A 115,343-nucleotide genomic window follows, 5' to 3' on the forward strand; every position below is an offset into this window, starting at 1 on the left:
CTGGGGCGTCGTTCACGTGTTGCGCAGGCCGCAGCCCACTCGTCCGCGGTGGTGGGGGGGGGGGGGGTCCGCCGCCGGGGGGGGCGGGCCGGGCCCGCCGCCGACGACCCGTCAGATCTTGGCGACCTGGTTGAAGTTGAGCTCCACCGGCGTCTCCCGACCGAAGATCGACACCAGCACCTTGAGCTTCTGCTGGTCGGCGTTGATCTCGCTGATCGTGGCCGGCAGCGATGCGAAGGCACCGTCGGTGACGGTGACCGAGTCACCCACCTCGAAGTCGAGGACCTTGATCTCGGGCTTCGCCTTCTTCTGCTCGGTCTCGATGGCCGGTGCCAGCCACTTCAGCACCTCGTCGAGGGAGAGCGGCGCGGGCCGGTCGGCCCGGTCGGTCGCGCCGACGAAGCCAGTCACACCCGGGGTGTTGCGGACACACGAGTAGGACTCGGCGGTCAGCTCCATCCGGACCAGGATGTAGCCCGGGAAGACCTTGGCCTGGACCTGGGACCGCTTGCCGTTCTTGACCTCGACTTCCTCCCGGGTCGGCACCTCGACCTGGTAGATGAAGTCCTCCATGTCGAGGCTCGTGATCCGGGTCTCGAGGTTGGTCTTGACCTTGTTCTCGTAGCCGGCGTAGGAGTGCACCACGTACCAGTCGCCCGGCGCGTAGCGCAGCTTCTGCCGCAGCTCGGCGACCGGGTCGTACTCCTCGTCCGGCGCGGGCTCGGTGGTTGGGAACTCCGGCTCGCTGGCGGCCTCAACCGACTCGTCACCAGCCGCCGTCGCGACCGTGGACTGCTCGTCCACCGGTCCGGCGGTCTCGTCGTACTCAGGCACGCTCGCTCACTTCCGTCACTATCGGCTCTGGAGTCAGCCGGTCAGCTCGAGTTGCCGAAGACAAACAGCACGACCTTGGCGAACCCGTAATCCAGCACGGCCACGATCGTCAGCATCACCGCGACGAACGTCACCACCACCGCGGTGTAGGTCAGCAACTCCTTGCGCGTCGGCCAGATGACCTTACGCAGTTCGGCCACGACCTCGCGGAAAAACCGGGCGATGCGCCCGAAGACGCCCACCCGACCGGTTTCGGACCGGGTGGTCGGTCGGCTGTCCGCCGACTCCGCCCGGGCACGGGACCGCGTCGCGGTGCCTCCCCGGGAGACCGGCTCGTCCGCGCTGGTGGCGTCGTCGTCAGCTACCTCGTCGACGACCTCGTCGTCCAGACGATCGTCGCCGGCGTCCTCGCCGCGCCGCTTGTTGTCGGCCACTTCGCCCTCCGTCGCGGAAATCTCGGGTCGCACGCCGGGCGGCGTGCGCGGCGCTGTTCACGCCGGCCGGACCAACCGTCCCGCGACGGGCCGCGGCCGGTGGATCAACCGGGGGCCCGATACCTCGGGACCACCCCGCCAATGCCACCACCACGGGCCGGACGCCGCCATCTCGGCGGCGCGACCCACGGGAACGGTCAGGCCTGAGGCGCAGGGGTGACAGGACTTGAACCTGCAGCCTGCGGTTTTGGAGACCGCTGCTCTGCCAATTGAGCTACACCCCTGTGCGGCAACACTCGCCCCACGCGGCCACAGACGACCGAGCAGGGGTCACTTGCCCCACGGCGGACCAGTGTACGGGTAGCCGCTCGACTTTCCCAACCGGTCTCCCCGCCACGCGTGGCGGGCCTGACTCAACGCTTCGTACGGATGGTGGCGCGGGCCTGTGAGAGCACCTTTTCGCCGAGGCAGGTGGCGGTCACATCGAGCCGGGTGAGGCCGTCCTCGGTCACCTCACGGACCACCGCGGTGACCTCGATCTCGGTCCCCTGGTCGTCGTCGGGGACCACCACCGGCCGAGTGAACCGGACGTTGTAGTCGACCACCGCGTCGGGCGCCCCGGCCCACTCGGTGATCGCCCGGCCGACCAGCGCCATGGTGAACATGCCGTGCGCGATCACCCCGGGCAGGCCCACCTTGGTGGCGAACCGATCGCTCCAGTGGATCTGGTTGAAGTCACCCGAGGCACCGGCATAGCGGACCAGGTCCGCGCGGGTCACCTGGAAAGTCTTGGCTGGCAGCTCCATCTCACGCCTCCCCGCGTACGACGATCTTGGACCAGACGGCGACGACCGGCTCGCCGGCGACGGTGCTGACGTCGGTGCGGGTGGTCAGGAAGCCGTGCCCGCCCCGGGTGCTGACGTCCTCGATGGTGCTGGCGCAGACCAGCTCGTCGCCGGCGACCACCGGCCGGGTGTACGCGAACCGCTGGTCACCGTGTACCACGCGGCTGTAGTCGACGCCGAGCTCCGGGTCCTCGACGATCTGACGGCTGGCTGCCATCGTGACGACCACCGGGAAGGTCGGCGGAGCGACCACGTCCGGGTGGCCCAGCGCCTGGGCCGCCGCCGGGTCGTGGTGGGCGGGATCGGTGGCGCCGATGGCGGTGGCGAACTCACGGATCTTTTCTCGGCCCACCTGGTAGGGGGCGGTCGGCGGATAGGTCCGGCCGACGAAGGAAGGGTCCAGAGACATGCCGCGAACCTACACGGAAACACAATCGCCGATCTGCTCGGTCGGCGGCGGTGGAACCGCGCCAGCCCGGTCAGATCGGCGATCGGAAAGCTTCAACGGTGGCCGGCGTTGGAGCCGGCCGCAGGTCAGCGGGTCTCGCGGTGGACCGTGTGCCGACCGTCGCGCGGGCAGAACTTCTTCAGCTCGATGCGGTCGGGGTCGTTACGGCGGTTCTTGCGCGTGATGTAGTTGCGCTCCTTGCACTCCACACACGCCAAAGTGATCTTCGGCCGGACATCGGTAGCCTTCGCCACGGCGGAGTGCCTTCCTCGCTAACGGAAACAACTACGACGCGCCAGCCTAGTCGCTGACAGCGCGGACATGCAAAGTGGGCGCCAGTGGCGCCCATCCCCACGACCACCGGAAACAAGCCCGGAAGACGAGAGTAGCGGTGGCCGGACTTGAACCGGCGACACAGCGATTATGAGCCGCTTGCTCTACCATCTGAGCTACACCGCCGTGGTGGGTCCAGCTGAACCCTCGAGCCCCCTTACGGAATCGAACCGTAGACCTTCTCCTTACCATGGAGACGCTCTGCCGACTGAGCTAAGGGGGCCTGCGCGATCTCCCCGTGGGGCGCGCAGAAGTAAGAGTACACGGCCCGGCTCGGCAGGTGAAATCGGATCCCCGGAGATCGTCTACGCCCAGTTCAGGGCACGACACGAAGGCGGGGAAGCTCTCCGACGGAGATCGTTTCCGGGTCGGCCTGGGCGCCGAACCAGGCCGCCAGCCGCTCGTACGGCAGCGGTCGGCTGAACAGGAAGCCCTGCCCGATCTCACAGCCGATGTCCTGGAGCAGCTCCAGGGTCAGCTCGCTCTCCACGCCCTCGGCCACCACCGCCAGGCCGAACTGCTGAGACAGGGTCACCACCGCGTTGACGATGGCCAGGTCCCCCGGATCGGTCGCCATGCCCTGCACGAAGGAGCGGTCCACCTTCACCTCGTGGACCGGCAGCCGCCGCAGGTGGGCCAGGGACGAATCACCGGTGCCGAAGTCGTCCACCGACAGCCGGACGCCGAGATCGCGTAGCCGGTGCAGGGTCGGGATGGGTCGGTCAGTGCCGTCCAGCACCCCCGCCTCGGTGATCTCCAGGGTGAGGCTCTGCGCCGGCACCCCGTACTCGGTCAACAACTCCTGCACCCGGTCGGGGAAATGCTGGTCGGTGAGCGTACGGGCGGAGAGGTTGACCGCGACGGGCAGCGGAAGGTCGGCCTCGGCCCAGTCCCGGCTGCGCCGCAGCCCCTCGCGGAGCACCACCTCGGTGAGCCGGCTCAACTGGCCGGTGTGCTCGGCCACCGCGACGAAGTCCTCCGGGGCGACGGTGCCGTGCGTCGGGTGCTCCCACCGGGCCAGGCACTCGACACCGACCAGGCGACGCTCCCGCAGCGTCACCTTGGGCTGGAAGTAGACCTCCAGCTCGTCCTGGTCCAACGCTCGGCGCAGGTCGCCGGCGAGGCCCAGTCGGCGCAGCGACCGCGACTCCAGCGCCGGGTTGAACAGCTGCACGCTGCCCGGTACCGATTTGGCGGCTGTGGCGGCGAGGTCGACCCGGAGCAGCAGGGTGGCCGCGTCGCTGCCGTGATCAGGGTGTACGGCCACCCCGACGGCAGTGTCCACATCAAGGGTGAGCGCGTCGAAGACCATCTCGTCACGAATCTGGTCGCGCAGTTGGCCGGCCAACTCCAGCGCCGCGTCGGCGTTCTCCAACCGCAGCGTCACCAGGAACTCGTCGCCACCAACCCGGCCGACCAGAGCCGACGACGGCGCGCTGGCCCGCAACCGGTTGGCGACCTCGGCGAGCACCTTGTCCCCGGCCGCGTGACCGAGGGACTCGTTGACCTGGCGCAACCCGTCGACGTCGAAGAGCAGCAGCGCCACCACCTCGTTGGGTGCGCCGATCTTGACCGACTCGTCCAGCGCGCCGGTGATCCGCCGCCGGTTGGGCAGCCGGGTCAGAGCGTCGTGGTACGCGTCGTGCCGCAGTCGATCGACCAGCCGGGAATTCTCCAGCGCCACAGCGGCGTGCGCGGCCACCGTCTCGAAGATGGGAATGTCGCCGGGGGCGAAGTGGCCGATGTCGCTGAGCCGGTTCGCCACCTCCAGGGTGCCGATCACCGCCTGCCCGGAGCGCAGCGGCACCACAATCACGTCCTTGATCTCGCGGGCGCTGATCTCGCCGCGTAGCGCACTCTCGTCACCCAGCAGACGGCCCATCGACAACGTCTTCGCCAGGTCCCGCGCCCGCTCCCGCAGTATCGACGGGGTCGGGGCAACATCGAGCAGCCCTGGCGTGTCGACCCGGGCCGTCAACAGCACCTCGGGGTGCCGGCCCTGGGCGGGCAGCCAGAGGGTGGCGGACTCCGCCTGCATGAGGGCACGGACCCGGTCGAGCAGGACGTCGGCCAGCGACCCGTCGGCACCGCTGGTCGTGATCAACCGGGCCAGGTCGTACATCCCGGTCAGGGTGCGGTGCTGCCGGAAGAACTGGGCGTAGGACCGGTAGACCAGGGTGAGTGCGGCGAAGAGGGCACCCAGCAGCAACGCGGACCACCAGGTCTGGTCCAGAGCGATCAGGACGAGCAGACCGACGGACGCGTTGATCGAGGTGGTGAGGAGCACCGACGGAGTGGTCCGCAGGGCTTCCCGGCCGGCCTGCCAGCCCTGTAGCAGCACGTGCACGCCGACGACAGAGGCGAGGCTGACCAGGGTGATGGTGTTTACCGCGAGGAAGAGACTGCCCCAGGTGCCGGGGCCCACGCCCTCCAGCGGGGGCAGTCGCAGGAGAAGCAGGCTGGCCAGCGACGTGGCCGCGGCGGCCCTCGCGACGTTGAACCAGAACTTCGCTGGCGCGAAGCGCTGCGAGGCGCTCCAGATCAACGAGGCGACCGTGTAGATCAGGATCACGGTCAGCGGTGGCAGGAAGAACAGCCCTACCACGAGTGGGATCTCGGTGAGCGTCACGCCCACGGACTGCCGACGGACGACGAAGTTCAGCACCGGAATGCTGATGCCGGCCATCGCCAGGAAAATCAGGAACGCCAGCCCCCACTCCCCGTAGGGATGGTCGGAGATGACGCTGATCGCGGTGCAGGAGAGGATGGCGACCAGTGCCAGCGGGCCGGTGATTAGCCAGGCGTGGTCCGTGGACTTGCGCCGTTGGTCACGCCTGGCCATACCGCTCCCTCTGAAAGACGCCGCCCGTGGGTGCTGCCCTCATGGGCGACGACCCGCGAGGCTACCGGGAGGCGTCCACGCCCCAGACGACATCACCCAACCCCGCACCCCAAACGACGTCAGTCAGCTGAGCGCTACCTGCGCCGGGAAGGAAATCGGTGCCGAGCAGTCCTCCGAGGACAGCGGCGAGCACGAGGAGCGGGCCAAACAGTCGACCCAGTCTTCGACCAGACATGTTTGCTCCTGTCGGGGAAGTGTCACAGGGATGGTGGAGGTTCCACGATCGTGCCACACGGTCGGTACGCCGAAAAGCGGTGAGTGTGGGACCGGTCCGAGCGTTGAGAAGGTTGCCCCCTTCGGCCCAGTCTCCCGCGACGTGCCGGGCCAGATCAGGGCTGCTTCCTGCGACTTCAGCGCTTCACACAGCGCTTGATACGACCTTCAGCACAATTCACCCACGCCGTTCGGCTTCCGCCGGCGTGATCACGTGCAGTCGCTCTCCGTGACGGATCTGCTGGCCTGGAAACGCGCCGATGCGAGCCGAGACATCGACCACCATACCCGCTTACCGCCTCGACACAAGAAGCCGGACGCGACGAGTGGCACCAACCGCTGACGCCTCCATTGCACCGCTGGAAAATTCGGCGACAGTGGGGACGCGCCGGCAGATCATGTACGGGTGCCCGGTCACGATGCGCTCGCTCGCCTCCAGGGCGCCGCCGTCTTCTGGAGTATCGGGTCGGGCAGCGCAGCCCAGGTGATCGAGGCCGCCTGCGACTGCCTCACGGCAGGCATGGACAGCCCGACCCTCCGGATCCTCGCCGGCATCTCGCCCGTGAAGGGCAACGAGAGTGACGAGTTGCGGCGATGGCTCGACGTCGCTCTGGCGGAGCACTCCCTGACCTACCACCAGGAGGGCAGTCACGAGGGTGCGGAGGAAGCGCTTCGGATCATGGCCCGGCGACTGCTCGCAGAGACCATCGCGCCTCGCGATCTCACGTCCTGGGCGTACAGCTTCATCACGTACGAGGGCACTCCCCGGGCAGCCGAGTTGATCGCCCTCGACAACGCGTACGAGTACGTGGACGCCGTCCATGACGGGAACCTTTACACCGCGAGCGTGGACATCGACGCGGACGTCATCGCCGAAGCGCGGCGCCTGGTCGGCGACACCACCGGCGAGAACAGCTGATCGACGACTGCGGGTTGCCTGTCAGGTGTTCCGGCATCCGCCCACCCGTTCACTGGGATGAAGGATCACAAGCTGGGTGGCGTACCCGAAGCGGCGAACGTCCTCACGGCCTGGAGCAGGCGGTCGAGGAAGGTGGACAGGTCCGGAGCCGCCACGTCAAAGTGCGGGTTCTCTGAGGTGTAGATGCCGGCGAGGACGAGGCCCGGCGGGAGGCAATAAATCGGTGATCCGGTCGGCATAGCCAGCCCGTACTGCAGGCCGCCGCCGTCGCTGGCGAACACGACCACGTCGGCGTCGTGGCGGCTGCGCTTTCAAGATCATGCGCGACGGGCGTCACGGGATTGATGCCGAGGCGGCAAGCGCCCGGTGAGGAACCCGAGTGCCACGCGCTGACTTCGCAGCCCTCGCCTGTGACCTCCATAGGACTGACCAGGAGGGTCAGGCGCGAACCGGAGCGGGCTCAGGATTCCCGCAGCGGCCGGAACGCGGCCCGAACCTCGGCGGAGAAGAGCTCCGGCTCCTCCCAGGCGGCGAAGTGGCCGCCGCGGTCGGCCTCGTTGAAGTACGCGGGGTCGGGGTAGACCGTCTCGACCCAGCTGCGCGGGGCAGCCCAGATCTCCTCGGGGAACGTCGTGAAGCCAACCGGAACCGAGACCGGCGGAGGAGCCTGGCCGGACGCACCGGCTGCGGCCAGGAACCGTCCGAATTCCCAGTACCACCGGGCGGATGAGGCGCCGGTGCCCGTCAGCCAGTACAGCGTGACGTTGTCGACGATGGTGTCCCGGGTGAGACCGCCCACCGGCTTGCCGTCGACGAGCGCGCGGGAGATCTTGTAGTAGCTGTCGGTGTCGTGGTCGAACATCCAGGCCGCCAGCCCGACGGGTGAATCCAGCAGGGAGTAGCCGATCGTCTGTGGCCGGGTGGACTGCTCCAGGAAGTAACCGAAGCCGTCCATCATGAACAGGTTGAGCGCGTCGTGCGCCGCGCGTTCCTGCTCGGACTTCGCCGGCAGTTGGTCCTTGATACCGATCGCCCCGGCGAGCAGGTTGACGTGGATGCCGAGCAGCCCCTCGGGTGCTTGACGGCCCATCGCATCCGTGACGGCGGCACCCACGTCACCCCCCTGGGCGACGTAGCGCGTGTAGCCGAGGCGGGCCATCAGCTCCGCCCACGCTTGTGCGATGCGGCCGTTCTCCCAGCCGAGCTCGGTCGGCTCGCCCGAGAAGCCGTAGCCCGGCAAGGACGGCAGCACCAGATGGAATGCGTCCTCGGAGGTGCCGCCGTGCGCGGTCGGGTCGGTGAGCGGGCCGATCACCCCGAGCAGCTCGACGACCGAGCCCGGCCAGCCGTGCGTCATGATCAGCGGCAGGGCGTTCTCGTGCTGCGACCGCACGTGGATGAAGTGGATCTCCACGCCGTTGATGTTGGTCGTGTACTGCGGCAGGGCGTTCAGCTTCGCCTCGAACGCGCGCCAGTCGTGATCGGTCGTCCAGTAGCGGGCCAGCTCCTGGACCGTCGCCAGCTGCACGCCCTGAGAGCGATCGGTGACCAGCTCGCGGCTGGGCCAACGGGTGGCCGCGATCCGGCGACGCATGTCGGCAATCGCTTCTTCCGGTATGTCGAGCCGGAAGGGACGGATTTCGTTGTCGTTCGACATGTTCTCCACCTGCCGGATCGGGTCGGCCGACGCCGGGGCGCCGGCGGGGCTGGCACGCGCCCAGTCTCGCAGCGGCCCGGCGACCGGCGGACCGAAATGCGAATTCGCGCTCGGGTCCGGCTCGGACCGGTTTACTGACTTCTGTCGTGGAAAGTGCGCCGGTCACGGTGGCAGTCGCCATTGGCCGCACTGAGGCGGAACTGGCCTTCGGTCTGTTGCACAGCCGGCCTGCGGGCGGCGCGACGTACATCGCGGGCGGCGTCGGTGGGCAGGAGCCGCGGCTGCGATGGCGGCTTGACGCGGACCTGACCGGCGAGCCCGGATTCCAGGTCGTGCAGCGCCGTCAGACCGAGGGTTCAACGGCACCCATCACGAGCTGACGCCTAGATCGGGCTGGACGCCCGTGGACTCCACGAGAAAGACCCCGGAGCGCGTTTCCGCAGCTCACGGGGCCGTCTCTGCACCTGGTGGCGGGTAGAGGATTCGAACCTCTGAAGCTTTCGCGACGGATTTACAGTCCGCTCCCATTGGCCGCTCGGGCAACCCGCCAGGGCACCCCACCGCGTCGCAACGCGGCGGCGGAAGCAAGGATAGCGGCTCACCCCACCCCCGTCGCAACCGGGTACGGTCAGGGGGTCGTGCCGCTGGTCGGTGGCCGACGGCAGGCCCAGACCTCCGGACAGCAGGAGTAGAAGCATGGCAGCGAACCCGTCGTTTGACATCGTGAGCAAGGTTGATCGCCAGGAGGTCGACAACGCCCTCCGCCAGGCGGAGAAGGAGCTCGCGACGCGGTTCGACTTCCGCGGCACCGGTGCGGAGATCTCCTGGTCGGGTGAGGAGGCGATCGGCCTTCAGGCAGAGACCGAGGAGCGGGTACGCGCGGCGCTGGACGTGTTCAAGGAGAAGCTGGTCAAGCGGAACATCTCGCTGAAGTCGCTGGACGCCGGCGACCCGCGCCCGTCCGGCAAGATCTTCAAGATCGACTGCAAGGTGATCCAGGGCATCGAGACGGACAAGGCCAAGGCGATCAGCAAGAAGATCCGCGACGAGGGCCCCAAGGGTGTGCAGGCTCAGATCCAGGGCGACCAGCTGCGGGTCACCGGCAAGAAGAGGGACGACCTCCAGGCGGTCATCTCGCTGCTCAAGGGCGAGGACTTCGGCGTGGCCCTCCAGTTCAACAACTACAGGTAGGACAGCAGGGGAATACTGGGGCCGGCCAGAAAGATCATTTAGCCGGACGCCACGTCCCGAGGCTAATCTGTCCGCTTTTTACCGGTGAGTGGTCGATGAGAGTTCTGGCTATGCTCCCCGGTCATGAGCGAGACGGTTCCCCAGCTTTCCCCGCCAGCAGCTCCCACCGAGGCCGAGTCCCTGCTGTCAGTCCTCGAGCGCAACCGGCGGACCTTCGCCTGGAAGACGTCGGGGCTGGACGAGAAGGGCCTGAGCGCGACCACCGCCGCCAGTGCGATGACTCTCGGCGGCCTCGTCAAGCATGTGGCCCTGGTCGAGGCGGACTGGCTGGCTGTCAAGCTCGCCGGACAGGACTACGGAGCCCCGTGGGACGCCGTGGATTTCGACGCCGACCCTGACTGGGAATGGCGCACCGGGGCGCTGGACTCGCCGGAAGATGTCTACGCGGTGTGGCGAGACGCTGTCGAGCGGTCGCGCGAGCTCGTTGCTGACGTCATCAAGGAGCGCGGGCTGGACGGCCCAGCGTCCTTCACCTGGCCAGACGGCCGCACCCCCACCGTCCGGGACATGTTGTTGGACATGGTTGAGGAGTACGCACGCCACACCGGCCACGCCGACATCCTCCGTGAGGCAGTGGACGGCCGCGTGGGTGAGGGCGCGCCCCCGGACTTCACCGTCTAACCGTCTGCGTGCGGTAAGACCGGGTGGCGCCCTCACTCGCCACCCGCAGGACTTTCCTCGGTCTGACGAGCGTCTTCTACAGCCTCAAGCACCAGCTTCCGGCGATCCTGGCCAGCGGGGGCGGTTCCGTCGTCAACAACGCCTCCGTGGTCGGTGTGGCCGGCGATCCGACGGCCGTCGCGTACTCGGCCGCCAAGCACGGCGTCGTGGGCCTCACCCGCTCCGCGGCGCTCGACGTCGCCAAGCAGGGCGTGCGGGTCAACGCCCTGGTGACGGGCCTGGTGGACACCCCGCTCTGGCGCAACTTCACTGCGGCCAACCCGGATGCCGCGAACGACCTCCTCAGCCAGCAGCCGAGCGGCAGAGCAGCCGGGGAGGACGAGGTCGCCGCCTTCACGGCGTTCCTCCTCAGCGACGAGTCCGCGTTCATCAACGGTGCGGCCCTCGCGATCGACGGTGCACTGACCGCCCGCTACTAGAGCCTCCACATCCGGGCCCGGCCCCGCACCCGGCGGTCCGGGCCCGCGCTGACCCCGCCCAGATTGGGCGCGGCAGGTGACTCAACCGACTGCGGGGTTGCATCCGGTACCCGGGTACGGGCTTACCGTCAGGTGGTGAGCGACCGACACCCAGCGGCGGACGACACGTGGGTCCCCGACTCCTGCCGCCTGCCCACGGCCGAGCTGCCTCTCCGCCTCGCCGAGTTCGACCGGTTCTTCGCCGAGGCGGTTCTTCGAATCGAGCGGCCGTCCGCGCAGCGGCTGCGGCTGCACCTGGTCGGCACGGCGGAGGCCGAGCGCGGCGCCCGGGACCTGACCGCGCGCGAATCGGCGTGCTGTTCGTTCTTCACCTTCGACGTCACCCGCACCGGCCCGGACGCGGTGACCGTGGACGTACAGGTGCCGGCCTCGCACGTCGGCGTCCTCGACGGCCTGGCCGAGCGGGTGCGGCCGGGCGGCGCAGCCGGGGCGGCCGGGGCGTGGCTGCGGAGCGGTCAGCTGGCCGGCGCGGCGGGGGTGAACCCGCAGACGCTGCGCTACTACGAACGTCGCGGCCTGCTCGCCGCACCGCGGCGGTCCCCCGGCGGACACCGGCTGTACCCGGCGGAGTCGGTCACCCGGCTGCGGATCATCAAGACGGCGCAGCGTCTCGGCTTCACCCTCGGCGAGGTTGCCGAGCTGCTCGACGCCGAGCGGCGCCGACACGACCGCGGTGTCGGCCTACCGGCGCGGGCCACGGCCAAGCTGGCCGAGGTGGAGCAGCGGCTGGCCGACCTGACGGCCGTCCGAGACTCCCTGCGGGCGGCGATCTCCGCCGGCTGCGACGACCTGATCGCGTGCGCCGGCAGTTCCTGCTGCCCCCTGCCGTTCCCGGACCCACCGCCGGTCGATGCGACCACCGCCCGATCCCGCCGAGACCCCGGCTAGGGGCGACGCGCCAGGAAGCCGGGTCGCCGCGTCCGGCGGGTGGCTGGTCCGGCCCAGCCGCGCCGTACCGGTTCAGACCGTGACGGGTTCGTCGGTACGTACCGTCGAGATTTCCGCGCGGGCGATGGGCCCGGCGGGCAGCGCGGCGACCGCGGCCCCGACGGCGACCGCCGCCCCGGCGAACAGGAACGCCCACGGCACGCCGCCGGCGTTGTCCACGATCAGGCCGGCCACCGCGCCGCCGGCGGCGCTCGCCGCCACCGACATGGTGACCACCCAGGTGTACGCCTCGTTCAGCATTCCGGCCGGCGCGATCCGACCGACCAGGGTGTTCTCCAGGGTCAGCGCGGGCGCGATGGTGGCCCCGCCGACGACCAGCGCGGCACCCAGCGCCAACGGTGTGGGCATCACCGCGAACACCACGAAACTGCCGGCCACCGCAGCGAGCAGCATGGCGAACTGCCGGGTCATGTTCGGCGACGGCCTGCGGACACCGAACCAGAGCCCGCCGGCCGCACTACCGATCCCCCAGACCGCCAGCAGGATCCCGGCCAGGCTCTCCGGGTCGTCGACGGTGTAGTCACCGGCGTACGCCGGGACGATCACGCCTGCGGCGCCGAACGCGATGCCGAGGCTGGCCACGCAGACCAGCAGGGCCGGGAAGCCGGAGACCCGCAGTGGGCCCAGCCCCCGGGCGTGGTGCTCGCGCGGGTGCGGACGCCAGCCGCGCATCACCCGGCCGAGGGCCACGGCGGTGGTGCCGACCAGGGTGACCACGGCCGCCCCGATCAGCGCGGCCGCCGCGTCGGCGAGCAGCACGAAGCCGGCGACGAGCAGGGGGCCGATCACGAAGACGATCTCGAACAATGAGGTCTCCGCGGCCAGCGCGGTGTTGCGCAGGGGGTACCGGCCGGAGGCGGGGCCGGTCAGGTCGTTCCACGCGCCACGGATGGCGGCGGTGAGCGGTGGATAGGTGGCACCGGCGACACCGGCGGCCAGGTAGATGGCGGGCAGGGCGTCGTCGCCCGACCGGCTGGCCAGCAGCAGGCCGGTGAGCGCCAGCGGGTGGGCCACGGCGGTGACCAGCAGGACCGGGCTCGGGCCGACCCGGTCGGCGATCCGCCCGGCCACCGGGCTGAGCACGGCACCGGCTATCGCGTAGATCCCGCCCGCCACCGCGGCGAGCGCGTACCGCCCGGTCACCTGCTCGACCACCAGCAGCAGCGCCAGCGGCGTCATGCCGATCCCGAGCCGCCCGATGATGCCGGTGACCAGCAGCATCGGCGCCCCCGGGATCCGCCAGACACCCAGATACTGGCGCAGTGCGGCCACCGTGAACCTCCCGAGAATGTAATGAGCGTGAGCCCTTTAGACCCTAACGCCGGGTGCTTGGCGGGCAGAACCGGATATCGTATCGCGGCCGACACAGCACTCCGCCCGTACTCGGATGCGACCGGGTACGGGCGGAGGCGGAATCAGCAGGTCAGCGCTGGAACTGCACCGGGCCCGCGTTGGCGGCCATCTGCTCCAGCCGGGCGACCCGGTCCTCCATCTTCGGGTGGGTGGCGAAGAGCGTGGCCATGCCGCCACCCTTGAACGGGTTGGCGATCATGAGGTGCGCGGTGCTGGTGAGCTGGCCCTGGGCCGGCAACGGCCGACGCCGGGCCACCGCATCGATCTTGCGCAGGGCACTGGCCAGAGCCAGCGGGTCACGGCTCAACTCGGCACCCGAGGCGTCCGCCTGGAACTCACGGCTCCGGCTGATCGCCAACTGGATGACGCTGGCCGCGATCGGGCCCAGGATCAGGGTGAGCAGCAGCACAGCCGGGTTCGGCCGATCCTCGTCGTCCCCGCCGCCCAGCGGGATGAAGAAGGCGAGGTTCGCCAGCAGGGTGATGATGCTGGCCAGGCCGGCCGCCACGCTGGAGATGAGGATGTCCCGGTTGTAGACGTGTGACAGCTCGTGCCCGATCACACCGCGCAGTTCGCGGTAGTCGAGGATCTCGGTGATGCCCTGGGTCACACAGACCGCCGCGTGCTGCGGGTTACGACCCGTGGCGAACGCGTTGGGCTGCGCGGTCGGGCTGACGTAGAGGCGCGGCATCGGCTGCCGGGCCTCGGCCGCCAACTCCCGCACCATCCGGTACAGCTCGGGGAACTGTGCCTCGGTGACCGGTTGCGCCCGCATCGAGCGCAGCGCGAGCTTGTCGGAGTAGAAGTAGGAAACGCCGTTCATGACCAGAGACACGAGGACGGCGATGAACAGTCCGCCACTGCCGCCGAACCAGTAGCCCACCACGAGGATCAGCGAGGTAAGCAGGCCGAGCAGCGCGGCGGTCTTCAGACGGTTGTGGTGCACAATCACTCCTTCGGTGCACGGATCGCCGGGATCCGCTGACCGGTGTAACAACTCCGTACCCGCCAACCATCCGTCTCAACGCTGAGAAATGACTGAGACCTGTGGGAACGCGCCGCCCGGAGCGAGGCGGTCGGGTCAGCGGGCGGCCAGGTCGAGCACCAGTTGCGGCGCGACACCAAGCACCACGGTGGCCACCGTGGCCACCGCCAGCACCACGGCCACCACGCCCACCACGGGTACGGCCGCCGCGCCGCCTGGGAGCGTCGAGGCCGGTGCGGGCGTCGCCGTCGGCGCCCACAGCGTGGCGGTCACCCGCAGGTAGTACGCCAGGCCGATCACCGCGTTCACCGCCACCACCAGCGCCAGCCAGGCGGCGCCGCCGTCCAGCAGCGCCCGGACCACGGTCACCTTCGCGAACAGTCCCGCCAGCCCGGGCGGCAGACCGGCCAGTCCGACCAGCGCGAGGCCGAGCGCCGCGCCCCGCCACGGGTGCCGGCGGGCCGCCCCGCGCAGGTCGTCCAGGGTGCCGCCGTCCGCACCCGCCGGGCGCAGCGCGGTCACCGCGGCGAACGCGGCCAGCTCCAGGACCACAAAGAAGACGGTGTACGCCACCGCGGCGGCGTACGCGGCGTCGCGTGCCTCACCCGTGCGGCCGGCGGCCAGCGCCAACGCGCCCAGCGGGGCGAGGATGTAGCCGGCCTGCGCGACCGAGGACCAGGCCAGCAGCCGGACGGTACGCCGCTGACGCAGGGCGACCAGGTTGCCGACGGTCATGGTGAGCACCGCGAGCAGGGCGAGCACCGGACCGGTCTGTTCGGCCGGCAGTGCCCGCTGCACCACGGCGAGCAGCGCGACCACCCCGCCCAGCTTTGACGCCGTGGACAGGTAGGCGGCCACCGGCAACGGTGCTCCGTCGTAGGTGGCCGGCGCCCAGGCGTGGAACGGCACCGCCGCCACCTTGAAGGCCAGCCCGATCAGCACCAGCGCCACCGCTGCGGTGGTCAGCGGCAGGTCGCGCAGCTCCGGCCGCTCGGCGAGCAGCGCGCCGAGCCGGTCCAGGTGCAGTCCGCCGGTCACCGCGTACAGCAGCGCGGCACCGAGCAGCGTCACTGTGGTGGCCACCACACTGACCACGAAGAAGGTGACCGCCGCCTCGGCACTGGCCAGGCTCCCCCGACGCAGGCCGACCAGCACGTACAGCGGCAGGGTCAGCGTCTCCAGGGCGACGATCAGGGTGATCAGGTCGCCGGCCGCGCCGAGCACCACGCCGCCGGTCATCGAGCAGGCGAGCAGGAAGCAGTACTCTCCCACCGGCGACCGCCCCGCCCGCAGCGCGGGCACGGACAGCCCGAGCACGCCCAGCGTGAGCAGCGCCACCACCGCGCCGACCAGGGCCGCTCGACCGCCGAAGATCCAGGAGCAGTCGGCGCCGACGCAGAACGTCTGTCGCTCCCCACCCGCGCCCACCACGGCGGCGCCGACGGCGGTGCCGAGCGCACCGAGCGCGGCTACCACGATCGTGGCCCGCGGCCGGGCCAGCAGCAGGTCGGTGATCAGCACGAGCACGGCGGTGCCGGCGGCCAGGTAGGCCGGCAGCAGCGCCACGCTGTCCACGCTCTGCACCGCGTTCACGGGAAGACCACCCCCACGAGGGCGTCGACCGGGGCCTCGGCGACGCCGAGAACGAGCGCCGGGGCCAGCCCGATGGCCAGCGCGAGCAGGACCAGCGGCACCCACGCGGTCAGCTCCGCACCGGCCAGAGCGGGGCCGACCCGGCCGACGGCGGTGCTCGGCCGACCGTGGGTGACCTGGCGCAGCAGCCGCAGGAAGTACGCGGCGGTGAGTGCGCCGCCGATCGCGGCCAACACCCCGAGGGTGGTCCAGAGCGGGCCGCCCACCTGGACCGCTGCGATCACCGCGAACGCCTCCCCCCAGAAGCCGGCCAACCCGGGCAGGCCGAGCGACGCGATCGCCGCGAACGCGAGCAGACCGGCCAGCCGGGGCGCGGTCTCCCGCAGCCCGGACAGCTCGGCGAGGCTGCCCGTGCCAGTACGGTCCTTCACCGCACCGGCCAGGAAGAACAGCAGACCGGTGATCACCCCGTGCGCGACGTTGCCGATCAGTGCCGCCTGGATGCCGGTGGTCGTCAGCGTGGCGACGCCCAGCAGCACGAAGCCCATGTGACCCACACTGGAGTACGCGATCAGCCGCTTGACCTCGTCCTGCGCCAGACAGACCAGCGAGCCGACCAGGATGGCGGCGACGGCCAGCACGCCGAGCACCGGCGCCGCCCAGCGGGCGCCCTCCGGCGCCACCCCCACGGCCACCCGGATCAGGCCGTAGGTGCCCATCTTGAGCAGCACCCCGGCCAGCACGACACTGCCGACCGTGGGGGCCTGCGTGTGCGCGTCGGGCAGCCAGGAGTGCAGCGGCCAGAGGGGGCTCTTCACCGCGAACGCGAGCGCGAGCAGGGTGAACGCCGCGAGCTGGGTGCCTCGGGACAGCCCGCCACCACCGGTCAGCGCCACCATGTCGGCGGTGCCGGCGGCGGCGACCACGACGTACACGCCGACCAGCAGCAGCACCGAGCCGAGCAGGGTGTAGAGCGCGAACTTGCGGGCCGCCCGACGCCGGTCAGCGCCACCCCAGCCGGCGATGATCGCGTACATCGGCAGCAGGACGACCTCGAAGAAGAGGAAGAACAGCACCAGGTCCAGGGCGAGGAAGGTGCCCAGGATGCCCACCTCGACCACCAGCAGCAACGCCACCAGCGTCCGGCCGCTGCCGCCCTCCGGCACCCGCCACAGCGAGTAGCCGCAGCAGAGCAGGGTGAGCAACGCGGTCAGCACCACCAGCGGCCAGGAGATGCCGTCGACGCCCAGGTGGAAGCGCAGCTCCAGGCCGGGCACCCAGGGCAGGTCCAGCTCGTGCCACGGGCGCACGGCCGGCGCGCCGGCCGACCACGCGAACCAACTCCGGTCGCCGAACACCAGCGGCACCGCGGCCAGCAGGGTCAGCGCCGCCGCGACCGTGCCGACCAGCCGGGCAGCCCGGTCCCGGGGCGTCGCGGCCACCGCGACCGCACCGAGTGCCGGCACCGCCAGTACGGCCACCAGCAGCACCTGCCCGAAGCTCATCGCGTCCCTCCGATCAGTGCGGCGGCCAGCCCGATCAGCAGCGCGCCGGCCAGCACCCCGGCGGCGGCACGGGGCAGCGCCGCCCGGTGCAGGGCGGCCAGCCCGGCACCCAGAGCGGACGCGGCCCGCCCGCTGCCCTCGACCGCCCCGTCCACGACCACCTCGTCGCCGGTGCGCGCGACCCGGGCGAGTGCGCGGACGGGGCGTACGACCAGGGCGTGCTGGACGTCGTCGAGCCGGAACGCGCGGGCGAAGACCGGCCGCAGCGGACCCAGCGCGGACGTCGGGTCGGCGGCCCGGTCGCGGCGCCAGCCCAGCACCACCAGCCCCGCGCCGACCAGCAGCAGCGCCAGCGGCAGCAGCAGCCCTGGCCCGAGATGGACCAGGCCGTCCTCGGCGCCCGCCACCGGCACGGTGGGGAACCGCAGCCGGTCGGCGAACGCCCCGACGAACCCGGCCAGGCCGAGCAACGCGGCCGGCACGGCCAAGAGCAACACCGGCCAGCGCAGCAGCGCCGGGGGGTCGTGCGGCTGGACCAGCGGCAGCCGGGGAGTGCCGAAGAAGGTCCGCAGCAGTAGCCGGCCGGCGTACCAGGCGGTGATCGCGACGCCGACAAGCCCGGCCAGCCAGACCAACCAGCCCACCCAGGACGGCGCCGGACCGGTGCCCTCCCGGGCGGCCGCCTCGGCGACGGTCAGCACGCCGTCCTTGCTCCAGAAGCCGGCCAGCGGCGGCACCCCGGCCAGCGCGCCCAGGCCCACCACCGTGCACCAGAAGGTCACCGGCATGCTGCGACGCAGCCCGCCCATCTCCGACATCAACGTGGTGCCCACCGCGTGGATCACCGCACCGGCGGCGAGGAAAAGCAGCGCCTTGAAAGCGGCGTGGGTGAGCAGGTGGAACAGCGCCGCCGACGGCGAGCCGACCGCCAACGCGCCGGTCATGTAGCCCAGTTGGGAGACGGTCGACCAGGCCAGGACCCGCTTGATGTCGTCCTGTGCGGTGGCCGCGAGGGCGCCGAGCAGCAGGGTGATCGCGCCGATCACCCCGAGCACGGTCAGCGTCACCGGCGCGGCCGTGAACAGCGGGTAGAGGCGGGCGACCGCGTACACCCCGGCGGCGACCATCGTCGCGGCGTGGATCAGCGCGGAGATCGGCGTCGGGCCGGCCATCGCGTCCGGCAGCCAGGTGTGCAGCGGGAACTGCGCGCTCTTGCCGGCCACCCCGGCCAGCAGCAGCAGACCGGCGGCGGTCAGGGTCGCACCGGAGTGGTCGTGGGCGAGCACGTCGGCGATCCGGAAGCTGCCCGTGGACACGCCGAGCAGTGCGATGCCGAGCAGGAAACCGATGTCACCGACCCGGGTCACCAGGAACGCCTTCATCGCGGCGGCGGGCGCGCCGGGCAGCCGGCGGTCGTGGGCGATGAGCAGGTACGAGCAGAGGCCCATCACCTCCCAGCCGACCAGCAGCATGATCAGGTCGCCGGCGACGACCACCAGCAGCATCGCGGCGGTGAAGAGACTGATCTGCGCGGCGTACGGCGGATAGCGGTGGTCGACGTCGACGTCATCGTGCGGACCGCGCCGCAGGTAGCCGATCGAGTAGACCTGCACGGCCAGGGCGACCGCGGTGACCGCCACCGCGACCAGCGCGGCGGCGCCGTCCAACCGGACCCCCAGGGTCACCGTCAACCCACCGATGTCGACCCAGGTGGTCGACGTCTCCCCCGGTTCGTCGACCGTGACCAGCAGCGCGACGGCCAGCGCCAGCGCGCCGGCAGCGCCGGTCACACCGAGCGCGACGGCCACCCGTCGGGCCCGGTCACCGCTCCCCGCGCCAGCGGTGGGATGGCGCGGGGCCGGCGGCAGCAGCAGGCCGAGCAGCCCGGCGACCAGCGGTACGGCGGGCAGCAGCGCCCCCAGCAACCCGGTCACCGGCCCACCTCCGGGTGCTGGCCGGCGCTAGCGGCGGCCGGCTGCGGCATGCCGGCGGGCCGCGGTGACTCGGCGGGCTCGGTCAACGGCACCTCGTCCACCGCCACGGTGGCCCGTAGCCGGTAGAGCTGGAGGACGATCGCCAGCCCCACCCCGATCTCGGCGGCGGCGAGGACGATGACGAAGAGCGCGAAGACCTGACCGGAGTGCGGCAGCACGGAACGCGCGGTGGTGTCCGCGGTGACCAGGATCAGGTTCACCGCGTTGAGCATCAACTCGACCGCCATCAGCACCAGCACCGCGTTGCGCCGACGCAGCACCCCGTAGACGCCGAGGCCGAACAGCAGCGCGGCGGTGACGTACGGGATGACCGGCCTCACCGTCGACCCCCGGTCTCCACGTCGACCTCGCCCGGCTCGGCTGTGCCGTCCGGTCCGGGGCCGGGCCGGCCGATGTCGGGCCGGGACAGCACCACCGCACCCACCAGTGCGGACAGCAGCAAAACCGACAGCACCTCGAACGGCAGCACCCAGGACCGGAAGATCTGCTCCCCCAGCCGCTCGGCGGTGCCCGCCCCGGGCAGCGCCACCGTGCTCCACCGGTACGCATCGACGAGCAGGACGGTCAGCCCCAGCCCGGCACCGCCACCGATCAGCGCGGCCGGCCAGCCGGGCCGGTCCAGGTCGTCGGAGGCGCCGATCGGCGCCCGGGTCAACATCACCGCGAACAGCAGCAGCACCACCACCGCGCCCACGTAGATCAGCACCTGCACCCAGGCCACCAACTCGGCGCTGAGCACCAGATAGTCGCCGGCCAGCGCGCCCAGGCAGACCACCAGGTAGAGCCCGGCACGGACCAGGTGTTTGGTGGTCACCACCAGTACGCCGGAGCCGACCGCCACCGCGCCGAGGGCGAGCAGCAGCAGGTCCGCGCCGGTCACCGGGCCGCCCTCACAGCTCGGACCGCCCCGCGTCGCGCCGTCACGACGCGGGACCCGGGTCGGTGCCGGGCTCGGGGCGTACCGCCGGCGGGGCCGGGCGTGCGGCAGCCGCCTTACGCGCGGCCGCCGTCTCCTCCTTGGCCGGATCGCCGTTCGGGTCGTGCGCGGGCGGCGGCGGGACGGTGGCCATCCACTGACCGAGGTGGTCCTTGTCGTGCAGCAGGTCCTTGATGTCGTACTCGGCGTACTCGAACTCGGGTGACCAGTACAGCGCGTCGAACGGGCAGACCTCGATGCAGATGCCGCAGTACATGCAGAGCGAGAAGTCGATGTCGAACTTGTCGAGCACGTTGCGCTGGCGGGGGCGGGCGGCGCCGGGGACCGCCACCTCCTCCTTGTGCGAGTCGATGTAGATGCACCAGTCCGGACACTCACGGGCGCAGAGCATGCAGACCGTGCAGTTCTCCTCCGAAAGCGCGATCACTCCGCGCGAGCGGGGCGGCAGCTCGGGGACGACGTCGGGGTACTGCTGCGTGGTCGAGCGGCTGGTCATCGTCTTGAGGGTGACCGCCAGCCCCTTTACCAGGCCCGCGCCGGGAAGGCCGCGCTCGCTGGCGCCGGCCGGGTCGCCGTGCTCGCTGGGGTCGCTCATGTGGACCATCCTGCCCTGTGGCCCCGGCGCGCGCGACCACCACCCGTGCGTCGACGGCGGTACCCGTGGTCGCGGGGAGAGCTGACCATGCCGTTGGACCGGATCACGCGCCGGTAGCGGCGATACCTCCGGTCGGCGGGAGCATCTCGACGCCGAGCTGCTGGAGCAGCTGGAACAGCTCGTTACAGCTCCACACCTCGACGATCCGGCCGCTCGCGTCGAAGCGCAGGAACGTCGCCCCGGAGTAGCTGACCACCTGCCCGGTCGGCGGCACCGGCCCGAACTGCCCGGCCTGGGTGCCGGCCGCCCGCCAGTGCACGGCCACCCGCTCACCGGCGGCCAACACGTCCACGATCTTGTAGCGCAGGTCCGGGAAGGCGGCCCGCCGCTCGCGGTGCCAGGCCAGCGTGGCCTCCGGGCCGGTGCCGCCCAGCCCGGGGCACTCGTCGGCGATCAAGTCGTACGCCGACTCCTCCCGGCGGGCGTTCCACACGTCGGCGATGAATTGCCGGGCCGCCGCCTCCACATCCGTCATCCCGGCAGGTTAGCCGGCACCGATCCGGTCGGGCAGGACCGGTCGGATCGCGAGGCGGTCGTGGCTGGATCGCACGCAGGCGCGCAGCGCGGACCGGAATCCGCGACGATGGGGACGAGACGGCAAGCAACCGGAGGAGTGACGTGGGCGAGGAAACACGCGGGAAGTACGTCGAGCCGGGCGCCGAGTTCACCCGGGACCAGCGGTACATCGCCACCCGGATCACCGCCGACGGGCGGGACGGGTACCCGGTGGAGCCGGGCCGGTACCGGCTGGTGGTCAGCCGGGCCTGCCCGTGGGCCAACCGTCTGATCATCGTGCGGCGGCTGCTCGGTCTGGAGGACGACATCTCGATGGCGGTGGCCGGTCCCACCCACGACGCCCGGAGCTGGACGTTCGACCTCGACCCGGGCGGGCGGGACCCGGTGCTCGGCATCGAGCGCATCCAGGAGGCGTACTTCAAGCGCTTCCCCGGCTACGAGCGGGGCATCACCGTGCCCGCGATCGTCGACGTGCCGACCGGGCAGGTGGTGACCAACGACTACGCACAGATGAGCCTCGACCTGTCCACGCAGTGGGGCGCGTACCACCGCGAGGGCGCCCCGCAGCTCTACCCCGAACACCTGCGGGCGGAGATCGACGAGGTCAACGACATGGTGTTCCGGGACGTCAACAACGGCGTCTACCGGTGCGGCTTCGCCGGCAGTCAGGAGGCGTACGACAAGGCGTACCACCGGCTCTTCGACCGGCTGGACTGGTTGACCGAGCGACTGGCCGGCCAGCGCTACCTGGTCGGCGACACCATCACCGAGGCCGACGTGCGGCTCTTCACCACGTTGGTCCGCTTCGACCCGGTCTACCACGGCCACTTCAAGTGCAACCGGCAGAAGCTGAGCGAGATGCCGGTGCTCTGGGCGTACGCCCGGGACCTGTTCCAGACCCCCGGGTTCGGCGACACCATCGACTTCGATCACATCAAGCGGCACTACTACGAGGTGCACCTGGACATCAACCCGACCGGGATCGTCCCGCTCGGCCCTGACCTGTCCAACTGGATCACCCCGCACGGTCGGGAAGACCTCGGTGGCCGTCCCTTCGGCGACGGCACGCCGCCACCGCCCCCGGCCGAGCCCGTCGACCCCGCGCACACCCCGCTGCGCTGACCCGCGGCCGGGTCAGAGGGCGATGCGCACGGCGGCGGTGAGCACCAGCTGCGCGAGGGAAGCCGGCACCAGCACCAGCCAGCAGAGCCGCTGGAGCTGGTCCTCGCGCAGCCGGGGGTAGGACACCCGGAGCCAGATGATCACGAACGCCACGGCGAAGACCTTGAGCAGGGTCCAGAGCCAACCCAGCTGATCGTCGGCGAACGGACCCTGCCAGCCGCCGAGGAACAGCACCGTGGTCAGCGCGGCGATCACCACGATGCCGACGTACTCGGCGAGCAGGAAGAACGCGAAGCGCAGGCCGGTGTACTCCGTCATGTACCCGAAGACCAGCTCCGAGTCGGCCACCGGCATGTCGAACGGCGGCCGGCGGATCTCGGCCAGCCCAGCGACGAAGAAGATGATCATCGCGGGCGCCTGCCAGAGCAACCACCACGGCTGCCACGCCTCGACGATGCCCGACAGGCTGAGCGTGCCCGCCGCCATCGCCACCGAGGCGGCGGCCAGCACCAGCGGCAGCTCGTAGCCGAGCAACTGGGCGGCCCCGCGCAGCCCGCCGAGCAGGCTGTACTTGTTGGCCGACGCCCAGGCCGACATGAGCACCGCCACCACACCGACGCCGACCACGGCCAGCACGAAGAACAGGCCGATGTCCAACGGCTGCCCGACCAGGTCGTTCGGGCCGAGCGGAATGACGAGCAGCACCAGCAGGTAGGGCACCAGGGCCACCGCGGGCGCCAGCCGGAAGACCGCCCGGTCCGCCTCGCGGGGGGTGATGTCCTCCTTCTGCACGAACTTGACCCCGTCCGCCACGAGCTGCGCCCAGCCGTGGAAGCCGCCCGCGTACATCGGACCGAGCCGGCCCTGCATGTGCGCCATCACCTTGTGCTCGGCCTGCCCGACCAGCAACGGCAGGGTGAGGAACGCGACCAGCACGCCACCCACCCGCAGCACCAGCTCCACCCAGAGCGGCATCAGGCCGTACCCCCGTCGTGCTCGGTCCGATCGTCGCGCGCCGGCGGGTCCGCAGCCGGACCGTCGGCCGCGCCGGGCGCGGGCTTGTCCCCCGGGGCCGGGCCGTCGCCGGGCGCGGGCTGGTCGGCCGGGGCCGGGCCGTCGGCGGTGCCGGCGGGCCGGGGAGTACGCGCCGGACGGGCCCCCGGAGCGGGCCGCGCGGGCCGCTCACCGGCCGGTCGGGCCGGGGTGCCGCCACGGGGACCCTCCCCCACGCCGCCCGCGCCGGCCGGGGTGGGCGTGGTCCCCCACTCGCCCGGCGCCGGCACGCCCGGCGGGCGGATCGGTCGACGGCCACCGCCGGCCTCGGACTCGCCCGGTTCCTTCGCGCCCGGCCAGGGTTTGGCCACCCGGGAGGCGAGCACGAACTCCTTGCGCAACGGATGGCCCTCGAACTCCGGCGGCAGCAGGAGCGGTCGCAGCTCGCCGTGACCGGCGAAGCCGATGCCGAACATCTCGTGCGTCTCCCGCTCGTGCCAGGCGGCGCCCGGGTAGACGCCGACCACCGAGGCCACCGTGGCCGCGCCGCGGGGCAGCCGGGTGCGCAGCAACACGCCGTGCCGCAGCCGGGTCGACCAGAGGTGCGCCACCACGTCGAAGCCCTCGGCCAACTCGTCCACGGCCGAGAGCCAGTCGAAGAAGTCGCAGGCCAGCTCGGTGTCGTCGCGGGCGGCGCGTACCGCATCCGGCCAACTCGCCGGCGGCACGTCGACGGTGGCCCGGGCGAACCGCTGCCCGCCGGAGACCGACGGGGTCGCCTCGACCGGAGCGAGCAGCGCGACCAGCCGAGCGCCGACCTCTTCGGGAGTCATGCCGCTGATCCTAGGACGTCTGTCCCGCGTGGGCCCGGCCCGCGCCGGTCCACCGCCGGCACCCGGCGATCTGCCCGCTTTGCGGACGGCACGGCGGTCGGCGGGGAAAGATGAGGGCGTGCGCGCTGTGACTGTGAAACCCGGGGTAGCCAACTCGCTGAGCCTCATCGAGGATCAGCCCGAGCCGCCGCCCGAGGAGGGTGCGGTCCTGGTCGAGGCGCTGGCGGTGGGGATCTGCGGCACCGACCACGAGATCATCGCTGGGGATTACGGCGAGGCGCCGCCCGGCGCGGACCGCCTGATCATCGGGCACGAGTCGCTGGGCCGGGTGCTGGAGGACCCGACCGGCACCCTGCAACCGGGCGACCTGGTGGCCGGGATCGTCCGGCACCCCGACCCGGTGCCCTGCCCCAACTGCGCGGTCGGCGAGTGGGACATGTGCCGCAACGGGCAGTACACCGAGCACGGCATCAAGGCGCTGCCCGGTTTCGCCCGCGACCGCTGGCGGATCGAGCCCGAGTTCGCGGTCGGGCTCGACCCGGCACTGGCCCGGGTCGGCATGCTGCTGGAGCCGACCAGCGTGGTGGCCAAGGCGTGGGACCACATCGAGCGGATCGGGCACCGGGCCGAATGGCAGCCGCAGACGGTCCTGGTGACCGGGGCCGGACCGATCGGGCTGCTGGCCGCGCTGCTCGCCACCCAGCGCGGGCTCGCCGTCCACGTGCTGGACCGGGCGACCTCGGGGCCGAAACCGGAGCTGGTTGCCGCGCTCGGCGCCACGTACCACGCGGTGCCGGTCAACGACCTGCCCTTCGATCCGGACGTGGTCGTCGAGTGCACCGGTGCGCCCACGGTGGTCATCGACGTGATGTGCAAGGCGGCCCCGACCGGGATCGTCTGCCTGGCCGGGGTGTCCAGCGGCGGCCGGACCATCGACTTCGACGCCGGGGCGCTCAACCGGGCCCTGGTGCTGGAGAACAACGTCGTGTTCGGTTCGGTGAACGCCAACCGGCGGCACTGGACCATGGCCGCGCAGGCACTCGCCCGCGCCGACCAGTCCTGGCTCGAATCGCTGCTCACCCGTCGGGTGCCGGTGGAGCGGTACGCCGAGGCGTACACCGCCGAGGCGAACGACATCAAGGTGGTGCTGGAGTTCGCCTCCTGATCAACGCGCTGCCGGCTCAGATGCCGGGCAGCCGGCCGTTGCGGAACAGGTCCACGAAGAGCTGGTGGTCCTCCCGGGCGCGCAGCCCGTACGCGTGCGCGAAGTCCACCAGATGGGTGACGAAGCCCGGCTCGTCGGCGCCCACCACGGCGACGATCGCCTCCTCGGTGGAGTAGTCCACCAGGTCGTGGCTGGACTCGTCGTCGGCGACCGAGTGCATCCGGGCCACCGCCCGGCCGAGGTCGACGAGCACCCCGGTCAGCTCCTCCGGCTCGTTGACGTCGGACCAGTCCAGGTCGGCGGCGTACGGGGAGACCTCGGCGACGAGCTGGCCGGCCCCGTCCAGCTCGGTGAAGCCCAGCCACGGGTCGGCGTGCGCCTGCAACGCCCGCTGCGACTCGGCGGTCCGGTGGCCCTGGTGCTGGAAGTAGCCCCGGACCGACTCGTCGGTGACGTACCGGGCCACCGCCGGCACCTGCGCCTGCTTCATGTAGATGACGACGTCGTTCTCCAGTGCCTGGGTGTGCCCCTCCAGCAGCAGGTTGTACGACGGCAGCCCGGCCGAGCCGATGCCCACCCCCTTGCGCAGCACCACGTCCTTGATCTGCGCCGCCACCGGGCGCGGCCGGGCCGAGGCGGTGGGCAGGGTGCCCAGGTAACCCTGGAAGGCGGCGAGGACCTTGGCCCGGGTGTCCCCGTCGATCTCGAAGACCCCGTCGCTCACGGAGAAGCGTCGCTCGTAGTTGTCGATGGTGGTCTGCGTGGCGAGCAGGTCGACCCGGGTGTTGAGCCGGGCCTGCTGGAGCACCCGGCGCAGCACCCCGTCGGCGTTGTCCAGGGTGATCGAGCCGATCGCGTCGTCCCCACCGGCGGCGATCGCCCGCAGCTCGGTCAGGTACGACCGGGCGAAGCCGGCCACCAGGTTGCCGATCACCGTGTCGGAGAGCGCCTTGCTGTAGCCGAGCAGCGCCACGCTGGCCGCGAACCGCCGCAGATCCCAGGTGAACGGCCCGACGTACGCCTCGTCGAAGTCGTTGACGTTGAACACCAGCTGCCCGGAGGCGTTCATGTAGGTGCCGAAGTTCTCCGCGTGCAGGTCGCCGTGGATCCACACCCGGCCGGTCCGCTCGTCCAGGAACCGGTCGTCGGCGAAGTCGCCGCGCTGGTCGGCGTAGAAGAGCGCGGCGCTGCCCCGGTAGAACGCGAACGGCGACGCCGCCATCTTGCGGAACTTACGGCGGAAGGCGGCCGGGTCGATCGCCATCGAGGCGCCGAACTCCTCGGTGAGCACGTGCAGGATGTGGGCGGACCGCTGGTCCACGGGGTTGCTCATGGTCCGCAGGCTAGCCCGGCCCCACCACCCCGGGTGATCAGACAACCGACTGGTCCGCTCGGGCCGACCGGGCGAGGTGGGGGCCGTCTCAGTCAGCGGTGGGCGGGCGTACCGGAGGTGCGGTGAGCGAGTCGACAGAACGCGGGGCGGAGGCTTCGCGGGGCGGGGCGTCCAGCGGCGCGGCGAGCAGATCCGGGCGGGGCACCCCGCCGATGCCGGACTGCTCGGCGGCGATCTTCTCCTGCAGGCGCAGGATGCCGTGCAGCAGCGCCTCCGGCCGGGGCGGGCAGCCGGGCACGTAGACGTCGACCGGGATGAGCTGGTCGACGCCCTTGGTCACCGAGTACGAATCCCAGTAGGGGCCGCCGCAGTTGGAGCAGGCGCCGAACGAGATGACGTACTTGGGCTCCGGCATCTGGTCGTAGAGCCGCTTGATCGCCGGGGCCATCTTGTCGGTCACCGTGCCGGAGACCACCATCAGGTCGGCCTGCCGGGGACCGTGGGCGAACGGAATGACGCCGAGCCGCATGAAGTCGTGCCGGCCCATGCTGGTGGCGATGAACTCGATCGCGCAGCAGGCCAGGCCGAAGTTGAAGACCCAGAGCGAGTAGCGGCGCCCCCAGTTCAGCACGAACCGGATCGGCTCTCCCAGCACTGCCGGTAGCTGCACGACGCCCCCCTCCTGTCACCCACTGGACAGTCAACCACAGCGTCCGGCGGCAACCCCGAGGGCCGTTGTGGACTTCTATCGGGGTACGGCGCCGAGAACGGCCGGGCCCGGATGTCCCGCACCCGACATAGAACCTCCGCCGTCGTGCGCAACCGGCCGACGCGTCCGGTTGTGTGACCGGTGCTGGCGGACTCACCGCCTGCGGCCACCACGGGGAGGACGAGTGCTTGTGACGAGAGACGTACGGGTGGGTGGACCCCCACCCGAGCCACCGGGAACCACAGTCCCCCCACCGGCCGAGCTGGTCTTCGACGACTTCTATCACGCCCACTTCCGCGGGCTGGTGGTGCAGCTCACCGCGTACACCGGCGACCGCGGGCAGGCGCAGGACCTGGTTCAGGAGGCGTTCTGCCGGGCGTACACCCGGTGGGACCGGCTGGCCCGGTACGAGGACCCGCTGGCCTGGGTGCGCCGGGTCGCCTGGAACCTCGCCCACAACCGCTGGCGGCGGCTGCGCACCGCCCAGGCGTGGCTGCTGCGGCAGCGGGAGACGCACGTAGCGGGGCCGAGCCCCGACCGGGTCGCCGTCGACGCTGCGCTGGCGCAGTTGCCCCCGAAGCAGCGGCGGGCCGTCGTACTGCACTACCTCGCCGACCTGTCGATCGCCGAGATCGCCGCCCAGGAACGGGTCGCCGAGGGGACGGTCAAGTCCTGGCTGCACCGGGGGCGGGCTGCCCTCGCGACACACCTACGCGACACCAACGAGGAGGTGCGGGATGTCTGAGCAGGAGACCCTCGGCCTCGCCGAGGAGTTCGCCCACTACCGCCGTACCGTGCTGGCCGAGGTCGAGGTGCCCGGACCCGCCGCCGTCCGGCGGGCGGCACGAGGGCGCGGCCGTCGCCGGTTGGCGGCGACCACCACCGTGGTGCTCGCGCTGTTCAGCGGGTCGGCCGTCGGGTACGCGGCGATGAACGACCCGGAGCTCCGCCCGGGTCCGGTCGAGCCCACGCCAAGCGCGCCGGTGTCGCCGTCGAGCGCCCCACCCAGCCCGACCGCCAGCCCTTCCGCGACCAGCGCCAGCCCGACCTCGCCCGGACCCGACGGCCGGCTCAGCCGGTCGCAGCTCCTGGGCGCGCCGGTGACCCTGCCGGCGTGGCGGGCCGGACGCGGCTGCCCGACGTCGGGCGTACGGCTCACCGCCGACGCCCGGGAGGGCGCGAACTGGCTCCAGGCGCTCGACCACGGCGACGTCGACGGGGACGGCGCGGTGGAGACGGTGGCGCTGGTGCAGTGCGTGCTCGGCACCGGCGGTCCGCAGCAGGTGGTCGTCTTCGACCGGGATGGCACCGGCCGGCCCGTCACGCTGGGTCGGGTGGTGGCGACGACCAAGGACAAGCCGCAATGGCTGTTCGCGCTCGACGTCGTCGACGACGGCACGGTACGGGTGCAGGTCGGCGACATCGCGCCCGGAGGCGGCTGGCCCGGCGAGTGGTCACAGCGGCAGTGGCGTGGCTACCGCTGGCAGGGTGAGGCCTTCGCCCAGGTCTCCGGCCCGACCAGCTTCGGCCCGAACCCGCACTCGGCGGATCTCGCCGTGACCGCCACCGATCTGGTGCTCGGCACCGCGTCGGACGGTTCCCACACGGGTACGACGACGGTACGGATCCGCAACCGGGGCGCCGGGCCGGTCCAGTACGTGTCGCTGCGGCTGAACGTGCCCCCAGTCGTGCGCCCGGACGTCGACGGCTGGGCCCCGTGCCGCAACGAGCCGCAGACGACCCAGGAGCCGGTGACCTGCGACCTGGGCAGGCTGGAGGCAGGGGCCGAGATGACGCTCACGCTGAGTTTCCGAGCCGGCCAGGGCGTCACGGTGGGCACGGGAACCGCCGAGGTGGACGCCCGGCCGATGGACAGCGGGTTCAACTTCCTGCTGGACACCCACGACGCCGACAACGTGGTCCGGATCGCCTATCGGTGAAGCGCTCGACGGGTTCGCGACGGCCGTGCCGCACGCCGGGTGGCGTGCGGCACGGCCGTCGCTCCCGTCACCAGCTCGGGCGTTGCAGCAGGCCGACGAACTCGACCAGCAGCCGCTCGCGCAGCGCCGGCGGCGCGGCGTCGAGCAGCGTGTTCACCAGCGCCATCCGCTCGGGCAGCGGCCCGACGCCCGAGTCGCCGTCCGGACCCGGCTCGGCCCCCAGACCCAGCCCGGCTGCCAGGCCGACGACCAGCTCCGGGGTCAACGCGTCCGGCGTGAGGGCGCCGACCACGGCGCTCAACTCCGCAGGCAGCCGGACCGGGCCGGCCGTCCGGGCAGCCGCCACCGCGTCGGCCAGGTCCGGCCCGAACTCGGCCACCCGGGGCGCCACCGCGGCGGTCACCGTGAGGTGCACACTGGCCGGCAGGCCGGCGTACGACAACTGCGGCTGGGTGTGCCAGCCGCGCGCGGTCAACTCGTCGACGAGGACGAACAGGTCGGGGCCGCCCTCGGTGGCGGTGAAGCAGACCACGGTGGACTCCGGCTCGGCCATCAGCCGCAGCCCGTCGACCCCGCGCACGGCGGCGGCCAGCCCGGCCACCGCTTCCCGGGTGCGCTCGGCCAGCGCCAGGTACCCGGCGTCGCCGAGGTGCCGCAGGGTCGCGTACGCGGCGGCGATCGGCCCGCCCGAGCGGGTGGAGGCGATCACCGGGTTGATCATCGTGTAGCCGGGCCAGTCCGCGTAGGCGAAGTACTGCGGGGCGCGCAGCGCGGCGTCGCGGTGCAGCAGCACGGACACCCCCTTCGGCGCGTACGCGTACTTGTGCAGGTCGACCGAGATGGAGGTGACCCCGGGTACCGCGAAGTCGAACGCCGGCACCGGGGCACCGAGGCGGCGCAGGTACGGCAGGGTCCAGCCGCCGAAGCAGGCGTCCACGTGGCAGCGCACCCCGGCCTCGGCCGCCGCCGCCGCGATCTCCGCGACCGGGTCCACCACGCCGTGCGCGTACGACGGCGCGGAGCAGGCCACCAGCACCGTCTCCGGGCGGATCGCGGCGGCCATCGCGGCCGGGTCGGGGCGCAGCGTGTCCAGGGAGACCGGCACCACGTCCAGCGCCACCCGCAGGTAGTGCGCCGCCTTGGCGAACGCCGCGTGCGCGCTCGCCGGCACCACGATCCGAGGTGCGGCCAGCTCGGGGTGGGCGTCCCGGGCCGCCTTGACCGCGAGGATCAGTGACTCGGTGCCGCCACTGGTGACACTGCCGACCACGTCCGGGGCGGTCGTGCCCGGCCCACCGCCGAGCACCCGGCCGGCCGCGCCGACCAGCGCGTTCTCCATCGCCAGCAGGGACGGGAACGCGGTCGGGTCCAGCCCGTTGACGTGCGCGCTCTCCCGGTGTGCGGCGGCGGCGAGGTCGTCCAGCCCCGGCACCGCCGGGTCGTAGACGTACGCGAACAGCCGCCCGCCGTGGGTCGGCCGATCGCCCGCGCGCAGCTCCCGAACCTCGGCCAACGCGACGTCCGCCGCCACCCCGTCCCGGGACAGCGCCCCGGCCCACACCCTGTTCTCGTCGATCATGGACCTGTGGTGCCCTTCTCGTGACAGTCAATGGCTTTCGTCCCCCACCACAACCCCATGATCGACGCGCCGGTTGTGCGTGGCTGCGGCGAGGAGGGCGGGGGTGAGGGTGTAGCGGCGCAGGAGGAGGACGGGGAGACCTACCAGCAGGGCGGGCAGGACGGTGAAGCCGAGCAGGACGCCGAGGCGGGCGGTGTCAGACTGGGCAGCCGCCGTGCCGGTGTCGGAGGAGACGTAGCCGGAGAACTGGAGCACCAGGCCGTAGATGCCCGGGCCGAGGGCCAGACCAAAGGTCTCTCCGGCGGTCCAGAGGCCGGTGAAGACGCCGGCCTGCCGCCGGCCGGTGCGCGCCGTGTCGTACGCGATGCAGTCCGGCAACATGGCCAGCGCGAACACCTGCTGACCGGCGTAGCCGACGCCGATCACCGCGACCAGGAGATAGACCGCGACCGGCGGCAGCGCCGGCGCGGCGACCAGGGCGAGTGCCCCGGCGGCGAGGATCAGTGCGGCGGCGACCAGGGCGGCTCGCTTACCCAGCCGGGCGCCCACCCGGGTCCAGAGCGGCATCACCAGCAGCGCCGGCCCGACGAAGCAGACGAAGAGCAGGGTCGGGCCGCTCTGCTCGTCGCGCAGGATCTGCCCGGCGAAGTAGTTGACCCCGGCCAGAATGGTCGCCACCCCGGCGGACTGCACCACGAAGCAGATCAGCAGCGCCCGGAACGGCCGGTTGGCACCGGCCACAGCGAGCTGGGCGCGCAGCGTCGGCTCGCTGCCGCCCACCGTGCCGGTCGGCGCGGACCGGGTGCCGAAGAACGCGCCGACGGCGCCGAGGGCGATCAGCACCGCCACGAACAGGCCCATCCACCGGTGCCCGGGCAGGCCGTCACCGCTCGCGGTCACCACCAGCGGGGCGACCGCGCCGGAGACCAGGATGGCCAGTGCCAGCACGGCGATCCGCCAGGTCATCAGCCGGGTACGTTCGGCGTAGTCGTCGGTCAGCTCCGCCGGCATCGCCACGTACGGCACCTGGAAGAAGGCGAACGCGGTGGCGGTGGCGAGGAAGGCGAGAGCCACGTACGCCGGGGCGGCCGGGCCGTTGCCGAACGGCGCGGCGAAGATGGCCGCGAAGAGCACGGCGAGGGCGAGGCCGGCGACGAGCAGGTACGGCCGGCGGGCACCCCAGCGCGACCGGGTGCGGTCGGAGATTCGCCCGGCGACCGGGTTGACCAGCACGTCCCATGCCTTGGGCAGCAGCACCAGAAGGGCGGCCACCCCGGCGGCGACGCCCAGCGTGTCGGTCAGGTACGGCAGCAGCAGCAGACCGGGCACCGTGCCGAACGCGCCGGTGGCCAGTGAGCCGAGCGAGTACCCGGCGTGCACCGACCGGGGCAGCGGACCGGCGGCGGGCGAGCCGGCGTCACCCGGCGGCGGGTTCATGGGGCCGAATGTTACTCACGTTATGGCGCCGGTCACATCCCCTCATCCGGCGACCAACCCGCGGCCCGGATGTCCACGCCCTCGCCGCGCAGCGGCGCCCCCTCGGCGCGCAGCCGGGCCCGCGCCTCCCGCTCGTGCCCCGGGGGCAGCCGACCGGCGGAGGTGACCACCCGGTGCCAGGGCACCGAGCCGCCGTGCCGGGCCATGATGCTGCCCACCAGCCGGGCCGACGCACGGCCGGAGCGCTCGGCGAGCGCGTCGGCCACCGCGCCGTACGACATCACCCGCCCGGGCGGGATCCGCTCGACCAGGTCCAGCACCGCCTCGACGTACTCGTCCGGAGTCACAGTCCGCCACGATATGGGAACGCGACCGGGCCGCGCCGCACCGACCACGCAGAATGGGCGGGTGCGCGACGCAGTCACGGCGGCCCGACGGGTCGTCGTCAAGATCGGATCCTCCTCGTTGACCACCGCCAGCGGCGGGCTGGCCGACGAGCGGGTCGACGCGCTGGTCGACGCTCTCGGCAGGCTCGCCGCCGAGGGGCGCGAGGTGGTGCTGGTCTCCTCGGGCGCCATCGCCGCCGGCCTGTCCCCGCTCGGGCTGGCCCGACGCCCGCGCGACCTGGCCACCCAGCAGGCCGCCGCCAGCGTCGGGCAGGGCCTGCTGATCGGCCGGTACGCGGCCAGCTTCGCCCGGCACCGGCTGACCGTCGGCCAGGTGCTGCTCACCGTCGACGACGTCACCCGACGGGCGCACTACCGCAACGCGTACCGCACCCTGCGCAAGCTGCTCGACCTGCGCGCGGTGCCGATCGTCAACGAGAACGACACGGTGGCCACCGACGAGATCCGGTTCGGTGACAACGACCGGCTGGCCGCCCTGGTGGCCGCGCTGGTGCACGCCGATCTGCTGCTGCTCCTCTCCGACGTGGACGCACTCTGGACCGGCGATCCGGCCCGCCCGCACTCGACGCGGATCGCGGAGGTCCGCGACGAGGCCGACCTCGCCGGGGTCGCCATCGGCAAAGCCGGCCGCTCCGGGGTCGGCACCGGCGGCATGGTGACCAAGGTCGAGGCCGCCCGGATCGCCACCGGCTTCGGCATCCCGGTGGTGCTCACCGCCGCCGACCTGGCCGCCCCGGCGCTGGCCGGCGAGCCGGTCGGCACGCTGTTCCACCCGCAGCGGCAGCGCCCGGCGGCCCGGCTGTTCTGGCTCGCCCACGCCACCTCACCACGGGGGCGGCTGCACCTCGACCCGGGCGCGGTGGCCGCCGTCGTCGGGCGGCGCAAGTCGCTGCTGCCGGCCGGCATCACCGCCGTGGACGGGACGTTCACCGCCGGCGACCCGGTCGACCTGGTGGACACCGCCGGCGCGCCGGTCGCCCGAGGGCTGGTCAACTACGACGCGGTGGAGCTGCCCGGGCTGCTCGGTCGCTCCACCTCCGAACTCGCCGCGGCGCTCGGCCCGGCGTACGAACGGGAGGTCGTCCACCGCGACGACCTCGTACTGCTGTGAGCAGCTTGTCATCACGTGAGGAGTGCAGGATGAGCGTCGTCGAGCAGGCCCGACGGGCGCGGGACGCCGCCGCGGAACTGGCCGTGGCGACGCGTACCGCCAAGGACGCCGCGCTGGCCGCGATGGCCGACGCCCTGGTGGCGCGTACCCCGGAGATCCTCGCCGCCAACGAGACGGACCTGGCGGCCGGCCGGGATGCCGGGCTGACTGCGGCCGTGCTGGACCGGCTCGCCCTCGACGCGGGCCGCGTGGCCGGCATCGCCGACGCGCTGCGTCAGATGGCCGCGCTACCCGACCCGGTCGGCGAGGTGGTCCGCGGCTCGACCCTGCCCAACGGCCTGGAACTGCGCCAGATCCGGGTGCCGTTCGGGGTGGTCGGCATCATCTACGAGGCGCGTCCCAACGTGACCGTGGACGCGGCCGGGATCTGCCTCAAGTCCGGCAACGCGGCGCTGCTGCGCGGGTCGTCCTCGGCCGCGCACTCCAACGCGGCGCTGGTCGCGGTGCTGCGCGACGCGGTCGCCGGGGCGGGGCTGCCGGCCGACGCGGTGCAGCTGCTCGACGCCAGCTCCCGCGAGTCGGTCAAGGAGCTGATGCGCGCCCGAGGGCTGGTCGACGTGCTCATCCCGCGCGGCGGCGCGTCACTGATCCGCACCGTGGTCGAGGAGTCGACCGTGCCGGTGATCGAGACCGGGGTGGGCAACTGCCACGTCTACGTGGACGCCGCCGCCGACGTGGCGAAGGCCGTCGCGGTGACGCTGAACGCCAAGACCCAGCGGCTGTCCACCTGCAACACCGCCGAGTCGCTGCTGGTGCACGCGGACGTCGCGGACGCGTTCCTGCCGCCGATGCTGGCGGCGTTCGCCGAGGCCGGCGTGACCGTGCACGGTTCGCCCGAGGTCGCGGGACACTCCGCCGCCGTGGTCCCGGCCACCGAGGAGGACTACGCCACCGAGTACCTCTCCGCGGACATCTCCGTCGCGGTGGTCGACTCGCTGGACGCGGCGGTCGCGCACATCCGGCGCTACGGCACCGGGCACACCGAGGCGATCCTCACCGACTCGGCGAGCGCCGCCCGCGAGTTCGTCGCCCGGGTGGACGCGGCGGCGGTCATGGTGAACGCCTCGACGCGGTTCACCGACGGCGGCGAGTTCGGCTTCGGCGCGGAGATCGGCATCTCCACGCAGAAGCTGCACGCCCGCGGCCCGATGGGCCTGCCCGAGCTGACCAGCACCAAGTACGTGGTCACCGGGGACGGGCACCTGCGCTAGCGGTACGGGCCGCGCCTCAGCCGGCCGGCGCCGGCCGGCAGGCCCGGATGGCGGAGAGGGTCGAGTGCACGTCGAACTGGTGCCCGTCGTCGCTCTCCCAGCCGCCGTCGCTGCGCTGGGTCTCTGCCAGCCGGCGAAGCGCCCGCACCATGATCCAGTCCTGCGGGTCGATGCCCACCCGGCGCAGCGTGGCCGCCAGCCAGGCCACGTCCCCCGGTGACATCCCGGGCATCCGTTCGGCGAGCACCACCTGGATCCGCGCCGACTCCTGGAACATGTCCTGCCGGTGCAGCACCGCCGCGCTCAGCCAACCGGCGGCCAGGAAGGACGGCCAACTGCCGTCGGGGCGCAGCCGCTTGGCGATCGACTGGGCCGCCCCCTGCACCACCCCGGCGTACGCCCCGCCGACCCGGTGATCGAGCGGACCGGCGGCACGGGCGTCCAGGCCGGCGACGGTGAGCCAGAAGCCGGCGTTGGCGGTGAGGAAGAGCCCCGCCTCCGGGTCGCCGGGGCGGGCCCACTCCGGAGCCGACCCGGCAAGCGAGGGGTCCTCCTCCCAGCCCCCGTCGGGCTGCTGCCGGGACGCCAGCCAGTCCAGCGCCCGGCGCGCGGCGGGACGGCCGAGCGCCCCCAGGTCGTCCAGCTCGGCGAGCCGGAAGCAGGTGGCGTCGATCGAGGCCATCTCGCCGCCCCAGGTCGCCGGCCAGCCGCCGTCGGGAGCCGGGGCGACCTCGACCGTCTCCAGCAGCTCGGCGGGCACCGGCGTGCCGTTGAGCAGCCAGGAGAGGCGGGCACGTTCGACCGCATCTCCGTGCGCCACGACGAACCCGATCGCGGCTTCCAAGTCGACCACGGCGGAGACGCTACCTGCGCAGACACGATTCCGCCTCGGGGAATCGGCCAGCCGGGAATGGCTGCGTCGCTCCGCTCGGAGGGCTGCTCGGGGTCACTTGCGTCGATTCGCCGGCGGACGGCGTCGGCCGGGCCACGCCGGAGCCGGGGCGGCGGTGTGCGCCGCCCCGGCCGGCCGGTCAGTACGCGGGCAGCGAGGGGTCGATCTGCTTGATCCAGGAGAGCACGCCGCCCTGCACGTGCACGGCGTCGCGGAACCCGGCCGCCTTGAGCGCGGCGAGCGCCTCCGCGGAGCGGACACCGGACTTGCAGTGCAGCACGATCTGCCGGTCCTGCGGCAGCTGGGCCAGCGCCTCGCCCGAGATGATGTCGCCCTTGGGGATCAGGGTGGCGCCGGGGATCCGGACGATCTCGTACTCGGCCGGCTCCCGGACGTCGACCAGGAAGATGTCCTTGTCGGCGTCCTGCCACTCCTTGAGCTCCAACGCGGTGATGGTCGAGTCGACCACCGCCTCCTGGGCCTCGTCGGAGACCGCGCCGCAGAAGTCCTCGTAGTCCTCCAACAGGTCGGTGACCGTCGGGTTCTCGCCGCAGAGTGCGCAGTTCGGGTCCTTGCGAACCTTGATCTTGCGGTACTCCATCTCCAGGGCGTCGTAGACCATCAGCCGGCCGACCAGCGGCTCACCGATGCCGGTGAGCAGCTTGATCGCCTCGTTCACCTGGATCGAGCCGATCGACGCGCAGAGCACACCGAGCACGCCGCCCTCGGCGCAGGACGGGACCATGCCGGGCGGCGGCGGCTCCGGGTAGAGGCACCGGTAGCAGGGGCCGTGCTCGGCCCAGAACACCGATGCCTGGCCGTCGAAGCGGTAGATCGAGCCCCAGACGTACGGCTTGCCGAGCAGCACCGCCGCGTCGTTGACCATGTACCGGGTGGCGAAGTTGTCGGTGCCGTCGACGATCAGGTCGTACTGGGCGAAGATCTCACGGACGTTCTCCCGGTCCAGCGCGGTGTTGTGGATCTCCACGTTGACCAGCGGGTTGATCTCGCGGATCGAGGCGGCGGCGGACTCGGCCTTGGACCGGCCGACGTCGGACACGCCGTGGATGATCTGGCGCTGGAGGTTGGACTCGTCGACGGTGTCGAAGTCGATGATGCCGAGCGTGCCGACCCCGGCCGCGGCGAGATACATCAGGGCGGGCGAGCCGAGGCCACCGGCGCCGACACAGAGCACCCGGGCGTTCTTCAACCGCTTCTGCCCGGTCACCCCGACGTCCGGAATGATCAGGTGGCGGGAGTAGCGGCGGATCTCGTCAACGGTCAGCTCGGCGGCGGGCTCGACGAGCGGGGGCAACGACACGGTGGACTCCCCGGGATCGGCGGTGTGAACCGCGCCATTGTTGCTCGCCGGGGCACCGCTCGGCCATGAGGGAGGACACGTGGCCCGCAATGCGGGAGGGGAATAACCGACGGACCCATCGATCAGGGGACGAGGTCCCCCGCGTACCGACGGCCGTCGAGGTAGGGCCAGGCGTTGGCGACGCAGCCCTCCAGGCCGTACGTCTGCTGCTGCATCACCGGCGCCGGCTGGCCCGGGCCCGGGCAGCCCTCGTGCTCCTCACCGAACTCGTGGCCCACCTCGTGGTTGATCACGTAGGTGCGGTACGTCTCCAGCGGCGCGCCGTAGTCGGGGACCGCCTCCATCCAGCGGGCCAGATTGATGATGACCTGGCCGGGGAGCCGGCAGGAGGTGTACCGCTCGGTGGTCAGCCCGCCCTCGGCGCACATCCGCTCGGAGGTGACCGGGGTGGCCAGGTAGATCGTGAAGTCGGCGGCCCCCGCATCGGCCACCCGCTGCACGCGCAGCTCACCGGAGGCGATCCAGCTGCGCGGGTCGGTCAGCGCCTCGTCCACCGTGCCGGCGAAGGCGTCGGCGTCCTGGCCGGTGCCGTGCTCGACCACGACCCGGTAACGGCGCAGCGGCCCGTCCTCGCCGTGCACCGGGGTCTCACCGTCGGCCGCGGTGAACCGTCCCGCGCCGACCGACGGGTAACTGGTGGGCGCCGGGTGCGCGCCCACTCCCCCGCCGTGACCCACCCGGCCCTGGGTGGCCGCGGGCGCCTCGGCTGGCGGTTCGCCGCCCCACGTCAGCGTCACTCCGGCGCCGACGGCGAGCACGACCACCAGACCGAGCAGCAGACTGCGGCGGCGTCGCCGGCGCATCCGGAACAGTGCAGGCCGCGCGTCCGACGCCCGGTATGCGGGTCGGCCGGGCGATTCGGGCGGGCCGTAAGGGGACGACGGCGTCATGACGTCCAGCCTGCCAGATTAATCGGGCATTTCTCCGCTTTCACCGCTAATAACGCAAGACGCCTTATAAAGGCGTCGATTGGGTGCCGTGGAGGCGCTCAGAGCGGAGGACCGGCGTAGCGGCGACCGTCCAGGTACGGCCACGGATTCACCCGGCACCCGTGCAGGAAGAGGGTCTGCTGCATCATCACCGGCGCTGGCCGACCGGAGCCTGGGCAGCGCTCGTGCCGGTGCCCCAACTGGTGGCCAACCTCGTGATTGACCACGTACGTCCGGTAGACCGACAGCGGCACACCGGCCTGGACGTAGTGCGGCACGGACAGCCGCCACCGATCCAGATTGATGATCACCCTGCCCGGCGTCCGGCAGGACGTGTACGGCCGGCCGCCGACCCGGATGTCCACCCCACCGTCGGCGCACATCCGGCCCGCCGTACGGGCCGTGGCCAGGTAGACGGTGAAGTCCCGGGGCGAGCCCTCGGGCACCTGCTGCAACCGCAGCCGGCCGCTGTCGACCCAACTGCCCGGCCCGGCGAGCGCGGTCTGGACCGCCTCCCCGAACGCGGCGGCGTCCTCGCCACTGCCGGACTCGACCGCCACCCGATAGCGCCGCAGCTCGCCCGCGCGGCCCAGCACCGGGCCGGCGCGGTCGTCGTAACCGAACCGGCCGGTGCCGGCGGTCGGCACCGCCCCGGACAGCCGCAGCACCGGGGACGGGCTCGGCGGCGCGGCAGGCGACGGGTCGGCCGACGGCCGCAGCGGCGCCGCCAGCAGGGGAGGCGGTGCGGCCGGCGACGGTGTGCGGATCTCCTCAGCGGCCAGCCGCTCGGCGCCGGGGTGCCCGCCCGGCCCTTCGGCGATCACGGAAACCGCCGCGCCGACGGCCAGCACCACGGCCACCAGTTGGGCGATCAACGCGAATCGCCGCTGACGGTGACCGGGGCGGCGGGCGGGGGTGGGCACCCGGTTCAGCCTGCCAGATCAGGCCGCCGGGCGGTCTCCTCCGTTTCGGCGAGCAGGCCGACAACCGCCCGGGCCACCAGTCGAGGTACCTCCAGTTGCGCCACGTGGCCGACGCCGTCGAGCATCAGCAGCCGGCTGTCCGGGATGGTCCGGGCGGTCTGCGGCGCGACCCGCACGTCGACCAGCCGGTCCTGCCGGCCGCCCACCACCAGGGTCGGCGCGCGCACCGCCGCGGCGAGCCGCCACAGCGAGCCCGGCCCCGGCAGGTACGACCGCAGGAAGCTGGAGACCAACCCGCGGAACGTCCGGACGTACGCAGACGCGTAGTGCTCCGCCTCGTAGCGCACCAGGATCTCCTCCAGCGCCTCGGCACGACGCTGCTCGCAGATCCGGCTGAGGTCGGCGACGCAGGCCTCCAGGACCTGCTCAGCCATGACCTCGGGGGCGAGCTGGGTGAGCCGCCAGGCGACCAACCGTTCACCCCCGGGGATGGCCAGCACCGGCAGCATCCGCCCCTGCAACGAACGACGGAAATCCAGGAACGGCAGCGCAGGAGAGATCAGGGTGAGGGTACGGACCAGGTCGGGCCGGAGCCCGGCCACCTGGACCGCGACCGCACCGCCCAGGGAGTTGCCGAACAGGTGCACCGGCCCTCGACCGGAGTGCTCGATCCAGCGGACCACCAGATCGGCGAAGGCCGGAATGGTGTAGCGGCGGCCCGGCTCGCTGCGGCCGAACCCGGGCAGGTCGATGGCCTGGCCGTCCAGCCGGTCGGCGAGCAGCCCGGCCAGGTCGGTCCAGTTCTGCGACGAGCCGCCCAGCCCGTGCACATACAGCGCCGGCTCCGCGCCGATGGCGGTGGCCGGGGTGTCCCGCACGTACGTGACCACGCCGTCGAGGCGGACCTCCCGACCCGGCCACGGCGGCGGGACCCGGTCCTCGGGAAGGAGATGGTCCGGCCAGAGGGTGGCGCGCTTCATCGCTCCAGTCTGCCCTGGACCACTCAGGACAGCAGCGCTTCCAGCCTTCGGTTGACCGCCGCCAGCGTCGCACGGACCACCGCCTGGCGCGGGTCACCGGCGACCAGGGCCGAGCCGGCGAGCTGCTCGACCCAGCCGTCACAGACCAGCAGCACCACCACGGTGGCCACCTCGCAGTTGCCGAGCGGCACCACCGCCGCGTGCTCGACGAAGCAGCGCCCCCGCTCGGCGTTCTCGGCGCCGCGCAGCAACTCGTCCACGGCCGCGGCCGCCGCGACCGCGCAGAGCCGCAGCACGTAGCCGTCGACCGCCGGCCCGGTGGCGTACCCGGCGGCACTCTCGCCGCCGGCCAGCAGCCGGACCTCCACGTTCGCGTCCAGGCCGAAGGTGCTGACCTGGACATGGTCGATCACCACCCGCGGCCCCGGCGCGCCGCCGGTGTCCAGCGGTCGGGACGGTGCCGACTCCGTCGTGGTCACCTGACCACCGGAGTACGACGTACCGGCCGTCGCCGGACTGCCGGTTGCCGCGCCAGCGGGCGCGGCCGAGACCGAGCCCGGCTCCTCCACCGTGGCGCGACCCCGGTGCGGGGCGCTCGGCCGGCGGCGACGCGAGCCGTCCGCCCCGACCTCCTGCTCAGGGCCTACGGGCGTGGCCTCGACCCGACCACCCGACGGCCGACCGACCGTGGGCGACCCGGTGGGCAGCACCTCGCCGGTACGGAGTTCCGCACCGGCGTCGCGCGGCTCGGCACTCCGGGGGTCGGCGCTCCGGGGCTCCGGGGCACGCCGCTCGGCGGCCCGGGGCTCGACAGCCCGACGGCGGACCGGCGGGACCGGCGTGGTCGGCGGGCCGGGCAGGTTCTGCGGTGCGGCGGCCAGCCCCATCCGCTCCTGAAGCAGCCGGGCCACCTGTCGGCTCACGTCGGCCGGGTCGGCGCCGTCGGACAGGTCCAGCCGGAGACTGTGCGCGCCGGCCGGGGTACGGCGCAGCGCGGCGTCGCGTACGCCGGCAACTTCCCGAACGGCGTCCAGGATGGCGTTGACGTCGAACCCCTCGGGGCGCTCCCGCAGCGGTGCGGGTTCGTCGTCGCGGCGCAGGTGGGTGGCGATGCGGGCGAGCTCAGGGGTTTCTGCGGGTGGCTCCACGGCTGGCGGCTCCGGCACGACGGGCACGTCCGGTTCCGCAGGGACGCGCTGCGGCAGCACCGCCAACGTCGGGTCCGACGACCGACCGTCGTCGGCCGGTTCGGTCGGCGACGCCGGGTCGGGGGCGGATCGGCGAGCCGCGTAGGGAGGGGCGCTCGTCGGGGCGGGCGCGGGTGAGGTCCGGTCGCGGCGCCCGGGCCCGCTCGTGGCAGGGGCGACACCGGTCGAGGTCGGCGGGATGGCTGCTGGTGACGTGCCGGTCGCCGAGGGAGCTGAGCGGGACGGCTCGACCGGGGACGGCAGGGGCGGCTCGGGAGTCTCCGACCGGAGCCGGAACGGTGCGGCCGGCCGGGCTTCGGGCCGGAGCGGGCCGGACGGCTCATCCGCGCCGCTCGCGCGGGGCGTGCTCGCCGACCGACTGACCGGCCAGGAAGGGCGCTCGGTCGGGGTGCCAGCCGGAATGCGTCCCTCGGACCAGTCGGGTCGCTCGGCCCGCATCGGGGTCGTCGGGGTCGGGGTCGTCGGGGTCGTCGGCGACCCGCCGGCCCAGGAGGGCCGCTCCCTCAGCAGCGCCGGTCCGGCCGGGGCCGGTGGCGCGTCGGCCAGCACCGGAGGTGGTCCGGCCGGCGCCTCGGGCGGCGCCGGTGGCGGTGCTTCGGTCGGCGCGGGGTCGGCCCAGGACGGCCGCTGGACAGGGGGCGCACTGGTGGGCGCAGGGTCGCCGGCCCGGGCTGGCGGGCCACTGGCCGGGGCCGACCCGCCAGTCGGGGCTGATTCACCAGCCAAGGACGGGCGCGACGGCCGGGCGCTGGCCGGCGCCGGGTCCGAACCGCCGGCCCAGGACGGCCGGCCGGGCGGCGGGGCACTGGTCGGGGCCGGACCGGCCCAGGACGGCGGGGACGGCGCGCCGCTGGTGGGCGCCGGGTCCGGGCCGCCGGCCCAGGACGCCCGATCGGCGCGTGCGGCACTACTCGGCGCGGAATCGGCCCGGGAGGGCCGCTCGGCCGGTGGGCCGCTGGTCGGAGCGGACCCGCCGGCCCAGGAGGGGCGATCGGCCGGTGGGCCACTGGTCGGAGCGGACCCGCCCGCCCAGGAGGCGCGATCGGCCGGTGGGCCACTGATCGGAGCGGACCCGCCCGCCCAGGAGGCGCGATCGGCCGGTGGGCCACTGATCGGCGTGGGGCCGCCGGCCCAGGAGGGGCGATCGGTGGCGGGCGGCGCAGCGCGCGGCACCGGTGGCCCGCTGGTCGGTGTCGGGTCCGCGCCGCCGGCCCGGAGCGACCGATCGGCCGGCGGGACAGCGGTCGGCGCCGAACCGGCCCAGGATGGGCGGTCCGTCGGCGGCGCGCTGGTCGGCTCGGCTGCCGGCCCGCCCGCCCAGGAAGGCCGGTCCGCCGGGCCGGCCTCGGACGACGAATTCGGGGCTGGGCTGGTAGGGCTCGTCGCAGGGCGTCCGCCCGCCCAGGAGGGGCGATCGGCCGGGCCGCGCTTGGCGACCCGCTCCGGCGACGCCTCGGGCTCAGGTTCGTCTCGGGCGATGTCGCGCCCGCGCGGCGGGTCGACGCGTACGGGCTCGTAGGGGCGGGGTGACTCCACGCGCGCCGGCTCGTACGGCCGGTTGGGCTCGGCGACCAAGCCCGGCGCGGGCTCGTCCCGGGCCGGGCGGCCAACCGGCTCGCCATCCTGCCGCGACCAGGGCGGGGCCCAGCCGCTGCCCCAGCTCGGGCGGTTCCAGCTCGGCCCGGACCAGTCCGGCTCGATGGTCGGAGGCTCACCGGCCCGGGGCACGTCCCCGCCGCGGTCGCCCCTGGCGGCGCGACCCGGATCGGAGTCCTCGGCGTGCCCGGCCCCGTCCGGGGTGCGTCCCGGCTCAGCCGACGCGTCCGGGGTGAGCGGATCCCGCCAGCCGCGCGGCGCGGCCGGCGGTTCGTCGGTGGCCAGCCGCTCGGCGGTGGGCGCGTGGAAGCCGGGCGGGACCTCGAAGCCCGAGGCGGCGGTGCCGACGGGCGGCACCTGGACGTCCGGCGGCGCCGAGGTCGGCAGACCGGGCTCGGCCCAGCGGGCGCTGTGGCCGCGGGCCGGGTCCGCAGTGGAGTGCGGGGCGGGGCCGGTGTCGGGCTCGCCGGTCCCCTGCTCCGGCGGCGGTGCGGGGCGCTGGGCGGGCACCACCAGCCGGTCGCCGGCCTGGTCGGGCCGGTCCTCGGCGGTCAACCCGGGCGGCGCGCTCACCGGCGCGGGCCGGCCCGCCGAGGGCTCGGCGCCAGGGTGGCGGACGCCATTGGCCTCGGTGCCTGCGTGGCGGACGCCGTTGGCGTGGTGGCCGTTGACCCGGGCCGGCGGCTGGAGGTCGTCGGGCAGCCCGGACACAGGTGGCGGCAGGTCGCCGTGTCGCGAGGAAGAGGTGCGCCAACCGGACGCGGGGTCGGGCTGCCAACGCGGTGTCTGCTCCTGGGCACCCTCGTGCTCGGCAGCGCGGGACCATCCGCCCACCGAGGGCGCCCACCCGCTGACGGGACGGCCCGGGTCGTCGTGCTGACCCGCTCCGTCGCCGTGCTCTCCCGGGGTGGGGACTCCGGGTTGCCCTGTTTCACTCACCGCGCGCTCCTTGGTCGCCCTCGCTGAGGCTACCGTGTGGTGACAGTGGCGATAAGTTACAGCGGCGGGCCATTTCCACGACGCGGGTCACGGGCTTCGCCCGGTCTGGGGGGAAAATGCCGGCTCGTACGCAGAACTCGGAGGAACCCATGACCGCTGCGGGCAACGGTGCGCAGACCGCCGGCAGGCCCACCCGCCTGCCTCGTTCCGCGCGCCGCAAGCAGTTGCTGGCGGCGGCGCAGGAGGTTTTCGTCGCGCAGGGCTACCACGCCGCCGCGATGGACGACATCGCCGAGCGGGCCGGGGTCTCCAAGCCGGTGCTCTATCAGCACTTCCCGGGAAAGATGGATCTCTACCTGGCTCTGCTGGACACGCACTGTGACGCCATCGTCGCCAAGGTGCACGACGCGATGCGCGGCACCAACGACAACAAGGAGCGGGTCGGCGCGTCGGTGCGGGCGTACTTCGACTTCGTCGATCACGAGAGCGAGGCGTTCCGGCTCGTCTTCGAGTCGGACCTGCGCAACGACCCAGCGGTGCGGCAACGCGTCGAGCGGGTCGAGCAGGGCTGCATCGCCGCGATCACCGACACCATCATCTCCGACACCGGGGTGAGCCGGGCGCACGCCGAGCTGCTCGCCTCCGGGCTGGTCGGTGCGGCCGAGACGGCGGCGCAGTTCTGGCTGGCCGGCGGCCGGCAGGTGCCGAAGGCCGAGGCCGAGGCGTTGGTGGCCGCGTTGTCCTGGCGGGGCATCGCGAGCTTCCCGCTGCAAGGTGAGTCAGCCTGACCACTGCCCCCGTGATCGGATAGCCTTCGCAGGGCGGTTCTTTCGCCCCAGTTGAGGAGGCACAGTGGAGGTCAAGATCGGCGTGCAGTACGCGCCGCGCGAGCTGGTTCTGGACAGCGCGCAGTCGCCGGCCGAGATCGAGCAGATCGTGACCGACGCCTTCGCCGGCAACGGCGGCACGCTCTCCCTGACCGACGAGAAGGGCCGGCGGGTCATCGTGCCGGTCGAGAAGGTCGCGTACGTCGAGATCGCCGAAGCGTCGCCCCGGGCGGTCGGTTTCACCGTCCGCTGACCGGTCCGGCCGTCGCGGCAGGTCGGCGCTGGCCCACCTGCCGCGGGCCGGCACCGCACCCGGCGGCCCGGGTGGTCAGTTGTTGAGCCCGACGGCGGCCATCCGAGCGGTATGCGCGGCGGTGAGCCGCCGGAACAGCCCCGACACGTCGACCCGGTCGCCCTGCGCGATCAACGTGGTGAGCGCGGCCCGCTCGGCGGCGACCCGGCCGGCCTGGGACAGCGCCTCGCCGACCAGCCGCCGGGCCCACATGGAGAGCCGGTCGGCCACCCGGGGGTCGGCGGCGACCGCCACCCGGATCTCGGCGGCGGCGAACTCCGCGTACCGGGAGTCGTGCAGCACATCCAGCACCAACTGCCGGTCGGGCTCGTCCAGCGCGTCGGCGATCTCCCGGACGAAGTCGTCGGTGATGGCGTCGCCGACATACGCCTTGGTCACCACCTCCGCCCAGTCCCGCGGCTCGGTCGAGTCGTGGTACGCCTGCAACGGCCGCACGTAGGGTGCCATCGCGTCCTCGGGCGGCACGCCCAGCGCGGTGAGTCGGTCGGCGAGCCGGCGGTAGTTGGCGATCTCGGCCGCGGCCATCTCGCTCAGTGCGGCACGGCGGCGCAGGTCGGGCGCGAGCCGGGCGTCGCCGGCCATCCGTTCGAAGGCGAGCAACTCACCGAAGGCGACCAGGCCCAGCAGGTCGGCGACGGCGGGACCGGGGGTGGTCGGCGCGGACACGAGCGCAGGTTACCGTGCGCGGCCCGGTGGTGTGGCCCGCGCGTGGTACGACCCAGACATCGACCCACCGTATGACGCAGGTCACATCTGATGCCCCCGCGTGGCGGGTGCCCGACGGGGAATCGGGACGGGTGCCTGCCTGTTCAGGTAGCATAGAGCAGTTGCCGTGGGCGCCGATCTGATCGAAGCTCAGCCCGCGGCGCGCGTGCGGCCCGGTCCGGCTCGGCAGTCTGCCCCCGACCGTGTGGCCCGCGTCATACCGACAGCGCCCTGAGGACATGATGGGGCGCACCCACGAGAGGGCACCCCCAAATCCATATGAGCGAGCTGACTCAAGATCTGATGGACGGCCAGGAACTGGCCCCCACCGCCCCGGTTCGACCCGAGGCTCCCACCTTTGCCGCACTCGGCGCCCGCGAAGAGACCGTCGAGGCACTGGCCGCGGCCGGCATCACCCGCGCCTTCGCCATCCAGGAGTACGCGATCCCGATCGCGCTCCGTGGCGTCGACCTGATCGGCCAGGCGCCCACCGGTACCGGCAAGACCCTCGGCTTCGGCGTACCGCTGCTGGAGCGGGTCTTCGCGCCGAACGAGGGCAGCGACGGCGTGCCGCAGGCCCTGGTCGTCGTCCCCACCCGTGAGCTGGGCATCCAGGTCGCCAAGGACCTGGCCGCCGCCGGCCGGACGCGGGGCGTCCGGGTGCTGCCGATCTATGGCGGCGTGGCGTACGAGCCGCAGATCGACGCGCTGCGCAAGGGCGTCGAGGTCCTGGTCGGCACCCCCGGCCGGCTGCTCGACCTGGCCAAGCAGAAGCACCTGCGTCTGGACCGCGTACACGCGCTGGTGCTCGACGAGGCCGACCGGATGCTCGACCTGGGCTTCCTCGACGACGTCGAGAAGATCCTGGCGATGCTGCCGGAGGATCGGCAGACCATGCTCTTCTCGGCCACCATGCCGGACCCGATCGTCACCCTGTCCCGGCGCTTCCTGCGCCAGCCGATGACGATCCACGCCGGCCACACCGCCGAGACCGGCCCGTCGCCGCAGACCCAGCAACTGGTCTACCGCACCCACTCGATGAACAAGGTCGAGATCGTGGCCCGGATCCTCCAGGCCGAGGGGCGCGGGCTGACGATGATCTTCACCCGCACCAAGCGGGCCGCCGACCGGGTCGCCGAGGACCTCGACTTCCGCGGGTTCGCGGTCGCCGCGGTGCACGGTGACCTCGGCCAGGGTGCCCGCGAGCGGGCGCTGCGGGCGTTCCGGGCCGGAAAGATCGACATCCTGGTCGCCACCGACGTGGCAGCCCGCGGGCTGGACGTCACCGGCGTCACCCACGTGATCAACTACGACTGCCCGGAAGACCAGGACACCTACACCCACCGGATCGGCCGCACCGGCCGGGCTGGCGCGACCGGTGTCGCGGTGACCTTCGTCGACTGGGACGACATGCCGCGCTGGCGGATCATCGACAAGACCCTGGGTCTGGAGATGCCGGAGCCGCCGGAGACGTACCACACGTCTCCGCACCTCTACACCGACCTGCACATCTCCACCAGTGTTGCCGGCACCCTGCCCACCGCGGAGCGGACCAGGGCCGGGCTCTCGGCCGAGATCGAGGAGGACCTGGGCGGGACCCGTTCCCGCCGGGGCGACAGCGGTGGCCGGGGCTCCCGACGCGGTGAGAGCCGCGGCGAGGGCAGGAGCGACGGCCGGGGCGAGCGCCGCGGCCGGGGCGATGACCGCCGGGACCGCACCGACGCCGGCACGCCGGCCGCCGAGGCACCCGCGGACACCGCCGCCGACGAGGAGGGCACCCGTACCCCGCGCCGCCGGCGTCGCCGCCGGGCCGGCGAGGCGGTCGCGGGCGAGCCGACCGCGGTGATCTCCACCGAGGTGGCTCCGGCCGAGCCAGCCGCCAGCGCCGACGGTGAGCCGTCGAAGCCGCGTCGCCGCCGGCGTCGCCGTGGTGGCGGTTCCGGCGCGGGTACGCCGGCCGAGGCGACCGCGGACTGACCCACAGCCACACCCGACATCCCCCGCACCGCCCCGCGCGGTACGGGGGATGTTCCCTTCCCACCCCACCTTTGGAAGATGGAACGATGCCCGAACCGCTCGACGCCGCCCTCACCGAGGTCCGGGCGCTGCTACTCGACCCCGCGCTGACCCGGGCGGTCGCCGCCGGGCGCCGCCGCGGACGCCGCCCCACCGTGGTCCGGGCCGAGCTGCGGCCGGTGACGCTCAAGGCCGGGCCCCGGCTCCAGATCACCACCTCGGACGGCGCCCGCCCGTACACCCGCAATGTCGCCCCCGGGCCGGAAACGGCCGCGGCGGTCGACGAACTGCTGGCCGAGCCATTCGGCAACTGGCACCTGGAGACGGCCGACGCGACGCTCCAGCTGCGGGTGACCAAGTCGGGCGAAGCGCAGGTGCACCGGGCCGCGACGGCGCGGCCGGCGGCGACACCGGGCGGGAACGACCGGGCGAAGGAGTACCTGCTGGACCCCGGGGACGAGATCTTCACCGAGATCGGCGGCTCGGCGGCGAAGCGCCGCCAGGTGGACGCGTTCCTGCGAGCCCTGGCCGCAACCCTGCCCGACGAGCTGACCGGCCCTCTGCGGGTGGTCGACCTGGGCTGCGGCAACGCCTACCTGACCTTCGCCGCGTACCGCTATCTCTCCGGTCGGGGGCTCGACGTCGAGTTGATCGGCGTGGACGTCCGGGAGGACCAGCGGCGGCGCAACACCGAGTTGGCGCAGCGACTGGGCTGGGCCGATCGGGTCACCTTCGTGGCCGGCACGATCGCCGACGCCGTCGTCGACCCCGCACCGGACCTGGTGTTGGCGCTGCACGCCTGCGACACCGCCACCGACGAGGCGCTGGCCCGCGCGGTGCGCTGGGAGGCCCGCTGGGTGCTCGCCGCGCCCTGCTGCCACCACGACCTGGCAAAGCAGCTACGCGCCCACCCCGCCCCGGCCCCGTACGAGCTGCTGACCCGACAGGGCATCCTGCGCGAGCGCTTCGCCGACGTGCTCACCGACGCCCTGCGGGCCGGGCTGCTGCGGGTGCACGGGTATCGGGCCGAGGTGGTGGAGTTCGTGGACTCCCAGCACACGCCGCGCAACCTGCTGATCCGGGCGCGCCGTACCGGCGCCGGGGCCACCGACCCGCAGCGCGCGGAGTACCGCGAGCTGGTGGACCAGTGGCGGGTCACTCCCCGGCTGCAGACCCTGCTGGCCGCCGACGAGCCGCCCTCCGCCTGACGAGGACGGCGCCCCGGCGGTGGTCCGGTCGGTCGCTGCCTGAGACCAGTCCCATCAACGGGACAGTTTGTGCGGTCAGTCAATTGTTTCCGGCTGTGGGCGTACTACCCTCGGAAGGCGCATCGTCCCAGTGCTCCGGCCGGGAGGAGAAGACCCGCGAGGATGGCTTCCGCAGACGTTTCGCCGCAGATGGCGTTCGCCCGCTTCGTCCGGCGAGCCATCGATGACGCTCGCGACGAGCGCGGGTGGACGGTGACCGACCTCGCCTCCCACACGGGTGTGGGCCGCTCCACGGTGTTCCGTTGGCTGGCCGGTGACTGGCAGGACTACCCCGAACTGGCCAAGGTCCGCGGCTTCTGCGCCGCACTGGACCTGCCGGTCGCGGCCGCGTTCCGGGCGCTCGGGCTGCCCGACGCCGGCCCGGCACCCCGCCGTCGTAACGACGAGGGCCCGGTCGAGGCGGACGTCCGGGCGATCCTGGACCGGCTCGCCGATCCCACCGTCCCCGCCGAGGAGAAGCACCACATCCGCGATCTCCTCCGCTACCTGGCCCGCCGCCCCATCCGCCGCGCCGGCTGACCTACCCCGCCGGGGTCAGGGGACCGTAAGGGTGAACTCGGCGGTGTGGACCTTGGCGGCGACCTGGAAGTCGAGGTAGAGGCGGTAGCGGCCAGGGCCGGGGGCGGTCAGCCAGAACTTCACCTGGCCGTCCACCAACTCCGGCTCCGGGTGCACGTGCAGGTAGCCCAGGTCGCCCTCGCGCAGCGCCACCAGGTGCCCGTACGCCCCGAGGTAGCGCTCCAGCGGTGCGGCGCCGCCAGCGGCGTCGACCCGGAAGGTCAGCGGCACCGTCTCCTCGGCCTGAGGGTTGCCCTGGTAGCCGACGGTGAACCCGTCCACCGTCGTCGAGGTGGCTGGCGCCGGCAGCGCACGGGGCTGATACCCGCCGGGCGCGACCAGGTCCGCGCCGAGGGTCACCGCGGTCTGGCCGCCGTCGTCGGCGACCACGGTGAAGTCGGCGTACGCCCGCCAGACGCCGGGCTGCGCGAGGGTCAGCGGCACGGACCAGGTGCCGTCCGGAGCCATGGTCGGGTGCAGATGCTGGTAGCCGGTCAGGTCCCGGCGGACCACGATGAGGTGCAGCGGCTTGTCGTGCACGACGGCGAAGCGGGTGACCGGCCGGCGCTGCGCGTCCCGCACCTGGAACCGGAGCTGCCCCGGGCGACCGGCCAGGAACTCGGTGGCCAGCGGGGCCAGGGTGTACCCGGCCGAGCTGACCGACAGGCCACCCGGCTCGCTGCCCACGCCCTGGTCCGTGCCCGTGGCGCTGCCGTGGTCGTGCGGCTCCGTGCCCTCCGGGTGGGTGTGGTCGGCGGCCAGCGCCGAGCCGCCGGTGGCGGCGCCGTCGGCGTTCATCCGGCCGAGGCCGAAGCCGAGCAGCACCGCGAGCACCAGCCCACCGACCACCAGCGCCAGTCGGAGCGTGCTCCGGTCCGGCGCGGCGGAGATCTGGTCAGGCACCGCCGGCGTCCAACGCGTGGCCGGCCTCGTCGACGGGCTGATCGGTCATGCCGCCCACGGTACCGCCGCACCGGGCCGGGCCCGGCCGACGTCGGGACGGCGTGGCGACGGTCGCAATCCGTCCTGCCCGGGAACTTTTCCGCCGCGAGCGCGCGGCGGGCTCAGCCGGCCACGGCGAGGGCGAGCGGGAGCACGTCCGGCGCGCCGGCCCGGCGTAGGGCGCGGGTCACCATCGTCATCGTCCAGCCCGAGTCGACCAGGTCGTCCAGGAGCAGCACCGGCCCGGCCAGTCCGGCCAGCGCGTCGGCCAACTCGGCCGGCACGGTGAACGCGTCGTGCAGCGCGCGTACCCGCTGGGCGCTGTTGCCGCGCGGCCCGCCGGGGCCGCCCGGACCGGTCCGGGTGACCTCGCCCAACAGCGGCAGCCGGCCCACGGCGGCGACCCGCTCGGCCAGCGAGCCGACCAGCCGGGGCCGCCGACGGGAACCAACCGCGACCACCGCCACCGGGCGGCGGGGCCACGGGTCGTCGCCGTGCGCCCACGCCTTCAGCACCTCCACCACGGCGCCGGCCACGTCGTCGGGCACCAGCGCGTCGGGCGCGTCCGGGCCGACCAGGCCGCGCAGCCGGCCACCCCAGCCCAGGTCGGAGAGGCGCCCGACGGCCCGGCCCGGCAGCGCCTGCTCCGTCGGGGGGATCCGGCCCTTCAGGGGTACGCCCACCGCGTCCAGCCCGGTCGGCCAGAGCTTCTTCGGGGCAATCTCCACGCCGGGTCGGCCCAGGAACGTCTGCGCGGCGGTCAGCGCGGCCGTCGACACGTCCGAGGAGAACAGCGGGTCAGCGCACCGGTCACACCGACCGCAGTCGGCTGTCCCGGTGTCGTCCAGGCACTCCCGCAGATACCGCATCCGGCAGCCGGACGTGGTCGCGTACTCCCGCATGGCCTGTTGCTCGGCGGTGCGCGCCTCGGCGACGCGCCGCAACCGGGCCTCGTCGTAGACCCAGGGCTCGCCGGTGGCGAGCCAGCCACCGCGCACCCGGCGGACCGCGCCGTCCACGTCGAGCACCTTGAGCATCAGCTCCAACCGGGCCCGACGGAGGTCGACCAGCGGTTCGAGTGCCTGGGTGGAGAGCGGTCGGTCGCTCTGCAGGGCAGCCAGTACGGCCCGGACCTGCTGCTCGGGCGGGAACGCCAGCGAGGCGAAGTAGCGCCAGATCGCGGCGTCCTCGGCACCGGGCAGCAGCAGCACCTCGGCGTGCTCGACGGCCCGGCCGGCGCGGCCGACCTGCTGGTAGTACGCGATCGGCGAGGGTGGCGCGCCGAGGTGGACCACGAAGCCCAGGTCTGGCTTGTCGAAGCCCATGCCGAGCGCGCTCGTGGCGACCAACGCCTTGATCTTGTTGTCCAGGAGGTCTTGCTCGGCGGCCCGCCGGTCGGCGTCGTCGGCCTGCCCGGTGTACGAGGCCACCGGGTAGCCCCGGGTACGCAGGAACTCGGCCGTCTCCCCCGCCGCCGCGACGGTCAGCGTGTAGATGATGCCGGAGCCGGGCAGCTGGTCCAGGTGGTCGGCGAGCCAGGCCAGCCGGTGCGCCGGGGTGGGCAGGTCGAGCACGCCGAGGCGCAGTGACTCGCGGTCCAGCGTGCCGCGCAGGACGAGGGCGTCCCCCAACTGCTCCGCCACGTCCTGGGTGACCCGGGCGTTGGCGGTGGCGGTGGTGGCCAGCACCGGAGTGCGCTCGGGCAGGTTGCCGAGGAACGTGCGGAGCCGCCGGTAGTCCGGCCGGAAGTCGTGCCCCCAGTCGGAGACGCAGTGCGCCTCGTCGACCACCAGCAGCCCGGTGGTCGCGGCCAGCTTTGGCAGCACCCCGTCGCGGAAATCCGGGTTGTTCAGCCGTTCCGGGCTGATCAGCAGCACGTCCACCGCGCCGGCCTGGATCTCCGCGGTGATCTCGTCCCACTCGTCGAGGTTCGCCGAGTTGATCGTGCGAGCCCGGATGCCGGCCCGGGCGGCCGCCTCGACCTGGTTGCGCATCAGCGCCAGCAGCGGCGACACGATCACCGTCGGGCCGGCGGGGCGCTCGCCCTGGCGTAGCAGCGCGGTGGCCACGAAGTAGACCGCCGACTTGCCCCAGCCGGTGCGTTGGACGCAGAGCACCCGGCGCGCGTCGACCACCAGCGCCTCGATGGCCCGCCACTGATCTTCGCGCAGCCGGGCATGGTCACCGGCCAGCCGGCGCAGCACCGCCTCGGCCCGCTCCCGTACCGCCGCCCGCTCTTCGCTCACCCGGCATTTCTACCAGCCCCACCGGAAAATTCCGCGATCATCAGGGCCCGGCTGGCTCCGCCTTCACCGCCGCGGGGGTGCCTGTGGGCGGGGCGGGTGGCGGCAGGAAGAGCAGGACGCTGCGAAGCGCGTCGGTGACCGCGAGCGGCAGCGGGCAGCGCGCGGCCAGCTCCTCCATCGACGTGTACGGGCCGCGTACCCACCGGTCCATCGCCACCTGCCGGCGTTGCGCGTCGGTGAGCCCGGGCAGTGTGGCGAGTACGTGGTCGGGTACGGCGTTGACGTCGATGAGCCCGCCGTCGTCGAAGGCGCGGGCCAGGTCCGGTCGGCCGATGGCGAACTCCTGACGCGCCGAGGGGTAGCGGTGCAGCAGGTTCCGCGCCTGCTGGCGGCGAACCCGTCGCTCCTCGTCGCGTGCCTGGGCCACGAGCGGCCGCCCGGTGACCCGTCCCCAGACCCATCGGTTGAGCAGTACCACGTGCGCGGCGCCCACCACCCAGCAGAGACCGATCACGCCGAGCCCCAAGAACGCCTCCGCCGCCGAGTCCTCCGTCTCGAGGTCGTCGGTGGCGATCATGTAGACCAGCAGCGACGCGGTGATGAGATAGCCGACGGCCGCAAGGCCGAGCCGTCCACTGCGCCGCCGCACCGCGTACGCCAGCATCACCAGCCAGGTCCCCGTGCCGAACGACAGCAGTGGCAGGAGGGTGCCGGCGACGGTGGCCGTGGTGCTCACCCACGTCGGCAGCGGATGCCGCTCCTGGCGCGGCTGGTCGACCCCGAACGGGGAAGGCGGGCCGGCGGACAGACCGCCCAGCGCGGGGTACAGCGGCGAGGGGAGATCCGCGTAGGGCGGAACGGCCGCCGAGAACGGCGGGGCCGACGCCTGGACCGGGGCGGTCGAGGCGGGCGGCGAAGCGGGGGGCGGCACGGTCGGGTTGAGGGCCGGGGCAGCCGGATGTGTGTCGGCGGACGGATGCGCCGGCACCGGGGGCACCATGCTCTCCACCTGCTGTGCGGCGGGAGCCGAAGCGGGCCACCCCGATTCCGGGACGCCAGCGGTGAGGGTCGGATCGGCGCGCAGTATCCGCCCGTGCAGCTCGCGGAGCGCCGCACCGGGCCCGATGCCGTACTCCTCGCGGAGGAAGCTGTCGATCTCCCGATACGCGGCCAGCGCCTCCGCCTGCCGTCCGCTGCGGTACAGCGCCAGCATGTACTGGTGGCGCAGCCGCTCCCGGACCGGGAACTCGGCCACCAGCTCGACCAGCTCGCCGACCAGCTCGCGATGCCGCCCGCTGTCCAGTTCAAGCTCCACGCGGGTCTCCAGAGCAACGGCCCGCAGTTCCACCAGTCGGTGCCGGGCAGCCTCGAAGACTCCTCCGGGGACGCCGGCGAACGGCTCTCCCCGCCACAGGTCCAGGGCAGCGGTCAGCTCGGCCAACGCCTGCTCCGTACGTCCGGCCGCGTGTCGCTGCCGTGCGGCCTGGACGCCCCGTTCGAAGCGGACGGCGTCCACCGCCTCGGGATCCACCCGGAGCAGGTAACCCGCGTCGGTGAGGCTCAACACCTGCCCCGGCGTACGCGGCGACCGGTCGGGCTCCAACACCCGCCGCAGTCCAGCGACATACTTCTGCACCACGTTGGGGCCGTTCGCGGGCGGATCGTCCGGCCACACCGCCTCGACGATCTGTCCGGTGGAGACCGAGCGACCGGCGGAGAGCAGCAGTACGGCCAGCACGGCGCGCTGCTTACCGGGGCCGAGATCGAGCTGGCGGTCGCCGTACCAGGCCCGCTGAGGCCCGAGGATCTCGAAACGCAGCGTTCCTGACATGCGAGTTTCCGCTCCTGACACCCCCGAGGGCGCCGGACGGCAGTGCCCGGCAGCCGGACGGCAGCATATCGGCAGCCGGACCGCCGTGCCGGCCGGCAACCTCGTCGTCGGCAGAAGCCACGCAGCGAGAAAGAGAAGTGCGATGACACAGGCAACGGGCACCGCCGGCACCATCCGACGGACGGTCGGCACGGTCGCCGCCGTGCTGGCCACGACCACCCTGCTCGCGGGTTGCGGGTCCAAGGACGAGCTGACCGCGGCACCGCAGAGCAGCCCGACCGCCAGCCCGAAGGACGCGCTCCTGGACGCCGTTCCGGATGGCACCGAGGGGGCGTTCCGGTTCAGCGGCAAGGACTCGTCCAGCACGCTCAGCGGCCGGATCGACCCGGAGGCGAAGGCGTTCGAACTCAACACCACCATGGCGCCGGACTCCGACGGCATCGTCGTGAAGATGTCGTTCCTGGTGATCGAGGACGAGAACTGGATAAAGGCAAAGTTCAGCGGCCGCCCGGGCCTGCCGAAGTTCCCGGACAAGTGGATGAAGCTGGACCGCACGAAGCTGACCGATGGCGGGAGTATCCCGACCTACGACGGCGTGGACCAGAGCAACGCCGGTCCGCTCATCCAGGCGGCAACCTCCGTCGAGGAGCAGAGCGCCGGGCGGTACGTCGGATTCATCGACGTGAGCGACACGGAAGCGGCGAAGGCGCTGGATGACGGTGAGGCGGCGGCGCTCGGCGAGGCCGCCAAGAAGGTTCCGTTCACCGCCGTGGTCGGTGCGGACAAGCACCTGGCCTCGCTGACGCTGAAGATCCCTGCCGCTGGCAAGGCGAAGGCGTACGACTACGTGGTCACGTACGCCGACTACGGCAGCACTCCGAAGATCAGCGTTCCGACCGGCGCCGCCGCGACGAACGCACCGAAGATGGCGTACGAGATGTTGAACAACTGACCCACGACGCAGGGAGGGCGGCGGCCACACGGGGGGCCGCCGCCCCTTCTGTCGTACCTGGACGCTGTGCGCTCAGCGGCCGAGTACCGAGCCCCCGTTGACGCCGAGCACCTGACCGGTGACGTAACCGGCAGCCGGGCTGGCGAGATAGCGAACGGCCTCGGCGATGTCGTCCGGCACTCCGGCCCGCCCGACCAGGGTCGCCGCCACCCGCTTGGCGTGCCCCTCGGCAGTCATCCGGTCACCGAAGAACTCGGTCTCGGCGACATAGCCGGGGCTCACCACGTTGACCGTGATCTGTTCCGGGCCGAGCTGCGCTGCCAGGTCGTACGCCCAGCCGTGCAGAGCGGCCTTCGCCGCCGAGTACGCCCCGGCGCCGCCGCGCTGGGCGGCGATCGAGCTGATCAGGATCACCCGGCCGCCGGGGCGACGCAGGGCCGGACGCAGCGCCTCGGTCAGCAGCACGGCGGTGAGCACGTTGGCGTCCAGGTTGGCCCGCCAGTGCGCGGCGGTTCCGGCGAGCGTGCCGGTGTCCCCGCCGAGATAGCCGCCGGCGTTGTTGACCACCACGTCGACCTGCCGGTCGCCGATCGCCGCGAGAACCCGACCGAGGTGCTCCGGGTCGGTCAGGTCAGCAGTAACGGTGGTGACGGCGTCGGTACGACCACAGCCGGCGGAAATCCGCTCGGCGGTATTCGCCAACACGTCCGCCCGCCGCCCGACGATCAGAACGTCGTACCCATCCCCCGCGAGCACCCCCGCAACGGCCGCGCCAATCCCAGTCCCGCCCCCACTAACAACCGCAACCCGCTCGTCCATCTCCCGACCTCCCCATGCAGAGAACCCCGTCGATCATGAAGTTATCGCCCTCGGCCACGGCGCGTCGTGGCAATAACTTCATGATCGACGGGGTGGGGGGTCAGCGTGAGGGGGTGGGGGGGTCAGCGTGAGGGGCGGAGGGATTTGCGGAGGTGGGACAGGCGGGGGGCCAGGCTGGCCAGGCCGCCGGGGAAGAAGTAGACGGCCAGGATGAAGACGGTGCCGAGGACGAACAAGGGCTGGCTCAGGGGGTGACTCAGGACGGCGGGCAGCTTGTCGACCGCGTCGGAGGTGCCGAAGGCGGTGAGCCGGTGGTCCAGGTACATGTAGAGGACGCCGCCGAGCACCGGCCCCCACCGGGTGCCCGGCCCGCCGAGAACCACCATGACCAGCAGCGACAGGGTCAGCTCGGAGGACGTGATGTGCGGCGACGCGCCGCCGACGATCAGGCAGTAGACCACCCCGCCGGCCGACGCCAGCCCGCCGGCCAGGGTGAACGCCACCAGCTTGTAGCGGTACGGGTCCAGCCCGAGCACGCCGATCCGCCGCTCGTCGTCGCGCAGCCCGGCCAGCACCCGCCCGGTCGGCGAACCGCTCACCCGGTGCACCACGAAGACCACCAGGGTCAGGTACGCCAGCGCCAGCCAGTACAGGTTGACCGTGTTGGTCACCCCCACCAGCCCGGCGGGCAGCCCGGACACATCCAGTGGCAGGCCCTCCTCGCCGCCGGTCAGCCCGCCGAAGTCCCGTGCCACCAGGATCGCCCCGACCTGAGCGAAGGCCAACGTGACCATGGCGAACGCGATGCCCACGGTACGCAGCGCCACCGCGCCGAGCAGCGCGGCGAGGATCGTGCCGCCGGTGACGGTCAACAGCGCCGCCTGCCAGAGCGGCAGGCCGGCCCGGGTGACCAGGATGTCGGTGCCGTACACGCCAGCGGCGAAGTACAGCGCGTGCCCGAAGGAGAGCATCCCGGTCCGGCCGAAGAGCAGGTCGTACCCGGCGGCCAGCCCGCCGAAGATCAGGCAGATGGCGAGCAGTTGCAGGGTGCCGGGCGAGTTGACCGGCCCCTCGAAGATCCCCGGCAGGGAGATCGTCGAGTACGGCAGGATCGCGAAGACGGCCAGCGCGACCAGCGGCAGGAACGGACGGACACGGTGCCATCGCCCCCGCTGCGGGGTCAGCTCGTCGGGTACCTGCGCGGGGGGCGCGTCGACCACGGAGTTCGTCATGCCGTTGCCACCTTTCCGGCGATGCCCTGCGGACGCAGCAGCAGCACGACGGCCAGCAGCCCGACCACGCAGATGTCGCCCAGACCGGACGTGCCGTAGTAGTTGACGAACTGTTGGACCAGCCCGACCACGACCGCCGCGTACGCGGAGCCGACCACCGAGCCCATCCCGCCGATCACCACCACGATGAACGCGAAGATCAGCAGTGAGCTGCCCTGCCCGGGCGAGACGGTGCCGAAGTAGACCCCGCCGAGTGCACCGGCGAGCGCGGCGGCCGCCCCACCGATCGCGAAGACGAGGGTGAACGCCTTACGCACGTCGATGCCGAGCGCGGTCACCATCTCCCGGTTCTCCACTCCGGCCCGGATCACCAGGCCGTACCGGGTCCAGCGCAGGAAGGCCAGCAACGCGCCGAGAACCAGCACCGCCGCGATGATCAGCAGCAGGCCGCCGTTCGGCACCTGCGCGCCGAGGATCCCGGTGACCTGCCGGGTCCAGTCGGGGCGGGGGAACGGTCGGGCGTCCGCACCCCAGGTGGCCTGGAGCAGCGCCACCCCGGCCAGCGACAGGCCGACGGTGACCAGCACCTGCTCGATGGTGCGGGAGTAGAGCGGGCGAATCAGCACCAGCTCGACCAGCACCGCCACCAGCGTGCCGGCGGCCACCCCGAACGCGACCGCGAACACGAAGCCGAACCCGTCACCACCGGCGCCCGGCAGGTTGCCCGCCGCCCACCAGGTGGCGTACGCGCCGACACCCAGGAACAGCCCGTGCGCGAAGTTGAGCACGTCGGCCAGGCCGAAGACCAGGGACAGCCCGGAGGCGACCAGGAAGTACAGCGCTGCCAGGCCGAGCCCGGTCAGCGTCAACAGGATGACGGTGCCCATCAGTGCGCCACCTCCGCCGAGCCGACGCCGAGCAGCGACTTGGTCAGCGCGGTCTCCAGCAGCAACTCGCGGGCGTCGCCGGTCCAGGCGACCTTGCCGGCTGCCAGCACCACCGCGTCTCGGGCCAGCCGCCGTACCACCGCCAGGTTCTGCTCGACGAGCAGCACCGGCACCGACTCCGCGACCCGTTCCAGCACCTCGGCCACCTCGGTCACCACTTTCGGCGCCAACCCCTTGGTCGGCTCGTCGACCAGCAGCAGCCGGTTGTCGTTGAGCAGCACCCGGCCGATCGCGAGCATCTGCTGCTGCCCGCCGGAGAGCGAACCGGCCCGTTGCCGTCCGCGCCGGTCCAGCTCCGGGAAGAGTGCGAAGACCTTGTCGTACGCCGGAGTGACGCCGCGCCGCTCGGCGAGCCGCAGGTTCTCCGCGACGGTGAGGCCGGCGAACACGCAGCGGTCCTCGGGCACGTAGCCGAGCCCGCCGCGGACCAGCCGGTGGGTGGGGCGGGCCAGCAGGCTCTGCGCGCCCATCCGGATGGTGCCGCGGATCTCCCCGGCGGGCGGGGTGAGGCCGACGATCGCGCGCAGCGTGGTGGTCTTGCCAACGCCGTTGCGGCCGAGCAGGACGGTCACGCCGGTCGGGGCGACCGTGAAGGACACCCCCTGGAGGATGTGCAGCCCGGAGATCCGGACCGACAGGTCCTCCACGTTGAGGATCGGCTCGGTCATAGCGACTCTCCGAGATAGGCCTCTTGCACGGTGGGGTTGGCCATCACCGTCTCCGGGGTGTCGCAGGCCAGCAACGCGCCGTGGTGCATGACGGCGATCCGGTCGGCCAGCTCCAGGATGACGTCCATGTGGTGCTCGACCATCAGCACCGCCCGGCCGCTGTCCCCGGTCAACGACTTGATCACCGAGACCAGCTCGGGCACGTCCTCGGCGCTGACCCCGGCCATCGGCTCGTCCAGCAGCATCACCCGCGGTTCGCCGGCGAGCAGCAGAGCGATCTCCAGCTTGCGCTTCTCGCCGTGCGCCAGGGTGCCGGCTAGCGCCGTACCCCGGTGGCCGAGACCGACCCGGTCGAGCGCCGCGTCGGCGGCGGCGGCCACCTCCCGGTCGGCCGCCGCCCGCCGCCACAGTTTCATCGAGCCCCCGCGGTGCGCCTGCACGGCGAGCCGGACGTTCTCCCGCACGCTGAGCGAGCCGAAGACCGAGGACGCCTGGAAGGTACGGCCCAGCCCGAGGCGTGCCCGCCGGTGCGGCGGGAGCGCCCCGATGTCCTGCCCGTCCAGGGTGATCCGGCCCTCCGTGGCCTGGCGCAGGCCGGTGATCAGGTTGAACAGTGAGGTCTTGCCGGCGCCGTTCGGCCCGATCACGCCCAGGAACTCCCCGGGCGCCAGGTCGAGGTAGACGCTGTCGACGATGGCGACCTCACCGATCCGCCAGGTCAGACCGCGGGTGGCGAGCATGGTTCAGCCCTTCATGGCCACGGCCGGCGGCGCGGACTCGTCACCGGTGAGGCTCTTCTGCGCGGTCGCCGTGAAGGCGGTGCCGCTGCCGGTCAGCTTGGCCTGGAACATCGGCTGGAGCAGCGCGTGGTCCGCGGCCCGGATGGTCATCTTGCCCTTGACCCCGTCGAAGCTCCAGCCCTCCAGGGCGGTCACCATCTTGTCGACGTCGTCCCCGCCCTCCTGCACGGCGCGGACCACCATCTGGGCGGCGGCGAAGCCGTCCGGGTGGAACAGGTCCAGCGTGCCGCCGGGGATCTTCGCCTTGGCGGCCTTGGACGCCTCGGTGTCGCTGGCCCCGTCGAAGTAGTGCGACAGGAAGGAGATCTTCGTGCCGGCGGCGCCGAACGTCGGCCAGGACGAGCGGATGTCCAGGCCGGTGACGACCGTGGTGGAGGAGAGCACGCCCTGCTGGTCGAGGCTCTGCCACATGGCCGGGGCGGTGGTACCGGCCCAGGCGACGAAGAGCAGATCCGGCTTCGCCGTCTTGATCTGGCTGGCGAACGGGGTGAACTCGGTGGCGCTGGCCGGCGCCCGGACGCTGCTCACCGTGGCGCCCGCGCCGCCGATGACCGCCTTGACGGCGGCCTCGTTGGCGTCGCCGAACGCGCCGTCCTGGGCGAAGACCACGACCTTCTTGCCGGACGGGTCGCCGATGAACGACTTGGCGGTCACCACATCCTGGTAGGACTGGCGGCCAGAGCGGAAGGTGTACTTGTTCGCACCGGTCACCGCGTCGGTGGCGGCCGGCCCGGAGATGAACAGGACCTTGTTCTGCGCCGCGATCGGCGCGACCTGGAGCGCCACGCCGGAGGCGGTGGAGCCGGCAATGATCTTCGTGCCCTTGCCGATCAGGTCCTTCGCCGCGGAGACCGCCTTGGCCGGGTCGCCCGCGTCGTCGACCTCGGTCAGCTCGATCTTCCGGTCACCGACCTTGCCGGTGCCCTTGGTGGCGAAGTCGAGCCCCACCTTGAACCCCTCGCTGTACTGCTTTCCGTAGCTGGCCAGGGCTCCCGACTGGGAGTACACCAGGCCGACCTTGACCGGTGCGGCGCTGTCGCCGCCGCCGGTGGCGGTGTCCTGCGGGCTGCCACAGGCCGTGGCGGCCAACGCCGCGGCCATCATCGTGGCGGCGGAGAGGAACACCCGCCGCGTCGTCCGGACCGTCATTGCGACTCCACATGAGGACTCGGAGGGAGAGAACTTCTTCGTGTCGGCTCACGCTAGAAGTGACGTCACCCACGAGCTATGTGGCGGAAACACACAAGTAACAGGAATGAGGTGGCCGGGCATTACAACGGGCCGACCTACCACGCGAAAGCCCGGTCGCCCGATGGCCCGCACCCCCACGGACCGCCCGAGCCCTGTGTCGTCGCGCGCCATCCGCGAGCCCTGGGCGATCTTGCGAGCGGGTCGTCGGTGAGCGTGGGTGGCGCGGGGGTGGAGGTGCCGCTGGCCCGCCGTCCGGGTGACGGACGACGGGCCAGCCCGCGAGCCAGGCGCGGATCAGCCCGGCGGTACGGCTCGGAGCCGATCAGCTCCGGGCCGGGTCAGCCTTCGGCGAGACCGGCGCGGGCGGCGACGGCGGTGTCCGGCTGGTCGGTGAAGACACCGTCCAGGCCCAGGCCGAGGAAGAGCTCGTACTCCGCGGTGATGTCACCGCGCCCGTTCGGGTCGGTACCGATCCGGAAGTCCACCGGCAGGAACTGGTTCTCCGCGCGGAACGTCCAGGAGTGCACGAGCAGCCGCTCCCGGTGCGCGTCGCGCACCACCGTGGTCGGGGCGAGCAGCGCGCCGGCCGCGTCCCGGGGCACGATCAGGTTCTTGTTCGCCCCGATGCCGTCGGCGTACGCGGCGATCCACTTCAGCCCGGCCGGCTTGGCCAGGTCCTGGTAGCTACGGGCGTCACCGGCGACGGTGAAGTCGTACGGGCGGCCGGTGGCGTCGAGCAACTGGACCAGGTTGACGTCGATCATCCGGTTCAGCTTGCGCAGGTTGGCCGTCTCGAACGACTGGATGAAGACCGGCGCGTTGCGGTTGGTCAGCTTGTTCTGCCGGAGAACCCGGACCAGCGGCTCCTCCAGCGGCAGCCCGATCGAGGCGAAGTAGCTCGGGTGCTTGGTCTCCGGGTAGATGCCGATCGTGCGGCCCCGTGCCCGCCCCTCGGCACGGGCCAGGTCGATGACCTCCTGGAGAGTGGGCACCTCGAAGCGACCGTCGAACGCGGTGTTCGCAACCCGGACCTGCGGCAGCCGCTCCTTGGCCCGCAGTGTCTTCAGCTCGGCCAGGGTGAAGTCCTCGGTGAACCAGCCGGTGACCGCGACACCGTCGATGGTCTTCGTCGCCTTGCGGGCGGCGAATTCCGGGTGCGTCGACACGTCGGTGGTACCCGAGATCTCGTTCTCGTGCCGGGCGACCAGGATGCCGTCGGAGGTGGAGACCAGGTCCGGCTCGACGTAGTCGGCGCCCATCCGGATCGCCAGCCGGTACGCCTCCAGGGTGTGCTCCGGCCGGTAGCCGCTCGCGCCACGGTGACCGATCACGATCGGCCGGTCGGACGCCCGGGAGCGGTCCGTCTTGGCCGCCGGGTCGGCGGTGGCGATGGTCGGTACGGCCACGGCGGCGGCGAGCAACACGCCGGCCAGGCCAAGGGTCGAGAGGGTACGTCGCAACGCCGTCTCCTGTCGTCGGGGGAACCGCTTCAGCAGATCGGCTTCGATTGACCGGGAGTTGGTCGGTGACTGGCCGGCAGATGAATCTCCGGAATGAGCGTTCCCACTCCCCTGATGACACGGAAAAGGAAGATTGTCTGGTGCGCCGGTTTCTCCGCAACCCCGTGCGGCTGGTGCCGTTCGGGTTCCTGGTGCCGATCCTGCTCGGCACCGGGCTGCTGATGGCGCGCTGGGCGACCGTCGACCACCAGCGCCCACCCCTGGTCACCGCGCTCTTCACCGCCACCTCCGCCGTGTCGGTCACCGGCATGGCCGTCACCGACACCCCCAACTACTGGTCCGGCGGCGGACTGTTGGTGATCACCCTGCTCACCCAGCTCGGCGGCCTCGGCATCCTCACCGTCGCGGCGCTGGTCATCCTGGTGGTCTCCCGCCAGCTCGGGCTGCGTAACCGGCTACTGGTGCAGGCCGAGACGGCGGAGTTCGGCATCGGTGACGTGGGGCGGCTGCTGCGCCGGATCGCGGTGACCGTCTTCGCCTGCGAGGCGGTGATGACCGCGCTGGTCGCCGGCCGGCTGTGGCTGGCCTACGACTACCCACCCGGGCGCGCCCTCTGGTCGGGCGTCTTCCACGCCGTCCAGGCGTTCAACAACGGTGGCTTCGCGCTCTACTCCGACGGTCTGCTGGCCTTCGACCGCGACCCGTGGGTGTCGCTGCCGCTGGCGTTCGGCGCGATCGTCGGTGGGCTCGGGTTCCCCGCCCTGTTCGAGGCGGTCCGCGAGTGGCGGCAGCCGACGCGCTGGGCGGTGGCCACCAAGCTGACCATCTGGGGCAGCGCCGTGCTGCTGCTGCTCGGCTTCGCCGGCCTGCTCGCCGCCGAGTGGACCAACGACGGCACCATCGGGCCGTACGACGTCCGGGGCAAGGCGCTCGCGTCGTTCACCCAGATCGCGCTGAGCCGCACCGGGGGCTTCAGCGTCCTGGACACCACCGCCCTGCAGGAGGAGAGCTATCCGCTACTGATCGTGCTGATGTTCATCGGCGGCGGCAGCGCCAGCACAGCCGGCGGGATCAAGGTCTCGACGTTCTTCCTGCTGGCGTTCACCCTCTGGGCGGAGCTGCGCGGCGAGCCCGACGTGACGGTCGGGCACCGCCGGGTGGCCACAGCCAGCCAGCGACAGGCCATCACCGTGGCCCTGCTCAGCGTCGCGCTGGTCACGGCCGGGACGATGACCCTGCTGCTGCTCACCGAGGGGGTCCGCTTCGTCGCGGCCCTGTTCGAGGTCACCTCCGCCTTCAGCACCACCGGCCTGACCATCGGGCTGGCCGGCACGCTGCCGGCCAGCGGCCAACTGACCCTGACCGTGTTGATGTTCATCGGCCGGGTCGGGCCGCTCACCCTCGGTTCGGCGATCGCCCTGAACACCCGGCGCCGGCTCTACCGCTACCCACAGGAACAACCCGTTGTCGGTTAGCAGCAAGGAGGGTCGAGGTGTCAGCTAGACGCGCGGACGGCCGCGGCGTCGTGGTGATCGGGCTGGGTCGGTTCGGCTGCCACCTGGCGGGGTCGCTGAGCCGGATGGACCGCGAGGTGCTGGCCATCGACCGCAACCCGGAACAGGTCCAGCGCTGGTCGGCTCAGCTCGACCGGGTCGTCCAGGCCGACGCGACCGAGGAGGGGGCGCTGCGGCAGCTCGGCGTTGCCAGCTTCGGGCGGGCGGTGGTGGCCATCGGGGCTTCGGTGGAGGCGAGCGTCCTCACCGTGCTGGCGCTGGTCGAGCTGGGCCTGCCGCAGATCTGGGCGCGGGCGACCTCGCAGAAGCACGCCAAGATCTTGTCGTCGGTCGGTGCGCACCACGTGATCTTCCCTGAGGCGGAGACCGGCGATCGGGTGGCGCACCTGATCGTCAGCCGGCTGCTCGACTTCATCGAGTTCGACGACGACTTCGCGATCGCCACTGTCCGGGTGCCGGAGTCCCTGGTCGGGCGGACCCTGCTCGACCTGCGTCCGGAGGAGCGCTACGGGGTCCGGGTGGTCGGCGCGAAGCTGCCGGGCGAGCGCTTCCGGTACGCGTCCGACAGCATGGCGCTGTCCGAGGGTGTGGTGCTGGTCGTGGAGGGCGGGATCGACCAGGTGCAACGGTTCGCGGGGCAGCGCTGAGCGGCCCACTTCTTCCCGCCGCCGTGACCCTTGGTCACTTTTCCGCTTTTCCCGAACCGCCACCCTTGCCCTTGCTGGGCTTCGCGGGCTTGGTCTTCGTGGTGCCACTGCCCGGACCCGAGCCGCCACGGACCGTCGCCGCCTTCGCCGGGGCCTTCGTGGCCGGCTTCTTCGGCGGGGCGGTGGACGGAGCCGTGCCGGCCACCCCGGAGACCCGTACCCCGCAGGTCGCGTCGCCGAGCCGGAACTCCACCGGCAGCGGGTTCGCCCCGCTGTACTTCCCGGCCAGGGTGAGCTTCTCGGCCGCGCCGGGCGCCAACGTGGCGCGCTGGGCCGCCGGCCGGATCAGGACCGTGCGCCCCTGCTGGTGCACCGGGGTCGGCTCCGCCTTCGTCACCGTCTGCTGACCGGGAAAGGTGAAGCTCATCGTCCAGTCACGCAGCTCGCTGCCCCCGGTGTTGGTCAGGGTCAGCTCGGCGGCGAAGTCCTTGCCGGAGTCCGCGCGCAGCGCGTACGCCACCTCGCAGGGCGCCGCCTTCGGCAGACCCATCCGGGCCTCGGTCGGCGGCCGGTCCTCACCGCTGGCCGGGCTGCGCGAGGTGAACCCCCACAGCGCCCCGGTGACGGCGATCAGGCTGGCGGCGGCCACTCCGGCCTCCACCCGCCGGCGCCGGTTCGCCCGCCGGATCCGGTTGCGGGTACGGGACAGCGGCAGCGCGTCGGTCTCCGCCGACCAGGGCAGGATCGTGGTGCCCGCGCTGGCCAGCGCGGCCGGATCCAGCGGTCCGGCGGCCGGCGAGACCGGCACCGCCGCCAGCATTCCGGCCGCGTCGGCGAGGGTGCGGGCCAGCTCGGCGGTCGCCGGCCGGTCCCCGGGCTGCTTGGCCAGGCAGCGCCGCACCAGGTCGGTCACCTCGTCGGGCAGCCCCGGCACGGCCTGCATCGGCTCCGGTTCGTTGTACATGTGCGCGCGCAGCATCTGCGTGGTCGTGCTGGCCTGCCACGGCAGCCGGCCGGTGAGCATCCGGTAGAGCAGCAGCCCCACGGCGTACACGTCGGTGGCCGGGGAGACCTGGCCGTTGTCCAGCCGCTCCGGTGCGAGGTACGCGGGCGTGCCCAGCAGTGTCCCGTCCGGGCCTTTCTCGCTCTCCCCCACCAGCGCGGAGATACCGAAGTCGACCACCTTGACCCCGGTCGAGGTGAGCATCACGTTGCCCGGGGTGACGTCGCGGTGCACCACGCCGCGGGCGTGCGCGGTGGCGAGCGCGGAGCTGACCTCCGCGCCGACGGTCACCGCCTCCCGCCAGGGCATTCGGCCTTCCCGGCCCAGCCGGTTGGCCAACGAACCGCCGTCGACCAGCTCCATCACCACGTACGGCACGGTCAGGCCGACCTGTTGGGACTCGCCGTAGTCGTACACGTTGGTGATGTGCGGGTGGCAGAGCCGCGCGGCGGCCTGCGCCTCGATCCGGATCCGGTGCCGGAAGGCCCGGTCGCTGGCCAGCCGGGAGGCCAGCACCTTCACCGCGACCTGGCGGCCGAGCACCTCGTCGTAGCCCCGCCAGACCACCGACATGCCGCCCGCGCCGAGCTGCTCGACGAGCCGGTACCGCTCATCGAGGAGTTGCGCGCTGTTCCGGTCCTCACCACCCATGGTGGCCGTTGTTGCCCGCACGGGGCCCGGCTACACCTCAAGTATCGGAATCGGTCAGCAATGTCACCCGTTCAGGCGGTCGCCAGCAGTTGGTCCACCGGGGCGTAGTCGTCGGTCAGCACCAACGCGGCACCGATGAAATCCGTCAGCTCCGGGCCGGACAGCAGGCTCACCTGCCGATCAACCTCGTCCAGCCGGGCGCGGACGGCGGCCAGCGGCAGTGGCGCGTCGGAGGCGACGATGAGGAAGTTGGCGCCCTGCTCCTCGGCGAGCGCCTCCGGCGGGGCGATCAACGCGATGTGCTCGAACTCGGCGGCCACCGTGGCCAGCTCCGCGCGGATGAAGCGCAGCGGCGGATAGTCGATGACGTTCTGCACGTACACCCCACCGGGGCGGGCCACCCGCCGGACCTCGGCGGCCATTTCGCGGGTGGCCAGGTGCCAGGGCACCACCAGGTGGCCGAACGCGTCGCCGACCACCAGGTCACGGCTGTCCGTCGGCTCACCGACGACCAGCATCCGGGCGTCACCCACCACCGCCCGCAGCTCCGGCCCCGGGCGTACGCCCAACTCCCGCTCGCCCAGCTCGACCAGCCCGCCGTCGATCTCGAACACCACGTTGTCGGTGCCCGGCCGGGTGGCGGTCAGGTAGCGCGGCACGGTGAACCCGCCGCCGCCCAGGTGCAGCGCGTCCAACCGCTGCCCGGCCGGCGCGGCCACGTCGGCGACCGCGCCGATCCACTTCGTGTACGCGTACTCCAGGTGCTTCGGGTCGGCCAGGTCCACGTACGAGTGCTGGGCCGAGTTGAGCAGCAGCGTGCGCCCGCTGGACCGGTCCGGGTCGGACGTCACCCGGGCGCAGTGGTACGCCGTCTCGATGTCACACGGGTTCGGCGCCACGGTGGTCAGCCCCGCCCCGACCAGGCCGAGCACGGCCAGCGCGGCCCGGGCCCGGGCCGGACCGGGCAGCTCGGTGGGCGCCTGCCGGCGCAGGTACCAGCCGAGGCCGATGCCGGCCAGACCGAGCGCGATCGCCAGCGCGAGCAGGATCACCGTGCTGGGTAGCGCGGCGACCAGCACGAAGCCGGTGAGCAGGGTGGCGGTGATGCCGCCCAGGGTGCCGATCCCGGACAGCCGCCCGACCACCTGGCCGGTCCGGCGCAGGTCGGCGAGCTGGAGCTTCACCACCAGCGGGGTGACCGCCGCCAGCAGCGCCGCCGGCACGAACACGGCCAGCGCCACCAGCAGCAGGATGGCGGTCGCCGCACCGCCGCGTAGCACCTCACCGGCGTACCGGACCACCGGCAGGGTGATCGCGGTGGCGATGCCGGCCAGCACCAGCGCCGGCGCCAGCAGACCCCGCGGGTTGCGCCGGTCGGCCAGCCAGCCACCGGACCACGCCCCGTACGCGATCGCGGCCAGCGCGATGCCGATGACCGAGCTGGTCACCTGGAGGGTCACCCCGACGTACGGGCCGACCAGGCGCAGCGCAACGGTCTCCAGCACCAGTACGGCGCCGCTGGAGAAGAAGACCAGAAAGGCGGCCAGGCCGTTGGGCAGCGCCCGGCCGGTGATCGGAACGGACGAGGCCGAGGACGCCTGCGGGGCCGCCACGTCGGACGGTGGGGAGCTCATCGTCGCGATGGTACGCAGCGAAGCTGGTGCTCCGGGTCAGTACATCGAGAGATGAACATGGTTCGTGTGGCTCGCTGCCGGGCTGCCGCTGCCGCTGTACGAGCGCCAGCCGGTGCCGGGGTGCCAGATCTGCCGGTACCAGATCACGTAGAGCACGCCCAGCCGGTCGGCGTTGCGCACGTGCCAGGCTGCCAGGCTGTCCCCGTACGCCTTGTCGCCGCCGGTCGCGTTGCGGTCCTCGAAGCCGTTGGTGGCAGCCGCGAAGTCGCAGGCCCGCCCCTTCGGGTGCTCACCGCCGCCACCCTCGCGTTTGCAGGAGACGTACCGCTTGTAGCCGGCCGCCTGGGTCTGCTTGAGCGCGTTGAGGGTGCGGGGGGTGATGCAGCCGGAGGTGGTCGGGTCGTCCACCGAGCAGGACTCCGACGGCCAGGAACCGTCGGGGTTGCGCGGCGCCGGCTTCGCCGAGGCGGAGCTGCCGCCGCTGAAACCGTTGCTGCTGCCCGAGCTGACCTCGGCGAGCGCCGCCTCGGCCTCCTTCTTCTTCTTCGCCATCACGGCGAGCTGCTTCTGCTGCTCGCGGACCTCGGCGTCGATGGCGACCTTGGCCTGCTGCGCCTGCTGCCGGGCGTCGGCGAGATCGCGCAGCCGCTTGCTGTCCCGCTGCGCCATCAGGTCGAGGTCGGAAGCGCGTTGCAGGAACGCCTGCGGCGTGGCGGTGTTGAGCAGCATCGACGCCGGGGTGAGCCGACCGACCCGGTACGACTGCGCGGCCACCTCGCCAACCTGGGCGGTGAGCCCGACCAGCCGGGCTTCGACGGTGGTCAGCTCGCCGCTGAGGGCGGTCTGCCGGCGCTTGGAGTTGTCCAACTTGGCCTTGGCCTCGATGTGGCCCTTGGCGGTCAGCTCCAGCGCGTCCTGCAGCTTCTTGCTGCCGCCCTCACCGGGCTCCGCGTACGCGGGCACCGCACCACCGGCGAGCACCAGCGTGACGGTAGCGAGCAGAGCGAGCAGCTGACTGAGCCTGGTCCTGGGCACGAAAGCGTCCTTCCGTCGACCGCCGGCCCCCGGTGAACTCCACTGCACGGCGGCGTCCCCGCCGGCGCCGATCGGCGGCCTGCTGGCGGAGACCGCCGGTCACGATACCGGAACGAGCGCCGGTGACCAGCCCCCGTGCCCGCCCCGCCGCTCCGGTGTCGACGCAGCGTGCTGCCACCGTCGCGGACTGCGTGGATCAGGAGCCGAGCAGGGCGTCGTGCACCTCGGCCCAGACCTGCTCGTTGGCCGCGACGAGCAGGCCTCGCCCCTCGCCGGCAGGGTGATAGTCGACGCCGTCGAACCGGCGGGCAACGCCACCGGCCGCGCGGACCAGCAGGGCGCCTGGGGCGTGGTCCCACGGCAGGGTGCGCCAGAAGAGGGTGAACTGCTGCTCGCCGGTGAGGATGTCCAGGTACTCGCGGCCGGCGCAGTGCTGGCCGGGCAGCAACTCGCCGAGCCGCCGGCCGCCGGCGCGGACCCGGTCCCGGGCCTCCGGTGGCAGGAACCGGGTCATGGCCGCGCCGCGCAGCTCGCCCAGCGGCGGCACCCCGACCGCGCCGCCCACCGGCCGACCGTTGAGCAGGGTGCCATCGTCGGCCCAGCCAGCGGCCAGGGTCTCGGCCATCGGGTCGAGGATCCAGCCGGCGGTCAGCCGCCCGTCGGTCAGCAGCGCCACCATCAGCGCGAACGGCCGTCGGCCGGCGGCGAAGTTGGCGGTGCCGTCGATCGGGTCCACCAGCCAGACGTCCCCGCCGTCGCGCAGGTGCCGCAGCAGCCCTGGATCGTCGGCGACGCCCTCCTCACCGACCACCATCGAGCCCGGCCGCAGCCGGCGCAGCCTCGCGGAGATCAGCTCCTCGGCCCGGCGGTCGGCGATGGTGACCACCTCGCCGGGCGCCTTCTCCGACACGTCCGCCTCGTCGAGCTTGCGGAACAGCGGCAGCACGATCTGGTCGGCGGCCTCCCGGAGCAGGTCACTGACGTCGTCGAGCAGGGTGTCAGCCACGCGGCGGCAGCTTGACCACGCTGACGAAGAACTCGTCGATCTGGCGGACCACCGAGATGAAGCGCTCGAAGTCCACCGGCTTGGTCACGTAGGCGTTGGCGTGCAGCTGGTAGCTGCGCAGGATGTCCTCGTCGGCCTGCGAGGTGGTGAGCACCACCACCGGGATCCGGCGTAGTTCCTCGTCCTTCTTGATCTCTTCCAGCACCTCCCGGCCGTCCCGGCGCGGCAGGTTGAGGTCGAGCAGGATCAGGTCGGGCATCACCGCGTCGGCGTACTGGCCCTCCTGCCGCAGGTAGGCGAGCGCCTCGGCGCCGTCGGACACGACGGTCAGCCGGTTGCGCAGCTTGTGCTCCTCGAACGCCTCCTGGGTCATCAACACGTCACCCGGATCGTCCTCCACGAGCAGGACCTCGATCGGGCTCTTGCCGTCCGCTGGCGCGGTCATCCCACCGTCTCCCTCATGTCACCCGTTCTACCGCTTTCCCGGGACCCGTCGGCCCGGTCCGGCCGGTCCGCCTCGGCGGACTGCTCCGGCAGCGCGGGCGGCGTCTCGGCCGAAGGCTCGGATTCGCCCGTAGCGTCACCCTCGACCGGCGGCTGCTCCGGCGTCTCGGCGGCCGTGGCGGCCGCCTCGATGGCCTCGGGCAGCGCCGGCAGGGTGAACCGGATGGCGGTGCCCTCCGGCACGTCGGTGTCCACCCAGACCCGGCCGCCGTGGTATTCCACGATCTTCTTGGCGATGGCCAACCCGATGCCGGTGCCCGGGTACGCATCCTTCGAGTGCAGCCGCTGGAAGATCACGAAGATCTTGTCGGCGAACTCCGGCTCGATCCCGATGCCGTTGTCCTGGCAGGTGATCTCCCACTCGGTCCCGACCAACCGGGCCGAGACGTGCACCTTCGGCGGCACGTCCGGGCGGCGGAACTTGATCGAGTTGCTGACCAGGTTGGCCAGCAGGTTGGTGAGCAGCGGCTCTTCGCCCCGGATCACCGGCAGCTCGGTCCAGGTCAGCTCGGCGTCGGCGTACTGCCGGGCGGCCTCGGTCTGGCCGGCCACGTCGCCCATCACCTTGTTGAGGTCGACATCGACGAAGCCCGCGGTGAGCCGGCCGATCCGGGAGAACGCGAGCAGGTCGTTGATCAGCCGCTGCATCCGCTGCGCGCCGTCCACCGCGAAGGCGATGTACTGGTCGGCCCGCTCGTCGAGCTGCCCGGCGTAGCGGCGCTGGAGCAGCTGGCAGAAGCTGGCCACCTTGCGCAGCGGCTCCTGGAGGTCGTGTGAGGCCACGTACGCGAACTGCTCCAGGTCGCGGTTGGACCGGGTGAGCTCCTCGGCCTGCTTCTGGAGCTGGGTGTTGACCCACTCGATGCGCTCGCGCGCCTCCCGCACCTCGGCCAGGTCGGAGGCGATCTTCTGGCGCATCGCGTCCACGTCCTCAGCGAGCCGGATGAACTCCGGCGGGCCGGTGGTGGCGATGCCGTGCTGGTAGTCGCCGTCGGCGACCTCGCGGACCTGGTCGGCCAGCCCGACGAGTGGCCGGATCACCATCCGGTCCAGGGAGAGCAGCAGCACCGTGCCGGCGACGACCACCACCAACGCGGCGATGATCAGGAGCACGACCAGCACGTTGCTGCTGCTACGCACGGCGGCGGCGGACTCTTCCCGGGCGGTCAGGATCTCCTGCTGAAGGTCGCCGACCGCCGACCGGACCTGGTCGAACTGTTGCCGGGCCTGGTCGTTGACCAACGCCTGCCCGGCGGTGGTGCCGCGCTGGTCGGTGGTGGTGATCACTGGCTCCGCCACCACCTGCCGCCACTGCTCGGCACGCTCCTCGACGGTCCGCAGCTCCTGGCCGATCTGTGGATAGTCATCGAGCAGCGTCCGCATCGAGGCGACGAGGTCCTTCTCCTGGTCGAGCCCCGCCCGGTACGGCTCAAGGTCGGCCGGGTCACCACTGACCGCGTACCCGCGGACCCCCGTCTCCTGGTCGAGCACCGCGTTGAGCAGTTCCTGCGCCTGCACCCGCAGCGGGCCGGTCTTGTTCAGGATGGCGTCGATCTGGGTGCGGTTGCGGGCCGCCATCGCCGCCTCGGCGGCGGCCAGGCCGATCAGCAGCACGCCAACGACGGTGAGCAGGGTGATGACCCGGCGGCGCAGGCTCCAGCCGCCGACCACCGGCGTCACCGGCCACCGCCCCGGCTGACCAGCAGCATGGCAACGTCGTCGGCGAGCGGGCCACCGTTGATCTGCTCGGCCCGGCCGACCAGCCACGCCGGCAGCTCGGGCAGCGGCACCTGGCGGTTCGCCGGCTCATCGAGCAGCCCGCTCAGACCCGGCACGTCGAGCCGCTCATTGCTCGTGCCCACCCGCCCCTCGATCAGGCCGTCGGTGTACATCAGCAGGGACCAGTCATCGGTGTCGAACTCCAGGTCGTAGGCGATCGGCCGGCGGGGTCGTACGCCCAGCAGCAGGCCGCCGGGCGCGGGCACCGGAACGACCCGGCCGCCGGAGAGCAGCAGCGGCGGCGGATGCCCTGCGAGTCGGACGGTGGCCCGGTTGGCGTCCAGGTCCAGTCGGGCGGTGGCCACCGTCGCGAAGATCTCCTGGAGCCGGCGCTCGCTCATCAGCACCTGCTCCAGCGCGGGCAGCACCTCGTCGTCCGGTACGCCGGCGAGCACCAGTGCCCGCCAGGCCACCCGCAGCTCGACGCCGAGCGCGGCCTCGTCCACGCCGTGCCCGCAGACGTCCCCGACGATCAGGTAGAGACGGTCCGGGCTGGTCTGCACCACGTCGAAGAAGTCGCCGCCGATCAGCGCGGCGTGCCGGCCGGGCCGGTAGAAGGTGTGCACCGCCACCTGGTCGGTCGTCATCAGTGGCTGGGGCAGCAGGCCGCGTTCGAGCCGAGCCGACTCGGCCTGGCGCAGCTCGACCTCGCGCAGCCGGCGGGCGTTCTCGTCGGCGCGTTTGCGCTCCACCGCGTAGCGCAGCGCCCGGGTCAGCAGCACCCCGTCGACCTGGCCCTTGACCAGGTAGTCCTGCGCGCCCTCGGCGACCGCCACGATGCCGAGGTGCTCGTCCGAGCGGCCGGTGAGCACGCAGACCGCCGCGCCGCTGGACATCTCCAGCACCTGGCGCAGCCCGTCCAGCCCCTGCGCGTCCGGCAGGCCCAGGTCGAGCAGGACACAGTCTACGTTGCTGATCCGTTGCCGCGCCTCGCTGAGGCTGCTGGCGATCAGGAGGTCGATCATCGAGTTCGTCTCGGCGAGCAGCTCACCGACGAGGAAGGCGTCACCCTCGTCGTCCTCCACCAGCAGCACGCGCAACCGCTCGCCCGGCGGCAGGTTGGCGTGCCTCGACAGGCCGCCGTGCGGGTACGGCACAACGGGGGAACCGGCCAGGCCGGCTCCCCGGTGCGGCCGGGTCACCGCCGCGAGGCGCGGGAGATCGCTGGTGATGTCGGGCTCCTTCCGAGTGCCCTGCTGATCCTGTATTAGACAACGGTCGGACACAACACGATGGCCTCGGCGCGACCGGCAATGGGCCGGATCACTGCCCGCGAAGGACAAACCGGGCGGCGGTGGAGGCCAGGACGTCCGGCCGTCCCACCCCGAGCCGCGGAGGGGCAGGATGGTGCCACCCCAGGCCCCACCACCCCCGAGGAGTTCCCGTGGGCGCACCCCCCACCCCCATCACGAAGGGCAGGCCGGCCCGCACGGGTCCGGACGTACCCCTCGCCGACCGCGCGCTGGCCCGGCCCCGCCGGCGGCTCGCGGCCGCCGTGGCCGCCCTCGTCGCGCTGGTCGCCGTCGGCGCCGGCGGCCTGCTGGACCTGCGCACCCCGGCGCCGAGGTCGGCCGACGCGCCGGCGGACGCGTTCAGCGCCAGCCGGGCGTACGAGGACGTCCAGGTCATCGCAGCCCGGTCGCACGTCGCCGGGAGCCCGGCCAACGACCAGGTCCGCGCGCACATCGAGCAGCAGTTGCGCGGGCTGGGCCTGGAGACCGAGGTGCAGGACACCGTCGCCCCGGAAGCCGGCCAGCTCAGCGGGGCGGCGGGTGGGGCCACCCTGGCCCGGGTACGCAACGTGGTGGCCCGGCTGCCCGGCACCGACCCCACGGGCCGGGTCTTCCTGGTCGCCCACTACGACTCGGTGCAGACCGGGCCGGGCGGCAACGACGACGCGGCCGGCACCTCCGCCATTCTGGAGGTCGCCCGGGCGTTGGCGGCCGGCCCCCGGCCGCGCAACGACATCGTCTTCGTGCTGACCGACGCCGAGGAGGCGTGCCTCTGCGGCGCCTCCGCGTTCGCCGCCAGCCATCCGCTGGCCGCCGACGGTGGGGTGGTGCTCAACCTGGAGGCGCGCGGCTCGACCGGCCCCGTGATCATGTTCGAGACGTCCCGGAACAACGCGAAGCTGGTGGACGTCTTCGGCCGCGCCGCCCCGCACCCGGTCGGCACCTCGTTCGCCGTGGAGATCTACCGCGCGCTGCCCAACGACACCGACTTCACCGCGTTCCTGGACCGGAAGTTCGTCGGGCTGAACTCGGCGTACATCGACGGTGGCGCGATCTACCACACGCCGCTGGACACCCCGGCAGCGATGGATCGGGGCAGCCTCCAGCAGCACGGGGACAACGCGCTGGGTCTGGCCCGGGAGTTCGGCCGCACCGACCTGACCGACCTACGCTCCGGGAACGACGCCACCTACTTCCCGGTCCCCGGCGGGCTGGTCCGCTACCCCGGCTGGCTCACCCTGCCGCTGGCCCTGCTGGCGGTGCTCGCGGTGGCCGCGCTGGGCTGGCTGACCCGTCGGCGGGGTCGGGCCAGCACCGGCCGGCTTGCCGCCGGCTTCGGGCTGGCCCTGGTGCCGATCGTGGCCGCGCCGCTCGCCGCACAGCTGCTCTGGATGGCGATCACCGCGATCCGGCCGGGGTACGCCGAACTGCTCGACCCGTACCGGCCGATCTGGTTCCGGTTGGCCGTGCTGGCGCTCGCCGCCGCCATCCTGTTCACCTGGTACGCGCTGACCCGCCGCCGGATCGGGCCGGCCGCGCTCGCCGTCGGCGGGCTGGCCTGGCTGGCCCTGCTCGGGGTGCTGCTCGCCGTGGCGGTGCCCGGCGGGGCGTACCTCACCACCCTGCCGGCGCTGGCTGGCGCCCTCGGCGGGCTGGTCGCGCTACGCACCCGGCAGACCGGGCCGTGGCCGGTGGTGGCGGTGACCGCCGCCAGCGCGGTCGGCGTGGTCATCCTGCTGCCGACCGTGGTGCTGCTCTTCCCCGCGCTGGGAATGGCCATGGGCGGCGTGGCCGCGCTGGTCGCGGTGCTGCTCGGCCTGGCCGCGCTGCCAGTGGTCGACCTGCTGCATCCGCAGGCCGGTGGCCAGCGCGGGATGCGGGCGTTGCGGGCCCGGCGGCTCGCGGTGCTGCCGGCCGGGGCCGCCGCCGTGGCGGCGGTGGTGCTCGCGGGGGTCGGCCTGGCCGTGGACCGCTTCGACGCCGCCCACCCCGCACCCACCCACCTGATGTACGCCATGGACGCGGGCACCGGCCAGGCCCGCTGGCTGAGCCACGAGACCGATCCGCAGCCGTGGACCGATGGCTACGTGGACGGGGTGACCGACGTCGGGGACGAATTCCCCGGGCTCGGCGATGGTGAGCTGCGGGCCGGCCCGGCGCAGGCGGCGAGCCTGCCGGCGCCGAAGCTGGAGGTGCTGGCCGACAGCGTCGCCGGCGGCGAACGCACCCTGCGGCTGCGGCTCACCCCGCAGCGGGTGGCGCGGCTGGCCACCCTGCACGTCGACACGTCGACCGCCACCGTGCTCCGGGCCGAGGTGGCCGGTCGGTCGGTGCCGGTGGAGCCCCGCGCGGGCAGGTGGGGCTTCGGGCTGGTCTTCCACGCCCCGCCGGCCGAGGGGATCGAGGTCACGCTGACCCTGCGACCGATCGCCGGGCAGGTGGCGCTGCGGGCGATGGACGCCAGTGACGGGCTGGACACGCTGCCCGGCTTCCGCCCCCGGCCGCCAGCCGTCGGCGTCGTCGGCTCGCACAGCTCCGAGATGCTGGCGGTTGCCCGCACCTATCCCCTGTGACGGACGGGCCGGTGGTCCGGCGGAGCCAGTTCTCCGGCGGGCCACCGGCCCTGCGTACCGATCGGAAATGCCGCATGGCGCCGTTGCGGATCCGCCCGGCGATATCCGGTCAGCTCGCCGGTTCGGGTTGGCCGGCGCCGCTGCGCCGCCAGCGGTTTCCGTCGTGATCGGTGTACGTGAGATCCACCAGAACGGTGTCGGCCGCGCGCAACCGATGCTCCGCCGTCACGGTGACGAACAGTTCGTGGCTGTCCCGACCGTGTATCCGGCGTACCTGTTTCACCGCGGCCAACTCGGTGGGCGTGCCCTCCGGATCGTCGGGCGGGACGAGCCGCGGCAGCACCGTCACGTCCAGCACCGGGGCGTCGCTCTCGTTGGCCACGGTCACCCGGAGCACCGAGTTGCCCCGGATCTCGGCCACCGCCGAGATCAGCCGGGCCTGGGTGGCCCGGACCCGCAGCTCGTCGGTCCGGCGGGCACGGATCTCCCGGCGCAGTCCAAGGTAGACGATCAGGACGCTGGCGATCGAGCCGACCGCGCCAAACCAGTCCGGCACGGAACCCCAGTCGACGGCGGCCTGGTGTGGCGACCAGTTCATGCGTCCATCGTGGATGCGCCAGGCGAGTGTCCCGTACGGCGGATCGGCCCGAATCTATCGCGAAATGGAAATCGCGGCACCGATTCCGGTCACGCGGGTGACCTAAACGGAGAGTGTGCGAGTCAGTACGGTGGTGGATATCCTTGCGGTTGGCGTGGTGCGAGCGACAATCCCTCCCACTGTCCACCAGCTGGACATGATCTTTTCTGTCGCCTACCCCGCCGCAATTTCGCCACCGAAGGGGGACCGCATTGACTGCGGACGTTCCACCCGACGATGCCGGCGTGCCCCGGCCGGCTTACGACCGGCCGAGTCGGGTCTCTGTCGACCCGCCGCTCGGGCGGCTGGACTGCCCGTTGCACGGGCGGGACGACCTGATCGACGAGATCATGCGGCCACGGGAGATCGCCGGGGACCGGGCCTCGGTGCACATCCTCTGCGGCATGGGCGGCTCAGGTAAGAGCCACGTCGCCCTGGAGATCGCCCGCCGTGCCCGTTCGGACGGACGGACCGTCTGGTGGGTGCAGGCGGGCCGGCTCAACTCGGGGATGCGCGAGGTGGTCAGCCAGCTCGGCGCCTCGGAAACCCAGGTCGACCAGGCATGGGCCGGGATGATCAGCGCAACGGACCTGGTCTGGCGCTACCTCAACCAGGCCGGGCAGCCCTGGCTGCTGATCTTCGACAGCGTGGACGAGCCCGGCACGCTCGGCCCCACCGACGGGGTGCTCGCCGACGGCACCGGCTGGCTGCGCAGCCCGGAGGCCGAGGACGGCATGGTCCTGGTGACCACCCGGGACGGCAACCGGAGCACCTGGGGCACCTGGTCGACTCTGCACCAGGTGCGCCCGCTCGACGCCGACGCCGGCGCGCAGGTGCTGATCGACCGGGCCGGCCCGCAGGCCGGTGACCTGGCCGACGCCCGGGAGCTGGCCCGGGAGCTGGGCGGGTTGCCGCTGGCCCTGCGCGCGGCCGGCAACTACCTCCGGTCGGTCAACGCCAGCCCGGTCTGGCGCGGCTCCTCCACCATCACCACCTTCGCCGACTACCGGGCTGCGGTGGAGCGCCGGTTCCGCTCGCCGCGCGACGCCGCCGACATCGACCTCGACGAGTCGCTCGGCCTGGAGATCGTCCGCGAGGTCGACGACATCTCACTGGACCTGCTGGCCCGCCGCCAGCTCCAGCAGAGCCGCCCACTGCTCAACGTGCTGGCCTGCCTGAGCATCTCCCCGGTGCCCTACGAGGTGGTGCTCAAGCCAGCCATCCTGGCCGGGTCGCCACTCTTCGAAGGGCTGACCGGTCGGCAGCGGGTGAAGGTGCTAGAGGGCATCGGGGACCTCGCCCTGGTCGACTTCGACGTCCGGGAGGACGTCACCGACCCGGCCTTCGCACACGTGCTGTCGCTGCACCCGCTGGTGCACGCGATGTTCCGGGACCGGGACGAGGTCCGCGAGCAGATCGCCGAGTACCACGGGCTGGTCATGAGGCTGCTACTCGCCGCCACCGAGGGGCAGAGCCCGGACGACTCGGCCGTCTGGGCCAACTGGGACGTGCTGGTGCCGCACCTGGTCGAGGCGGTCCGCGAATACCTCGTGCCGCAGCAGCAGAAACACGACCCCGAGACGGTACGCCGGGCGCTGGAGCTGGCCCGGCTCACCGCCCGCTACCTCATCGCGGTCGGCCTGCCGGGCTCGGCCTTCGACATTCTCGACCCGATCGTGCGCGGTTGTGCCGCGTACGACCACGAGCGCGACCGGCCCCAGGTACTGGCGCTGCGGCACGAGCTGGGCCGCACCTGGCTGGAGCGGAACCAGCCGGAGATGGCCGAGCGGGTGCTCCGCGACGTGATCGCGGACCGGACCAGGGTGCTCGGCAGCGACGACGCCGACACGCTGGCCAGCCGGCACAAGCTGACCAAGGCGATCATGGCGCAGCGTCAGTGGCCGGAGGCCGAGCTGGAGCTGCGGCAGATCGTCATTGCCGAAGACCAGGTCCGCGGTCCGGAGCACTGGGACACCATGGTGGTGCGGCACAGCCTCGCGCTGGCCGTGCTCGCCCAACACCGGGCCGCCGAGGCCGAGGAGATGCTGCACGCCATCCTGGAGGTCCGGTACCGCACCTGGCCGCTCAACCAGCCGGAGACCTGGCAGGCCCGGCACACGCTGGCCCGCTGCATGCAGGAGCAGGGCTGGCTCGACGAGGCGGAGACGGAGCTGCGGGCCACCCTGGCAACCGTCGAGCCTCGGCACGCCGACCGCAGCGAGGTGCTCGCCATCCGGGCCACCCTGGCCGCGCTCCTGCTGCTCGACGGGCGTCTCGACCCGGCGATCGAGGCGTACGAGCAGTTGCTGGCCGACCGGCGGCGGCTGCTCGGAGACACCCACCTGGACACTCTGCAGGTGGAACATGCGCTGCGTCGCCTGCGCAACGGCGATGAAACGGCCGGGCCCACCGCCGGACGCTGAGCACCAGCGACCGGCAGCGGGCTCGGCGCAGCAGGCGTCGGGGTCAGTGCGGCGCGGCCGGACCCAGGTCGCTCGGGTCGGTGTTGCCGCCACAGACGATCAACGCCACCCGCTCCCCCGCCTGCGGCACGTACGCGCCACCGACCAGCGCGGCCAGCGCCGCGGCGCCGCCCAGCTCGGCGGCGACCCGCAGCTCCGACCAGAGCAGCCGGCGCGCCCGCACCAGGTCCTCGTCGCGGACCAGCACGGAGACCACCCCCGTCCGGCGGGCCGTGTCGAAGGCGATCTCACCGATCCGACGCGCGCCCAACGAGTCCGTGGCGATGCCGCCCACCTCGATGTCGACCGGCCGGCCGGCCTTGAGGGCGGAGTGCAGGGTGGGGATCTGCTCCGGCTCGACGGCGACGACGCGTACCGACCCGTCGAACCAGGTGGCGATGCCGGACACCAGCCCGCCCCCGCCGACCGCCACCAGAACGGTGTCGATCCCGTCCAACTGCCGTTCCAGCTCCCGGCCGACGGTGCCCTGACCGGCTACCACCTCCGGCTGGTCGTACGCGTGCACGACCAGCGCCCCGGTCTCCTCGGCCCGCTGGGTGCTCGCCGCCAACGCCTCGGCGTAGTGCTGGCCAACCTGCCGCACCTGGGCGCCCAGCCCGGCCAGCCGCTGCACCTTCACCGGCGAGGCGGTGACCGGCACGAAGACCTCCGCCGGCACGCCCAGCGAGCGGGCCGCGTACGCGACGGCGAGGCCGTGGTTGCCACCCGAGGCGGCGATCACCCCCGCCGAGGGCAGCGACCCCTGGAGCATCCGGTTGAACGCGCCACGCGGCTTGAACGAGCCGGTGTGCTGGTGCAACTCCAGCTTGAGGCTGAGCTGCCCCGGCACACCCAGATCGGCACCGTCGATGGTCAACACCGGGGTTTCCCGGACCCGCCCCTCGACCAGCGCCGCAGCCGCCTCGACGTCGCTTCTGTCCACCATGGGAAAACGCCCTTCGCTACGACCAGAGGGCCAGTCGACCGTCGTCGGTGAGCCCGACGAAACATCCTATGGAGATCCGCCGGCCATCCGTCGCGGGACGCACCGTGTGGTAGTGCCGCGGGTCGAACAGGAAGCCCTCGCCGAGCGTGGGTCGCAGCGTCAACGACTGCGCGTTGGCGGTCACCGACTCGTCATAGCCGTACCCGCCGGGAACGCGCAGGTCCTCGTCGTCCGGCTGCCACCGCCGCCGCCACAGCACGGTCTCACCGCCGGCCGGCGGCACGCGGACGTAGATGTTGAAGGCCAACTGGGCCACCACGTCGGTGTCGAGCAGTCGGCCGGCGTACTCCCGGACGGCGTCGTCGAAGTGCACCTGGAGGCCGGCGTTGATCTCGCGGACGATGCCGACGTGCATCTCCCGCCGCTGCCGCCGCCCGGGTGCGACGTCCGGCCAGGCGGCCCGGAACGCGGCCAGGCACAGCTCCCGCGGCGCGTCCGACAGGCCCAGCGTGGACCAGGTCTTCTCGGCCGCGCGGGCCGCATCCCAGTAGTCCTCACGCAGGTCACCGGCATCGCGGTGGTCGTTGATGGCCGGGCCGAACTTGGCGACGACCGGAAACACCCGGCTCTCCTCGTAGCGGTCCATCGGGGCGGCGGCGAGGGCGGCGGTGATCGCGTGACAGCGGGCCGGGGAGAGCAGGCCCGGCACCCGGACGGCAGCCAGCCGCCCTGCGACGAGCCCGGCGACGTCCGCTCGGGTGATCAGTTCGGATTCGACGGCGACGAACAGCGGGTCGGTGTTCCTCGGTTGCTGCACGGCGGTCCTCCTGTTGCGAAGATCCCTCACCGGACATGTCGCGCCCCACGACAGCGCACCGTGCAATGTACCGACCGACGGCAACCGGGCCGGGGCCATCGATATTGACCACGCCACATGCCGCGAACAGTTTCCGCAGTTCCGGATGGGGTGGCGCGGACACCGCTACCATCGGCGCAACGGGGGTACGGCGCACAGAGCCGTACGGCGGTTGGATTCCGCCGATCGGGGAATGGTGACGCACCCCGGCCTGACGGATGATGCGACTAGTTCGAACGCTGACAAGGAGTTCGATATGGCTGGCGCCGGCCCGACGGATCTTGACAGGCAGACCGACCGCCTGGAGATGGCGCGTCGAATAGCCCGGGAAATGATCGAGTCAGACCATCAGGCACTGGAGCTCGCCATCCGGCAGCGCCCGCAGTGCTGGTCCCGGCGCCCGGCCGGCCACGGTGCCCGCCCGGAGCCAACAACTCACTGATCCGACAGGTCACGGGAGCCGTTCCCGAGTCAGCTCGCCGGCTCGTGATCTCCGTCGTGGTCACGGATCAACGCCGCCCACGCTCTCTGCTGTCACGGGCGGGCCTGCTCCAGGTTGTATCCGCAGGTAGCGCCCGCTATGGAATAGCCGACGGTGGCTGCCGCCAGCACGAGGCCGACACCGACGCCGAGGGCTGCCGCGCCTTTGCTGGACAGCCCAGTTCGCCAAACGAACACGGCCGTCACCACGGCGGCCAGGGGCAGCGAGAACGCGAGGGAGAGCCACACGGTCTCGCGGAACACCCAGACCAACCAAGCTGGATCCCCGGTGATCTCCTCGCACGGGACCGGGTGTGCGGGCCTAGGTGCCGCCGCCAGCGGCGCAGTGGCAAGACCAACGAACGTGTATGCCAACACCGTCCAGCTCAGCGCAGCCCGGGTCCTCGGCCAGTCGATCACAACCGCGACTGTGCCAGACGCCACCGAAGACGGCTACGGCACGCGGAACTGATCGCCGTACTGCCGGGGCTTCTACTTCCAGCGGAAGTACACGAACCGGAGTAGACCACTGCGTTGACCTGGGTCGCGACGCCAACTCAAGATCGAACCGATTCGATCGCGTTCGTGGAGCAGATGACCGTACGGATCTCCACGTCGTCGTCCGGCCGACGAGGCGTGATCGGGCCGTCATTGGCCTCCCACCGGAACGGGCGCAGGCCTGGTAGTTCCGCGGTCGTCGCTGGGCTGCCGAGGAGATGACGCGGGTATGGCGTTGTCGATGAGGACGGCGGCGATGGCGGCGGCGATGGGGAAGGAATCGCTGTCGAGGACTCGGGTGCGGGCCGAGGCGCCATCGATGAGCAGCGCGAGTTGTTCGCCGAGTTGTTCGGGGTTGGTGGCGCCGGCTTCGCGGGCGGTTTCGGTGAGCCGCGCGGCGATGGCGGTCTTGTACTCCCGTGCGTACTCGGATGCGGGGTGTTGCGGGTCGTGCAGTTCGACGGCCGCCGCGATGTAGGGGCACAGGGGCGTGGCCGCGGGCATCTCGAAGGCGGCGAGGAGCCGTTCGCGGGGTGTGAGGTCGGTGCGGTCGAACAGTCCGGGCATGACGTCGGGATCGAATCGGCGCAGGTATTCGGCGACGAGTTCGTCCTTGCTGGGGAAGTGCTGGTAGGCCGTGCGCTTGGACACCTGAGCCGAGGCGCAGAGCTGGTCCATGCCGGTGCGGTTGATGCCCTGATCGCGGAACAGCTGTTGTGACGCGCTGAGGATGCGCTCGCGTGCGCCCCTGCCGCGGCGCTGGCCCAGCGGGCCCTTCTCCAACTCCGTCATGCCCCCAGCATAGACCCGGTCGGTACCGATCGGTGTATGTAGCTTGCGCCCCGGCCAGCCGTCGGCTACGTTAGGTAAACAGAACGGTTTACATACAACCCGCACTGTTTCGAATAGCCATCAAATCAACGGAGTGATCATGGGAAAGCTCGATGGCAAGGTTGCGGTGATCACCGGCGGATCCACGGGCATGGCACTGGCCGGCGCCAAACTGTTCGTCGAGGAAGGCGCGCACGTCTTCATCCAGGCCCGGCGGCAGGAAGCATTGGACGACGCCGTCAAGCTGATCGGCCGCAACGTCACCGCCGTGCAGGGTGACGCTGCCGTGCTGGACGACCTGGACCGCTTGTACGACACCGTCAAGCGGGAAAAGGGCTCGATCGACGTGCTGTGGGCCAGCGCCGGGATGGGCGAACCCGCCGTCCTCGGCGAGATCACCGAGGAACAGTTCCACCGCGCCTTCTCGCTCAACGCGCGCGGCACCTTGTTCACCGTGCAGAAGGCACTACCGCTGTTCAACGACAACGGCTCGATCTTCATGACCGGGTCCAACGCCTCCCTCGGCGCCTTCCCCGGCTGGAGCCTCTATGCGGGAAGCAAAGCCGTCCAGCAGGCCTGGGCCCGCGTCTGGCTCAACGAACTGCGCGACCGCAAGATCCGGGTCAACGTCCTGACGCCCGGCCAGGTCGGCACCGCCAAACAGGAAGAACTGTTCGACGAGGCAACCAGGACCGCATTCGAGTCCCTCATCCCCCGCGGAAAGATGGGCCGCCCCGAAGAAATCGCCACCGTCGCCCTGTTCCTCGCCTCCGATGACTCCAGCTACGTCAACGGCCTGGAACTGGTCGCCGACGGCGGCACCACCGCCCTCTGAACCACACACCAGGAATCAGGAAGAGAGCACACCTCATGAGCAGCATCACCTTCATCGGTACAGGGAACATGGCCCGCACCATCGGCACGCTCGCGGTGGCGGGCGGCAACACCGTCGAGGTCATGGGACGCGATCAGTCCAAGGCCGATGACCTCGCCAAGGCTCTGGGCGGCGGCACGACGACGGGCAAGTGGGGTGCCGTCCCGGCCGGGGACATCGTCATCACGGCCCTGTTGTACGCCGCTGTCGTTCCGGTCGTCATAGAGTACGGAGACGCCCTCGCGGGCAAGGTCATCGTGGACATCAGCAACCCCTTCAACGCCACGTTCGACGGACTGGCCCACAGCGAGGAGACCTCGATCGCGCAGGAAGTCGCCAAGGTGGCCCCGGCCGGCGCCGGCGTGGTGAAGGCCTTCAACACCATCTTCCGTAATGTCCTGGAGAACGGGCGGCCCGACGTCTTCATGGCTGGCGACAATGCGCAGGCCAAGGCGGGCGTGGCGGCCTTCATCGAGAGCCTCGGGCTGCACCCGCTGGACGTCGGCGGCCTGAAAATGGCGCACTGGCTGGAAGGAGCGGGCGTGGTCACGGTGGGCCTCGCCAGCAACGGGGTCGGCCACTGGGACTTCGCGCTCGGCGTCAACGAATTCACCGGCTGAGCCCCCGGGACGAAGCAGTCGACGAACAGGGAGCCGTGCGCCCTGACGATGGTTGATGGATCACCGACTCGCTGATGTCGGATCCACCCGACGCGCGGATCTGCCGCGAGTGGCGCGGTCGTCGATCATGTAAGGCCCGTAGTAACGGACGGACACACCTTCGGTGGCGACGGTGTGGATAAGTCTGGACACGGAGTACGAGAAGCGACACCCCCAATCGGGCAGGACTCTGCCAGCTCTAGGACCCGCGCGGCCCGGCCCTTCGCGTCTTAAGCCATCGGCGAGGGCGTTGAGCAGACCTTGCTAGCGAGCCGTCGGTGCGCTCCCCCCGATACGCCCCCGGACAGTGAGCGAAGGCAAGCGACAGCCAGACTCAGCGGGACTAGAACAGATCGGCCCCTGACCGCATCTCTGCTGGTCAGGGGCCGTTTCTGCACCTGGTGGCGGGTAGAGGATTCGAACCTCTGAAGCTTTCGCGACGGATTTACAGTGCGTCCCAGGTCGGCCCAGTACCGCTGGTCGACCAACGGCCGGGGGCGGATCGCCATGATCAGATGGCACAGATCCGGCACAACTGAGCATGAGCAGTAGCGGAAGAAGCCGGAAACCGACGGAAGGCGTTTCGGCAGGTCAGGCCGCACGTCGGGGGCAGCGCGGGAGGTCGCGAAGCCAAGGCTCTTACTTCCAGCGAAAGTGCACGAAGAGCCGGCCGAAGTTCTTGGAGTCCTTCTCCACCCGGTGATAGAGCTGCTTGACGTCCTTCTGATCGAGGAACCGCAGCACCCGCTTCTTGAGCTGGCCCGACCCCTTGCCAGGGATGATCTCCACGAGGGTGGCCTTCTTCGCCACCGCCTCGTCCATGATCCCGCGCAACGCCCGGTCGATGTCCTGGCCCTTGTTGAAGATCTCGTGCAGATCCAGCTTGAGCTTCATGCCGCAGCCCCCGGCCGGTCAGGTCCCATGTCCGCCATCCTAGGCACGCCCGTCGGCCCACCCGTCGCACGATGACGGGGCGACCCCGAAGGGCCGCCCCGTGCATATCACCTGTCCGCGCTCAGCGCCTGCCGCCCAGGCGGGTCTCCACCCGCTCCAGCGCGACCCGGTAGTCGTCGTTGGCCGCGTACATCGCGGCAGCGATCCGCAGGTGCCGCAGCGCGTCCGAGTGCCGGTTGAGCCGCTCCAGCGTCCGACCCAGCACGTGGTGCGCGTAGTGGTCGCTCGGGTCCCGGTCGACCAGCTCCCGCAACTGCTCCTCGGCCCGGCTGAGCTGGGCCGACTGGAAGTAGGCCCGGGCCAGCAGCTGCCGTACCGCCGCGTTGCCGGGTTCGGCGTCCACGATCGGCTCCAGCAGTCGGGCCGCTCCGCTCGGGTCACCGGTTTCGAAGAACATGGTCGCCCGCCGGTAGTCCGCCAGAAGATCCATCTGCCCACCTCCTCGGGTCGCGCCGTCACCTGTTCCGACGCTGGCACAACGCTGGCCGTTTAGCGACTGTTCCCCGGGTTGGGATCGGGCCGAATCCGGCCTTCGGCGGGTCAGGCGCGGGCGTCCCGGCGCCCGGCGGCCAACTCCCAGGCACGGACGCCACCGACGATCCCGGCGGTGTTCGGCACCACCACCACGTCATCGCCCATCCGGGCCAGTTGCTCAGGCCGAATCAGCCGGGAGTTGCCCCCGCCCAGATAGAGCCGGTCCCAGCGGAACACCGGGCGGAGCCCGTCCACGACCTGGCGGATCCGCCGGGACCAGAAGGCGTCGCCGAGCCGGCGGCGCTCCGGCTCGCCCACGTACGTGTCGTAGGTGGTGCCCCAACGCACCGGCGCGTGGGACAGCTCCAGGTGCGGGGCGAGCACCCCGCCGTCGAAGAGGGCGCTGCCCAGCCCGGTACCCAGGGTCAGCACCAGCTCGCAGCCGGTGCCGGCGACCACCCCGGCACCGTGCACCTCGGCGTCGTTGAGCACCAGCGCCGGCACCCCGAACGCCTCGGCCAGCGCGCCTCGCGCGTCCCAGCCGGACCACTCGGCCAGCAGGTCCGGGTCGACACGGGTACGGGGGCCGTTGCGGGTCACGTAGTGCGGTGTGGTCACCACCACGCCGTGCCGGATCATCCCGGGCACGCCGACCGTCAGCCGGTCCGGCGTTGGCAGCCGAGCGCCCAGGTCGAGCAGGGTCTGGACAAACAGCGCAGGAGGCAACGGGTACGGGGTCGGCACCCGTAGCGGCCGGGCCCGCATCGTGCCGGCCTCATCGAGCACCGACGCCTTGATGCCCCCGCCACCGCAGTCGATCGCCAGTGTGGTCACCACGTCGATGAGTCTGCCCGCTGCCGGCCGGTCATATGCGGGCGGCCGGATAGGCTGCCGTCCTGATGAGCGCCACGATGATCGTCAAGGACCTGGCCGCCGGGCACGGTGACCGCCCACTCTTCGCCGGATTGGACCTGGTGGTCGCCCCCGGCGACGTGGTCGGCCTGGTCGGGCCGAACGGTGCCGGAAAGTCGACACTGCTGCGTACCCTCGCCGGGTTGCTGCCGGTGGAGGCCGGCAGTGTCACGCTCAGCCCGCCCTCCGCGAGCGTCGGACACCTGCCGCAGGAGCCGGACCGGCGGCCGGGCGAGACGGTGCGCGGCTTCCTGGCCCGGCGGACCGGGGTGACCGCCGCGCAGGCGGCGCTGGACGCCGCGACCGAGGCGCTGACCGCCGGGACGGCGGGCGCCGATGACGCCTACGGCGACGCGCTGGAGCGCTGGCTCGCCCTCGGCGGCGCGGACCTGGACGAACGCGCCGAGCAGGTGACCGCCGACCTGGGGCTCGCCATCGACCTGGACCACCCGACGACCGGGCTCTCCGGAGGCCAGGCGGCCCGAGCCGGGCTGGCCTCGCTGCTGCTCAGCCGCTACGACGTGTTCCTGCTCGACGAGCCGACCAACGACCTGGACCTGGCCGGGCTGGAGCGGCTGGAGGAGTTCGTCACGGGGCTGCGCGCCGGCACCGTGCTGGTCAGCCACGACCGGGAGTTCCTCACCCGCACGGTGACCCGCGTGCTGGAGCTGGATCTGCCGCAGCAGCAGGTGCACCACTACGGCGGCGGCTACGCGGCCTACCTGGAGGAGCGCGAGGTGGCCCGGCGGCACGCCCGCGCCGACTTCGAGGAGTACGCCGACACTCGGGCCGGGCTGGAGGCGCGGGCTCGTACCCAGCGTGCGTGGATGGAGAAGGGCGTCAAGAACGCCCGGCGCAAGGCCACCGACAACGACAAGATCGGTCGCAAGTTCCGCAGCGAGGCCAGCGAGAAGCAGGCGGCCAAGGCCAAGCAGACCGCGCGGCTGATCGAACGGCTCGACGTGGTGGAGGAGCCCCGCAAGGAGTGGGAGCTGCGGATGGAGATCGCCGCCGCCCCCCGCGCCGGCGCCGTCGTGGCCACGCTGCGCGGCGCGGTGGTACGCCGGGGCGACTTCACCCTCGGCCCAATCGACCTCCAGATCGACTGGGCGGACCGGGTGGCGGTGACCGGGGCCAACGGCTCGGGCAAGTCCACCCTGCTGGCCGCGCTGCTCGGCCGGCTGCCGCTGGACGCGGGCACCGCCTCACTCGGACCCGGGGTGGTGGTCGGCGAGGTGGACCAGGCCCGGGGTTTGTTCCTCGGCGACGCGCCGCTGATCGACGCGTTCCAGGCGGCCGTACCGGAGATGTCGCCGGCGGACGCGCGGACCCTGCTGGCCAAGTACGGGCTGCGCGCGGCGCACGTGCCACGGCCGGCGGCCACCCTCTCCCCCGGTGAGCGGACCCGTGCGGCGCTGGCCCTGCTCCAGGGGCGCGGGGTCAACCTGCTGGTGCTCGACGAGCCCACCAACCACCTGGACCTGCCCGCCATCGAGCAGCTCGAATCGGCGCTGGCCAGCTATCCGGGCACACTGCTGCTGGTCACCCACGACCGGCGGATGCTGGCCGCCATCGAGACGAACCGTCGACTGCGGGTCGACGCCGGGCGGATCGCCGAGGATTGATCCGTGCCGGCGCGTCGCCGCGGGGTGACAATGACGCCATGCTCAAGTGGGAGTACGCACTGCTGGTCCGCCGTCGCCAGGCGGCGACCAACGACCTGGGCTGGGAAGTCGTCTTCGTCTGGTACGGCCCGGACGGCTCGATGGTCGACGTGACGCCGTACGGCGACACCGCGCTGGCCCACCTGAACCGGGCCGGCGACCAGGGCTGGGAACTGGTCGCGATGAGCGAGGACCCGTCCCTGCCCGGCAACCATGAGCTGCACCGCTACCACCTCAAGCGGCCGAAGCCCGCCGCCGCGCCGCCCCGGCAGCGGATGCGCGGCGGCGGCCGGCCCGGCCGCCGCACCCTCTCCGGCTGACCACTGCGACCGCTCGGCGGACTGACCCGGTCCGGCCCTGCGGTTCCGGCGCGACCCGTGCCCGGCCCGTGCGGGTCCGGCTCGGCCCATGCCCGGCCTTGCGGGTCCGGCTCGACCCGTCCCCGGATGTCCGGTTCCGGCTCGGCCGGGCACCAGTCACAGTTGAGCCTGATACCTCAGAGGCATTTTTATGACTCTGAGGTATCACGCTCGCTGCGGTCTGGCCTCGAAGACTGCGACACGCCGATCAACGGCACTCCGACCCGCCGACGCGGTAGACGAGCGGGGCATACCGGGCGCGGATGCGGGTATCGCGCGGCGGGAGGTGACCCGAATGGTCGCTTTGGCACAGACTCCGCCCTCGGCCGACCGGCTGCGGGCGATCGACGAGTTCCTCGCTCAGGCGTGGGCGGACCAGGTCCGGCACGACGACCGGCTGCGTGGTCTGGCAGTCGAGGTGCGGTTCGACCGGGGGGTGGCCCATCTCAGCGGGGAGGTGGCCGAGCCCGACGACCTGCGGCTGGTCCGGGACCTGGTGGGGCGGCTGGCCGGGGTCTACGGCGTCTGGTGCCGGGTCGGCGTTGGCGGGCGGGAGCCGGTGGTGGTGGATCTCGGCTGCGGGCCGACCAAGCAGTGGTCGGGCAACCTGGGGCTGGACATCTACCCGGCGCCGGGGGTCAACGCCGTGGCGGACCTCTCCGGCTCGCTACCGCTGGCCGACAACTCGGTGGACGTCCTCTTCGCGGTGCACATCCTGGAGCACCTGATCGACTTCCTGCCGCTGGTGGACGAGTGCCACCGGGTGCTCCGCCCGGGCGGCGTACTGCACGTGATGAGCCCCTGGTGGGGGCATGTGAACGCGGTGGCGGACCCGACCCACGTCCGACTGATGGACGTGCAGACGTTCAAGGGAATCTGCCAACTCCGGCCGCCGGGCACCCCGCGCTGGTACCCGCTGCACGCCGGCTGCGACGGTGCCTCGATCTTCGCCGACCTCACCCCGCTACCCCCCGACGCCGACCCCGCAACCCAGTCCCACCTGGCCCGCTTCTTCGACTGACCAACCCACCCCGGCCCGCCCCAACCGGGTCGACCGTTAGGGGGTCTGGGTGGATTCGCGGATTTCCAGGCGATAGGGGGCGGAGAGTTCGCGGGCAGGGGCGGAGCGGTCGCCGTCGAGGCGCTCGGCCAGCAACTCAACGGCGAGCCGGGCGATCTGCGCCTTGTCGGGGGCGACGGTGCTCAGAGTGGGGATCGAGAACCGGCCGTCCTCGATGTCGTCGAAGCCGACCACCGCCACATCCTCGGGCACCCGCAGGCCGGCCTCGTGCAGGGCGCGCAGGGCACCCAGGGCGAGCGTGTCGTTGAAGCAGAAGACGGCGTCGGGGCGTACCCCGGAGGTGAGTAGCCCGCGCATGGCGGCGGCGCCGTCGGCGCGGTGCCAGGCCGACGCGGGCGCCACCAGGGCCTCGTCGTAGTCCAGGCCGGCGGCGCGCAACGCGTCGGCGTAGCCGGTCAGGCGCAGCCGGGCGCTGGCGCCCTCGGGCGTGCGCTGCGAGCCGATCGCCGCGATCCGACGCCGGCCGAGCTGGATCAGGTGGTCGGTGATCTCCCGGGCCGCGCCGACGTTGTCGATCACCACGTGATCCGCCGGGCCGTGGTCGACCCGCTCGCCGAGCAGCACCATCGGCGTGCCGTCCAGGCCGGTCAGGTCCTCCGCGGTCAGCGCCAACGGGCTGAAGATCAACCCGTCGATCAGGTGGTCGGTGATGCCGGAGGCCACCACGCGTTCCTGCTCGCGCCGGCCTCCGGTCTGGTCGATCAGCACGGTCCAGCTGAACTGGGCGGCTGCGGTGACGACGTGGCGGGCCAGCTCGGCGAAGTACGGAATGTCCAGTTCCGGCACGGCCAGCGCGATCACGCCCGTGCGGCCCTTGCGCAGGTGACGGGCGGAGAGGTTGGGCCGGTAGTTCAGCTCGGCGATCGCCTCCTCGACCCGGGCGCGGGTGTCCGGCCGCACGTGCACGTAGCCGTTGACCACGTTGGAGACCGTCTTCACCGACACGCCGGCCCGTTCGGCCACGTCCTTCAGCCTGTTTCGCACGCCGCAACCTCCCCGAGGTAACCCAGCGCACCATACCTCGACATCAACTCTTTACAACGTTGCCTACAACGTTGTAGAAACGACTGATACCGGGTGGGCGGTGACTGCGGTCACCCGGCACCGGCAATGAGGAAAGGTGGCACCCTTGCGGACCGCGCAGCTGACGATCGACCCGGCCTTCGCGATCGGCCCGGCCGACCGACGTCTCTTCGGCTCCTTCGTCGAGCACATGGGGCGGTGCGTCTACGGCGGAATCTACGAGCCCGGCCACCCGAGCGCCGACTCCCGCGGCCTCCGCCGTGACGTGCTGGAGCTCACCCGGGAGCTGGGTGTCTCGGTGGTGCGCTACCCGGGCGGCAACTTCGTCTCCGGCTACCGCTGGGAGGACGGGGTGGGCCCGGTCGGCGACCGGCCGCGCCGGCTCGACCTGGCCTGGAAGACGATCGAGACCAACGCGTTCGGGCTGGACGAGTTCATGACCTGGGCCGCCGAGGCCGGTGTCGAGCCGATGATGGCGGTCAACCTCGGCACCCGCGGCGTCCGGGAGGCGCTGGACCTGCTGGAGTATGCCAACCACCCAGGCGGCACCGAGCTGTCCGACCTGCGGCGCAAGCATGGCGCGGAGGACCCGTACGGGGTGCGGCTGTGGTGCCTGGGCAACGAGATGGACGGCCCGTGGCAGGTCGGCCACAAGACCGCCGACGAGTACGGCCGGCTCGCCGCCGAGGCCGCCCGCGCCATGAAGATGATCGACCCGTCGATCAGCCTGATCGCCTGCGGCAGCTCCAACCGGCGGATGCCCACGTTCGCCGCGTGGGAGGCGACCGTGCTGGAGCACACCTACGAGCACGTCGACTACATCTCGGCGCACACCTACTACGACCCGTCCGACGGCGACCGGGCCAGCATCCTGGCCTCGGCCGTCGACATGGACAACTTCATCACCGAGGTCGTCGCGACCGCCGACCACGTGGCCGCCAAGCAGCGGCACAAGCGCAAGCTGAAGATCTCCTTCGACGAGTGGAACGTCTGGTACGAGTCCCGACTCCAGGCCGACCTGGACCGGCGCGGCTGGGTCGAAGCCCCGGCGCTGATCGAGGACGACTTCACCGCCGTCGACGCGGTGGTCGTCGGCGACCTGCTGATCACCCTGCTCCGGCACGCGGACCGGGTCGGGGTGGCCGCCCAGGCCCAACTGGCCAACGTGATCGCGCCGATCCGCACCCGCAACGGCGGCCCGGCCTGGCGGCAGAGCATCTTCCACCCGTTCGCGCTGACCGCCCGGTACGCCCGCGGCACCGTGCTGCGCACCGAGCCGGTGTCGCCGCGCTACGACACGAAGAAGTACGGGGACGTGCCGGTGCTCGACACGGTCGCCGTGCACGACGAGGAGACCGGTGAGCTGACCGTCTTCGCGGTCAACCGTGGCGAGGAGGATCTCCCCCTGGAGATCGACCTGCGCGGCCTGCCGGGACTGTCCGGTCTGTCCTTCCTGAGCCTCGCTGCCGGATCTGACCCGTCGGCGATGAACACCGAGGCCGAGCCCGATCGGGTGACGCCCCGGGAAATGCCCACCCCCACCCCCGACGGCGGCCGGTGCACCGTGCGCCTGCCCGCCGTGTCCTGGAGCGTGCTGCGCTTCGGCCCGACCAGCGCCTGAAGTCGCACCGGGTTTGACCAGGCACAATTCATTCCGTCCCCCTCCAAGGAGATACCAGCATGATCCAGAACGACATGAGCCGGCGCCGCCTGCTCGGCCTCGGTCTCGGACTCGGTGCCGCGGCCTCGCTGACCCTCGCCGGCTGCGGCGGCGGCGATGACAGCACCTCCGGGCCGGCGGCCGGCAACGGCGGCAAGGAGTACACCGGTCCCAAGGTGGACCTGAAGCTGTGGAACGGCTTCACCGGCGGCGACGGCGACATCTTCAAGACGCTGGTGAACCAGTTCAACACCGAGCACCAGAACATCGCCGTCTCGGTGGCCACCTACCAGTGGGAGGACTACTACAACAAGCTCCCCGGTGCGGCCTCCAGCGGCAACGGCCCGGACATCGCGGTCATGCACATGGACCAGCTCGCCACCTTCGCCGCCCGCGGCGTGATCACCGAGCTGGACGACGTGGCCAAGAACCTGGAGCTCTCCGAGGGGGACTTCGCCCCGACGGTGTGGAAGGGCGGGCTCTACAACAACAAGCGGTACGGCATCCCGCTGGACATGCACCCGCTGGGCTTCTACTACAACAAGTCCGTCATGCAGAAGGCCGGCCTGGACCCGAACAAGCCGCCGACCACCAAGGACGACTTCACGGCGGCGCTGGTCGAGCTGAAGAAGGCCGGCGTCCAGGGCTTCTGGGTCAGCCCGTTCCAGTTCACCGGCGGCATGACCTTCTACTCCCTGCTCAACCAGTGGGGCGGCACGCTCTTCGACGCGGACGTGGCCAAGGCCACCTTCAACTCCGACCCGGCGGTCGAGGCGTGCACCTGGCTGGTCGACATGATCAAGCAGGGCCACTCGCCGGCCAACGTCGGCCAGGACGCCGAGTACCTGGCGTTCAAGAGCGGCAAGAACGCCTTCACCTGGAACGGCATCTGGCAGATCAACGATCTGAAGAAGAGCCCCGAGGTGCAGTGGGGCGTCGCCCCCCTGCCCCAGATCGGCAGCAAGCAGGCGGCCTGGGCCAACTCGCACAACTTCACCATCGTGAAGCAGCGGGCCAACGACGCCAACAAGGTCGCCGGGTCGAAGGTCTTCATCAACTGGCTGAGCCAGCACTCGCTGGACTGGGCCAAGGGCGGTCAGGTGCCGGCCCGCAAGGCGGTCCGCGAGAGCGCCGAGTTCAAGGCCCTGCCGGAGATCTCCGTGCTCGCCCCCGAGCTGGAGTACGCGGCCTTCCCGCCGGCGGCGCCGGGTCTGGGCGAGGTCATCACCACCTTCTACAACTCCTTCAACGAGGCCGCGTTGGGTAAGAAGTCGCCCAAGCAGGCGCTCGACGACGGGGTGGCCAAGGCCAACAAGCAGCTCGAGGACAACCGCAAGAAGTACGGGAGCTGATAACCCGTGGCGGACGTGATCGAGGTCGGGGCGGCGCGCGATGACGCGCCGCCCTCGGCGGCCAAGACTCCCCGCCGGGGCGCCTCGGCGGGCCGGACCGGACGGGCGACGCCGTATCTGTTCCTCGCCCCCTACCTGATCCTGTTCGGGGTGTTCGGCCTGCTGCCGATCATCCTGGGCCTGTGGCTCAGCGTGCACCAGTGGGACTTCCAGCTGCCCAATCGGCCGTTCGTCGGGTTGGACAACTACAAGGAGCTCTTCTCCAGCGACTCCGCCGTCTACGGCGACTGGTGGGAGAGCGTCCGGGCCACCGCGATCTTCACGGTGCTGTCGGTGCCGCTGCTCGTGGTCGTACCGCTCGGGCTGGCACTGCTGCTGAACCGCTCCTTCCCCGGCCGGACCTTCTTCCGGGCGATCTACTTCGCGCCGTACGTGCTGGGTGTGGCCGTGATCGGCCTGCTCTGGCGGTTCCTGCTCGACGCCAACCTGGGCCTGGTCAACCGGCTCCTCGGCGTGGTGGGGCTGCCGACGGACACCCCCTGGGTGACCAACATGCCGTGGGCGTGGATCTCACTCGTCGGCGTGACCGTCTGGTGGACCTCCGGGTTCAACGCGGTGATCTACCTGGCCGGCCTGCAGGACATCTCGCCGGAGCTGTACGAGGCGGCCCGGATGGATGGCGCCAACGCCTGGCAGCGGTTCCGCAACGTCACCCTGCCCGGGCTGCGCCCGGTGCTGCTGTTCGTGATCACCACGACCGTGCTCGCCTCGGCGAACATGTTCGGCCAGTCGTTCCTGATCACCCAGGGAGCACCCGGCACGGAGACGCGCACGGTGGTCTGGTTCATCGTCGAGGAGGGCCTGCGGGACAACGACGCCGGCCGGGCAGCCGCGATGAGCATCGTGTTCGCCCTGATGCTGGCCGTCGTGAGCATCGCCAACTTCCGCCTCTTCCGCTACAAGGAAGACTGAGGGGACCGCCATGACGACGCCCACGCCGACCACCCGCGGTTCGGCCACCGCGCTGCGCCGGGTCGTGCTCTACGCCACCCTGGTAGCGCTGGCCCTGATCTTCCTGATGCCGCTGGTGTGGATGGTCATCACCTCGCTGAAGACGTACACGGCCGCCCAGCAGATCCCGCCGAGCTGGCTGCCGAACCCGCTCGCCGGTTACGGCTACGAGCAGATCCTCAACAACTCGGCGAACCCGGTGCTGCGGTGGTTCCTCAACAGCATGCTGGCCGCCACGCTGCACTCGCTGCTGGTGCTGGTGACCGCCTCGATGGCCGCGTACGCGCTGGCCCGGCTGCGGTTCCGAGGGCGCGGGGTGAGCTTCGCGCTGATCGTCGGGACGCTGTTCATCCCGCCGACCTCGCTGATCATCCCGAACTTCCTGATCGTCGACCAGCTCGACTGGATCGACACCCTCGCCGTGGTGGTGGTGCCCGGCGCGGCCAGCGCGTTCGGCGTCTTCTTCCTGCGGCAGTTCTTCCTCTCGCTCCCCAACGAGCTGGAGGAGGCCGCCACGCTGGACGGCGCCAACCAGTGGCAGATCTTCTTCCGGGTGGTGCTGCCGCTGTCCAAGCCGGCGCTGGCCACCCTGGCCGTGCTGTCGTTCCTCACCAACTGGAACGACTTCCTCTGGCCGATCTTCGTGCTGTTCAGCCCGGAGAAACTCACTCTGCCCCCGGGCCTGGGCCTGCTCCAGGGCTCGTACGTCACCGACTACCCGGTGATCATGGCGGGGGCGGTGCTGGCGAGCCTGCCGGTGCTGATCCTCTTCGTGCTGGCCCAGCGGCACATCATCCAGGGTGTCTCCCGCAGCGGTCTGAAGGGATGACCCGGGCAACCACCCGGCGACGCGGCGCGGCGGCGATCATCGCCGCCGCGTTGCTCGTCGCGGGCTGCGCCGACGGCAGCGAACCCACCCCCACGAGCAGCGGGAGCGACCCCAGCATGTTCACCAACCCGGTCGTACGCACCGACGCCCCGGATCCGCACGCGATCCAGGTGGGCGACACCTGGTACCTGTTCCACACCAACTCGGGGGGCCGCAACGTCCCGGTGCTCACCTCCCCCGACCTGGTCGCCTGGACCGAGGCCGGGGACGCCCTGCCGGCGCTGCCGGACTGGGCCGACGCCGGCAGGACCTGGGCCCCGGAGGCGATCCAGCTGGCACCGGGGAAGTTCCTGCTCTACTACACCGTCGCGGGCCGGGAGTCCGGGCGGCAGTGCGTCGGGCGGGCGGTGGCCAGCGCGCCGCAGGGGCCGTACCGGGACGACTCGACCGGCCCGCTGATCTGCCAGGCCGAACTGGGCGGGGCGATCGACGCCAGCCCGTTCCGGGACACCGACGGCAGCCTCTGGCTGCTGTGGAAGAACGACGGCAACGCCATCGGGGTGGACACCTGGCTCTGGTCCCAGCGCCTCGCCGAGGACGGCCTGACCCTTCTCGGTGAGCCGACGAAGCTGCTCAAGCAGACCGAGCCGTGGGAGGGCACCCTGATCGAGGGGCCGTTCTTCCACCGCCAGGACGGTCGGCTGCATCTCTTCTTCGCCGCCAACGCCTACGACCGGGCCGAGTACGCCGAGGGCTACGCGGTCTGCGAGAGCCCGAGCGGTCCGTGCGTGAAGGCCGCCGAGAACCCGATTGTGAAGACCAACGAGGTTGCCTCCGGCCCCGGCCACGCCTCGATGGTGGTCAAGGACGGCCGGACCTGGCTGCTGTACCACGCCTGGCCGCCCGGCCAGGAGGGCAGCACCGACCCGGGCCGCCAGGTCTGGCTCGACGAGGTGACCTGGGCCGACGGCAAGCCGGTCGTCAAGGGCCCGACGGGCGAACCCCAGCCCCGCCCCTGACGTGGAAGGGAAGGGCCCCTTGCGATCGCAGGGGGCCCTTCCGCACATCCCGGATCAGCTGTCGGCGACCGGTTTTGCCACCCAGCGGCGAGAACTGTCAACCGCCTGAGCTGGCCTCCATCGAATCGACCGGGTGCGAACTCTTGCGGTAACGACCCGAGTGTGAAAATTTCCTTCCAGCGGCAGATAGCCTGCGGCGAATCTTGCCGGAAGTGCCGCGCTGAACACCCGGGAGCCCCAACGAAGGGACACACCGCATGAAGGCAACTCGGCTCGGAGCCGCCGGGCTGGTCGCAGCCCTGCTCGGCACGCTCGTCGCCGCCACCCCCGCCAGCGCCGCGCCCGGCGCCGACACCGCCACCACCTCAGCCACCTGCACCACCGACCCGGCCACCCCCAAGCGGCAGTTCCGGGCCATGTGGATCTCTTCGGTGGTCAACATCGACTGGCCCAGCAAGGCGTCCCAGACCGACCCGGACCGGATCGCCGCCCAGCAGGCCGAGTACCGCGGCCTGCTCGATCTCGCCGAGCGACTCAACCACAACGCCGTAGTGGTGCAGGTCCGGCCGACCGCGGACGCGCTCTGGCCCTCGCCGCACGAGCCCTGGTCGGAGTTCCTGACCGGCGTACGCGGCCAGGACCCGGGCTGGGACCCGCTGGCCTTCCTGGTCGACGAGGCGCACAAGCGCAACCTGGAGTTCCACGCCTGGTTCAACCCGTACCGGGTCTCCATGCCGGCCCCCGGTGGCGCCGGCGCCGACATCAACCAGCTCGCCCCCGACCACCCGGCCCGGCAGCACCCGGACTGGACCTTCGCCTATCCACCGGCCGGGGTGGCCGGCAGCCGCCTCTACTACAACCCCGGCATTCCGGAGGTCCGCGAGTTCGTACAGACCGCGATGATGGACGCGGTCAAGCGGTACGACATCGACGGCGTGCACTTCGACGACTACTTCTACCCGTACCCGAGCGGCACCCACCAGGTGCCGGACGACGCCACGTTCGCGGCGTACAACCGGGGCTTCACGGACCGGGCCGACTGGCGGCGGGACAACATCAACCTGCTGGTCCAGGAAATGAACGGCAAGATCAAGGCGGCGAAGCCGTGGGTGAAGTTCGGGGTCAGCCCGTTCGGCATCTGGCGCAACAAGGCCGCCGACCCGCTCGGCTCGGACACCACCGGCAGTCAGTCGTACGACATCATCTCCGCCGACACCCGTAAGTGGGTCAAGGAGGAGTGGATCGACTACGTGGTGCCGCAGCTCTACTGGTACATCGGCCAGTACCCGGCGGCCGACTACGCCCGGCTGGTCCCGTGGTGGGCCGAGACGGTGCGTGGCACCCGCGTGCAGCTCTACATCGGCCAGGCCGACTACAAGAGCGGCGACCCGGCGTTCGGGCCGTTCTGGCAGAACCCGAGCGAGCTGTCCGACCACCTGACGCTCAACCGGGCGTTCCCGGAGGTGCAGGGCAACGTGCACTTCTCCGCCGTCCAGGTGCGGGCCAACCGGCTCGGCGCCACGGACATCTACGCCGCCGAGCACTACTCCCGCCCGGCGCTGGTGCCAGCCATGTCGCACCTGCCGGCCAAGCCCCTGCTCTTCCCGGTGGTCACCAAGGCCGCCCGGGAGGCCGACCGGGTTCGGCTGACCTGGCACCAACCGGCCGACGGCGTCGGACCGTTCGGCACCGCCACCTCGTACGCGATCTACCGGTTCGACGGCACCACGCTGCCCGGTCGGTGCGGCACCGCGGACGCCGCGCACCTGGTCGACACGGTCCGGGCGACGCCCGGTGGAAAGCAGTCCTGGGTGGACACCTCGGCGGAGGCCGGCCAGCGGTACACCTACCAGGTGACCGCGCTGGACCGGTCGGCCAACGAGAGCCCGGTCAGCCCGCCGGCCTTCGTTCTGCGCTGACCCGTACGACCCTCGCCGGATGCCCCGGGTGCCACCGCGCACCCGGGGCATTCGTCTGTTTCAACGTATGTCACCAATAGGTGGCGCGACATATACCGACAAGTTGATCAGTTAATCGAGACTGATCGACATCCGGTAACCCGCCGGTAACTTCCGTCCCACCCGCTCACCCCCGCGGAGGTAACCCGTGCCCCGACGTCTCGCCACCCTGATCGCCTCGGGCGCGCTCGCGCTGCTCGCCGCCCTCGCCGTCGCCTCCCCCGCCGCCGCCGTCACCCCCCAACAGCGGCTCTCCGTGCTCTCCAGCTGGACCCAGACCAGCGCCTCCAGCTACAACTCCTGGAACAACGCCCGGACCAACCGGGCACCCTGGGCCGAGTACGCCTTCGACTGGTCCACCGACTACTGCTCGTCGAGCCCGGACAACCCCCTCGGGTTCACCTTCAACCTGGGCTGCTACCGGCACGACTTCGGCTACCGCAACTACAAGGCCGTCGGCCAGTTCTCGGCCAACAAGTCCCGTCTGGACAGCGCCTTCTACCAGGACCTGAAGCGCGTCTGCGCCACCTACAACGCGATCGTCCGGCCAGCCTGCAACAGCCTGGCCTGGACCTACTACCAGGCGGTCAGCATCTTCGGTTCGGTGGCGGCCGTGCAGCAGGCCGACATCGACCGGGCCGCCCGGATGAAGGCCGACGCCGAGCGCCGCGCAGGCGTACGCGCCTGACATCGGCACCCGACGGAGGGTCGCGTCGCTGGGGACCTCCCCGGCGGCGCGGCCCACGCCCAACCGCTCAGGCCCGCTCGGTCCGGGTGGCCGGGTGCCGGTCCGGGTCGGCGAGACGACGCGGTGCAGGCTGGGACAGCCCGGTGCTGAACCGGGTCGAATCCGCCGCCAGGTCCGGGTGTTCCACGTCCAGCGCCAGCGCCGCCGCCTCGTCCAACCCCAGCTCGGCGCCTTCGCCGTACGCGTCGTCGAAGGCCGCGTCGCCCAGCACCTCACGCAGCTTCGCCTGCTGGTCGGCCCAGTAGCCGCCGTAGATGCCCGGCGTGGCTCGCATGCTGGCCCGGGTGGCCTGCGCCGCCCCGAACAACCGGGCCGCGGTCAGCCCGTCCCCGCCAGCCGCGCAGCGCACCGCGATCGCGTTCAGCGTGTCGCACGCCCGGCCGTGGTAGCCGTGACCCATCCGGGAGCGCAGCGCCACCAGCAGGTGCTCGTGTGCGGCGATCACGTCGCCCCGCGCCAGCGCCACCATGCCGAGCAGCATGTCCACCGACCGCCGACCCCGCTCCACCGGCCGGGCCGCCTCCACCGGACGAACCGCCCCCAACAGGTCCGCCGCCTCCTCCAGTGCGCCCCGCCGCCAGAGCAGCTCGGCCAGGCTGAACACCGCGAACAGCGCCTCGCCGACCACGTCCTGCCCGTGCGCCCAGTCGATGACCTCCCGGCACACCCGCTCGGCCTCGACGAACTGGCCCATGTCGACCAGCGGCGCGGCCCGCCCGGCGAGCACCCGGGCCAGCAGCCCGGCGTCACCAGCCTGCCGCGCGGCCGCTTCCGCCCGCTGGGAGTAACGCAGTTCCTCGGCGAACTCGCCGTCCGCGCCGGCGTGCAGCGAATGCATGTGGTACGCCGCCGCCAGCTCCGCCTCCGGGATCCGCTCGCCGGTCTCGGCGATCCGCCCGTACAACCGGAACAGCCAGAGCCGACACTCCCGGGCCAGCCCACGCTCGCGCCACCACTGGTCCAGGCCGCCGGCCAGACCGAGGCCCGCGCGGGCGCTGCCGCCGGTGGCGCACCAGCGCAACGCGGCCCGCAGCTCCCCGGCCAGTGGGTCGAGCGCGTACAGCGACAGCGTCACCGGCCCGCCGTCCGGGCCCAGGCGAGCCCGCTCGAGCGCGTGCGCCGACCAGGCCACATGCCGGTTCCGGGCGGCGTGCTCCTCGCCCGCCGCGACCAGCCGCCGCGCGGCGTACGCCCGGATGGGGTCGAGCATCCGGTACGTGCTGCCGGCGGCACGGGGCTCGGCCAGCACCATCGACTTGTCCACCAGCACCGAGAGCGGATCCAGCGGGTCATCCCCCAGCAGCCACTCCACTGTCGCCAGGTCCACCGGCCCGGCGAAGACCGCCAGCCAGCGCAGCAGCCGGGCGGCCCGGGGCCCCAACGTCCGGTACGACCAGGTGACGGTGGCCTGCATGGTCAGGTGCCGCTCGGTGGCCGAGCGCTGCACCGCCCTGCTCGCCGGGCTGGGCGGCGGCACCCCGACCGCCGCGGCCACCAGGTCCACCGTGTCCTGCTGGTTGCCCGACCAGCCGCGCTCCACCGGCGGTGGCTCCGGGTCCTCCCGGCCGGCGTCCAGCGTGCCGAGCATGTCGTCCAGCCGCTCGGCGAGCTGGCCGACGGAGAGCACCCGCAGCCGCGCGGCGGCAAGCTCGATGGCGAGCGGCAGCCCGTCCAGCCGCTGCACCACCCGGCGCAGATCAGCCGACTCAGCGGGGTCCGGCTGCCGGCCACCGCGTGCCGCCATCGTACGGTCCAGCAACAGCGCCACCGCGTCGCTCTCCGCGCCGTCCGGGCTCGGTTCGACCGAGAGCGGCGGGATCCGCCACACCACCTCGCCAGGCAGGCTGAACGACTCCCGGCTGGTGGCCAGCACCCGCACGCCGTGCCCACCTGAGAGCAACCGCGAGATGACCGCCGCGCAGGCCGCCGGCTGGGTGTCGCAAGTGTCCAGCACGACCAGCATCCGGCGGGCGGCGGCGTACTCGACCAGGGTGTCCAGCATCGGTCGGCCCGGCTCGGGTCGCAGCCCCAGCACCGCGGCCATGGCGAACGCCACCAACCCCGGGTCGGTCACCGCGGCGATGTCGACGAACCAGACCCCGTCCGGGTACGCCTCGACCACTCCACTGGCCAGCTCCACTGCGAGCCGGGTCTTGCCCGCACCGCCGGCGCCCAGCACGGTGACCAACCGGTACTCCTCCACCAGCCGGCTCAGCTCCGCCCGCTCGGCCTGTCGGCCAACGAACGAGGTCACCTGGGTCGGCAGGTTGTGTGCCACGGCGTCGGCGGTACGGGGCCGCGGGAACTGCCGCTCCAGACCGGGCGCGACCAGTTGGAACAGCCGTTCCCGGTCGTCGAAGCCGCGCAACCGGTGCAGGCCCAGGTCGAGCAGGGTGGCACCGGGTGGCAGCGGATCGGCCCGGCGGACGGTGGACGCCGAACAGAGCACCTGCCCGCCGTGCGCGGCGGCGGCCACCCGGGCCGCCCGGTGCACCTCGGGGCTGGCGTACTCCCCGTCGCGTGGCTCGGCGTAGCCGGTGTGCAGCCCCATCCGCACCCGGGGCGCGGACTCCTCAGTGGGCCAGTCGTGGCTCGCCAGAGCCCGCTGAGCGGTCAGACAGGCGGTCAACGCCGCCGCCGCGTCATCGAAGGCCAGGAAGAACGAGTCGCCCTCGGTCAACAGCTCCGCGCCACCGGTGCTGGCCAGCGTCCGGCGCAGCAGACGTCGGTGTTCGGCGAGCACTGGGCGGTAATCCGGGCCGAGCAGCTGGGCCAGCCGGGTCGAGCCCTCGATGTCGGTGAACACGAAGGTCACCCAACCGCTCGGGAGCTGGATCCGTGGCGACATGCGTGGAACCTCCGCCCGTGACGTCGGGTTCATGCTGCCTGAATCCGACCAATCACGCATCGTGAGAACGGCCGGGCAGGTGCCGCCTCAAGGTGCCACTCGGACCCGCTCCCGGCAAGGGTGGCCCACCAGGCGGCCCATGAATCGACCGGATCAGCAGCCGCAGGCACCGCCGCAACAGCCGCCCCCGGCGGGAGCCGCGGTGCCGCCGCCCGGGCCGCCCGCGCCCCGGCCGGTCACCGCGACCGCGGAAAGCAACTTGACCGTGTCGGCGTGTCCCTGCGGGCAGGCGGCCGGCGCACCGGCCGCCGCCATTGGACGGTTGACCTCGAAGGTGTCGCCGCAGGCGCGGCAGCGGAACTCGTACCTGGGCATGGAACCCAGGGTACGTGGGCCTGACTCCCGGCGGGGCATGGGTGATACTCGACGGGTGGTGGACGGCGAGGACCAGACGCATGTACGACCGCTACGGCCGGCAGCGCCGCTCGACGGCCCGCTCGAAGGGTCGGGAGCCGCGCCGGATCCGGTGCCACGAGCCGTGCCCCGCCCCCGTCGCCCCTGGCTGAGTGGCCGGGCCGCAGACACCCCCACGCCGCCAGCGGCCACCGCCGCCGAGGTCCCGAAGACGGAAACCCCCGCCGCCGAGGCCCCGCAGACCGACCCGCCCGCCGCCGAGACACCCAAGACCGAACCTCCTGCTGCCGAGGCCCCGAAGACCGAGCCTCCTGCCGCCGACACAACAGCGCTGACCCCGGCCACCGAATCGACCGCGGTTTCCCCGGCCGGGCCGAGTGCCGAGACGCCGGCAGATCCGAAGGCCGCGACGTCGACCGGCGCCGCTGCGGCGGACCCAACGGCGACCACCGTGGACACCGTCCCCACCGCCACTACCACTGCCAGCGCACCGGCGTCCGGCACCGGCCGGCGGCGGATGCCGTTCGCGCACGCGGTCCGCATGCCGCCGCGCCAGGCGGCGGCGACCGCAGCCCGGGCGACCCGCGCCTGGGCGCGCCGACCCAGCGGCCGGCTCACCCTACCCGGGGTTTTCCTGCTCGCCCTGGTGGCCGCGACCGCCGCAGCCGGCGCACTGCTCGTCCCGGCCACCATCCGCGCCCCCCGGCCGGTTGCGGTCGACGCCTCCGCGAACGTTCCGCCGGCCATGCCGTCCGGCGGGGTACCCCTGCCCACCGACCCGCTCCCCACCGGCGCGTTCCCGACCGGCCCGCTGCCGACCGGGCCGCTCCCGACCGGCGGGCTGCCGACCGGACCGGCCATCGGGCCGGTGACCGGTGGGCGGCCCTCGGACGCCCTGGCCGGCTGGGCGCAGCAGGTCGGCGCCAAGGTGGGCGTCCCGCCAGCGGCGATGCAGGCGTACGGCTATGCCGAGCTGGTGCTCGCCCAGACCAACCGCAGCTGCGCACTGAGCTGGACCACGCTGGCCGCGATCGGGCAGGTCGAGTCCGGGCACGGCTCGGCCAACGGCGCGAGACTGGGGCAGGACGGCAAGGCGCTGCCGCAGATCATCGGTCTGCGGCTGGACGGGCAGGACGGCCGGATGCGGATCATCGACACCGACCGTGGGCTGCTCGACAAGGACGCCACCTTCGACCGGGCGATCGGGCCGATGCAGTTCATCCCGACCACCTGGCAGGAGATCGGCGCGGACGCGGACAACGACGGGGTCAAGGACCCGCACGACCTGGACGACGCCGCCCTGGCGGCGGGAAACTACCTGTGCAAGGGCGGCCGCAACCTGAGCATCCCGGGCGACTGGTGGAACGCCATCCTGTCGTACAACGACGTGCGCCGGTACGCCCAGGACGTCTACGACACCGCAAATCGGTACGGACGGGCCAGCCGCACGTGAAGTGATCGTTCACATACATTGTAGAACTGGACACTTCCCCCGGGCAGCGCTTAGCGGCAAGCTAGACGGGTGATGGTGCGCGAGTGGGACCCCAGGACCGCGTCGTCCGCCGAGATCGGGTCGCTGGTGGACACGCTGAACGCAGTCCTGGCGGTCGATCTACCACAGGACCCGCCGTGGCGGGAGAGTTCCCTGCGGGAATACCTCGCCGAGGTGATGCCCGGCGAACGGCGGATCTCCTGGGTCGCCCAGGGCGAGTCGACCGTCCCCGGTGAGCCGGGCGCGATCCTCGGGCAGGTCCACGTGCTGCTCCTCGGTGACATCGGCGTGCTCGAGGTGCTGGTGCACCCGTCCGTGCGCCGCGCCGGGCTCGGCCGTGACCTGGTGCTGCGTGCCGCCCGCCGGGTCTACCAGGAGGGCTTCCGGTCGATCGGGGTCGAGGTGGTCGGCGACACGCCGGCGGTGGCCTTCTACGAGGCACTCGGCTTCACCCGTGAGTACGTGGAGACGCGCAGCGTGCTCGACCTGGCCACGGTCGACTGGGCCGAGTTGGCCGAGATGGCCACCGGCATCGGGGCGGGCTACCACCTGGAGTTCTTCCCCGGCGGGCCGCCGGACGACCTGATCGAGGCGTACGCGCGGGCCAAGGCCGAGGTGCGCGACGTCGACGACGGTGAGCTGCGGCCCAGCTCCTACGACCCGCAGCGGCTGCGGGACAGCCTGGACACCCTGCACCGGCGTGGCATGAAGCCGTACATCGTGCTGGCCCGGCACGAGCAGAGCGGTGAGGTGGCCGGCCTGACCGAGGTGGTGGTGCCGGCACAGCACCCGACCCGCGCCGACCAGTACGACACGATCGTGGCGCAGGACCACCGCGGCTACGGCATCGACCGGGCGATCAAGGCCCGGATGCTGCTGGAGCTGCGCTCCGCCGAGGCGGAGCTGGCCGAGGTGCAGACCTGGAACGCACAGGCCAACGAGGCGATGCTCAAGGTCAACGCGGAGTTGGGCTACCGGCCCGACCGGGACTGGTGCGAATACAGCGTCGACATCGCTGAGCTGGTGCACCGCCTCGATCCGCCACGGTGAAGGAATTCACGAAACTGTCCAATGGGGGATGGACGGTGAACAGCTGCGCACCTTAACGTGCGTTGACTCGTCCACCCATCGTGGAGGCCCTATGCGCCCGCGCCGCACAATCGCCGCGCTCGCGACCGCCACCGCCGCCGTGACCATCACGGCAGTCGGCGTCGCACCCACCGCGGCAAGCGCCGCGCCCACCGACCTGTTCATCTCGGAGTACGTCGAAGGTTCGTCGAACAACAAGGCGATCGAGTTGTTCAACGGCACCGACGCCGCCGTCGACCTCACCGCCGGCGGCTACCAGCTTCAGCTCTTCTTCAACGGCTCCAGCACGGCCACCACCATCGCGCTCACCGGGACGGTGGCCGCCGGCGACGCGTTCGTGTTCGCCAGCGCCTCGGCCGGCCCCGCGATCATCGCCCAGGCCGACCAGACCACCGGGGCGAGCCTGTTCAACGGCGACGACGCGCTCGTGCTGCGCCGGGGCACCACTGTGCTCGACTCGATCGGCCAGGTGGGCGTGGACCCGGGCACCGAGTGGGGCGCGGGGGCCACCAGCACCGCGGACAACACGCTGCGTCGGCTGCCCACGGTGACCGCCGGCGACACGGACCCGTCGGACGCGTTCGACCCCGCGGCGCAGTGGGCCGGCTTCCCGGTCGACACCTTCGACGGGCTCGGCACGCACACCGTGGACGGTGGTGGGCCGGTCGACACGCCGGCCACGCTGACCTGCGGCGGGCCGCTGGTCACCGCTGCGGGCACGGCGGCGACCCGCGAGGTGACCGCCACCGACCCCGACGACACGATCGTCGACCTGGCGGTGACCCAGGTCAGCCCGACCCCGGCCACCGGCTCGATCGCCCGCACCGCGCTCACCCCGGCCGACGGGCTGGGCGGCACCGCCCGCGCCACGATCGGTGCGAGCGCCGACCTCGCCGCCGGGGCGTACACCGTCACCGTCACCGCGACCGACGCGGGCGGCGGCTCCGCCAGCTGCGCCCTGGTCGTGCAGGTGACCCGGGAGCTGACCGTCGGCGAGGTGCAGGGCACCACCACCGACGCCGAGTCCGGCGCGACCGACCGGTCGCCGCTCGCACCGGCGAGCGGCAACGGCACCAGCAGCACGCTGTACGACGTACGCGGCGTGATCACCCAGTTGACCCTGGCCCGCACCTCGGCCGGGGCGGAGCAGCACGGGTTCTTCCTGCAGAGCCGCACCGGCGACACTGACGGCGACCCGACCAGCTCCGACGGCATCTTCGTGTTCATGGGGACGTTCACCTCGCTGATCGGCGGTTACGTCCCGACGGTCGGCGACGAGGTGGTGCTCCGCGCCCGAGTGTCGGAGTACTTCAACCTCACCCAGCTCTCCGGCGCCTCGCTGGTCCGCCGGATCGCCTCCGGCCTGGACGTGGGCACCGCAGTCGCGGTGGCCGACGCGGCGCCGCCGGTCGAACTGACCGACGCGCAGCGCTACTGGGAGCGACAGGAGGGCACCCGGCTGCGGGTGCGGGCGGGCAGCGGCGCGGTGAGCGGCCGGGACGTCTTCGCCTCCACCGCCGACGCGGAGCTGTGGGTGGTCGACCGGGACGACCCGCTGCTGGACCGCGCCGACCCGTACGCCCGGCGGGTGTTCCGGGACTCCCACCCGCTGGACAACGACCCGACCCGCCGCTTCGACGACGGCAACGGCCAACGGGTGCTGCTCGGCAGCATGGGCGTGAAGGCCACCGCCGGGGACAGCACCGCGCTGCTCCCGCCGGCACACACCTTCGACACGCTGCGCGCGGACGCGGTGGGCGGGGTCTACTACTCGTTCGAGAAGTACGGCGTCCAGGTCGAGCGGGCGGAGTTCGACGCCGGGGCCGACCCGTCGAAGAACAACCCGCCCACGCCGGCCGACCGGTCGCAGGAGGTGGCGGTCGCCACCTACAACGTGGAGAACCTGTACGACTACCGGGACGACCCGTTCGACGGCTGCGACTTCACCGGTAACGCCGGCTGCCCGGGCGTCGACCCGCCGTTCGACTACGTGCCGAGCAGCGAGGCGGACTACCGCGAGCACCTCACGGCACTCGCCGACCAGATCGTCAAAGACCTGCACGCGCCGGACCTGATCCTGGTGCAGGAGGCCGAGGACCAGGACATCTGCACGGTGTCCGGGGCGGCGCTGGCCTGCGGTGACACGAACAACGCCGATGGCGCGCCGGACAGCATCCAGGAGCTGGCGGTCGCGGTGGCGGCTGCCGGCGGGCCGGCGTACGCCGCCGCCTATGACCGGACCGGCGCGGACGCCCGCGGTATCACCGCCGCGTTCCTGTACCGCACCGACCGGTTGTCGCTGGCGGCCGCGACGGCGGGCGACCCGCTGCTGGGCTCCGCGCCGACCGTCCAGTACCGCGCCCCGGGGCTGCCAGCCAACGCCGACGTGCAGAACCCGAAGGCACTCAACGCGGTGCTGCCGTCCGACGTGGACACGTCCACCGGCCGGGACGGCAACAACGTCTTCACCCGTGCTCCCCAGCTGGGCAAGTTCAGCGTGGCCGCGACGCCCGGTTCGTCCGAGCGGTACACCCTGTACGCGCTCAGCAACCACTACTCGTCCGGCCCGGACAGCCGGATCGGGCAGCGTCGGGAGCAGGCGGCGTACGGCGCGGCGATCGTCACCGCGATCGAGGCGGCCGACCAGAACGCTCGGGTGGTCTACGGCGGGGACCTGAACGTCTTCCCCCGCCCGGACGACCCGATCGCCACCGGCAGCCAGCCCACCCCGTCGGACCAGCTCGCCCCGCTCTACCAGGCGGGCCTGCACAACCTGTGGGACAACCTGGTCGCGGACGTGCCGGCCTCCGCCTACTCGTACAGCTTCGAGGGGCAGGCGCAGACGCTCGACCACCTGTTCGTCAACGACGCGCTCTACGGCGACCTGGTGCAGGTGCGGGCGGCGCACATCAACGCCGACTGGCCTGCGGAGTTCACCGGCGACGGGTCGCGCGGTTCCAGCGACCACGACCCGCAGGTGGCCCGATTCCGGTCCCGGGCGTCGCTGACCGTCGCCGACGCGACGGTGGTCGAGGGCAACCAGGGCACTCGGCAGCTCGCCTTCACCGCCACCGTGTCCCGGCCGCTGTCCCAGCCGGTGCTGCTCTGCGCCGCCACCGTTGGTCTCACGGCGCAGGTCGGCTCGGACTTCGACCCGTACGTCGGCTGCCGGACCCTGGCCGCCGGGCAGACCTCGCTGACCCTCCCGGTGACCGTGCGCGGTGACCGGAAGCGGGAGTCGGACGAGAAGCTGACGCTGCTGGTGGCGGGCGTGCCCGGGTTGCGACTGAGCGACCCGCTGGCGGTCGGCACCATCACCAACGACGACTGATCCTGGATCAGGCCGACGACGGCCCGCCGCCCCGGGTACCTGCCCGGGGCGGCGGGCCGTTTCCGTACCGCTCGCGGATGTAACGTGGCGCCCCCGCCGAGCCAATGAAGGGGTGCAACGACGGCCAACGAGAGGACGGCCTGTGAGTGACCCAAGCCCGGGCGGGGACGATCTCGCCGCCATCGGTACGGACCCGGCGGCGTTCGAGGAGTTCTACCGCCGGCACGTCGAGACGATCGGCCGGTTCGTCGCCCGCCGGGTCGACGATCCACACACCGCGGCGGACCTCACCGCCGAGGTGTTCCTGGCGGTGATCGACTCCGCGGCGGGTTACCGGCCGGAGCGGGGCAGCGAGCTGGCCTGGCTCTTCGGCGTGGCCCGCAACGTCATCGCGGCCGAACACCGCCGGGTGACCCGACACCTGCGGGCCAGCGGCCGCGCCGCGGGACGACGGCTGCTGGATGCCGACGACGTCGCCCGAATCGAGGAGCGCATCGACGCGGAGTCGCTGGCCCGCCGCACCTATCAGGCCCTCGGCGGCCTACCGGAGCGCACCCGCGCCCTACTGGAGCTGGTCGCCGTCGACGGCCTGTCCATGGCGGACGCGGCCGCCGCGCTCGGGATGTCCCCGGTCGCCGCCCGGGTCCGTGTGCACCGGGCCCGCCGGGCGGTACGCCTCGCGCTCGCGCATTCCGAATCCGCGCTCGTCTGATCGGAGGGAAGATCACCATGACCCACACCGGATCGCCACAGGGCAACTTCGAGGAACGACTTCTCGCCGAGTTGAAGGAACACGTCACCACCCGGGCCGCCGGCGCGGCCCCGACCGCCGTCCGCACGACGCGCCGGGGCGTACGGTGGCGCGCGCCGGGCTGGCGCCTGGCCGGCGTCGGTGGGCTGGTCGCCCTGCTGACCGTCGGTGGGCTGATGGCCCAGACGTTGGGCGACGCTCCACCGACGGCGAGCGCGGCCGAGATCCTGACCGAGGCCGCGGTGACGGCTCGGCAGCAGCCGGACCTGGTGGCGCACCCGGGCCAGTTCCTCTTCGTCGAACTGCGACTCACCCAGCGGGAGTTGCCGGCTGCCGGGCCGTACATCGAGGAGCGGCTCCAGCGCTGGGTGCCGGTCGGCGACAGCTCGACCTGGCAGCAGCGGCGGCGGCCGGAGAGCCACCCGGAGCAGTGGCGGACCGACGACGTCTCGCACCTGGCTCCGCCACCCGGCTACTACCAGGATCTGCCGACCGACCCGGTGCAGATGGTCCGATACCTGCGGGACCAGCCGTTTCCCGTACCGCTGCCCGCCGGCGCCGACCTGGAGGCGATCAGGAACGATCCCCAGCTACCCTTCACCCAGGGGAGCTGGATGCTCCAGGGCCACCTGCCGCCGCAGTCGCTCGGCGCGCTGTTCCAGGCGATGACCCAGGTGCCGGGGGCCAGGGTGATGCCCGGCGAGGTGCGGGACGCCGCCGGCCGGCGGGGGGTGGCGCTGCGGACTCCGGGCGTGATCGGCGCACACATCGACCTGATCTTCGACCGGGAGACCCACGCCTACCTCGGCACCCGCGACGTTCTGGTACGGGACGGCAAGGAGTCGCTCTACACGAGTACCGCCGTCACCCGGATCGCCGTCGTCGACCGGTTGGGGCAGTTGCCCTGACCGTCGGCACTCTCCCGCAACCGTTGACTTCATCATTGGTTCAAGTCCTAGCGTCTGCGGCATGACAACGCTGAACGAGCTGTCCTGGTGGGCCGAGGCCCGCCGGGCCCGGCCGTGAGGCCGCCGACGTGGACGCTTCCGCTCGCCGGCTCGGCTGGTACCTGACCCTGGGCGGTCTGCTCGCGGTGATCGACACCACCGTCACGGTGGTGGCTCTGCCGAAGCTGGTCGACGACCTGGACACGAACCTGACCACGATCGGGTGGGTCACCAGCGGCTACGCGCTCGCCCTGGTCGCGGTGATGCCCATCGCGGCCTGGGCGATCGGGCGCTTCGGTGCCCGCCGCACCTACCTGACCGCGCTACTGCTGTTCACCCTGGGCTCGGTGCTGGCCGGGGCCGCCTGGGACGTCGGGTCGCTGATCGCGTTCCGGGTCCTCCAGGGGCTGGGTGGTGGACTGCTCAACCCGGTCGGGATGGCGGTCGCGCTGGCTGCGGTGCCTCCGCACCGGCGCGGCCGGATGATGAGCCTGCTCGGTCTGCCGGTCCTGGTCGGGCCGCTGATCGGGCCGGTGCTCGGTGGGCTGCTGCTCGACCACGCGTCCTGGCGGTGGATCTTCTGGATCAACCTGCCGGTGGGGCTGCTGGCGGTGCTGCTCGGCCGGTCGGTGCTGCCGGCCGCCGACCCGCGACGACCACCGGTCCGGCTGGACGTCGTCGGGCTGCTGCTGCTCTGCCCCGGCCTGGCGTTGGCCGTGTTCGGGCTCAGCGTCACCGGCGACCGGGGCGGAGTCGTCACCGCGTCCGTGCTGCTGCCGCTCACGCTCGGTGCCGCCCTGGTGGCCGCCTTCGCCTGGCGGGCGGGCAGGGTGCGGCAGCCACTGCTGCGCCTGGCCGTGCTGCGCGCGCCCGGGATGGCCGGTGGCGCCGCGACGGTGGCGTTCTTCGCCGCCGGGTACTTCGGCTCGTTCCTGATCATCCCGGCGTACGTGCAGGTGGTACGCGGGGACTCGGCCACCCTGGCCGGTGTGATCGGCATCCCGCAGGCGCTGACCACCGGGTTGATGCTTCAGGTGGCCACCCGGCTGGTCGACCGGGTCTCCGCGCGGCGGGTGGTCGGGCTCGGCATCGCGACCGCGCTGGCGGGCACGATCGCCCGAGTGCTGGTGCTCGACGCGGACACGTCGTACCCGCTGCTCGCCGCGCTGGGCGCGGTCATCGGCCTGGGTATGGGCGCGACGCTGATGCCGACGATGACCGCGGCCAGCCGTTCGCTGCCGCCCGACGACCTGCCGTCCGGCTCCACGCTGCTCACCACGGTGTCGCACACCTCGGTCGCCGTCGGCACAGCGCTGATCGCCGCAGCCCTGTCCTGGATGGCCGATCGATTCGCGTCGGGCCTGGGCGGCGGGGGCATAGCGGCCGCCACCCGGCTCGACCCGCTCACCCGTGCCGGTTTCGCACCGGAGCTGGCGCAGGCCACTCGGCTCGCGCTGGCGGTGTCCGCCGTGCTGCTGGCGCTCGCCTGGCTGACCAGCCGGCGACTTCCGGCCGCCCCGCCCAGCGCGGAGGCAGGCGCCGCCCCGGCGGAACCCGAGGTGGCGGTGAACGAACCGGTCAGTACCGCTGGCGGAGCAGACCGGCGGCCTCGACCGCCCAGTAGGTGAGGATGATCTGCGCGCCGGCCCGCCGGATCGAGGTGAGCGTCTCCAGCATCACCCGCTCCCGGTCGATCCAGCCGTTCGCGGCGGCCGCCTCGACCATCGCGTACTCGCCGGACACCTGGTAGGCGGCGACCGGGACGTCCACCGCGGCCCGCACCGCCGACACCACGTCGAGGTAGGGCAGCGCCGGCTTGACCATCACCATGTCGGCGCCCTCGGCGACGTCCAACGCCACCTCACGCAGCGACTCGCGCAGGTTGGCCGGGTCCTGCTGGTAGGTACGCCGGTCGCCCTCCAGCGCCGACTCCACCGCGTCCCGGAACGGGCCGTAGAAGGCCGAGGCGTACTTCACGGCGTAGGCCAGCACGGCCACATCCTGGTGCCCGGCCGCGTCGAGCGCCCGGCGGACCACGCCGACCTGGCCGTCCATCATCCCGGACGGCCCGACCACGTGGACCCCGGCGGCGGCCTGGGCCACCGCCATCTCGGCGTACGCCTCCAGCGTGGCGTCGTTGTCCACGTCGCCGCTCGGGGTGAGCAGACCGCAGTGCCCGTGCGAGGTGAACTCGTCCAGGCACAGGTCGCTCATCACCACCGTGGCGTCGCCAACCTCGGCCACGACGTCACGGATGGCGACGTTCAGGATGCCGTTCGGGTCGATACCGCCGGACCCGGACGGGTCCCGCTGGGCCGGCACCCCGAAGAGCATGATCCCGCCGACACCGGCCTGGACCGCCTCGACCGCCGCCTTGCGCAGCGAGTCCCGGGAGTGCTGGAGCACCCCCGGGAGCGACGCGATGGCCCGCGGCTCGGTCAGCCCCTCCTTGACGAACATCGGCACGACCAGCTGGGCCGGGTCGACCTGCGTCTCGGACACCAGCCGCCGCACCGCCGGGGTGCGGCGCAGCCGGCGGGGCCGGATCTCGGGATACGGCATGGGAGGTCCTCCTCGGACGACTACCGGAAGCGCAACGCGGTCGGCCCCTGCACCTTCGAGCCGCGACGCTGCTTGGCCGGCATGGCGGCGAGCTTCTCGCGCAGCTCGACGGCGTAGGCGGCGAGCGCCTCCACCAGGTCGGGCACCGAGGCGTGCGGCGGCTGGACGTCGACCCGCAGGCCGAACTCCGTCGCGGTCTCCGCCGTCTTGGGCCCAATTACGGCTACAACGGTACGCGCGTGCGGCTTCCCGGCGATACCGACCAGGTTCCGCACGGTGGAGGACGAGGTGAAGAGCACCGCGTCGAACCCGCCCGACTTGATCGCGTCCCGGATCTCGGCGGGCGGCGGCGCAGCCCGCACCGTCCGGTACGCGGTCACGTCGTCGACCTCCCAGCCGCGCTCGGTGAGCCCGGCGGCGAGCGTCTCGGTGGCGATGTCGGCGCGCGGCAGCAGCACCCGGCCCACCGGGTCGAGGATCTCGTCGTGCGGCGAGAACTCGGCCAGCAGCCCTTCGGAGGACTGCTCCCCGGCGGGGATCAGCTCCGGCTGGATGCCGAACGCGCGGACCGCGTCCGCCGTCGCCTCACCGATGCAGGCGATCTTGACGCCGCCGAAGTGCCGGGCGTCCAGCCCGTGCTCGGCGAACTTCTCCCAGACCGCGCGGACCGCGTTCACCGAGGTGAAGATCACCCAGGCGTACCGGCCGTCGACCAGGCCCTTGACCGCCCGCTCCATCTGCGCCGGGGTGCGCGGCGGCTCGACCGCGATGGTCGGCACCTCGCACGGGATCGCCCCGTACGCGCGCAGCCGGGCACTCATCACGCCGGCCTGCTCCTTGGTCCGCGGGACCAGCACCTTCCAGCCGTACAGCGGGCGGTTCTCCCACCAGCTCAGCTTGTCGCGCTGCCCCACCCCGGCGCCGACGGTGAGCACCACCCGGCCGGTGAAGCCGAGCGCGGCGGCCACGAAGCTGTCCACGGTCGACGTGGTCGTGTACTGGGTCTCGCCGGTGCCGTCGCCGGTCACCCCGACGCCGGTGGTGCCGTCGACCCCGGCGGACAGCAGCCCATCCCGGACGGCGGCGAGGTCACCGGCGTCCACCGCGAGCGCGAGCGAACCCCGGCCGACGGCCGCGGCCAGCGCCTCGAAGTCCAGCACGCTGACGTCCTCGACGTCGGCGGCGGTACGCACGCCCGGCAGCGGGACACCCGCGTAGGTGGCGACGCCCTCGGCCTGGCCGACGCCGGGCACCACCTCGAAGTGGGCGGCGGTACGGGCCACCGCCTGCACCTCCTTGACCACCGAGTCGTGGCCGAAGGGGTCGCCGGCGACCAGGTGCACCGCGTTCAACCCGGACCGGGCCGCGGAGATCAGCACCTTCGCGACATCCCCTGGCACGCCTTCGGCCGGGGTGAACTCGGCGTCGTCCCTGGCCTCGGCGCGGACGACGGCGAGCAACGACTCCGGGACTCCCCGGTCGTAGATCACCTGATCGGCGTCGACCAGGGCGTCGTGCGCCCGACGGGTCAGCAGGCCCGGGTCGCCGGGGCCAGCCCCGACGAACGCGATACGGCCGACGGGCTTACGGGTGCGGGTCATTCTGTGCTCCCAAATTGCTGGGTCCCCGGGCCGGTGCGTCCTTCGTGGCCGAGGATCGAGTCGGCGCCGAGCTCGAGGAGTTCGGCGGCGAGTGCCTTACCGATCTCCGCCGCGTCGGCGGGCGTTCCGGTGCGGGACAGCCGGAGGTCACGAGTGCCGTCCGGGCTGATCACCGCCCCGCGCAGGTAGATCTCATCGCCGGCGTCGCCTTCGGCGAGTTCGGCATAGGCGGCGACGGGTGCGCTGCACCCGGCCTCCAGGGTGGCCAGCAACGCGCGCTCCGCGGTGACCGCGGCGTGCGACGGTGCGTGGTCAAGCACCGCAAGCAGCTCGACCAGGTCCTGGTCGTCGACCCGGCACTCCACGGCCAGCGCGCCCTGAGCGGGCGCGGGCAGCATCAGCATCGGGTCCAGCGTCTCGGTGATCACGTCGGCCCGG

General features: G+C 72.2%; 99 protein-coding genes, 4 tRNA genes and 3 pseudogenes (1 of these 106 cut by a window edge). 40 read left to right on the forward strand and 66 right to left on the reverse strand.

Annotated elements, in window-relative coordinates:
* Positions 1–111: 111 nt before the first annotated feature.
* From nusG to ACFY29_RS19260, 9 genes are all read right to left on the reverse strand, one after another.
* Complete coding sequence (gene nusG, locus ACFY29_RS19220; RefSeq protein WP_328420569.1) at positions 112–834, reverse strand: transcription termination/antitermination protein NusG; 723 nt, start codon at positions 832–834, stop codon at positions 112–114.
* Positions 835–875: 41 nt separating this feature from the next.
* Complete coding sequence (secE, locus tag ACFY29_RS19225) at positions 876–1,268, reverse strand: preprotein translocase subunit SecE (RefSeq protein WP_328420571.1); 393 nt, start codon at positions 1,266–1,268, stop codon at positions 876–878.
* Between the two features lie 211 nt (positions 1,269–1,479).
* Positions 1,480–1,552, reverse strand: a tRNA-Trp gene (locus ACFY29_RS19230).
* A gap of 129 nt (positions 1,553–1,681) precedes the next feature.
* Positions 1,682–2,074 (reverse strand): MaoC family dehydratase, encoded by a 393-nt coding sequence (locus ACFY29_RS19235; RefSeq protein ID WP_328420573.1) that lies wholly within the window; start codon positions 2,072–2,074, stop codon positions 1,682–1,684.
* Between the two features lies 1 nt (position 2,075).
* On the reverse strand, positions 2,076–2,522 hold the full coding sequence (locus ACFY29_RS19240; protein WP_328420575.1) for a MaoC family dehydratase N-terminal domain-containing protein: 447 nt from the start codon (positions 2,520–2,522) through the stop codon (positions 2,076–2,078).
* Positions 2,523–2,647: 125 nt separating this feature from the next.
* Positions 2,648–2,815, reverse strand: a complete 168-nt coding sequence (rpmG, locus tag ACFY29_RS19245) for a 50S ribosomal protein L33 (RefSeq protein WP_007073056.1) — start codon at positions 2,813–2,815, stop codon at positions 2,648–2,650.
* Between the two features lie 132 nt (positions 2,816–2,947).
* Positions 2,948–3,020 (reverse strand) — tRNA-Met (locus ACFY29_RS19250).
* A 24-nt stretch (positions 3,021–3,044) separates the two neighbouring features.
* A tRNA-Thr gene (locus ACFY29_RS19255) sits at positions 3,045–3,117 on the reverse strand.
* 93 nt (positions 3,118–3,210) lie between these two features.
* Entirely contained in the window at positions 3,211–5,736 is a 2,526-nt protein-coding gene (locus tag ACFY29_RS19260) for a bifunctional diguanylate cyclase/phosphodiesterase (protein WP_328420577.1), read from the reverse strand.
* A 679-nt stretch (positions 5,737–6,415) separates the two neighbouring features.
* Between ACFY29_RS19260 and ACFY29_RS19265 the strand changes: the two genes are divergently transcribed.
* Positions 6,416–6,928, forward strand: coding sequence for a hypothetical protein (locus ACFY29_RS19265; RefSeq protein ID WP_386987836.1), 513 nt, complete (start codon positions 6,416–6,418; stop codon positions 6,926–6,928).
* A 65-nt stretch (positions 6,929–6,993) separates the two neighbouring features.
* On the opposite strand, the gene ACFY29_RS19270 is transcribed toward ACFY29_RS19265, so the two are convergent.
* Positions 6,994–7,215, reverse strand: coding sequence for a hypothetical protein (locus ACFY29_RS19270; protein WP_386987839.1), 222 nt, complete (start codon positions 7,213–7,215; stop codon positions 6,994–6,996).
* A 173-nt stretch (positions 7,216–7,388) separates the two neighbouring features.
* Entirely contained in the window at positions 7,389–8,585 is a 1,197-nt protein-coding gene (locus ACFY29_RS19275; RefSeq protein WP_386987842.1) for an epoxide hydrolase family protein, read from the reverse strand.
* 146 nt (positions 8,586–8,731) lie between these two features.
* On the opposite strand from ACFY29_RS19275, the gene ACFY29_RS19280 reads away from it, so the two are divergent.
* Positions 8,732–8,965, forward strand: a complete 234-nt coding sequence (locus tag ACFY29_RS19280) for a hypothetical protein (protein WP_386987845.1) — start codon at positions 8,732–8,734, stop codon at positions 8,963–8,965.
* Between the two features lie 85 nt (positions 8,966–9,050).
* Here the strand turns inward: ACFY29_RS19280 and ACFY29_RS19285 are convergent.
* Positions 9,051–9,134, reverse strand: a tRNA-Tyr gene (locus ACFY29_RS19285).
* A gap of 147 nt (positions 9,135–9,281) precedes the next feature.
* Between ACFY29_RS19285 and ACFY29_RS19290 the strand changes: the two genes are divergently transcribed.
* From ACFY29_RS19290 to ACFY29_RS19305, 4 genes are all read left to right on the forward strand, one after another.
* Positions 9,282–9,776, forward strand: coding sequence for a YajQ family cyclic di-GMP-binding protein (locus ACFY29_RS19290; RefSeq protein WP_328420594.1), 495 nt, complete (start codon positions 9,282–9,284; stop codon positions 9,774–9,776).
* Positions 9,777–9,899: 123 nt separating this feature from the next.
* On the forward strand, positions 9,900–10,457 hold the full coding sequence (locus ACFY29_RS19295; RefSeq protein WP_386987848.1) for a DinB family protein: 558 nt from the start codon (positions 9,900–9,902) through the stop codon (positions 10,455–10,457).
* Positions 10,458–10,480: 23 nt separating this feature from the next.
* Positions 10,481–10,936: an SDR family NAD(P)-dependent oxidoreductase gene (locus ACFY29_RS19300; protein ID WP_386987851.1), complete on the forward strand. Its 456-nt coding sequence runs from the start codon at positions 10,481–10,483 to the stop codon at positions 10,934–10,936.
* A 135-nt stretch (positions 10,937–11,071) separates the two neighbouring features.
* Positions 11,072–11,884 (forward strand): MerR family transcriptional regulator, encoded by an 813-nt coding sequence (locus tag ACFY29_RS19305; protein ID WP_386987854.1) that lies wholly within the window; start codon positions 11,072–11,074, stop codon positions 11,882–11,884.
* A 72-nt stretch (positions 11,885–11,956) separates the two neighbouring features.
* Here the strand turns inward: ACFY29_RS19305 and ACFY29_RS19310 are convergent, their stop codons facing one another.
* From ACFY29_RS19310 to ACFY29_RS19350, 9 genes are all read right to left on the reverse strand, one after another.
* Entirely contained in the window at positions 11,957–13,216 is a 1,260-nt protein-coding gene (locus tag ACFY29_RS19310) for an MFS transporter (protein ID WP_328420601.1), read from the reverse strand.
* Positions 13,217–13,367: 151 nt separating this feature from the next.
* Positions 13,368–14,243: a zinc metalloprotease HtpX gene (gene htpX, locus ACFY29_RS19315; RefSeq protein ID WP_328420603.1), complete on the reverse strand. Its 876-nt coding sequence runs from the start codon at positions 14,241–14,243 to the stop codon at positions 13,368–13,370.
* Positions 14,244–14,378: 135 nt separating this feature from the next.
* Entirely contained in the window at positions 14,379–15,875 is a 1,497-nt protein-coding gene (locus tag ACFY29_RS19320) for an NADH-quinone oxidoreductase subunit N (RefSeq protein ID WP_386987859.1), read from the reverse strand.
* Entirely contained in the window at positions 15,872–17,380 is a 1,509-nt protein-coding gene (locus ACFY29_RS19325) for a NuoM family protein (protein ID WP_386987862.1), read from the reverse strand. Before ACFY29_RS19325 ends, ACFY29_RS19320 begins: the two co-directional genes overlap by 4 nt.
* On the reverse strand, positions 17,377–19,314 hold the full coding sequence (locus ACFY29_RS19330) for an NADH-quinone oxidoreductase subunit L (RefSeq protein WP_386987865.1): 1,938 nt from the start codon (positions 19,312–19,314) through the stop codon (positions 17,377–17,379). The genes ACFY29_RS19325 and ACFY29_RS19330 overlap by 4 nt, the downstream gene beginning before the upstream one ends.
* Complete coding sequence (gene nuoK / locus ACFY29_RS19335; protein ID WP_386987868.1) at positions 19,311–19,694, reverse strand: NADH-quinone oxidoreductase subunit NuoK; 384 nt, start codon at positions 19,692–19,694, stop codon at positions 19,311–19,313. The genes ACFY29_RS19330 and nuoK overlap by 4 nt, the downstream gene beginning before the upstream one ends.
* Positions 19,691–20,254, reverse strand: a complete 564-nt coding sequence (locus tag ACFY29_RS19340) for an NADH-quinone oxidoreductase subunit J (RefSeq protein WP_328420613.1) — start codon at positions 20,252–20,254, stop codon at positions 19,691–19,693. The genes nuoK and ACFY29_RS19340 overlap by 4 nt, the downstream gene beginning before the upstream one ends.
* Positions 20,255–20,294: 40 nt before the next feature.
* Positions 20,295–20,915 (reverse strand): NADH-quinone oxidoreductase subunit I, encoded by a 621-nt coding sequence (locus ACFY29_RS19345; protein WP_328420615.1) that lies wholly within the window; start codon positions 20,913–20,915, stop codon positions 20,295–20,297.
* Between the two features lie 94 nt (positions 20,916–21,009).
* The gene (locus ACFY29_RS19350; protein WP_386987872.1) at positions 21,010–21,441 is read right to left on the reverse strand and encodes an ester cyclase; all 432 of its coding nucleotides are present in this window, start codon (positions 21,439–21,441) and stop codon (positions 21,010–21,012) included.
* Between the two features lie 143 nt (positions 21,442–21,584).
* On the opposite strand from ACFY29_RS19350, the gene ACFY29_RS19355 reads away from it, so the two are divergent.
* Entirely contained in the window at positions 21,585–22,604 is a 1,020-nt protein-coding gene (locus tag ACFY29_RS19355) for a glutathione S-transferase family protein (RefSeq protein ID WP_386987874.1), read from the forward strand.
* Positions 22,605–22,616: 12 nt separating this feature from the next.
* Here ACFY29_RS19355 and ACFY29_RS19360 read toward each other — a convergent pair whose 3' ends face one another.
* Together ACFY29_RS19360 and ACFY29_RS19365 are read right to left on the reverse strand one after the other, a co-directional pair.
* Complete coding sequence (locus tag ACFY29_RS19360; protein WP_210917475.1) at positions 22,617–23,579, reverse strand: complex I subunit 1 family protein; 963 nt, start codon at positions 23,577–23,579, stop codon at positions 22,617–22,619.
* A gap of 254 nt (positions 23,580–23,833) precedes the next feature.
* Positions 23,834–24,430 (reverse strand): annotated as a pseudogene (locus tag ACFY29_RS19365) (NADH-quinone oxidoreductase subunit C); the annotation flags it as partial.
* A 118-nt stretch (positions 24,431–24,548) separates the two neighbouring features.
* Here ACFY29_RS19365 and ACFY29_RS19370 point away from each other — a divergent pair.
* Entirely contained in the window at positions 24,549–25,595 is a 1,047-nt protein-coding gene (locus tag ACFY29_RS19370; protein WP_328420626.1) for a glucose 1-dehydrogenase, read from the forward strand.
* A gap of 16 nt (positions 25,596–25,611) precedes the next feature.
* On the opposite strand, the gene ACFY29_RS19375 is transcribed toward ACFY29_RS19370, so the two are convergent.
* Both ACFY29_RS19375 and ACFY29_RS19380 read right to left on the reverse strand, forming a co-directional pair.
* Complete coding sequence (locus tag ACFY29_RS19375; protein WP_386987879.1) at positions 25,612–26,928, reverse strand: DUF2252 domain-containing protein; 1,317 nt, start codon at positions 26,926–26,928, stop codon at positions 25,612–25,614.
* An 88-nt stretch (positions 26,929–27,016) separates the two neighbouring features.
* Positions 27,017–27,598 (reverse strand): NADH-quinone oxidoreductase subunit B family protein, encoded by a 582-nt coding sequence (locus tag ACFY29_RS19380; protein ID WP_328420630.1) that lies wholly within the window; start codon positions 27,596–27,598, stop codon positions 27,017–27,019.
* A 223-nt stretch (positions 27,599–27,821) separates the two neighbouring features.
* On the opposite strand from ACFY29_RS19380, the gene ACFY29_RS19385 reads away from it, so the two are divergent.
* Together ACFY29_RS19385 and ACFY29_RS19390 are read left to right on the forward strand one after the other, a co-directional pair.
* Positions 27,822–28,382: an RNA polymerase sigma factor gene (locus ACFY29_RS19385; RefSeq protein WP_386987882.1), complete on the forward strand. Its 561-nt coding sequence runs from the start codon at positions 27,822–27,824 to the stop codon at positions 28,380–28,382.
* Complete coding sequence (locus ACFY29_RS19390; protein ID WP_386987885.1) at positions 28,375–29,577, forward strand: hypothetical protein; 1,203 nt, start codon at positions 28,375–28,377, stop codon at positions 29,575–29,577. Before ACFY29_RS19385 ends, ACFY29_RS19390 begins: the two co-directional genes overlap by 8 nt.
* Before the next feature lie 67 nt (positions 29,578–29,644).
* On the opposite strand, the gene ACFY29_RS19395 is transcribed toward ACFY29_RS19390, so the two are convergent.
* From ACFY29_RS19395 to ACFY29_RS19405, 3 genes and pseudogenes are all read right to left on the reverse strand, one after another.
* Positions 29,645–31,156 (reverse strand): pyridoxal phosphate-dependent decarboxylase family protein, encoded by a 1,512-nt coding sequence (locus tag ACFY29_RS19395; protein WP_386987888.1) that lies wholly within the window; start codon positions 31,154–31,156, stop codon positions 29,645–29,647.
* Positions 31,153–32,593, reverse strand: a pseudogene (locus tag ACFY29_RS19400) (MFS transporter). Before ACFY29_RS19400 ends, ACFY29_RS19395 begins: the two are co-directional and overlap by 4 nt.
* Before the next feature lie 32 nt (positions 32,594–32,625).
* Complete coding sequence (locus ACFY29_RS19405; protein ID WP_328420638.1) at positions 32,626–32,940, reverse strand: MGMT family protein; 315 nt, start codon at positions 32,938–32,940, stop codon at positions 32,626–32,628.
* A gap of 13 nt (positions 32,941–32,953) precedes the next feature.
* Between ACFY29_RS19405 and proB the strand changes: the two genes are divergently transcribed.
* Both proB and ACFY29_RS19415 read left to right on the forward strand, forming a co-directional pair.
* Entirely contained in the window at positions 32,954–34,111 is a 1,158-nt protein-coding gene (proB, locus tag ACFY29_RS19410; RefSeq protein ID WP_328420640.1) for a glutamate 5-kinase, read from the forward strand.
* Between the two features lie 29 nt (positions 34,112–34,140).
* Positions 34,141–35,382: a glutamate-5-semialdehyde dehydrogenase gene (locus ACFY29_RS19415; RefSeq protein WP_386987892.1), complete on the forward strand. Its 1,242-nt coding sequence runs from the start codon at positions 34,141–34,143 to the stop codon at positions 35,380–35,382.
* 16 nt (positions 35,383–35,398) lie between these two features.
* Here ACFY29_RS19415 and ACFY29_RS19420 read toward each other — a convergent pair whose 3' ends face one another.
* The 6 genes from ACFY29_RS19420 to ACFY29_RS19445 form a co-directional block, all read right to left on the reverse strand.
* Positions 35,399–36,286, reverse strand: coding sequence for a prenyltransferase/squalene oxidase repeat-containing protein (locus ACFY29_RS19420; RefSeq protein WP_355602004.1), 888 nt, complete (start codon positions 36,284–36,286; stop codon positions 35,399–35,401).
* A gap of 127 nt (positions 36,287–36,413) precedes the next feature.
* Positions 36,414–37,595 carry an adenylyltransferase/sulfurtransferase MoeZ gene (moeZ, locus tag ACFY29_RS19425; RefSeq protein ID WP_386987895.1) on the reverse strand — a complete coding sequence of 394 codons (1,182 nt, stop codon included), beginning with the start codon at positions 37,593–37,595 and terminating at the stop codon, positions 36,414–36,416.
* Between the two features lie 122 nt (positions 37,596–37,717).
* Positions 37,718–38,545 carry a DUF3152 domain-containing protein gene (locus ACFY29_RS19430; RefSeq protein ID WP_386987898.1) on the reverse strand — a complete coding sequence of 276 codons (828 nt, stop codon included), beginning with the start codon at positions 38,543–38,545 and terminating at the stop codon, positions 37,718–37,720.
* Between the two features lie 98 nt (positions 38,546–38,643).
* Positions 38,644–39,507: a DUF3152 domain-containing protein gene (locus tag ACFY29_RS19435; RefSeq protein ID WP_386987901.1), complete on the reverse strand. Its 864-nt coding sequence runs from the start codon at positions 39,505–39,507 to the stop codon at positions 38,644–38,646.
* Between the two features lie 5 nt (positions 39,508–39,512).
* Positions 39,513–40,487 carry an alpha/beta fold hydrolase gene (locus ACFY29_RS19440; RefSeq protein ID WP_386987904.1) on the reverse strand — a complete coding sequence of 325 codons (975 nt, stop codon included), beginning with the start codon at positions 40,485–40,487 and terminating at the stop codon, positions 39,513–39,515.
* A 23-nt stretch (positions 40,488–40,510) separates the two neighbouring features.
* Positions 40,511–42,757, reverse strand: a complete 2,247-nt coding sequence (locus ACFY29_RS19445; RefSeq protein ID WP_386988514.1) for a hypothetical protein — start codon at positions 42,755–42,757, stop codon at positions 40,511–40,513.
* 1,622 nt (positions 42,758–44,379) lie between these two features.
* Between ACFY29_RS19445 and ACFY29_RS19450 the strand changes: the two genes are divergently transcribed.
* Entirely contained in the window at positions 44,380–45,018 is a 639-nt protein-coding gene (locus ACFY29_RS19450) for a TetR/AcrR family transcriptional regulator (protein ID WP_328420650.1), read from the forward strand.
* A 64-nt stretch (positions 45,019–45,082) separates the two neighbouring features.
* Positions 45,083–45,310 carry a DUF3107 domain-containing protein gene (locus tag ACFY29_RS19455; RefSeq protein ID WP_030329796.1) on the forward strand — a complete coding sequence of 76 codons (228 nt, stop codon included), beginning with the start codon at positions 45,083–45,085 and terminating at the stop codon, positions 45,308–45,310.
* Positions 45,311–45,385: 75 nt separating this feature from the next.
* Here ACFY29_RS19455 and ACFY29_RS19460 read toward each other — a convergent pair whose 3' ends face one another.
* On the reverse strand, positions 45,386–46,036 hold the full coding sequence (locus tag ACFY29_RS19460; RefSeq protein WP_386987907.1) for a ferritin-like fold-containing protein: 651 nt from the start codon (positions 46,034–46,036) through the stop codon (positions 45,386–45,388).
* 318 nt (positions 46,037–46,354) lie between these two features.
* On the opposite strand from ACFY29_RS19460, the gene ACFY29_RS19465 reads away from it, so the two are divergent.
* The 3 genes from ACFY29_RS19465 (at position 46,355) to ACFY29_RS19475 (ending at position 49,878) form a co-directional block, all read left to right on the forward strand.
* The gene (locus ACFY29_RS19465; protein ID WP_386987910.1) at positions 46,355–48,052 is read left to right on the forward strand and encodes a DEAD/DEAH box helicase; all 1,698 of its coding nucleotides are present in this window, start codon (positions 46,355–46,357) and stop codon (positions 48,050–48,052) included.
* Between the two features lie 86 nt (positions 48,053–48,138).
* Positions 48,139–49,299 carry a class I SAM-dependent methyltransferase gene (locus ACFY29_RS19470; RefSeq protein ID WP_386987913.1) on the forward strand — a complete coding sequence of 387 codons (1,161 nt, stop codon included), beginning with the start codon at positions 48,139–48,141 and terminating at the stop codon, positions 49,297–49,299.
* A 162-nt stretch (positions 49,300–49,461) separates the two neighbouring features.
* Positions 49,462–49,878, forward strand: a complete 417-nt coding sequence (locus ACFY29_RS19475; RefSeq protein WP_328420661.1) for a helix-turn-helix domain-containing protein — start codon at positions 49,462–49,464, stop codon at positions 49,876–49,878.
* 15 nt (positions 49,879–49,893) lie between these two features.
* Here ACFY29_RS19475 and ACFY29_RS19480 read toward each other — a convergent pair whose 3' ends face one another.
* From ACFY29_RS19480 to ACFY29_RS19490, 3 genes are all read right to left on the reverse strand, one after another.
* Positions 49,894–50,820 carry a hypothetical protein gene (locus ACFY29_RS19480; protein ID WP_386987916.1) on the reverse strand — a complete coding sequence of 309 codons (927 nt, stop codon included), beginning with the start codon at positions 50,818–50,820 and terminating at the stop codon, positions 49,894–49,896.
* Positions 50,821–50,981: 161 nt separating this feature from the next.
* Positions 50,982–53,105 (reverse strand): DEAD/DEAH box helicase, encoded by a 2,124-nt coding sequence (locus ACFY29_RS19485; RefSeq protein WP_386987919.1) that lies wholly within the window; start codon positions 53,103–53,105, stop codon positions 50,982–50,984.
* A 40-nt stretch (positions 53,106–53,145) separates the two neighbouring features.
* Entirely contained in the window at positions 53,146–54,936 is a 1,791-nt protein-coding gene (locus ACFY29_RS19490) for a BTAD domain-containing putative transcriptional regulator (protein WP_386987922.1), read from the reverse strand.
* A 142-nt stretch (positions 54,937–55,078) separates the two neighbouring features.
* Between ACFY29_RS19490 and ACFY29_RS19495 the strand changes: the two genes are divergently transcribed.
* Positions 55,079–55,888 (forward strand): hypothetical protein, encoded by an 810-nt coding sequence (locus ACFY29_RS19495; RefSeq protein WP_386987925.1) that lies wholly within the window; start codon positions 55,079–55,081, stop codon positions 55,886–55,888.
* Positions 55,889–55,960: 72 nt separating this feature from the next.
* Here the strand turns inward: ACFY29_RS19495 and ACFY29_RS19500 are convergent, their stop codons facing one another.
* The 7 genes from ACFY29_RS19500 to ACFY29_RS19530 all read right to left on the reverse strand — a co-directional run bounded on the left by ACFY29_RS19500 (position 55,961) and on the right by ACFY29_RS19530 (position 63,005).
* Positions 55,961–56,707, reverse strand: coding sequence for an SDR family NAD(P)-dependent oxidoreductase (locus ACFY29_RS19500; protein WP_386987928.1), 747 nt, complete (start codon positions 56,705–56,707; stop codon positions 55,961–55,963).
* Between the two features lie 122 nt (positions 56,708–56,829).
* Positions 56,830–57,939, reverse strand: coding sequence for a branched-chain amino acid ABC transporter permease (locus tag ACFY29_RS19505; RefSeq protein ID WP_328420673.1), 1,110 nt, complete (start codon positions 57,937–57,939; stop codon positions 56,830–56,832).
* Entirely contained in the window at positions 57,936–58,826 is an 891-nt protein-coding gene (locus ACFY29_RS19510) for a branched-chain amino acid ABC transporter permease (RefSeq protein ID WP_386987932.1), read from the reverse strand. Before ACFY29_RS19510 ends, ACFY29_RS19505 begins: the two co-directional genes overlap by 4 nt.
* Positions 58,826–59,554: an ABC transporter ATP-binding protein gene (locus ACFY29_RS19515; protein WP_355601439.1), complete on the reverse strand. Its 729-nt coding sequence runs from the start codon at positions 59,552–59,554 to the stop codon at positions 58,826–58,828. Before ACFY29_RS19515 ends, ACFY29_RS19510 begins: the two co-directional genes overlap by 1 nt.
* Positions 59,551–60,294, reverse strand: a complete 744-nt coding sequence (locus tag ACFY29_RS19520; RefSeq protein ID WP_328420679.1) for an ABC transporter ATP-binding protein — start codon at positions 60,292–60,294, stop codon at positions 59,551–59,553. Before ACFY29_RS19520 ends, ACFY29_RS19515 begins: the two co-directional genes overlap by 4 nt.
* 3 nt (positions 60,295–60,297) lie before the next feature.
* A complete protein-coding gene (locus tag ACFY29_RS19525) occupies positions 60,298–61,503 on the reverse strand; it encodes a substrate-binding domain-containing protein (RefSeq protein WP_386987936.1) in 1,206 nt (401 codons plus the stop codon).
* Between the two features lie 380 nt (positions 61,504–61,883).
* On the reverse strand, positions 61,884–63,005 hold the full coding sequence (locus tag ACFY29_RS19530) for a glycerophosphodiester phosphodiesterase (protein WP_386987939.1): 1,122 nt from the start codon (positions 63,003–63,005) through the stop codon (positions 61,884–61,886).
* A gap of 140 nt (positions 63,006–63,145) precedes the next feature.
* Here ACFY29_RS19530 and ACFY29_RS19535 point away from each other — a divergent pair, with 140 nt between their 5' ends.
* Positions 63,146–64,480, forward strand: a complete 1,335-nt coding sequence (locus tag ACFY29_RS19535; protein WP_386987942.1) for a TrkH family potassium uptake protein — start codon at positions 63,146–63,148, stop codon at positions 64,478–64,480.
* A gap of 17 nt (positions 64,481–64,497) precedes the next feature.
* A complete protein-coding gene (locus ACFY29_RS19540) occupies positions 64,498–65,166 on the forward strand; it encodes a potassium channel family protein (RefSeq protein ID WP_386987945.1) in 669 nt (222 codons plus the stop codon).
* Between the two features lie 34 nt (positions 65,167–65,200).
* On the opposite strand, the gene ACFY29_RS19545 is transcribed toward ACFY29_RS19540, so the two are convergent.
* From ACFY29_RS19545 to ACFY29_RS19575, 7 genes are all read right to left on the reverse strand, one after another.
* A complete protein-coding gene (locus tag ACFY29_RS19545; protein ID WP_386987948.1) occupies positions 65,201–66,841 on the reverse strand; it encodes a protein kinase in 1,641 nt (546 codons plus the stop codon).
* Between the two features lie 50 nt (positions 66,842–66,891).
* A complete protein-coding gene (locus tag ACFY29_RS19550) occupies positions 66,892–68,454 on the reverse strand; it encodes a fused MFS/spermidine synthase (protein ID WP_386987950.1) in 1,563 nt (520 codons plus the stop codon).
* 36 nt (positions 68,455–68,490) lie between these two features.
* Entirely contained in the window at positions 68,491–69,465 is a 975-nt protein-coding gene (locus tag ACFY29_RS19555; protein ID WP_355602007.1) for a hypothetical protein, read from the reverse strand.
* 220 nt (positions 69,466–69,685) lie between these two features.
* Positions 69,686–70,495 (reverse strand): inositol monophosphatase family protein, encoded by an 810-nt coding sequence (locus tag ACFY29_RS19560; RefSeq protein WP_386987953.1) that lies wholly within the window; start codon positions 70,493–70,495, stop codon positions 69,686–69,688.
* Positions 70,488–70,940 (reverse strand): response regulator, encoded by a 453-nt coding sequence (locus ACFY29_RS19565; protein WP_328420695.1) that lies wholly within the window; start codon positions 70,938–70,940, stop codon positions 70,488–70,490. Before ACFY29_RS19565 ends, ACFY29_RS19560 begins: the two co-directional genes overlap by 8 nt.
* Positions 70,937–72,679 (reverse strand): CHASE3 domain-containing protein, encoded by a 1,743-nt coding sequence (locus tag ACFY29_RS19570; RefSeq protein WP_328420697.1) that lies wholly within the window; start codon positions 72,677–72,679, stop codon positions 70,937–70,939. Before ACFY29_RS19570 ends, ACFY29_RS19565 begins: the two co-directional genes overlap by 4 nt.
* Positions 72,676–73,920 (reverse strand): fused response regulator/phosphatase, encoded by a 1,245-nt coding sequence (locus ACFY29_RS19575; protein ID WP_328420699.1) that lies wholly within the window; start codon positions 73,918–73,920, stop codon positions 72,676–72,678. The genes ACFY29_RS19570 and ACFY29_RS19575 overlap by 4 nt, the downstream gene beginning before the upstream one ends.
* A 242-nt stretch (positions 73,921–74,162) precedes the next feature.
* On the opposite strand from ACFY29_RS19575, the gene ACFY29_RS19580 reads away from it, so the two are divergent.
* Positions 74,163–76,583 carry a M28 family peptidase gene (locus tag ACFY29_RS19580; RefSeq protein WP_386987957.1) on the forward strand — a complete coding sequence of 807 codons (2,421 nt, stop codon included), beginning with the start codon at positions 74,163–74,165 and terminating at the stop codon, positions 76,581–76,583.
* Between the two features lie 109 nt (positions 76,584–76,692).
* Here the strand turns inward: ACFY29_RS19580 and ACFY29_RS19585 are convergent, their stop codons facing one another.
* On the reverse strand, positions 76,693–77,181 hold the full coding sequence (locus ACFY29_RS19585) for a hypothetical protein (protein ID WP_386987961.1): 489 nt from the start codon (positions 77,179–77,181) through the stop codon (positions 76,693–76,695).
* Between the two features lie 284 nt (positions 77,182–77,465).
* On the opposite strand from ACFY29_RS19585, the gene ACFY29_RS19590 reads away from it, so the two are divergent.
* Positions 77,466–79,643 carry a tetratricopeptide repeat protein gene (locus ACFY29_RS19590; protein ID WP_386987964.1) on the forward strand — a complete coding sequence of 726 codons (2,178 nt, stop codon included), beginning with the start codon at positions 77,466–77,468 and terminating at the stop codon, positions 79,641–79,643.
* Positions 79,644–79,686: 43 nt separating this feature from the next.
* On the opposite strand, the gene ACFY29_RS19595 is transcribed toward ACFY29_RS19590, so the two are convergent.
* The 4 genes from ACFY29_RS19595 to ACFY29_RS19610 form a co-directional block, all read right to left on the reverse strand.
* A complete protein-coding gene (locus ACFY29_RS19595) occupies positions 79,687–80,628 on the reverse strand; it encodes a threonine/serine dehydratase (RefSeq protein ID WP_328420705.1) in 942 nt (313 codons plus the stop codon).
* Between the two features lie 16 nt (positions 80,629–80,644).
* Entirely contained in the window at positions 80,645–81,445 is an 801-nt protein-coding gene (locus ACFY29_RS19600; protein ID WP_386987967.1) for a hypothetical protein, read from the reverse strand.
* 573 nt (positions 81,446–82,018) lie between these two features.
* Positions 82,019–82,384, reverse strand: coding sequence for a hypothetical protein (locus ACFY29_RS19605; RefSeq protein WP_386987970.1), 366 nt, complete (start codon positions 82,382–82,384; stop codon positions 82,019–82,021).
* Positions 82,385–82,612: 228 nt separating this feature from the next.
* Positions 82,613–83,254 carry a TetR/AcrR family transcriptional regulator gene (locus tag ACFY29_RS19610; protein ID WP_386987972.1) on the reverse strand — a complete coding sequence of 214 codons (642 nt, stop codon included), beginning with the start codon at positions 83,252–83,254 and terminating at the stop codon, positions 82,613–82,615.
* A gap of 139 nt (positions 83,255–83,393) precedes the next feature.
* Between ACFY29_RS19610 and ACFY29_RS19615 the strand changes: the two genes are divergently transcribed.
* Positions 83,394–84,128 carry an SDR family NAD(P)-dependent oxidoreductase gene (locus ACFY29_RS19615; RefSeq protein WP_386988517.1) on the forward strand — a complete coding sequence of 245 codons (735 nt, stop codon included), beginning with the start codon at positions 83,394–83,396 and terminating at the stop codon, positions 84,126–84,128.
* A 35-nt stretch (positions 84,129–84,163) separates the two neighbouring features.
* Positions 84,164–84,787 (forward strand): NADPH-dependent F420 reductase, encoded by a 624-nt coding sequence (locus tag ACFY29_RS19620; protein ID WP_386987975.1) that lies wholly within the window; start codon positions 84,164–84,166, stop codon positions 84,785–84,787.
* A 678-nt stretch (positions 84,788–85,465) separates the two neighbouring features.
* Here ACFY29_RS19620 and ACFY29_RS19625 read toward each other — a convergent pair.
* From ACFY29_RS19625 to ACFY29_RS19635, 3 genes are all read right to left on the reverse strand, one after another.
* The gene (locus ACFY29_RS19625; protein WP_007465523.1) at positions 85,466–85,720 is read right to left on the reverse strand and encodes a Smr/MutS family protein; all 255 of its coding nucleotides are present in this window, start codon (positions 85,718–85,720) and stop codon (positions 85,466–85,468) included.
* 121 nt (positions 85,721–85,841) lie between these two features.
* Complete coding sequence (locus ACFY29_RS19630; RefSeq protein ID WP_328420711.1) at positions 85,842–86,210, reverse strand: tetratricopeptide repeat protein; 369 nt, start codon at positions 86,208–86,210, stop codon at positions 85,842–85,844.
* Positions 86,211–86,320: 110 nt separating this feature from the next.
* Entirely contained in the window at positions 86,321–87,091 is a 771-nt protein-coding gene (locus ACFY29_RS19635; protein ID WP_386987979.1) for an ROK family protein, read from the reverse strand.
* 62 nt (positions 87,092–87,153) lie between these two features.
* Between ACFY29_RS19635 and ACFY29_RS19640 the strand changes: the two genes are divergently transcribed.
* From ACFY29_RS19640 to ACFY29_RS19650, 3 genes and pseudogenes are all read left to right on the forward strand, one after another.
* A complete protein-coding gene (locus ACFY29_RS19640; protein WP_386987982.1) occupies positions 87,154–88,791 on the forward strand; it encodes an ABC-F family ATP-binding cassette domain-containing protein in 1,638 nt (545 codons plus the stop codon).
* Positions 88,792–88,829: 38 nt separating this feature from the next.
* A pseudogene (locus ACFY29_RS19645) lies at positions 88,830–89,075 on the forward strand (hypothetical protein); the annotation flags it as partial.
* Between the two features lie 409 nt (positions 89,076–89,484).
* Complete coding sequence (locus ACFY29_RS19650) at positions 89,485–90,210, forward strand: methyltransferase domain-containing protein (protein ID WP_328420717.1); 726 nt, start codon at positions 89,485–89,487, stop codon at positions 90,208–90,210.
* A gap of 36 nt (positions 90,211–90,246) precedes the next feature.
* On the opposite strand, the gene ACFY29_RS19655 is transcribed toward ACFY29_RS19650, so the two are convergent.
* Positions 90,247–91,254: a LacI family DNA-binding transcriptional regulator gene (locus ACFY29_RS19655; RefSeq protein WP_386987984.1), complete on the reverse strand. Its 1,008-nt coding sequence runs from the start codon at positions 91,252–91,254 to the stop codon at positions 90,247–90,249.
* Between the two features lie 145 nt (positions 91,255–91,399).
* Here ACFY29_RS19655 and ACFY29_RS19660 point away from each other — a divergent pair, with 145 nt between their 5' ends.
* From ACFY29_RS19660 to ACFY29_RS19690, 7 genes are all read left to right on the forward strand, one after another.
* Positions 91,400–92,914 carry an alpha-N-arabinofuranosidase gene (locus ACFY29_RS19660; protein WP_386987987.1) on the forward strand — a complete coding sequence of 505 codons (1,515 nt, stop codon included), beginning with the start codon at positions 91,400–91,402 and terminating at the stop codon, positions 92,912–92,914.
* Between the two features lie 59 nt (positions 92,915–92,973).
* Entirely contained in the window at positions 92,974–94,305 is a 1,332-nt protein-coding gene (locus tag ACFY29_RS19665) for an ABC transporter substrate-binding protein (protein ID WP_386987990.1), read from the forward strand.
* A gap of 6 nt (positions 94,306–94,311) precedes the next feature.
* Positions 94,312–95,277, forward strand: a complete 966-nt coding sequence (locus ACFY29_RS19670) for a carbohydrate ABC transporter permease (RefSeq protein WP_386987993.1) — start codon at positions 94,312–94,314, stop codon at positions 95,275–95,277.
* A 10-nt stretch (positions 95,278–95,287) separates the two neighbouring features.
* Positions 95,288–96,145, forward strand: coding sequence for a carbohydrate ABC transporter permease (locus tag ACFY29_RS19675; RefSeq protein ID WP_328420727.1), 858 nt, complete (start codon positions 95,288–95,290; stop codon positions 96,143–96,145).
* Entirely contained in the window at positions 96,142–97,164 is a 1,023-nt protein-coding gene (locus ACFY29_RS19680) for a glycoside hydrolase family 43 protein (protein WP_386987996.1), read from the forward strand. Before ACFY29_RS19675 ends, ACFY29_RS19680 begins: the two co-directional genes overlap by 4 nt.
* 257 nt (positions 97,165–97,421) lie before the next feature.
* Complete coding sequence (locus ACFY29_RS19685; protein WP_386987998.1) at positions 97,422–99,083, forward strand: glycoside hydrolase family 10 protein; 1,662 nt, start codon at positions 97,422–97,424, stop codon at positions 99,081–99,083.
* Positions 99,084–99,270: 187 nt separating this feature from the next.
* On the forward strand, positions 99,271–99,810 hold the full coding sequence (locus ACFY29_RS19690; protein WP_386988001.1) for a phospholipase: 540 nt from the start codon (positions 99,271–99,273) through the stop codon (positions 99,808–99,810).
* Between the two features lie 67 nt (positions 99,811–99,877).
* On the opposite strand, the gene ACFY29_RS19695 is transcribed toward ACFY29_RS19690, so the two are convergent.
* On the reverse strand, positions 99,878–102,718 hold the full coding sequence (locus ACFY29_RS19695) for an ATP-binding protein (RefSeq protein ID WP_386988003.1): 2,841 nt from the start codon (positions 102,716–102,718) through the stop codon (positions 99,878–99,880).
* Positions 102,719–102,871: 153 nt separating this feature from the next.
* Positions 102,872–103,093 (reverse strand): zinc ribbon domain-containing protein, encoded by a 222-nt coding sequence (locus ACFY29_RS19700; RefSeq protein WP_328420736.1) that lies wholly within the window; start codon positions 103,091–103,093, stop codon positions 102,872–102,874.
* A 55-nt stretch (positions 103,094–103,148) separates the two neighbouring features.
* Here ACFY29_RS19700 and ACFY29_RS19705 point away from each other — a divergent pair, with 55 nt between their 5' ends.
* The 6 genes from ACFY29_RS19705 (at position 103,149) to ACFY29_RS19730 (ending at position 112,370) form a co-directional block, all read left to right on the forward strand.
* Positions 103,149–104,585, forward strand: a complete 1,437-nt coding sequence (locus ACFY29_RS19705; RefSeq protein ID WP_386988520.1) for a lytic murein transglycosylase — start codon at positions 103,149–103,151, stop codon at positions 104,583–104,585.
* Positions 104,586–104,657: 72 nt separating this feature from the next.
* Positions 104,658–105,674, forward strand: a complete 1,017-nt coding sequence (locus tag ACFY29_RS19710; protein ID WP_386988523.1) for a GNAT family N-acetyltransferase — start codon at positions 104,658–104,660, stop codon at positions 105,672–105,674.
* A 91-nt stretch (positions 105,675–105,765) separates the two neighbouring features.
* Positions 105,766–109,044, forward strand: coding sequence for a lamin tail domain-containing protein (locus tag ACFY29_RS19715; protein ID WP_386988007.1), 3,279 nt, complete (start codon positions 105,766–105,768; stop codon positions 109,042–109,044).
* 142 nt (positions 109,045–109,186) lie between these two features.
* Positions 109,187–109,756, forward strand: a complete 570-nt coding sequence (locus ACFY29_RS19720; protein ID WP_386988010.1) for an RNA polymerase sigma factor — start codon at positions 109,187–109,189, stop codon at positions 109,754–109,756.
* A 17-nt stretch (positions 109,757–109,773) separates the two neighbouring features.
* Complete coding sequence (locus tag ACFY29_RS19725) at positions 109,774–110,703, forward strand: hypothetical protein (protein ID WP_386988013.1); 930 nt, start codon at positions 109,774–109,776, stop codon at positions 110,701–110,703.
* A gap of 128 nt (positions 110,704–110,831) precedes the next feature.
* Complete coding sequence (locus ACFY29_RS19730) at positions 110,832–112,370, forward strand: DHA2 family efflux MFS transporter permease subunit (protein ID WP_386988016.1); 1,539 nt, start codon at positions 110,832–110,834, stop codon at positions 112,368–112,370.
* Here the strand turns inward: ACFY29_RS19730 and hemB are convergent.
* The 3 genes in view from hemB to hemC are tightly spaced (at most 20 nt apart) and all read right to left on the reverse strand, a layout consistent with a single transcriptional unit that may run on beyond the window.
* Positions 112,321–113,304 (reverse strand): porphobilinogen synthase, encoded by a 984-nt coding sequence (gene hemB / locus ACFY29_RS19735; protein WP_355601535.1) that lies wholly within the window; start codon positions 113,302–113,304, stop codon positions 112,321–112,323. The two genes, ACFY29_RS19730 and hemB, sit on opposite strands and share 50 nt — an antisense overlap.
* A gap of 20 nt (positions 113,305–113,324) precedes the next feature.
* Entirely contained in the window at positions 113,325–114,905 is a 1,581-nt protein-coding gene (locus ACFY29_RS19740) for a uroporphyrinogen-III synthase (RefSeq protein ID WP_328420745.1), read from the reverse strand.
* A protein-coding gene (gene hemC / locus ACFY29_RS19745) for a hydroxymethylbilane synthase (protein ID WP_328420747.1) crosses the window boundary here: on the reverse strand, positions 114,902–115,343 show its 3' portion. The gene runs 527 nt beyond the window's last position; the window shows 442 of its 969 coding nt (coding positions 528–969); its start codon lies beyond the right edge, outside the window; it ends in the stop codon at positions 114,902–114,904. The genes ACFY29_RS19740 and hemC overlap by 4 nt, the downstream gene beginning before the upstream one ends.

This window comes from Micromonospora sp. NPDC000668 (genome assembly GCF_042897975.1).
In the GTDB taxonomy this organism is placed as follows: domain Bacteria; phylum Actinomycetota; class Actinomycetes; order Mycobacteriales; family Micromonosporaceae; genus Micromonospora.

Excerpts from the sequence above, each read along its gene's own strand:
- ACFY29_RS19235 (WP_328420573.1), bottom strand. The coding sequence starts at position 2,074 with ATGGAGCTGCCAGCCAAGACTTTCCAGGTGACCCGCGCGGACCTGGTC.
- ACFY29_RS19240 (WP_328420575.1), bottom strand. The coding sequence starts at position 2,522 with ATGTCTCTGGACCCTTCCTTCGTCGGCCGGACCTATCCGCCGACCGCC.
- ACFY29_RS19260 (WP_328420577.1), bottom strand. The coding sequence starts at position 5,736 with ATGGCCAGGCGTGACCAACGGCGCAAGTCCACGGACCACGCCTGGCTA.
- ACFY29_RS19275 (WP_386987842.1), bottom strand. The coding sequence starts at position 8,585 with ATGTCGAACGACAACGAAATCCGTCCCTTCCGGCTCGACATACCGGAA.
- ACFY29_RS19290 (WP_328420594.1), top strand. The coding sequence starts at position 9,282 with ATGGCAGCGAACCCGTCGTTTGACATCGTGAGCAAGGTTGATCGCCAG.
- ACFY29_RS19295 (WP_386987848.1), top strand. The coding sequence starts at position 9,900 with ATGAGCGAGACGGTTCCCCAGCTTTCCCCGCCAGCAGCTCCCACCGAG.
- ACFY29_RS19325 (WP_386987862.1), bottom strand. The coding sequence starts at position 17,380 with ATGAGCTTCGGGCAGGTGCTGCTGGTGGCCGTACTGGCGGTGCCGGCA.
- ACFY29_RS19345 (WP_328420615.1), bottom strand. The coding sequence starts at position 20,915 with ATGGTCCACATGAGCGACCCCAGCGAGCACGGCGACCCGGCCGGCGCC.
- ACFY29_RS19350 (WP_386987872.1), bottom strand. The coding sequence starts at position 21,441 with ATGACGGATGTGGAGGCGGCGGCCCGGCAATTCATCGCCGACGTGTGG.
- ACFY29_RS19360 (WP_210917475.1), bottom strand. The coding sequence starts at position 23,579 with ATGCCGCTCTGGGTGGAGCTGGTGCTGCGGGTGGGTGGCGTGCTGGTC.
- ACFY29_RS19375 (WP_386987879.1), bottom strand. The coding sequence starts at position 26,928 with ATGAGCAACCCCGTGGACCAGCGGTCCGCCCACATCCTGCACGTGCTC.
- ACFY29_RS19390 (WP_386987885.1), top strand. The coding sequence starts at position 28,375 with ATGTCTGAGCAGGAGACCCTCGGCCTCGCCGAGGAGTTCGCCCACTAC.
- ACFY29_RS19395 (WP_386987888.1), bottom strand. The coding sequence starts at position 31,156 with ATGATCGACGAGAACAGGGTGTGGGCCGGGGCGCTGTCCCGGGACGGG.
- proB (WP_328420640.1), top strand. The coding sequence starts at position 32,954 with ATGGGAACGCGACCGGGCCGCGCCGCACCGACCACGCAGAATGGGCGG.
- ACFY29_RS19415 (WP_386987892.1), top strand. The coding sequence starts at position 34,141 with ATGAGCGTCGTCGAGCAGGCCCGACGGGCGCGGGACGCCGCCGCGGAA.
- ACFY29_RS19430 (WP_386987898.1), bottom strand. The coding sequence starts at position 38,545 with ATGACGCCGTCGTCCCCTTACGGCCCGCCCGAATCGCCCGGCCGACCC.
- ACFY29_RS19440 (WP_386987904.1), bottom strand. The coding sequence starts at position 40,487 with ATGAAGCGCGCCACCCTCTGGCCGGACCATCTCCTTCCCGAGGACCGG.
- ACFY29_RS19450 (WP_328420650.1), top strand. The coding sequence starts at position 44,380 with ATGACCGCTGCGGGCAACGGTGCGCAGACCGCCGGCAGGCCCACCCGC.
- ACFY29_RS19465 (WP_386987910.1), top strand. The coding sequence starts at position 46,355 with ATGAGCGAGCTGACTCAAGATCTGATGGACGGCCAGGAACTGGCCCCC.
- ACFY29_RS19470 (WP_386987913.1), top strand. The coding sequence starts at position 48,139 with ATGCCCGAACCGCTCGACGCCGCCCTCACCGAGGTCCGGGCGCTGCTA.
- ACFY29_RS19475 (WP_328420661.1), top strand. The coding sequence starts at position 49,462 with ATGGCTTCCGCAGACGTTTCGCCGCAGATGGCGTTCGCCCGCTTCGTC.
- ACFY29_RS19490 (WP_386987922.1), bottom strand. The coding sequence starts at position 54,936 with ATGTCAGGAACGCTGCGTTTCGAGATCCTCGGGCCTCAGCGGGCCTGG.
- ACFY29_RS19495 (WP_386987925.1), top strand. The coding sequence starts at position 55,079 with ATGACACAGGCAACGGGCACCGCCGGCACCATCCGACGGACGGTCGGC.
- ACFY29_RS19500 (WP_386987928.1), bottom strand. The coding sequence starts at position 56,707 with ATGGACGAGCGGGTTGCGGTTGTTAGTGGGGGCGGGACTGGGATTGGC.
- ACFY29_RS19505 (WP_328420673.1), bottom strand. The coding sequence starts at position 57,939 with ATGACGAACTCCGTGGTCGACGCGCCCCCCGCGCAGGTACCCGACGAG.
- ACFY29_RS19510 (WP_386987932.1), bottom strand. The coding sequence starts at position 58,826 with ATGGGCACCGTCATCCTGTTGACGCTGACCGGGCTCGGCCTGGCAGCG.
- ACFY29_RS19515 (WP_355601439.1), bottom strand. The coding sequence starts at position 59,554 with ATGACCGAGCCGATCCTCAACGTGGAGGACCTGTCGGTCCGGATCTCC.
- ACFY29_RS19520 (WP_328420679.1), bottom strand. The coding sequence starts at position 60,294 with ATGCTCGCCACCCGCGGTCTGACCTGGCGGATCGGTGAGGTCGCCATC.
- ACFY29_RS19525 (WP_386987936.1), bottom strand. The coding sequence starts at position 61,503 with ATGACGGTCCGGACGACGCGGCGGGTGTTCCTCTCCGCCGCCACGATG.
- ACFY29_RS19550 (WP_386987950.1), bottom strand. The coding sequence starts at position 68,454 with ATGAGCTCCCCACCGTCCGACGTGGCGGCCCCGCAGGCGTCCTCGGCC.
- ACFY29_RS19565 (WP_328420695.1), bottom strand. The coding sequence starts at position 70,940 with ATGACCGCGCCAGCGGACGGCAAGAGCCCGATCGAGGTCCTGCTCGTG.
- ACFY29_RS19585 (WP_386987961.1), bottom strand. The coding sequence starts at position 77,181 with ATGAACTGGTCGCCACACCAGGCCGCCGTCGACTGGGGTTCCGTGCCG.
- ACFY29_RS19595 (WP_328420705.1), bottom strand. The coding sequence starts at position 80,628 with ATGGTGGACAGAAGCGACGTCGAGGCGGCTGCGGCGCTGGTCGAGGGG.
- ACFY29_RS19610 (WP_386987972.1), bottom strand. The coding sequence starts at position 83,254 with ATGACGGAGTTGGAGAAGGGCCCGCTGGGCCAGCGCCGCGGCAGGGGC.
- ACFY29_RS19615 (WP_386988517.1), top strand. The coding sequence starts at position 83,394 with ATGGGAAAGCTCGATGGCAAGGTTGCGGTGATCACCGGCGGATCCACG.
- ACFY29_RS19620 (WP_386987975.1), top strand. The coding sequence starts at position 84,164 with ATGAGCAGCATCACCTTCATCGGTACAGGGAACATGGCCCGCACCATC.
- ACFY29_RS19625 (WP_007465523.1), bottom strand. The coding sequence starts at position 85,720 with ATGAAGCTCAAGCTGGATCTGCACGAGATCTTCAACAAGGGCCAGGAC.
- ACFY29_RS19630 (WP_328420711.1), bottom strand. The coding sequence starts at position 86,210 with ATGGATCTTCTGGCGGACTACCGGCGGGCGACCATGTTCTTCGAAACC.
- ACFY29_RS19640 (WP_386987982.1), top strand. The coding sequence starts at position 87,154 with ATGAGCGCCACGATGATCGTCAAGGACCTGGCCGCCGGGCACGGTGAC.
- ACFY29_RS19650 (WP_328420717.1), top strand. The coding sequence starts at position 89,485 with ATGGTCGCTTTGGCACAGACTCCGCCCTCGGCCGACCGGCTGCGGGCG.
- ACFY29_RS19665 (WP_386987990.1), top strand. The coding sequence starts at position 92,974 with ATGATCCAGAACGACATGAGCCGGCGCCGCCTGCTCGGCCTCGGTCTC.
- ACFY29_RS19675 (WP_328420727.1), top strand. The coding sequence starts at position 95,288 with ATGACGACGCCCACGCCGACCACCCGCGGTTCGGCCACCGCGCTGCGC.
- ACFY29_RS19680 (WP_386987996.1), top strand. The coding sequence starts at position 96,142 with ATGACCCGGGCAACCACCCGGCGACGCGGCGCGGCGGCGATCATCGCC.
- ACFY29_RS19685 (WP_386987998.1), top strand. The coding sequence starts at position 97,422 with ATGAAGGCAACTCGGCTCGGAGCCGCCGGGCTGGTCGCAGCCCTGCTC.
- ACFY29_RS19695 (WP_386988003.1), bottom strand. The coding sequence starts at position 102,718 with ATGTCGCCACGGATCCAGCTCCCGAGCGGTTGGGTGACCTTCGTGTTC.
- ACFY29_RS19700 (WP_328420736.1), bottom strand. The coding sequence starts at position 103,093 with ATGCCCAGGTACGAGTTCCGCTGCCGCGCCTGCGGCGACACCTTCGAG.
- ACFY29_RS19710 (WP_386988523.1), top strand. The coding sequence starts at position 104,658 with ATGGTGCGCGAGTGGGACCCCAGGACCGCGTCGTCCGCCGAGATCGGG.
- ACFY29_RS19715 (WP_386988007.1), top strand. The coding sequence starts at position 105,766 with ATGCGCCCGCGCCGCACAATCGCCGCGCTCGCGACCGCCACCGCCGCC.
- ACFY29_RS19725 (WP_386988013.1), top strand. The coding sequence starts at position 109,774 with ATGACCCACACCGGATCGCCACAGGGCAACTTCGAGGAACGACTTCTC.
- hemB (WP_355601535.1), bottom strand. The coding sequence starts at position 113,304 with ATGCCGTATCCCGAGATCCGGCCCCGCCGGCTGCGCCGCACCCCGGCG.
- ACFY29_RS19740 (WP_328420745.1), bottom strand. The coding sequence starts at position 114,905 with ATGACCCGCACCCGTAAGCCCGTCGGCCGTATCGCGTTCGTCGGGGCT.